98 protein-coding genes and 5 tRNA genes (2 of these 103 running past the window's edge) are annotated in these 115,343 nt (G+C 54.8%); 34 read left to right on the forward strand and 69 right to left on the reverse strand.

The window, feature by feature from the left end; genetic code table 11:
* The 17 genes in view from SANT_RS12930 to SANT_RS13010 are tightly spaced (at most 49 nt apart) and all read right to left on the reverse strand, a layout consistent with a single transcriptional unit that may run on beyond the window.
* A protein-coding gene (locus tag SANT_RS12930) for a baseplate J/gp47 family protein (RefSeq protein WP_025422719.1) crosses the window boundary here: on the reverse strand, window positions 1-970 show its 5' portion. Its footprint begins 215 nt before the window's first position; the window shows 970 of its 1,185 coding nt (coding positions 1-970); the start codon lies at window positions 968-970; its stop codon lies off the left edge, out of view.
* A complete protein-coding gene (locus SANT_RS12935; RefSeq protein WP_025422720.1) occupies window positions 967-1,296 on the reverse strand; it encodes a DUF2590 family protein in 330 nt (109 codons plus the stop codon). Before SANT_RS12935 ends, SANT_RS12930 begins: the two co-directional genes overlap by 4 nt.
* The gene (locus SANT_RS12940) at window positions 1,293-3,260 is read right to left on the reverse strand and encodes a phage tail tape measure protein (protein WP_025422721.1); all 1,968 of its coding nucleotides are present in this window, start codon (window positions 3,258-3,260) and stop codon (window positions 1,293-1,295) included. The genes SANT_RS12935 and SANT_RS12940 overlap by 4 nt, the downstream gene beginning before the upstream one ends.
* Window positions 3,257-3,445 (reverse strand): DUF6890 family protein, encoded by a 189-nt coding sequence (locus SANT_RS12945; protein WP_038668558.1) that lies wholly within the window; start codon window positions 3,443-3,445, stop codon window positions 3,257-3,259. Before SANT_RS12945 ends, SANT_RS12940 begins: the two co-directional genes overlap by 4 nt.
* A 2-nt stretch (window positions 3,446-3,447) precedes the next feature.
* Window positions 3,448-3,705 (reverse strand): putative phage tail assembly chaperone, encoded by a 258-nt coding sequence (locus SANT_RS12950; RefSeq protein WP_025422722.1) that lies wholly within the window; start codon window positions 3,703-3,705, stop codon window positions 3,448-3,450.
* Window positions 3,692-3,880 (reverse strand): hypothetical protein, encoded by a 189-nt coding sequence (locus tag SANT_RS24710; protein WP_025422723.1) that lies wholly within the window; start codon window positions 3,878-3,880, stop codon window positions 3,692-3,694. The genes SANT_RS12950 and SANT_RS24710 overlap by 14 nt, the downstream gene beginning before the upstream one ends.
* Window positions 3,852-4,184, reverse strand: coding sequence for a hypothetical protein (locus tag SANT_RS12960; RefSeq protein WP_025422724.1), 333 nt, complete (start codon window positions 4,182-4,184; stop codon window positions 3,852-3,854). The genes SANT_RS24710 and SANT_RS12960 overlap by 29 nt, the downstream gene beginning before the upstream one ends.
* Window positions 4,184-4,525, reverse strand: coding sequence for a M15 family metallopeptidase (locus SANT_RS12965; RefSeq protein WP_025422725.1), 342 nt, complete (start codon window positions 4,523-4,525; stop codon window positions 4,184-4,186). Before SANT_RS12965 ends, SANT_RS12960 begins: the two co-directional genes overlap by 1 nt.
* Window positions 4,522-4,818, reverse strand: a complete 297-nt coding sequence (locus SANT_RS12970; protein WP_025422726.1) for a phage holin family protein — start codon at window positions 4,816-4,818, stop codon at window positions 4,522-4,524. The genes SANT_RS12965 and SANT_RS12970 overlap by 4 nt, the downstream gene beginning before the upstream one ends.
* A gap of 9 nt (window positions 4,819-4,827) precedes the next feature.
* Window positions 4,828-5,283 (reverse strand): phage protein, encoded by a 456-nt coding sequence (locus SANT_RS12975; RefSeq protein ID WP_025422727.1) that lies wholly within the window; start codon window positions 5,281-5,283, stop codon window positions 4,828-4,830.
* A complete protein-coding gene (locus SANT_RS12980) occupies window positions 5,280-6,407 on the reverse strand; it encodes a DUF2586 domain-containing protein (protein WP_025422728.1) in 1,128 nt (375 codons plus the stop codon). The genes SANT_RS12975 and SANT_RS12980 overlap by 4 nt, the downstream gene beginning before the upstream one ends.
* Window positions 6,404-7,108, reverse strand: a complete 705-nt coding sequence (locus tag SANT_RS12985) for a phage virion morphogenesis protein (RefSeq protein ID WP_025422729.1) — start codon at window positions 7,106-7,108, stop codon at window positions 6,404-6,406. Before SANT_RS12985 ends, SANT_RS12980 begins: the two co-directional genes overlap by 4 nt.
* The gene (locus tag SANT_RS12990) at window positions 7,105-7,587 is read right to left on the reverse strand and encodes a phage tail protein (protein WP_025422730.1); all 483 of its coding nucleotides are present in this window, start codon (window positions 7,585-7,587) and stop codon (window positions 7,105-7,107) included. Before SANT_RS12990 ends, SANT_RS12985 begins: the two co-directional genes overlap by 4 nt.
* Window positions 7,584-8,036 (reverse strand): head completion/stabilization protein, encoded by a 453-nt coding sequence (locus SANT_RS12995; RefSeq protein ID WP_025422731.1) that lies wholly within the window; start codon window positions 8,034-8,036, stop codon window positions 7,584-7,586. Before SANT_RS12995 ends, SANT_RS12990 begins: the two co-directional genes overlap by 4 nt.
* 49 nt (window positions 8,037-8,085) lie before the next feature.
* Window positions 8,086-8,823 (reverse strand): phage terminase small subunit, encoded by a 738-nt coding sequence (gene gpM / locus SANT_RS13000; protein ID WP_025422732.1) that lies wholly within the window; start codon window positions 8,821-8,823, stop codon window positions 8,086-8,088.
* A 13-nt stretch (window positions 8,824-8,836) separates the two neighbouring features.
* The gene (locus SANT_RS13005) at window positions 8,837-9,865 is read right to left on the reverse strand and encodes a phage major capsid protein, P2 family (RefSeq protein WP_025422733.1); all 1,029 of its coding nucleotides are present in this window, start codon (window positions 9,863-9,865) and stop codon (window positions 8,837-8,839) included.
* Window positions 9,866-9,899: 34 nt separating this feature from the next.
* Complete coding sequence (locus tag SANT_RS13010) at window positions 9,900-10,736, reverse strand: GPO family capsid scaffolding protein (RefSeq protein WP_025422734.1); 837 nt, start codon at window positions 10,734-10,736, stop codon at window positions 9,900-9,902.
* Between the two features lie 142 nt (window positions 10,737-10,878).
* Between SANT_RS13010 and SANT_RS13015 the strand changes: the two genes are divergently transcribed.
* Genes SANT_RS13015 through SANT_RS23390 form a run of 3 tightly spaced genes read left to right on the forward strand, consistent with a single transcriptional unit; the run spans window position 10,879 to window position 14,005 of the window.
* Window positions 10,879-12,660 carry a terminase large subunit domain-containing protein gene (locus tag SANT_RS13015; RefSeq protein WP_025422735.1) on the forward strand — a complete coding sequence of 594 codons (1,782 nt, stop codon included), beginning with the start codon at window positions 10,879-10,881 and terminating at the stop codon, window positions 12,658-12,660.
* A complete protein-coding gene (locus tag SANT_RS13020) occupies window positions 12,657-13,676 on the forward strand; it encodes a phage portal protein (protein ID WP_038668562.1) in 1,020 nt (339 codons plus the stop codon). The genes SANT_RS13015 and SANT_RS13020 overlap by 4 nt, the downstream gene beginning before the upstream one ends.
* Window positions 13,676-14,005, forward strand: a complete 330-nt coding sequence (locus SANT_RS23390; protein ID WP_071882023.1) for an ogr/Delta-like zinc finger family protein — start codon at window positions 13,676-13,678, stop codon at window positions 14,003-14,005. Before SANT_RS13020 ends, SANT_RS23390 begins: the two co-directional genes overlap by 1 nt.
* 34 nt (window positions 14,006-14,039) lie before the next feature.
* Here the strand turns inward: SANT_RS23390 and SANT_RS13025 are convergent, their stop codons facing one another.
* Both SANT_RS13025 and SANT_RS24715 read right to left on the reverse strand, forming a co-directional pair.
* Window positions 14,040-16,697, reverse strand: a complete 2,658-nt coding sequence (locus tag SANT_RS13025; protein WP_025422737.1) for a toprim domain-containing protein — start codon at window positions 16,695-16,697, stop codon at window positions 14,040-14,042.
* 161 nt (window positions 16,698-16,858) lie between these two features.
* Entirely contained in the window at window positions 16,859-17,062 is a 204-nt protein-coding gene (locus SANT_RS24715; RefSeq protein WP_071882072.1) for a DNA-binding protein, read from the reverse strand.
* Window positions 17,063-17,343: 281 nt separating this feature from the next.
* On the opposite strand from SANT_RS24715, the gene SANT_RS13030 reads away from it, so the two are divergent.
* Both SANT_RS13030 and SANT_RS13035 read left to right on the forward strand, forming a co-directional pair.
* Complete coding sequence (locus SANT_RS13030; RefSeq protein WP_025422738.1) at window positions 17,344-17,706, forward strand: helix-turn-helix domain-containing protein; 363 nt, start codon at window positions 17,344-17,346, stop codon at window positions 17,704-17,706.
* An 8-nt stretch (window positions 17,707-17,714) separates the two neighbouring features.
* Window positions 17,715-18,716: a tyrosine-type recombinase/integrase gene (locus SANT_RS13035; protein WP_025422739.1), complete on the forward strand. Its 1,002-nt coding sequence runs from the start codon at window positions 17,715-17,717 to the stop codon at window positions 18,714-18,716.
* A gap of 142 nt (window positions 18,717-18,858) precedes the next feature.
* Here the strand turns inward: SANT_RS13035 and SANT_RS13040 are convergent.
* The 6 genes from SANT_RS13040 to uvrY all read right to left on the reverse strand — a co-directional run bounded on the left by SANT_RS13040 (window position 18,859) and on the right by uvrY (window position 23,394).
* Window positions 18,859-18,944 (reverse strand) — tRNA-Leu (locus tag SANT_RS13040).
* 16 nt (window positions 18,945-18,960) lie between these two features.
* Window positions 18,961-19,034 (reverse strand) — tRNA-Cys (locus SANT_RS13045).
* A gap of 1,053 nt (window positions 19,035-20,087) precedes the next feature.
* Window positions 20,088-20,162, reverse strand: a tRNA-Gly gene (locus SANT_RS13050).
* A gap of 143 nt (window positions 20,163-20,305) precedes the next feature.
* Window positions 20,306-20,854, reverse strand: a complete 549-nt coding sequence (pgsA, locus tag SANT_RS13055) for a CDP-diacylglycerol--glycerol-3-phosphate 3-phosphatidyltransferase (RefSeq protein WP_025422740.1) — start codon at window positions 20,852-20,854, stop codon at window positions 20,306-20,308.
* Between the two features lie 58 nt (window positions 20,855-20,912).
* Window positions 20,913-22,745, reverse strand: coding sequence for an excinuclease ABC subunit UvrC (uvrC, locus tag SANT_RS13060; RefSeq protein WP_025422741.1), 1,833 nt, complete (start codon window positions 22,743-22,745; stop codon window positions 20,913-20,915).
* Entirely contained in the window at window positions 22,738-23,394 is a 657-nt protein-coding gene (uvrY, locus tag SANT_RS13065) for a UvrY/SirA/GacA family response regulator transcription factor (protein WP_011411001.1), read from the reverse strand. The genes uvrC and uvrY overlap by 8 nt, the downstream gene beginning before the upstream one ends.
* A 658-nt stretch (window positions 23,395-24,052) precedes the next feature.
* Here uvrY and SANT_RS13070 point away from each other — a divergent pair.
* Both SANT_RS13070 and SANT_RS13075 read left to right on the forward strand, forming a co-directional pair.
* Window positions 24,053-24,277: a DUF2594 family protein gene (locus tag SANT_RS13070; RefSeq protein ID WP_025245199.1), complete on the forward strand. Its 225-nt coding sequence runs from the start codon at window positions 24,053-24,055 to the stop codon at window positions 24,275-24,277.
* Between the two features lie 122 nt (window positions 24,278-24,399).
* On the forward strand, window positions 24,400-24,744 hold the full coding sequence (locus tag SANT_RS13075) for a GlpM family protein (RefSeq protein WP_025422742.1): 345 nt from the start codon (window positions 24,400-24,402) through the stop codon (window positions 24,742-24,744).
* A gap of 303 nt (window positions 24,745-25,047) precedes the next feature.
* Here the strand turns inward: SANT_RS13075 and SANT_RS13080 are convergent, their stop codons facing one another.
* The gene (locus tag SANT_RS13080) at window positions 25,048-26,079 is read right to left on the reverse strand and encodes a helix-turn-helix domain-containing protein (RefSeq protein WP_025422743.1); all 1,032 of its coding nucleotides are present in this window, start codon (window positions 26,077-26,079) and stop codon (window positions 25,048-25,050) included.
* A 985-nt stretch (window positions 26,080-27,064) separates the two neighbouring features.
* Here SANT_RS13080 and SANT_RS13085 point away from each other — a divergent pair.
* Together SANT_RS13085 and SANT_RS13090 are read left to right on the forward strand one after the other, a co-directional pair.
* Window positions 27,065-27,250 carry a GhoT/OrtT family toxin gene (locus tag SANT_RS13085; protein WP_025422744.1) on the forward strand — a complete coding sequence of 62 codons (186 nt, stop codon included), beginning with the start codon at window positions 27,065-27,067 and terminating at the stop codon, window positions 27,248-27,250.
* 1,208 nt (window positions 27,251-28,458) lie between these two features.
* Window positions 28,459-29,172 (forward strand): PAS domain-containing protein, encoded by a 714-nt coding sequence (locus SANT_RS13090; RefSeq protein WP_025422745.1) that lies wholly within the window; start codon window positions 28,459-28,461, stop codon window positions 29,170-29,172.
* 442 nt (window positions 29,173-29,614) lie between these two features.
* Here the strand turns inward: SANT_RS13090 and SANT_RS13095 are convergent, their stop codons facing one another.
* From SANT_RS13095 to SANT_RS13105, 3 genes are all read right to left on the reverse strand, one after another.
* Entirely contained in the window at window positions 29,615-31,552 is a 1,938-nt protein-coding gene (locus SANT_RS13095; RefSeq protein WP_025422746.1) for an acyltransferase family protein, read from the reverse strand.
* A 926-nt stretch (window positions 31,553-32,478) separates the two neighbouring features.
* Window positions 32,479-32,554: transfer RNA gene (locus SANT_RS13100), tRNA-Lys, on the reverse strand.
* Between the two features lie 174 nt (window positions 32,555-32,728).
* On the reverse strand, window positions 32,729-33,439 hold the full coding sequence (locus SANT_RS13105; protein ID WP_025422747.1) for a helix-turn-helix domain-containing protein: 711 nt from the start codon (window positions 33,437-33,439) through the stop codon (window positions 32,729-32,731).
* Between the two features lie 820 nt (window positions 33,440-34,259).
* Between SANT_RS13105 and SANT_RS13110 the strand changes: the two genes are divergently transcribed.
* The gene (locus SANT_RS13110) at window positions 34,260-34,517 is read left to right on the forward strand and encodes a DUF1883 domain-containing protein (RefSeq protein ID WP_025422748.1); all 258 of its coding nucleotides are present in this window, start codon (window positions 34,260-34,262) and stop codon (window positions 34,515-34,517) included.
* A gap of 447 nt (window positions 34,518-34,964) precedes the next feature.
* Here SANT_RS13110 and SANT_RS23410 read toward each other — a convergent pair whose 3' ends face one another.
* Window positions 34,965-35,141 (reverse strand): general stress protein, encoded by a 177-nt coding sequence (locus SANT_RS23410; RefSeq protein WP_071882074.1) that lies wholly within the window; start codon window positions 35,139-35,141, stop codon window positions 34,965-34,967.
* A 478-nt stretch (window positions 35,142-35,619) separates the two neighbouring features.
* Here SANT_RS23410 and wrbA point away from each other — a divergent pair, with 478 nt between their 5' ends.
* The 3 genes from wrbA to SANT_RS13125 all read left to right on the forward strand — a co-directional run bounded on the left by wrbA (window position 35,620) and on the right by SANT_RS13125 (window position 37,504).
* Window positions 35,620-36,219 carry an NAD(P)H:quinone oxidoreductase gene (gene wrbA / locus SANT_RS13115; protein WP_025422749.1) on the forward strand — a complete coding sequence of 200 codons (600 nt, stop codon included), beginning with the start codon at window positions 35,620-35,622 and terminating at the stop codon, window positions 36,217-36,219.
* Between the two features lie 119 nt (window positions 36,220-36,338).
* A complete protein-coding gene (locus SANT_RS13120) occupies window positions 36,339-36,548 on the forward strand; it encodes a YccJ family protein (RefSeq protein WP_025422750.1) in 210 nt (69 codons plus the stop codon).
* A gap of 752 nt (window positions 36,549-37,300) precedes the next feature.
* The gene (locus SANT_RS13125) at window positions 37,301-37,504 is read left to right on the forward strand and encodes an HHA domain-containing protein (protein ID WP_025422751.1); all 204 of its coding nucleotides are present in this window, start codon (window positions 37,301-37,303) and stop codon (window positions 37,502-37,504) included.
* Window positions 37,505-37,628: 124 nt separating this feature from the next.
* On the opposite strand, the gene SANT_RS13130 is transcribed toward SANT_RS13125, so the two are convergent.
* The 3 genes from SANT_RS13130 to nac form a co-directional block, all read right to left on the reverse strand.
* On the reverse strand, window positions 37,629-37,919 hold the full coding sequence (locus SANT_RS13130) for a hypothetical protein (RefSeq protein WP_148296288.1): 291 nt from the start codon (window positions 37,917-37,919) through the stop codon (window positions 37,629-37,631).
* Between the two features lie 446 nt (window positions 37,920-38,365).
* Complete coding sequence (locus tag SANT_RS13135) at window positions 38,366-38,632, reverse strand: anti-adapter protein IraP (protein WP_025422753.1); 267 nt, start codon at window positions 38,630-38,632, stop codon at window positions 38,366-38,368.
* A gap of 231 nt (window positions 38,633-38,863) precedes the next feature.
* Complete coding sequence (gene nac / locus SANT_RS13140) at window positions 38,864-39,781, reverse strand: nitrogen assimilation transcriptional regulator NAC (protein WP_025422754.1); 918 nt, start codon at window positions 39,779-39,781, stop codon at window positions 38,864-38,866.
* A gap of 1,103 nt (window positions 39,782-40,884) precedes the next feature.
* Here nac and SANT_RS13150 point away from each other — a divergent pair.
* Together SANT_RS13150 and SANT_RS13155 are read left to right on the forward strand one after the other, a co-directional pair.
* Window positions 40,885-42,444, forward strand: coding sequence for a M91 family zinc metallopeptidase (locus tag SANT_RS13150; protein WP_025422756.1), 1,560 nt, complete (start codon window positions 40,885-40,887; stop codon window positions 42,442-42,444).
* Between the two features lie 152 nt (window positions 42,445-42,596).
* Entirely contained in the window at window positions 42,597-43,667 is a 1,071-nt protein-coding gene (locus SANT_RS13155; RefSeq protein WP_148296289.1) for a hypothetical protein, read from the forward strand.
* 406 nt (window positions 43,668-44,073) lie between these two features.
* Here the strand turns inward: SANT_RS13155 and SANT_RS13165 are convergent, their stop codons facing one another.
* Window positions 44,074-46,059, reverse strand: a complete 1,986-nt coding sequence (locus SANT_RS13165; protein WP_025422759.1) for a hypothetical protein — start codon at window positions 46,057-46,059, stop codon at window positions 44,074-44,076.
* Between the two features lie 896 nt (window positions 46,060-46,955).
* A tRNA-Ser gene (locus tag SANT_RS13170) sits at window positions 46,956-47,043 on the reverse strand.
* A 216-nt stretch (window positions 47,044-47,259) separates the two neighbouring features.
* Between SANT_RS13170 and yccA the strand changes: the two genes are divergently transcribed.
* Entirely contained in the window at window positions 47,260-47,919 is a 660-nt protein-coding gene (gene yccA, locus SANT_RS13175) for an FtsH protease modulator YccA (RefSeq protein WP_025422760.1), read from the forward strand.
* Window positions 47,920-48,044: 125 nt separating this feature from the next.
* Window positions 48,045-48,371 carry a TusE/DsrC/DsvC family sulfur relay protein gene (locus SANT_RS13180; protein WP_025422761.1) on the forward strand — a complete coding sequence of 109 codons (327 nt, stop codon included), beginning with the start codon at window positions 48,045-48,047 and terminating at the stop codon, window positions 48,369-48,371.
* A gap of 303 nt (window positions 48,372-48,674) precedes the next feature.
* Here SANT_RS13180 and yccX read toward each other — a convergent pair whose 3' ends face one another.
* Entirely contained in the window at window positions 48,675-48,959 is a 285-nt protein-coding gene (gene yccX, locus SANT_RS13185) for an acylphosphatase (protein ID WP_025422762.1), read from the reverse strand.
* Window positions 48,960-49,049: 90 nt separating this feature from the next.
* On the opposite strand from yccX, the gene rlmI reads away from it, so the two are divergent.
* The gene (gene rlmI / locus SANT_RS13190) at window positions 49,050-50,240 is read left to right on the forward strand and encodes a 23S rRNA (cytosine(1962)-C(5))-methyltransferase RlmI (RefSeq protein WP_025422763.1); all 1,191 of its coding nucleotides are present in this window, start codon (window positions 49,050-49,052) and stop codon (window positions 50,238-50,240) included.
* 76 nt (window positions 50,241-50,316) lie between these two features.
* On the forward strand, window positions 50,317-50,634 hold the full coding sequence (hspQ, locus tag SANT_RS13195; protein ID WP_025245018.1) for a heat shock protein HspQ: 318 nt from the start codon (window positions 50,317-50,319) through the stop codon (window positions 50,632-50,634).
* A gap of 132 nt (window positions 50,635-50,766) precedes the next feature.
* On the opposite strand, the gene SANT_RS13200 is transcribed toward hspQ, so the two are convergent.
* Window positions 50,767-51,180 carry a CoA-binding protein gene (locus SANT_RS13200; RefSeq protein ID WP_025422764.1) on the reverse strand — a complete coding sequence of 138 codons (414 nt, stop codon included), beginning with the start codon at window positions 51,178-51,180 and terminating at the stop codon, window positions 50,767-50,769.
* 179 nt (window positions 51,181-51,359) lie between these two features.
* Here SANT_RS13200 and SANT_RS13205 point away from each other — a divergent pair, with 179 nt between their 5' ends.
* Together SANT_RS13205 and SANT_RS13210 are read left to right on the forward strand one after the other, a co-directional pair.
* Complete coding sequence (locus SANT_RS13205) at window positions 51,360-52,004, forward strand: DUF2057 domain-containing protein (protein ID WP_025422765.1); 645 nt, start codon at window positions 51,360-51,362, stop codon at window positions 52,002-52,004.
* Window positions 52,005-52,099: 95 nt separating this feature from the next.
* Window positions 52,100-52,561 (forward strand): methylglyoxal synthase, encoded by a 462-nt coding sequence (locus tag SANT_RS13210; RefSeq protein WP_025422766.1) that lies wholly within the window; start codon window positions 52,100-52,102, stop codon window positions 52,559-52,561.
* 71 nt (window positions 52,562-52,632) lie between these two features.
* Here the strand turns inward: SANT_RS13210 and helD are convergent, their stop codons facing one another.
* Entirely contained in the window at window positions 52,633-54,687 is a 2,055-nt protein-coding gene (gene helD, locus SANT_RS13215; RefSeq protein ID WP_025422767.1) for a DNA helicase IV, read from the reverse strand.
* Window positions 54,688-54,840: 153 nt separating this feature from the next.
* Here helD and SANT_RS13220 point away from each other — a divergent pair, with 153 nt between their 5' ends.
* Together SANT_RS13220 and yccS are read left to right on the forward strand one after the other, a co-directional pair.
* On the forward strand, window positions 54,841-55,287 hold the full coding sequence (locus SANT_RS13220) for a YccF domain-containing protein (protein WP_025422768.1): 447 nt from the start codon (window positions 54,841-54,843) through the stop codon (window positions 55,285-55,287).
* Between the two features lie 18 nt (window positions 55,288-55,305).
* Window positions 55,306-57,435 (forward strand): YccS family putative transporter, encoded by a 2,130-nt coding sequence (gene yccS / locus SANT_RS13225; protein ID WP_025422769.1) that lies wholly within the window; start codon window positions 55,306-55,308, stop codon window positions 57,433-57,435.
* A gap of 18 nt (window positions 57,436-57,453) precedes the next feature.
* On the opposite strand, the gene SANT_RS13230 is transcribed toward yccS, so the two are convergent.
* The gene (locus SANT_RS13230) at window positions 57,454-58,053 is read right to left on the reverse strand and encodes a TfoX/Sxy family DNA transformation protein (RefSeq protein WP_025422770.1); all 600 of its coding nucleotides are present in this window, start codon (window positions 58,051-58,053) and stop codon (window positions 57,454-57,456) included.
* Between the two features lie 195 nt (window positions 58,054-58,248).
* Between SANT_RS13230 and sulA the strand changes: the two genes are divergently transcribed.
* The 3 genes from sulA (at window position 58,249) to SANT_RS13250 (ending at window position 64,538) form a co-directional block, all read left to right on the forward strand.
* Complete coding sequence (sulA, locus tag SANT_RS13235) at window positions 58,249-58,755, forward strand: SOS-induced cell division inhibitor SulA (protein WP_025422771.1); 507 nt, start codon at window positions 58,249-58,251, stop codon at window positions 58,753-58,755.
* Window positions 58,756-59,107: 352 nt separating this feature from the next.
* Window positions 59,108-60,190, forward strand: a complete 1,083-nt coding sequence (ompA, locus tag SANT_RS13240) for a porin OmpA (protein ID WP_025422772.1) — start codon at window positions 59,108-59,110, stop codon at window positions 60,188-60,190.
* 3,070 nt (window positions 60,191-63,260) lie between these two features.
* Window positions 63,261-64,538: a hypothetical protein gene (locus SANT_RS13250; protein WP_025422774.1), complete on the forward strand. Its 1,278-nt coding sequence runs from the start codon at window positions 63,261-63,263 to the stop codon at window positions 64,536-64,538.
* A 312-nt stretch (window positions 64,539-64,850) separates the two neighbouring features.
* Here SANT_RS13250 and matP read toward each other — a convergent pair whose 3' ends face one another.
* On the reverse strand, window positions 64,851-65,309 hold the full coding sequence (gene matP / locus SANT_RS13255; RefSeq protein WP_025422775.1) for a macrodomain Ter protein MatP: 459 nt from the start codon (window positions 65,307-65,309) through the stop codon (window positions 64,851-64,853).
* Window positions 65,310-65,514: 205 nt separating this feature from the next.
* On the opposite strand from matP, the gene SANT_RS13260 reads away from it, so the two are divergent.
* Both SANT_RS13260 and fabA read left to right on the forward strand, forming a co-directional pair.
* On the forward strand, window positions 65,515-67,266 hold the full coding sequence (locus SANT_RS13260; RefSeq protein WP_025422776.1) for a S16 family serine protease: 1,752 nt from the start codon (window positions 65,515-65,517) through the stop codon (window positions 67,264-67,266).
* A 65-nt stretch (window positions 67,267-67,331) separates the two neighbouring features.
* A complete protein-coding gene (fabA, locus tag SANT_RS13265; protein ID WP_025422777.1) occupies window positions 67,332-67,850 on the forward strand; it encodes a bifunctional 3-hydroxydecanoyl-ACP dehydratase/trans-2-decenoyl-ACP isomerase in 519 nt (172 codons plus the stop codon).
* Window positions 67,851-67,949: 99 nt separating this feature from the next.
* Here the strand turns inward: fabA and rmf are convergent, their stop codons facing one another.
* The 6 genes from rmf to rlmKL form a co-directional block, all read right to left on the reverse strand.
* Window positions 67,950-68,114 (reverse strand): ribosome modulation factor, encoded by a 165-nt coding sequence (rmf, locus tag SANT_RS23415; RefSeq protein ID WP_071882025.1) that lies wholly within the window; start codon window positions 68,112-68,114, stop codon window positions 67,950-67,952.
* A gap of 269 nt (window positions 68,115-68,383) precedes the next feature.
* Entirely contained in the window at window positions 68,384-69,046 is a 663-nt protein-coding gene (gene pqiC, locus SANT_RS13270; RefSeq protein ID WP_025422778.1) for a membrane integrity-associated transporter subunit PqiC, read from the reverse strand.
* Window positions 69,046-70,686, reverse strand: coding sequence for an intermembrane transport protein PqiB (pqiB, locus tag SANT_RS13275; RefSeq protein ID WP_025422779.1), 1,641 nt, complete (start codon window positions 70,684-70,686; stop codon window positions 69,046-69,048). Before pqiB ends, pqiC begins: the two co-directional genes overlap by 1 nt.
* The gene (pqiA, locus tag SANT_RS13280; RefSeq protein WP_025422780.1) at window positions 70,673-71,950 is read right to left on the reverse strand and encodes a membrane integrity-associated transporter subunit PqiA; all 1,278 of its coding nucleotides are present in this window, start codon (window positions 71,948-71,950) and stop codon (window positions 70,673-70,675) included. Before pqiA ends, pqiB begins: the two co-directional genes overlap by 14 nt.
* Before the next feature lie 67 nt (window positions 71,951-72,017).
* The gene (locus SANT_RS13285; RefSeq protein WP_025422781.1) at window positions 72,018-73,940 is read right to left on the reverse strand and encodes an ABC transporter ATP-binding protein; all 1,923 of its coding nucleotides are present in this window, start codon (window positions 73,938-73,940) and stop codon (window positions 72,018-72,020) included.
* 3 nt (window positions 73,941-73,943) lie between these two features.
* Complete coding sequence (gene rlmKL, locus SANT_RS13290) at window positions 73,944-76,070, reverse strand: bifunctional 23S rRNA (guanine(2069)-N(7))-methyltransferase RlmK/23S rRNA (guanine(2445)-N(2))-methyltransferase RlmL (protein ID WP_038668570.1); 2,127 nt, start codon at window positions 76,068-76,070, stop codon at window positions 73,944-73,946.
* Window positions 76,071-76,173: 103 nt separating this feature from the next.
* Here rlmKL and SANT_RS13295 point away from each other — a divergent pair, with 103 nt between their 5' ends.
* Complete coding sequence (locus tag SANT_RS13295) at window positions 76,174-77,280, forward strand: YcbX family protein (protein ID WP_025422782.1); 1,107 nt, start codon at window positions 76,174-76,176, stop codon at window positions 77,278-77,280.
* Window positions 77,281-77,333: 53 nt separating this feature from the next.
* Here SANT_RS13295 and SANT_RS13300 read toward each other — a convergent pair whose 3' ends face one another.
* From SANT_RS13300 to pepN, 3 genes are all read right to left on the reverse strand, one after another.
* Window positions 77,334-77,882 carry a cell division protein ZapC gene (locus SANT_RS13300; RefSeq protein ID WP_025422783.1) on the reverse strand — a complete coding sequence of 183 codons (549 nt, stop codon included), beginning with the start codon at window positions 77,880-77,882 and terminating at the stop codon, window positions 77,334-77,336.
* Window positions 77,883-78,050: 168 nt separating this feature from the next.
* On the reverse strand, window positions 78,051-79,061 hold the full coding sequence (gene pyrD / locus SANT_RS13305; RefSeq protein ID WP_025422784.1) for a quinone-dependent dihydroorotate dehydrogenase: 1,011 nt from the start codon (window positions 79,059-79,061) through the stop codon (window positions 78,051-78,053).
* Window positions 79,062-79,340: 279 nt separating this feature from the next.
* Window positions 79,341-81,959 carry an aminopeptidase N gene (gene pepN, locus SANT_RS13310; RefSeq protein WP_025422785.1) on the reverse strand — a complete coding sequence of 873 codons (2,619 nt, stop codon included), beginning with the start codon at window positions 81,957-81,959 and terminating at the stop codon, window positions 79,341-79,343.
* A gap of 289 nt (window positions 81,960-82,248) precedes the next feature.
* On the opposite strand from pepN, the gene pncB reads away from it, so the two are divergent.
* The 4 genes from pncB to SANT_RS13330 all read left to right on the forward strand — a co-directional run bounded on the left by pncB (window position 82,249) and on the right by SANT_RS13330 (window position 87,948).
* Window positions 82,249-83,472: a nicotinate phosphoribosyltransferase gene (gene pncB / locus SANT_RS13315; protein ID WP_148296291.1), complete on the forward strand. Its 1,224-nt coding sequence runs from the start codon at window positions 82,249-82,251 to the stop codon at window positions 83,470-83,472.
* 307 nt (window positions 83,473-83,779) lie between these two features.
* Window positions 83,780-85,180 (forward strand): asparagine--tRNA ligase, encoded by a 1,401-nt coding sequence (gene asnS, locus SANT_RS13320; protein WP_025422787.1) that lies wholly within the window; start codon window positions 83,780-83,782, stop codon window positions 85,178-85,180.
* A gap of 300 nt (window positions 85,181-85,480) precedes the next feature.
* On the forward strand, window positions 85,481-86,587 hold the full coding sequence (ompF, locus tag SANT_RS13325) for a porin OmpF (RefSeq protein ID WP_025422788.1): 1,107 nt from the start codon (window positions 85,481-85,483) through the stop codon (window positions 86,585-86,587).
* 170 nt (window positions 86,588-86,757) lie between these two features.
* Complete coding sequence (locus SANT_RS13330; RefSeq protein ID WP_025422789.1) at window positions 86,758-87,948, forward strand: amino acid aminotransferase; 1,191 nt, start codon at window positions 86,758-86,760, stop codon at window positions 87,946-87,948.
* A 114-nt stretch (window positions 87,949-88,062) separates the two neighbouring features.
* Here SANT_RS13330 and SANT_RS13335 read toward each other — a convergent pair whose 3' ends face one another.
* From SANT_RS13335 to cmoM, 8 genes are all read right to left on the reverse strand, one after another.
* The gene (locus SANT_RS13335; protein ID WP_025422790.1) at window positions 88,063-88,692 is read right to left on the reverse strand and encodes an MBL fold metallo-hydrolase; all 630 of its coding nucleotides are present in this window, start codon (window positions 88,690-88,692) and stop codon (window positions 88,063-88,065) included.
* A 74-nt stretch (window positions 88,693-88,766) separates the two neighbouring features.
* Entirely contained in the window at window positions 88,767-89,315 is a 549-nt protein-coding gene (locus SANT_RS13340; RefSeq protein WP_025422791.1) for a YcbK family protein, read from the reverse strand.
* 179 nt (window positions 89,316-89,494) lie between these two features.
* Window positions 89,495-91,279 (reverse strand): L,D-transpeptidase, encoded by a 1,785-nt coding sequence (gene ldtD, locus SANT_RS13345; protein ID WP_071882026.1) that lies wholly within the window; start codon window positions 91,277-91,279, stop codon window positions 89,495-89,497.
* A 573-nt stretch (window positions 91,280-91,852) separates the two neighbouring features.
* Window positions 91,853-92,224 (reverse strand): hypothetical protein, encoded by a 372-nt coding sequence (locus SANT_RS24175; protein WP_148296292.1) that lies wholly within the window; start codon window positions 92,222-92,224, stop codon window positions 91,853-91,855.
* A 151-nt stretch (window positions 92,225-92,375) separates the two neighbouring features.
* Complete coding sequence (gene mukB / locus SANT_RS13350) at window positions 92,376-96,839, reverse strand: chromosome partition protein MukB (protein ID WP_025422793.1); 4,464 nt, start codon at window positions 96,837-96,839, stop codon at window positions 92,376-92,378.
* Entirely contained in the window at window positions 96,836-97,573 is a 738-nt protein-coding gene (mukE, locus tag SANT_RS13355) for a chromosome partition protein MukE (protein ID WP_025422794.1), read from the reverse strand. Before mukE ends, mukB begins: the two co-directional genes overlap by 4 nt.
* Window positions 97,554-98,876, reverse strand: a complete 1,323-nt coding sequence (gene mukF / locus SANT_RS13360; protein ID WP_025422795.1) for a chromosome partition protein MukF — start codon at window positions 98,874-98,876, stop codon at window positions 97,554-97,556. Before mukF ends, mukE begins: the two co-directional genes overlap by 20 nt.
* Window positions 98,873-99,658, reverse strand: coding sequence for a tRNA uridine 5-oxyacetic acid(34) methyltransferase CmoM (cmoM, locus tag SANT_RS13365; RefSeq protein ID WP_025422796.1), 786 nt, complete (start codon window positions 99,656-99,658; stop codon window positions 98,873-98,875). The genes mukF and cmoM overlap by 4 nt, the downstream gene beginning before the upstream one ends.
* A 153-nt stretch (window positions 99,659-99,811) precedes the next feature.
* On the opposite strand from cmoM, the gene elyC reads away from it, so the two are divergent.
* Window positions 99,812-100,639, forward strand: coding sequence for an envelope biogenesis factor ElyC (elyC, locus tag SANT_RS13370; RefSeq protein WP_025422797.1), 828 nt, complete (start codon window positions 99,812-99,814; stop codon window positions 100,637-100,639).
* A 318-nt stretch (window positions 100,640-100,957) separates the two neighbouring features.
* Here elyC and SANT_RS13375 read toward each other — a convergent pair whose 3' ends face one another.
* The 12 genes from SANT_RS13375 to serC form a co-directional block, all read right to left on the reverse strand.
* Complete coding sequence (locus SANT_RS13375) at window positions 100,958-101,851, reverse strand: YcbJ family phosphotransferase (RefSeq protein WP_025422798.1); 894 nt, start codon at window positions 101,849-101,851, stop codon at window positions 100,958-100,960.
* Between the two features lie 165 nt (window positions 101,852-102,016).
* Window positions 102,017-102,772 carry a 3-deoxy-manno-octulosonate cytidylyltransferase gene (gene kdsB, locus SANT_RS13380; RefSeq protein ID WP_025422799.1) on the reverse strand — a complete coding sequence of 252 codons (756 nt, stop codon included), beginning with the start codon at window positions 102,770-102,772 and terminating at the stop codon, window positions 102,017-102,019.
* Window positions 102,769-102,951, reverse strand: a complete 183-nt coding sequence (gene ycaR, locus SANT_RS13385) for a protein YcaR (RefSeq protein WP_025245854.1) — start codon at window positions 102,949-102,951, stop codon at window positions 102,769-102,771. The genes kdsB and ycaR overlap by 4 nt, the downstream gene beginning before the upstream one ends.
* A 662-nt stretch (window positions 102,952-103,613) precedes the next feature.
* Entirely contained in the window at window positions 103,614-104,627 is a 1,014-nt protein-coding gene (lpxK, locus tag SANT_RS13390; protein WP_025422800.1) for a tetraacyldisaccharide 4'-kinase, read from the reverse strand.
* Window positions 104,624-106,372: a lipid A ABC transporter ATP-binding protein/permease MsbA gene (gene msbA / locus SANT_RS13395; protein ID WP_025422801.1), complete on the reverse strand. Its 1,749-nt coding sequence runs from the start codon at window positions 106,370-106,372 to the stop codon at window positions 104,624-104,626. Before msbA ends, lpxK begins: the two co-directional genes overlap by 4 nt.
* Before the next feature lie 36 nt (window positions 106,373-106,408).
* Window positions 106,409-108,691, reverse strand: a complete 2,283-nt coding sequence (locus tag SANT_RS13400; RefSeq protein WP_237234616.1) for a ComEC family protein — start codon at window positions 108,689-108,691, stop codon at window positions 106,409-106,411.
* A 170-nt stretch (window positions 108,692-108,861) separates the two neighbouring features.
* Entirely contained in the window at window positions 108,862-110,121 is a 1,260-nt protein-coding gene (locus SANT_RS13405) for a hypothetical protein (protein ID WP_025422803.1), read from the reverse strand.
* 302 nt (window positions 110,122-110,423) lie between these two features.
* Window positions 110,424-110,708 carry an integration host factor subunit beta gene (ihfB, locus tag SANT_RS13410; protein WP_025245364.1) on the reverse strand — a complete coding sequence of 95 codons (285 nt, stop codon included), beginning with the start codon at window positions 110,706-110,708 and terminating at the stop codon, window positions 110,424-110,426.
* Window positions 110,709-110,800: 92 nt separating this feature from the next.
* Window positions 110,801-112,477 (reverse strand): 30S ribosomal protein S1, encoded by a 1,677-nt coding sequence (rpsA, locus tag SANT_RS13415; RefSeq protein ID WP_025422804.1) that lies wholly within the window; start codon window positions 112,475-112,477, stop codon window positions 110,801-110,803.
* Window positions 112,478-112,591: 114 nt separating this feature from the next.
* Window positions 112,592-113,275: a (d)CMP kinase gene (cmk, locus tag SANT_RS13420; protein WP_025422805.1), complete on the reverse strand. Its 684-nt coding sequence runs from the start codon at window positions 113,273-113,275 to the stop codon at window positions 112,592-112,594.
* Window positions 113,276-113,382: 107 nt separating this feature from the next.
* A complete protein-coding gene (aroA, locus tag SANT_RS13425; protein WP_025422806.1) occupies window positions 113,383-114,690 on the reverse strand; it encodes a 3-phosphoshikimate 1-carboxyvinyltransferase in 1,308 nt (435 codons plus the stop codon).
* Window positions 114,691-115,248: 558 nt separating this feature from the next.
* A protein-coding gene (gene serC, locus SANT_RS13430; RefSeq protein WP_025422807.1) for a 3-phosphoserine/phosphohydroxythreonine transaminase crosses the window boundary here: on the reverse strand, window positions 115,249-115,343 show its final stretch. It continues 991 nt past the right edge of the window; 95 of the gene's 1,086 nt are visible here — the last part of the coding sequence; its start codon lies off the right edge, out of view; it ends in the stop codon at window positions 115,249-115,251.

Below are 115,343 nucleotides of genomic sequence, written 5' to 3' on the forward strand. Positions count from 1 at the left end.
CGTCTGATTTCATCGCGTCGGTTTCTTCTTCGCTCATATTGGCCAGGTCATTGACCCAAACCGTCACAGACAAGTCATGCCGCGTTTCTGGCATGGCGAAACACTGCATATCATCGCCGTGGCCGTGATGCCCCTGATTGCTGATATAGTCGTTAACGTCGTCGATAAACGGCCCGGACGCCACGCCGCTATCCAGCAGCAGATAAGCGTTTGCCGTACCCGGCCCGCGCGGCGCGTCATGTTCAAAATAGATACGGTCAATACTGACACCCGCCACGCCGGCGATCATGGACCGGTACACCGCATCAGTATGATAGTTGCCCACCAGATTAAACTGATTGCGGCACCGCTCGCGCAGCTCATCATCATTTTCTTCGTCGGCGCCCGGTATCGTCAGCCAGTCCTCTTCGCTGGCGGCATGGCTGATACCGTCAACGGCGGCAGGCAGGATGCGATAATAGCCGGGGGCGAGGTTATAGGCTGCGCCGCTGCCGGTGGCTTCAACGGGTATCAGCGCATTCGCCGTTCCCGCCGGGATCGCCACATCGGCCGTGGTTGCCAGTTCATAAACCGTTCCGTTGATCCGCTCCGTCTGTATCAGGGTAGCCGCTTTAACCGTTACCACGTCGCTGGCATTTTCTTTATAAAAGCGGATAACGCCCTGAGCCGCACTGGCGGGCTTTGGGGTCACGTTTACCGCCCACGCCAGTAGCCGCAGCATCTGTCCGCCCGCCGTCGCGACAAACATGTTCGTCAGCACGGTAGACACCATAGCCTCTTTGAGCCACATCACCGGCGCAATCACTATCGCGGTGACCAGCCGCCAGAAGGGCGACATACGGGAGGTATTTGTAATCAGTCCCTCCTGCGCCACCACCGCGTTAAAACGCGTGCGCACGGCCTCTTCCGTGGTCGGCACGCCGCTGGCTTTCAGGACCTCTTCAAAGTCAACCTGGGGCTTTTGCGTCATACATCCACCCGATACGAGATAGTGCCAAAATCATAAGTATTGGCGGTGACCCAAAGCCGCTTTTGCCCCTCTTCGCTTACTTCAACGGTACCCGGCACAATGCGTTCATCGCTTTCCACCAATAATTCCAGTTGCGTAAAGATATCGGCGCGTAATGTGGGGCTGCGCTCGGCAATGAGCTGCGTCGCTAAGCCGCTTTCTAAAATGGCATGCACGATGTCCTGTCCGATACTTTGACGGTTGTTGCACAATTCGGGTTCATTGCCGGCATTGAGCGCAAAATCGCCGCGGTCAATCAGCAAATCGATATACAGTAAATCGCTCATACGCCCAGCTCCTGCCATTCCATTAATTGCCCCGGCGCTAAGGTTTCTTTCGGGTAGATATTCACCGTGCCGATTTTCCTGCTGTTATCGGTCACTGACTGACGGTGACTGCTCATGCTTTTATTGATACCGCCGCGCTCAGTGCCCTTTAATTTCGCGCCGGTGGAAAGTGTGTTCGTGGTAAGCGCGGGCGTGCTTTCTTTGTCCAGGGCGATATTGACACCGGGAATTTTATTGAGCTTACCGACAATCCAGCGCCATGATGTCAAAAAGCCCCCTTTGATGGTTTGCCAGACATTATCAAACATCGACACAATACCGCCGGCCATGCCGCTTAACGCCTGTGAAGGTGAAAAGCCGGTCAGCAGCGCGATAAAGCGATTCCAGCCCTCAGCGATCCCTTGCCAGGCAGCAGTAAACACCCCGGCAAGCCATTTCACCACGCCGGCAACGGCGGTAAACGCCGCGGTGTTCATCACCGCCGCTTTGACCGTATCCCAATGCTTCACCAGCAGATAACACCCGACTGCCAGTAGCGCGATGGCGCCAACAATCAATAAAATGGGCCAGCTCATAAAATTGATGGCCACGCCAGTTAACATCGCCGCCATCCGCACCGCCAACAGCGTGCCACGGATCATTCGCAAAGACGCATTCCAGGCAAGCAGGGCTTTTTTTCCTAACCACAAGGTGGCGGTATAGAGCTTTGTCACCAACATTAATGATTTCCAGACAGTACGTGCGCCCAAGGCAATAAGTTTGCCGGTACCCAGTACAATATTGGTCGCTGCCCCCGCAGCGGCAAAGCTCAATAATCCCAGCATGGCATAGCCAATCACACGCGCGATATTGGGAAACAGCTGCATCCAGCGGGCAAAAGTCTGCCCCATATCTGCCAGGCGATTTAGCAGCGGATACAGCACCGGGATAAGCGTTAATCCGATGACGGTCTGAATGGCTTTGAGAATTTCAACGAAGCGATCCCAGGGTTTCACCATGCCTGCGGCCATTTCCTGCGTACGCTTCAGGCCATCGGCGCCACCCAGCGCGGTGATATTGCGCTGAAGTAACGCTACATTGCCGTACAGGTGTTTCACCACCGCCGCGCTGTCACCAAAAGCCGCATCCAGCGCCGCCTGGGCCTGTAAATTCCCCTCCAGGCTTTGACCGTACTTATTTTGGAGTTTCGTCAGCATGTCCGGCATGGACAGTATTTTGCCGTTCACATCGGTAAACGTCAGTCCCAGCTTTTTAGCGCCGGCGATGGCGCTGGTCATAAAACCTTCGTAAGCGCTGCTGGCCTCCGTACCCAGCGTGCGGCGCAGCTGGCCCAGCACGGCCAGCTGTTCATCCATCCCAACGCCGTAATTGGTACCCACGCCGCGCGCCCCTTCCATCAAATCTTTAATGGTGGCCATTTCGGTGCCGAACACTTTACGCATCGTGACCATCTTTCCGGCCAGCTGCTCGGCAAACGGCACCTTTCCCAGCCGCTGCGCCTCGGCGGCGAAATTGCCATACATCTGTCCCATAAATTCGGCCGTTTCCGCTGCGGTGGATTTGAGCGCAAACGCCAGCGTATTCGCCACCTGCGTGACTTTGGGCAGTTCGGCGTTGCTCAAACCAGCAATCGCGGTGTTGATGTCTTCTGTTGATTTCACAAACGCCACCGCACTCGCGCCATAGGTCATGCTGAATCGCACCGCGTCACGCTGCACCGTTTTCAGCACGGAATCATCAATGCCTTTAGCGGCCGCATCATTGAGCGCGTCAAACATCTCTATGGCGGGCGATAATGCCCCTTTGATTGCCATGCCGGCGCCCGCCAGCGCCAGCACCCCGCCGCCGATTTGCATTGACGCCGCTTTTGATTTTTCCGCAAAGCCGACAAGGCTGCTTTGCGCCTGTTTTAACGGGCGCGACAGCTTATCAATAAGGCTTAAGGTAAAATCTAACTGTTTCATTCCGAACCTTTAAAAGCGGTGCTAATCCCATTCGCCACCGCAATATGCATGTTTTCCCAATAGCGATTATCCAGCCAAATAGCGGCGGCGATATCGTCTACCGTGTCACGGCCTTGCGGCAAATACAGGCGGCGTAAAATCAAATACTGCTCGAGTCCGTTATGCTCAATGGCACGGACTCGCAAAGTCAGTTTTTTATTTCTATTTCCAGTTCCGGCGCATAGATCTCATTCACCTTGCCGGCTAATTGAATGGCCGCGCCGGGGCGGGTCAGAATATCATTCAACGCCTCTTTACTTTCCACCGCGACAATACGGGTCAGATAGTTGTGCGCCGGCGCGACTTTATTATCCATCGCCATTTCATTAATAAACTTGTTATAGGCTGTCTGGTTCGGTTCAAAAATAATGTTCTGACCGCAAACCACTAATTCAATCTTTTCCATAGGTAATATTTTCCCTTTCGTTAATTTCATCAACAAGCTGGTTATGCCGCGCGGCACATTGGCCGTAACGCTCCAGATACAGCGTTAACACCTCCGCCGCGTCTTTTCCCCGCGCCCCGTGCAGGCGCGGCAGCTGCGTGGCACATTTAGTCTTTAGATTTTCCTGATAATGCACGTTCGGTGCCGGCGGCGGCGTCGTTGTACAGGCTGACAAACTCATCAGACAGGCACACATGCGTAAACACCGGTTTAACCACTTCCGTGCGGATTTCCCGCGGCTGTGCATCCTTGATGGCCTCCAGTTTTGCTTCCAGCTGTCGCCCGGACGCGCCGGCAATCACGGACAATTGTTTCCCCGTTGCCAAGGCCGTTTTGCTGATAGCCAAATCCAGGCTGTCACGATGCCAGCCGGCCAGTGTCCAGCCGCCGGCAAACGCCAGCACGGCAAAGGCTATCCCGCCGAGCGCCGCGCGCCCCATTAGCGCACCCCGTTGTGTTCGAGGCTAAAATGATTGCCGTCCGGTCGTGACGTAAAGCGCCCGCCCCAACTCCCCCCCAGCGTTTCCCAGTATTCCCCCAACGGGAGGTAATCCTCGGTTTTTTCCAGATAGTGACCATTCACGAAGACATTGAAATCCACGGCCAGGCGCAGTGTATGCAGGCTGTGGGTGATGCCGCTGCCCTTTTTCGCATTGAGCGCCGCTTGCTCGGGCGTGCGGTACGCTTCGCCAAAGGTCAGCCGGTAGCCGTGGTCTTGTGCCCAGTCAATCAGATTGGCCACCATCACCGTGAAGAGCTGCTGTTTCTCGCTTAACGTCATTTCCTTACCCCTTTGGTCAGAAAACCGCATAGCCCCTTCTTGCGCAGCCAGGCCTCGACACCATTTAGCCCTAAAATACCCAGCGCCGACCCGATGCCGGCCAGCGCCAGCGGGTGAATATCCGGTACGATGTACAGCGCGACGCCGGCCATCAATGACAGCGCACTGCCGACAATGACACGCCCCGTCACCAGGCGGATCGTGACAGGTTCATTACTGTTGAGCATTTTGCCCAGCGCAATCAGTGCGCCCATCATCGCCAATGTGACAAATCCCTTTTCATATTCCTGCATTTGCATCCCTTACCCGATCAGATTTTCCGTGGCTTCCGCTTCCAGATACGGCACGCCGTTAATGTTGATGAATTTCGGACTGGTGACAAAATATTTGATTTTATGTGTGGAGAGGCTGCCCCCTTTCGGGTCGGTGTCCAGCACGTTATTGAGTTGCAGCTTATTGCCAAAAGTCTCGACTTTAATTTCCTCGCTGCCGGCTTTGGCATAAAACAGAAAATCGACGGGCGCAATCCCCCGCCACGATCCTGCCGCGCGCGCTTTGGCGGTCAACACCTGCAACACTTTTGAACTCACCTCGATTTCACCCTCGGCGGCCACATCACCATCAACGTGGCCATCGGGCACGCCACGGGTTTGCGCGGCGGCGCTGTTGTCGGTGATATCCAGTGAAATTTTCTCGACGTGGATCAGCTCGCCATCCACGTAGGCATCGAATGACATGCCCGATATACGCTTAGTCATGCGCTGGCCTCCAGACTGGCATCCAGTAATAAACTAATGGTGATTTGCAATGGCACTTCATAGGTGCGCACCACCAGATAAATATCCACCGCTTTTTTGCTCTTCCAGACGATGGTCACGTCACCATCCTGCGGCGGTTTCACCTCCCCCGGGAACGACACACCATTGATATTGGCCGCCGTGGACATTTCGCGCAGCGGGCGGGCAAACAGCGTCTGATGCGCGGCAATGCTGCCCGGCGTACTGTTAAGCGACCGGTCGGCAATTTTGCCGATCGCCAGCAGGCGCACGCGGCGGGCGGCTTTATCAACGATACGTAGCGTCTCTATCGACTGAAAATCGCCACCCTCGACATCGAGCGTACGCCCGTCAGACCAGTAAAAGCCGTCATAATCGGGATACCACATCGGCACGCTAAAGCGCTGCGCTTCCAGCGCCTGAAGCGTGGCCAATTCCAGCGGCGCGCCGGCAGCGTCCAGCGGGTGCTCATCGCTGCCTAAATTTAAAAGCGCCCCGGTTTTGACGCGCGCCGGGCTATCGGCAATGGTCACGCCTCGATTGCACAGACGGCCGGCCAGCACCCCCGGTTCATTGCCCCACAGGCGGGGAACCAGTTGCACCCCTTTTTCCGCAATGTCTTGTTGTAACGTGGCCAGGCGTTTCAGATAGTCGGCCTGCGCCTCTTTTTCCTGCATACCCTGCACCGCGAGAATGAACCAGACCCAGCGGCCATATTTCGCTGTCAGTTCCGATCGCAGCGTTGCCGCCTGACTAATGATCGTTTTGGCAGAAATATCATCCGACAGCACCACCCCTTCCACCGAACAGACGCGCTGTGCGGCCTTGACCGCCGTCGCCCACGCGTCCGCTTTACTGTCTGCGGCCAGTACGTGGATAAAGCCCCACCAGTTTTGACCGGCGTTAGCCACGGCCGCTAAAACATCGTTTTTTAACGGGCTGTCAGCGTCGCCAAGCAATGCATCAAAATCACTCTGTGCGTTGACAGCCAATGTTTTCCCTACATTTTTATCACCGGTCCCGATAAACAGCAGCGTGCGCTCCACGTCAGTGGTTTCGCCCAATAGCTGATTTATCTGGTTAACGGTAACAGTGGGCCAGCTCATGATCTTCCCCTGATATCCTGTGCGTTAACATCCCAGCCGAACCCGATAGCCTGAAGCTGCCGCGCCAGCGCCTTGTTAAACTCATCCTGTCCAATGCCCAGAAACGCCCTGGCGGGCAAGTCTATTTGCCAGCTGGTTTTCACCGGCTTATTTTCCAGTTTACGGATCAGCAAGCCGGCCTGGCGGGCGGACATATTTTGTTCTATTTCCTGATAGCCGGGCTTGCGCCAGCGTTTTCCTTTTCGGACCTGATAGCCGGCTTTGCGCAGGCGTTTCGCCTGGCGCCGGGTTGCGGCCCGGTCGTCCTGTTTCGCGCCTGTGACCTGTTCGCGCTTCACGGTGACCTTCATCCCTTGCTGTTGCACATAACCCACCACGCCAGCCGGCAAGGGGCCTTTAGCATTGCGATAATGACCACCGAACAAGTACAGGCGGACAGAGTCAATCGCCGGCATTTCCCGGATGCGAATAAGCTTTGGCATCTGGCGCAACATTTTGCCCTTACGCCGGGTTTTCCTGCCGGGCCACGCCTCACCGTCTGGGGAGCACTGGTTACGCACGTTGCGCTTCGCTGCCGCTTCCACGCCGTATTTGGCTATTCGCCATAGCAGCCGGCGCCGTTTTGGCGCCGGTAGCGCCAGGCGCTTCAATGCCCCTTGCAATTGCTGAAACTGTTCTTTGTTCAGCTCCGCGCGGATCATGCTTGCCCCTCGGTGCGCGGGATCACCGTCACTTCGTCAGCCTGCCAGATGTCCGGGGCAGCCAATCGCCAGCGCTGGCCATCAAACGGGATCGGCCCATCCTTATCCGGTATCAGATCTAATGCATCAGCCAGCGGCAGCGTGACCACCACAATGGCCGTGTCCTGGTCGATAATGTCGATATCGAATTCCGGCAATTCACTTTCAAGGCCGGTTTCCTCAAGCAGCCCGCTGGCGTCCTCACTGAGCCAGGCCATTAATAACGTCATTAAAATTTTGGGATCGTGTTCGCGGTAAGGGTAACGCTCCCAGGTCAACACGGCGTTATAGCGAATGACGGCGATACGATATTGCCCCAGCCCGATATCCCGCTGCGCCGGAATGAAGGTGATTTCGTCCATCTGACTGTCAAACCCCTGCATCGCCCTTTTCGGCATAGAGGCGATGAGAAAATCGGTCAATGAGGTTAACTGACTCATATCATCGCCACCGTAACGCGTTTCAGCCCCTTCAGGCGCCGCACCGCCAGCGTGGATTCAGCAATCAGACTCGTGCGCGTGTCGTCGCTCTCCTGTCCCGGGTGGCTATCACGGCGCCCGACAGAGGCGAATTCCCCTATCAGGTCGGCCTTGGCGCGGGCAAACACCGCTTTGCGATAGCGGGCGCAAAGCAGGTTTTCACCCGCTATTTCCATTCCTGGCACCGCCGCCGCGCTGTCATGGCCGCCGCTGCGAAGTTGGGCAACGACGCTTGCCAAATCATCATTGATTTCGCCGGCGGCGGTCAGCAGCGCCTGGCGAACAGTGGCCGCGTCAATATCGGCCGGTATGGTCCGCTGTGACTGAAAATCGCTGACGTTTAAATCCGGCCAGAAACCGTCATTGGTTAACGTTGCGTCGTCATAATTGATTGCAGTTCCGCTAAACACGACTTCCTCCAAAAAAAAGCGGGCGGACCGGTTTCCACGGGCGAAGCGCTTATGCGTTCCCCTCCACCGCGCCCGCTTTCGGGTCGGTAGCCTTTTCCAGCGCCCGCAGACGGGCAGCAATACGCTGCAACATCGTGCCGACGCCACATTTCGGATCGAATCCCTTCGCCTGTTCCAGCAGGGTCAGAGACTGGCGTAAGACGTCCCTGTCTTCTATTGCCGCCGCGCGTGGCTCTCCGTGCTCATCACGCAGCAGGTGCAGGCCGGCAAACTTCAGGTATTTGGCCTTTATGACCTCATACACATTCCAGTTCTGCAGGACGTTATCGCGCGTGCGGCTAAAATACGGCTCAACGTCATGCCCCTGCGCGGCTTCCGTTTCCGCCCAGGCCAACACCGTATCCGCCACAAATACCGGGAACGAACTGCTAAACGCGACCGGGGTTTCCTGTCCCCTGGCGATCGCCTCGTCCGCCCAGTCCAGCGCCTGGTCATACTGGCCGGTATCGAACAGCCAGATAACACACCAGACAAAAATCCGGTTTTGATGCACGCTTTCACCTTCCAGCCAGGTTTGCGCCGTGGGCAACCAACGCGGCAGCAACACGTCACGTTTGTAATCAATGCGCGCCGCACGGCTCTCCATCGCCGCCGCCGTGGCCAAATCCTTATCCAGCGCAGTGAGCTGGATATGCAGGCTGGTCTCGACACCGAGCGCCTGCTGCGCTTGCAACTGACGTTCAGCTTGTATGCGCGCACTGTGCCGCTGGCATGGTGAAAGGCTCATAGCTCCCCCTGGCTTATTCCCCGGCCGGTGGCGTCACAGGCGCCCCGATGGTGACCGCACTTTCATCAAACGCGGCGTACAGCTCCAGGTACTCAACCGCATAACCTTCGTTACGCAGGTATTTGTTTTCGTACTGTTTACGGTCTTCTACAAACTCCGCATTACGCTGACGCGTGCCGCGCTGGGTGTAGATATGCAGGTTCGGCAGCGTGGTGACGATCATGCGTTTACCCGGCATAAACGGCGGGACGTAGGCCGTGCGGCCGGCGATACTGTCAGACAGCAGCTGCGCGGCGATTTTCTCCGTCGGCTTATCCGCTTTCTGGTAGAGGCGGAAAGACTCGGCAGCCACAAGGTCAGCGCCGGCCAGAACGACAAGACGCGGGTCATTACGGTACTGAGCCGGGATTTTTGTGTTGATAAGATCGGAAGCCATCGCGTCAAGTGACACATAATCACCTTTGCCGTCGCCATCAAGCACAACCGCGTCGTCGATAATCTGCTGCCCATCCTTCCACTCTTTGACGATTTGGTGCCAGCCCTTATTCACATCTTCGCCGTTCGGGTTCTTTTTGGGGTCCGTGGTTTCCGCAATAGACTGACCGTTAAAGCCGATTCGCAGCATATCCAGCGCAAATGACTGGTTGGTAAATTCCTGCACGCGCTGGAAGAACTCATCTTCATCGCCGGCATTCGCCCAGACAGAAAGCTGTTGCCAGGTCAGTGCTGCACAGGAATCGGTTTCAACCAGCTTGTAGTCATTGCCGCTCACGCCCACTTTCTTACGGAAGCGGCCATCCCGCACGCGTCCTGTATACAGATCAGAACTGCCAACCGGCACGACCTGCCCCTGTAACTGGTCAACATCAGCTACGGTTATCAGATTCAGGAAATCAGTCTGTTCCATCAATGCATTGCGCAGCTGGGTTTCTTTCGGGTCGGTCAGCGCAAACCAGCGGTCGCTATCGGTAGCACCATAGGATTCACGCAGCCCGGTGTGGTAATGACGAAGAAATTCACGGGCCTTCGTATTCAATTGCATATTCATTTTCCTCAGAGAAAAACGGCCTCATCCCTTACAGGAAGTTGAAGCCTTTTTTGCCCTTGCTGAATTTCTTCGCCGGCAGCTGCGTGATTTTGGCATTCAGCTTGCTGAAGTTTTTCACCAGCTCCGGCAGGTTCCCGACCAGTCGTGCGAAATCTTCGGTATCGACGATATCTTTCACGGTATCGACATCCTCTTGCACGTCTTCTACAGCCTGTTCTGTCTCTGACTGCGCCCCTTCCAGCTTTGCCACGCGATCTTCCAGCGCGGCCAGCGCATCGGCCAGCGCCTGTAACGCGTCAGCCGGTACCGGCTCAGGTGTCGTAGTTTGTTCCGGCTCGTCTATACTAAAAAAATGACGCCAGCCTTTTTTCGCTTTAGACATTCCCTTTTCCCTTTTAAATTCCCTGATTTCATCAAACGCTAACGGTTTATAGGGTCCGATGCGTTTACCTTTGCTGCGGCTGAAACGTAGCCGTGTCGTACTCACCCCGGCCGGGCTATCCGTCACCGCCAACCCTTCCAGGTAGGTTTTGCCGGTTCCTCTAAAATTGCCGTCCGGGGTAAATTCCGGCGATAAAAATAAAAGCTGGCCGTCTGCATTTGCCTTGAGCAATGAAATGCCCGGACAAAGGCGAGCATATAACCGAAGAATATTCTCGTCATCGCGTTCAGCTTTTAATTCCAGCACCTCCCCCATATTGCCATAATTGCGCGAATGCTCGGGCCATAACAGCGCGGTATATAATAAAGGATCATATAATGCGGCCGCATCGATTAACCATTGTTCTTCAATGCTCCGCTTATCTACCGTTTCCCCTGCCGTAGCAATACAAATCCAATTTGTTGCCAGTTGAGAACCTGACATAAAGCCCCCTCTTTTGCTGCCAAGGTAGTATTCACAATAATCACCGCCCGCGCATGCACTTTAATTCGGATATCTGCTGTTAGCCGAACACATCCGAATTAAAGAGGCATTACATAACGAAACGGCAGGGCATAATGCGCGCATGGCTAAATATTCTGAAGAATTGAAAGGCGTAGCGCGGGCGCTTTATTTAAAACGTTATACCCCGCAGGAAATCGCCAGCGAGCTTAATCTGCCCAATCGACGCATCGTCTATTATTGGGCGGAGAAATACCGTTGGTCTGAACTGCTCTCACATGAATCCACTGAAGAGGCGCTGAACCGTCGCATTCAAACGTTGACCCTGCGTGAGGGCAAAGCAGAAATGGAATTACGCGAGCTGGACAGCCTGGTGGCCCATCTGGTTAAGCTGCGCGCTCAGCACAATAAACATCAGGAAAAGCTGGCAGAAGCGCGCTATACGCATAGCGAGACATCATTAAACGGGACAGGTAAAGACGATAAACCGCGCAAGCGCGGCAAATACAAAAAAAACGATATCAGCGGACTGAAACAGGCGGATTTTGATACCTGGGCGGATGAACATCTTTTTGGCTACCAGAAGCATTTGCGCGTCAATATCAGTCAGCAGGTGCGCAACATCCTCAAAAGCCGGCAAATCGGCGCAACATGGTATTTTGCCTTTGAAGCGTTTGAAAACGCGGTTTTGACCGGCGACCCGCAAATATTTCTTTCGGCGTCACGTCAGCAAGCAGAAGTGTTTCGCTCCTATATCGTCAATATCGCCGAGCAGTATTTTGGCATTACCCTGACCGGCAACCCGATCCGACTCAGCAACGGCGCAGAGCTGCGTTTTCTGTCTACCAACAAAAATACCGCCCAGTCCTATAGCGGTCATCTGTACTGTGATGAATATTTTTGGATCCCCAACTTTACCCGTTTAAATGAAGTCGCCAGCGCGATGGCCACCCATGATAAATGGCGCATTACTTACTTTTCCACGCCAAGCAGCAAGACACACCAGGCTTACCCCTTCTGGACCGGTGAAGAATGGAAGCGCGGCGATAAGAAACGCGCACGGGTAGCGTTCCCCTCAGAGAAAGCATTACGCAACGGCGGCCAACGCTGCCCTGATGGCCAGTGGCGCTACATCATAACGATGGAGGACGCTATTGCCGGCGGCTTTAACCTGGCCAGCATTGAGAAGCTGCGCAACCGCTATAACCGCGACACGTTCGATATGCTGTTTATGTGCGTGTTCGTGGACAGTAAAGACTGTGTCTTTTCCTTCGCACATGTCGAGCGCTGCTGTATCGACCCGGATATCTGGCAAGACCACGATCCCAACCTGCCACGGCCGTTCGGCAACCGTGAGGTGTGGGCGGGCTATGATCCCGCGCGCAGTGGCGATACGTCAACCTTTGTCATCGTCGCGCCACCCTTGCATGCCGGCGAAAAATTTCGCGTGCTGCGTGTGTTTCACTGGCAGGGGATGAACTGGAGCTGGCAGGCGGCACAAATCAAAAAATTGTTTGGTCAATACAACATGACCTATATCGGCGTAGACACCACCGGCCTGGGCAGCGGCGTATTTGAAAGCATTCAACATTTCGCCATCCGGCAAGCCGTGGCGATCCGCTATGGCGTTGAAACAAAAAATCGCCTTGTGATGAAGATGATCGACGTTATCGAAGCGGGCCGGGTGCAGTGGGAGAAAGATAAAACCGAAATCGCCGCCAGCTTTATGACTATTCGCCGAACCTCCACCGCCAGCGGCAATGCGATGACGTTTGTCGCCGACCGCAGCGCCGAAACCGGCCACGCCGATAGCTTCTGGTCTATCGCGCATGCGATTGATAATGAACCACTGGATCACGACAACCAGCGCACCTCACGCTGGGGTAACTTAGGGAAAGCCGCATGAAAAAACAAAAATTCCAGGATCGCCGCAGCGGCCGTAAACCGCGTCAGATGAGCATTATCACCCTGGGAAAACCCGAACCCATTTTAACCACCGGCACGAATTATACTGACGTCTGGTATGACAACGAGGCGGAGCATTGGACCTTACCCATTGACAGGCTGGCGCTGGCGCAACTGGTCAATCTCAATGCACAGCACGGCGGCGTTCTCTATGCCCGCCGCAATATGATCATCGCCAACTATGCCGGCGGCGGGATGACACATGAGCAGCTCGGCGCGGCGGTCTTTGACTACTTGACGTTTGGCGACGTGGCCATTTTAAAGGTCCGCAATGGCTGGGGTGAGGTAGTAGACCTCTACCCGCTGCCGGCGCTGTATACCCGTCAACGCAAAACCGGGGAATTTGTGGTTCTGCAACAAGAACAGCCCATGATTTACCCGCCAGAAGATATTATTTTTCTAAAGCAGTATGACCCGCAACAGGGCATCTATGGTCTGCCGGATTACATCAGCGGTATTCATTCGGCCTTGTTGAATGGCGAGGCAACCATATTCAGGCGCCGCTACTATCACAACGGCGCCCACACCGGCGGTGTGCTTTATTCTAATGACCCAAATATGACTGATGAAGTCGAAGAAGAAATTATACAGAAGCTTGAACAGTCAAAAGGCATTGGCAATTTCAGCACGCTATTTGTCAATATACCGAAAGGCGACCCTGACGGTATCAAATTTATCCCCATAGGGGATATTAGTGCGAAAGACGAGTTTCAGAACGTCAAAAGTATCAGCGCGCAGGATGTTTTGACGGCTCACCGATTTCCGGCGGGGCTTGCGGGGATAATCCCGACCAATGGGGCTGTCATGGGGGATATTGAAAAGGCCGCAAACACTTACCGCCGCGCGGAAATCTTGCCTATACAGCGGATGTTAGCGGCTTCGGTTGCAAATCAGCAGGATATCTCGGCATACCTACAATTAGTTTTCCAGAACACTGATAAGACTAACGGTGATTAATGCCGAACAAAAGAGTAAAATACACAAAAGACCAATCTTCGGGAGCTATCAACATGCGAGTCATGAAAGTCTACTGTCCAGTGTGTGAGGCAAAAGCGGTTATAAAAAAAACCGCTCGCAAGCATAAAGAGCTGTGTGATTTATATTGCTCTTGTACTGACGTTGAATGTGGCCATACATTCGTCATGAATATGACATTTTCGCATACTATCAGCCCGAGCGCGAAGTCTAGCGATGCACTAATTGCCACTATTTGCAGTAGCCTTAATCGCCAGCAAAAACAATTAATGCTTAATTTGTTGAATATAGAAGGTATCACTATATCCTAATGCATAAAGTGCTGTCATAAATGCATTTTTAAGACTATTTATCTCGCCTGAATATCCAGCAACGGAACGTTTCAGGCATTCGCTGCATCTCTCCCCGCCCACGGTTATAGCGTTCACTTACTGCGCTGCGCGTGGTTGATTGCCGGATAAACCGCCTTTCATTGCCATTTTTAAGAAGCTTTTTAATCTCAGTTAATGTGAAGGGTATACGCTGACGGTGGGCAGCTGCCACCTCTTCCATATGATTAAAATTAATGGCTATTTCATTGTCATCTGATGAATGGTTAATTCCACAGGCTGCTAGCTCATCCAGATAATCGAACAGCTCCCAAAATTCCTGTACCGTGGGATGATCCTTTTTAAGCGCTTGACAACGCTCTATGGCCATCGTGGTGATAACATGCCGGGTTTTCTCAAGTCGGTCCTTAGTAATGGGCACAACCTGCGCCAACGCCTTAAGCAACGCAGCAAGCTGCGCATGATTTTTCGCGATACGGATATGACGAATATTTGGGTGAGATTCAAGCTCGTTACGGACGCTTTCGTACTCGTTTGCATAGGTGTTTAGAACTTTTTTTTCTCCCATGATGGCTGTTAGAGTGAATCCCGATACATTACAAACCCCGATTTGCTCAAGGCGTTCCGCCGCATGGCGGGTCTGGACAGATTGTCCGCTTTTATCAGTGTAAAGATGGATGATACGCTCAAGAAATGCCTTGCTGCCGTCGGTATTGGCGTTCTGTGCAATTACAATACTTCCCCGAAAAGGTGGCTCATAAGTTTCATTATTGTTCGATTTGATCCCCACGGCACGGGATGCACGACCATTATATAATGATTTAAGCTCATCCCAGTCAAAAGCGCGTTGTTTTACATTATCTGATGAACGGTCACCCTCTATTAGCACCACGGGCAGATTACCGACCTGTGCGAAATTGCGCCCTCGCGCGGCGGCAGTGGATTTGGACGGGTCGAAGCCTTCATACTCTTCACGTCCTGCCAGCTTCCATAGGAATTCGATCAGCGTCGATTTTCCTGTGCCAGGCTCGCCTACAATTTCCAGAAATGGGAATGATTTATCTCGCTCCCGGATTTGTTCGGCGAACAGCGAGCCTAGCCAAAAAGCCAATGCGATATAACCTTTTTCGCCAAAAGCTATCCAAATATCCTCCATCCATTCGGTTATGAAATCGTTCAAATTAGGATTAATATCCAGTGACGGCGTTAAGCTCAAGCTTTTGACACTACAATTATTTATCTCGAAATAGTCCTCATCATTAAGTTCATAAAGTTTACCATTGCTGACAGCCACACGATTAAATAGCCATGCATTGTATTCCTTGTTGTAACCAATAAAGTTTTGCGTCTTTACCTCCTTAATTTCTGGCAGGCGCATTTGAATAAACTTATCTAGCTGTTTTGTGCTCCCAGTGTAAACAGCTCCTTTAGCAATATGCAAAAGACGCTTTTTGAATTCGGCGGAACTGGTCAACTGGTTGGCAGTAAAAGTATCTTTGACTGCTGGCCTGTTTGGCATATTCACCTTGACATAATACCATGATTCATCTGTGGGTTCTGAACGCTGAAAATAAAGCGGGGTCAGCCAGCAGTTCGCAATTTCGGTGACACACCCTGATTCTTTAACTGCACGTTCTTTAGCTTCCCACTCCTGTATGACCTCAGAACCGGTATTGCTAATGCGCTCCAAGGCGCGGGTATACCGGTCTAGATCCAGCTCAAACCAATACATGCGGGAATCGTGCTCGAAATAAAAAGCATGCCATTCATTATGCTGATGCATAAGCAATGCCTTTTCCGTCGGGCTTTTTGCCAACAAGAGATTACCGTAATAGCGGTACTTTTTAATATCTGATTTACTGAAGCAGTCGCGCAACAACAGGTCATTCCAGTCTAAACATACTGACGATTTGTGAGGCTGCGCCGCGCGTACTTTCCATCCGGTCGCTTCGCTGCGTGCAGCAAATGCCAGCGTGTGCTTAGTGCCTGCTTTATCGCCATCAAACGCCCATATCAATCGCGGGCGCGGTCTTTCGCCCAGCTCTTTAGCAAGCATATCGAGAGCGGCTAAGGGATAATTGTTGCTGCTTAGGGTTGCGACTGCTGGCAAGCCTGCTTGGCACAGACTGAGTGCATTAAATATACCCTCCGTGACCCATATTTCATTTACTTCCAGCAAATTTACAAACGGGGGGACCCACCAGTGACCTACATAGCTCCCTCTGATGTTCGCTTTTTGCTTACCAAAGCGTTGGGGCTGGTCTATGATACGTTCCCAACTAGCTCCGCATGCTAGCTCAAATTTGACCGTTGCCGACCCTTTTCCATTCTTAGAGAAAGCTCCCTGTGTAAAGCATCCCTTAAGCCGGGCGGTATCAAGCCCTCTTGCTTCTCTTAAATAAGCCTCGGCTGCGGCGTGGGGGTTATCTGGGGTTTCTTGATAACGCCTAGACCAATCTTCAAAAATATCTTGATAGATTTCTTTGACAATGACTTGATGCGCGCATTTGTTTTCGCGCCCACACTTTAGAATCCATGGTTTTTCAATACTGGTGAATAACTCGCGTTTATGGCAAGCAGGGCATATACCTTGCTGTAAATATTTCTCCTTTTCTTTGAATTCAAAATCGAGAATTAGCCTGCGGACAACTTCCTGCTGTGTTGTGGCTTTCATTTTTAATCCAAATACTAAAATTTACGTTACACGTTTTTCATTATTAACGGGCGATCAATAACACAATAGCACATTGAAAAATGCGACTCATTAAGTGCTTGTTTATGAATTAGATGTCATAGTTAATTTGACCACCCGAGCCATTATCAAATAGTCAATTATTAACTGTTTTCAATTGCATCTTTTAACATCGCGATCATATTTACTTCGACCTTTCCCCCTGAGCTTATCTTGGGTCGAATAATGATTCTGCCGTCTCGTACCATTCCCCGGCATGTGTCAAATGGAATACCTGTCACTTTTGCGTATGACTTTAACGACAAGTAGGGAGATTCCAGGTAAAAATTGATAGTTATATTTTTCATAAACACCTTCACTTATTTTTGATTAATAATGTCCAGTCCTTTCAAAAAAACTAATCTAGCCATACTCGAAACTGAACGGCACTCCATTAATGCTAAGCGCTCTAATGTTTCACGTTCATCAGTCGTTAAGCGCATCGGGATAGGCTTTAACCCTACCATCCCCTTAGGCAACCTCGATCTTTGTAGCTTTTCGTGATGTTTCATAATGGTATATTGTGGTTTGCTATGAGACTTAGAAACACATTCTGTTATCCATATGAATATCTGTCAAGGTTTTTTGTATGCAAAAAAGTACTGGAATGAGGTTAAAAGAAGAACGTGAGCGCCTAAAATTAAGCCAAGAAGCGTTTGGCAATATTGGAGGTGTCAAAAAATTGGCACAGCACAAGTATGAAAAAGATGAGCGGGCTCCTGATTCTAATTATCTTGCTGCCCTATCTCTAGCCGGGGTTGATATCCTATACGTTTTGACAGGTAGACGAAGTCCTCCTCCTGGCGAAGTTTTTGCCGAATCAGAAGAAGAAAAGAAGCTTTTAGAGAATTACCGCGCCATCGATAGCGCGGCGCGTTTAAATATACAGGCGGTTGGTGATGCGTTCGCGAAATCACAATCCGCATTGAAGGTCTGTAAAAAGATAGGTTGATAGCGATCATGGCAGTACGGAAATTACCTACAGGGAAATGGCTATGCGAAAGCTATCCAAACGGGACACATGGCAAACGCATACGCAAACAATTTATGACAAAAGGCGAGGCGCTATCTTACGAACGTCGTCTGATCAACTATGCCACAGGTAAAGACAATACTGGCAATGCTCCAACGCTTTCATATCTTATTAGCCGTTGGTATGAAATGCATGGGAAAACACTATCTTCGGGTGAAGAGAGAAAAGCAAAGCTGGAAGCAGTATGCATGCGGCTAAATGACCCTTTAGCCTGTTACTTCGATAAAAGCATGTTCGCCTCATATCGTGAGCGCAGGCTAAGCGGAGAGTGGAATCCAAAAGGTAAAAAGCGGCTCAGCGAAGCAACGGTTAACCGTGAACAGTCTTATCTTCATGCGGTCTTTAGTGAACTGAAGCGGCTAGGAGAGTGGCAAGGAGATAACCCCTTGGATGGCATCAGGCAGTTTCGGGAGGGGGAACAAGAGCTATCATTTCTCTATGATGCGGAAATCAGACGTTTATTAGATGCCTGCGATCAATCAAGTAATGAACATCTGGGGATCATCGTACGGGTCTGTCTGGCCACCGGGGCAAGATGGAGCGAAGCCCAAAATTTACGGCAGTCTCAAATCCTCCCGGGTCGCATCACCTTCACACATACCAAAAGCAAAAAAAACCGGACTGTCCCTATTTCTTCTCAACTTCAAAACCTGCTGCCGTCAAACAGGGGTAGCCTGTTTAAACCAGCCTATGAAGCATTCAAGGCATCGCTGAAAAGGGCATCGATTGAATTACCTTGTGGGCAACGCACACATGTGTTGCGTCATACGTTCGCTAGCCATTTTATGATGCGTGGGGGGAACATTTTAGTGCTTCAGCAAATACTTGGACATAGCACAATTTTGATGACTATGCGATATGCCCATTTTGCCCCTGATCACTTGGATGCTGCCATGAAATTGAACCCATTCGATAACCTCACCAAGTAAGCAACATAGACGGTAGCTAAAAAGTGCCGTCGCCACTCCATCGCCATTTCATCGCCACTACAAAAAATATAAACGAAAAAAAACCGCACAAGGCGGCATCAAATTTTTGTACAACTTGTTGTTATTATTAATCTTGTAGAAGTGGTACCCGGGACGAGACTTGAACTCGTACAGCCAAAGGCCGAGGGATTTTAAATCCCTTGTGTCTACCGATTCCACCACCCGGGCGTCGGGAAATCAAAACTGGAGGCGCGTCCCGGAGTCGAACCGAGGTGGACGGATTTGCAATCCGCTGCATGGCCACTCTGCCAACGCGCCTAATCTCATCCCTTGTCTTTGTCCTGCAGCGGGCTTTATCGGCGAATTGCCGAATCACTACCATGCAACTAACTGATCATAAAGACAATTCGTTTATTCCGTGTTTCGGAATGGACGCAATTATGGCTTGCCTGAGCAGCGATGGCAAGCCTTTTTTGGCTGGGGACGTTTAGATGGTTACATCACAGCCAACCGGGCACCGCCATAAGAATTGCCGTCTTTTCCTTACCTCGGACAACCTCAAAGGTGGGCCAGTGCGACCACAAATAATCCGTCCGCTGGCCAAGCGCACGGCCGACTGGCTTTATTCCATCGTAAATAAGGTAAGTAATCGCTGTTGATGAGAGATCGTCCCTTGCCGATACCGCTTATGTTTAACCAGAGTGACCCCCCCCCCGCCGGAGTCGCCCCGCCAGCGGTCTGACGCCTAGCGACCTCACGCCGAAGTCGGCGCGGCCAAACGGCAAGGGCATGGGCGAGATGCCATGGACGCGAAGCTGGATACAAGACGCGAGATACCACATGCTGGATGCTGGATACTGGATACTGGATACCGGTTGCCAGGTGCCAGGTGCCAGATTCCAGATGCTAGATGCTAGATGCTAGATGCTAGATACCAGATGCCAGATGCCAGATGCCAGATGCCAGATGCCAGATGCTTGATGCCAGATATCAGATACCAGGAGCCCGTCATTATCTCCTGAACAGCGAATCTTTGCGCCATGGCAACAATCTGTTTAACCTTAAAATGATAGTCGTTACCACCGGGCATCTCTCTCACCATTGGTATCTCGGGACATAGCTTCTCACCATTAGTATCTCGGGGCATAGCGCTATTCGCTCGGCGTTCGCGGTGCCCTAGAAAAGGATTGGCGTGAGACAACGGGGGGTATTGTGAGACAGAAGCCCTGGGTCTGATGGGCAGTGCGTGAACCGGCAGCCGCAAGCGGCATAATAGCCTCGGGCGAAACTGAGCGAGCGACAACAAAAAAGGACCCCTATGGGTCCTTTCAGCGTCAACCGATGGATGAATGACACCGGCTAACTAAAATTTGGAGCGGGAAACGAGGCTCGAACTCGCGACCCCAACCTTGGCAAGGTTGTGCTCTACCACTGAGCTATTCCCGCATGACTCTCAACAACCTGGTTTGCAACCTATCGGCAAACAACCGCGGTTGCTTTCGATGCGATGCATTCTACTGACCTCGACGTATGAGTCAATACAAAAATAGTCATCGCCGACGCGTTTGCTGTTTTTTACAGCGCTTCTCTCAATGCTCGAACAAATCGTGCCGGGCGGCATACAAATATTGGAACATTGACCAGAAAGTCAGCACCGCCGCAATATACAGCGCGACGATACCTATCCCCGATACGATGTCGTCTGGACGCCACAGCAGCGCCACCAGTGCCAGCATTTGCGCGGTGGTTTTGACTTTACCAATCCACGAAACCGCGACGCTGCTACGTTTGCCTATCTCCGCCATCCACTCCCGCAACGCAGAGATGATAATCTCACGGGCAATCATGGTCGCCGCGGGCAGCGTTATCCACCATGAATGAAAATGTTCCGCCACCAGCACCAGCGCTGTGGCGACCATCACTTTATCCGCGACCGGATCGAGAAACGCGCCAAAGCGGGTGGTTTGTTTCCAACGCCGGGCCAGGAAACCGTCAAACCAATCCGTCACCGCCGCCAGGACAAAAATGAGTGCGCAACTCAGCGGCGCCCATTTGAAAGGCAGATAAAAGGCCAAAACAAAGAACGGTATCATGACGACACGGAACAGGGTAAGCCAAGTCGGTATATTCAGTTGCATAGTGCTTTGTTAACTATCTGGCCGGAGTGGAAATAACAAGTATGTTGCTACATTGCCGCTAGTGTTTCAACGCATTAAATATTTTTTCTGCCAAGGCGCCTGAAATACCCGGCACTTGGGCAATTTCCTCCACGCTGGCATTGCGTAACGGCTGAAGGCCGCCCATGTACTTCAGCAGTGACTGTCGACGCCGTGGCCCTACACCTTCAATCAATTCCAGCGCGCTGGTATTTTTTACCTTAGCACGTTTATTGCGATGGCCGGTAATCGCATGGTTGTGTGAATCATCGCGGATATGCTGAATCACATGCAGGGCAGGCGAATCCGGCGGCAGCGCTATTCCCTCGCCATGGGGTTCTAAAAACAGCGTTTCGAGGCCGGCTTTGCGGTCTACGCCTTTCGCCACGCCGAGCAACACGACGCGCGATTTGTCCCAAGGTACGTCCAACTCCTCGAACACCGCTTTGGCCATACCCAATTGACCTTTACCACCATCGATAATCACCACGTCGGGGATTTTCTTTTCTTCGAGCGCCTTACCATAACGCCGGCGCAGGACCTGATCCATGGCGGCATAATCATCGCCGGGCGTAATACCTTCAATATTATAGCGGCGGTATTCGGCGCGTACCGGCCCGTTGCCGTCAAAGACGACGCAGGAAGCGATGGTCTGCTCCCCCATCGTATGACTGATGTCAAAACATTCCATTCGGTTGACCTGCTCGATACCCAATAGCTCTGCCAGCGCGGCTAAACGCTGATGTACCGTCGACTGTTGCGACAGTTTAGTCACCAGCGCCGTCGCGGCATTGGTACGGGCCAGCTTTAAATAACGGGCGCGGTCGCCGCGCGGCTGCGTCTGGATCTGAATTTTTCTGCCCGCCTGCTCGCTTAGCGACGCCGCCAGCAGCGTTTTTTCAGGCAGCGTGAAATCCAAAAGAATTTCGCCCGGAAGCGAGCGCATCTGGCTGCCCTGCAAATAGAATTGGCCGACAAACGTCTGCACCACTTCCGCCAGTTCCGTGCCGGCAGGCACTTTGGGAAAATAACTGCGGCTACCCAACACTTTCCCCTGGCGGATAAACAGGACATGGACGCAGGCCATACCGGCGTCAAACGACACGCCGATGACGTCCAGGTCTTCCCGGTCGCCGGAAACGAACTGTTTTTCCGTCACGCGGCGCACCGCCTGGATCTGATCGCGCGCGCGCGCCGCATCCTCAAAGTTTAGCGCACGGCTGGCCAGCTCCATCCGCTCCACAAGCTGGTTAAGCACCTGTTGATCTTTGCCTGACAGAAACAAGCGCACATATTCCACCTGCTGCTGATATTCCTCATCGCTGACCAGCCCCTGTACGCAAGGCCCCAGACAGCGACCTATCTGATACTGCAGGCACGGGCGTGAACGGTTGCGATACACGCTGTCCTCGCATTGGCGTATGGGAAACAGCTTCTGCAACAGGGCCAGCGTCTCTTTTACCGCATAACCATTGGGAAACGGCCCGAAGTAATCCCCTTTCGCATGTTTGGCCCCGCGATGGGACGCGATGCGGGAATGCGCGTCGCTGCTGAGGAAAATGAAGGGATAGGATTTGTCGTCGCGCAGCAATACGTTGTAGCGTGGCTGATACAGCTTAATGTAGTTATGCTCAAGCAGCAGCGCTTCGGTTTCCGTATGGGTAATGGTCACATCAATATGGTGAATGCTTTTCACCAGCGCTTCGGTCTTGCGGCTGGCAACCTGGGCACGAAAATAGCTCGCCAGGCGCTTTTTCAGATCTTTAGCCTTGCCGACATAAATCACCGTACCGGATGCATCATACATGCTATAGACGCCAGGCTGGCTGGTCACGGTGCTCAGGAATTGTTTGGCGTTAAAACTGTCAGTCACTACTTAATAAAATCTCCGTATTGAACAACCCGTGGCGAATGGCCAGATGGGTTAATTCTACATCACCGCTGATGTTTAGTTTACTAAATATCCGGTAACGATAGCTATTAACGGTTTTAGGGCTCAAATTGAGCTGCTCCGAAATATCGGTGACCTTTTGCCCGCGGGTAATCATCAGCATAATTTGGAGTTCCCGTTCGGACAAACATTCAAAGGGGGTTTCCGCCTGCGGCTCCAGCTGACTCAGGGCCATCTGCTGGGCGATATCGGACGCGATGTAGCGTTTACCGGCATTCACCGCGCGAATGGCGCAGATGACCTCGCGCGGAGCGGCGGCTTTGCTCAGGTATCCTGCGGCCCCGGCCTGCATTACTTTAGCAGGTAATGGGTTTTCTGTGTAAATGGTCAGCATGATAACTTTGATATCCGGCGAAAAGCGCACGATTTTGCGCGTGGCCTCCAGCCCGCCAATGCCCGGCATATTCATATCCATTAACACGACGTTGACGCAATTGTTGCGGCACCACTTTACCGCATCTTCGCCACAGTGTGCCTCGCCAACGACTTTGAAGCCTTTGATATCTTCAAGAATGCGTCGTATCCCTGCGCGCACCAATTCGTGGTCATCAACAAGAAAAACGCTTATCAAAGAGAAATTCTCCAAAAAGAGGGAGTGATGTAAAGCGAATCAAATATTTAAGACTTAATATTACAGCTTTTAAGTAAATAAAGAAAAATGATTATTCGCTTATACTGGAAAAATTCAGCAGTGTCGCCTGCGCAGGCTCATTTTAGACAGATAGGTTATTGCACCGCAAGGAGATTTCACCAAAATTCGCGTAGCCGTCGGGAATTGCCGATTTCCCCTCTTTTGTCACCCCGTCCGCACGTCCATCGCACGCCCCAAATTGTCTAAAAAACGAACAGAACCATAAGCAATTTACTTAGAAATCAGTTTATTATGATTTTCCTTTCGATGAGGCAATATTATCATCAATCATTTCATATACATATTTTTAAAGAATAATTAATTATGGCTTATTACTTTTAGCGTACATTCAAACTTAAAAGTTAATTATAATATATTGCCGCTCCGTTTAATCCTCCTCGCCCGGCGAGAGCGGGACATCGGGGCATGAGTGGTGTTTTTTTAACCTGCTGCAATTTGCCGGAGATAATTGACCAACGTCAGTTAAATTTATAAAACAAAACCTGTTATAATCGGCGCACATGGCGTTGAACGCCGACGCGTAGCGCTACGCCAAGCGCGGCGCCAGTCTTAATATTCACTGATAACGGGGACAATAATGGGCAACGTTGAATTTACCACCGATAGCGAAACCGCGGTACTGGCACAAGAACTCAACTGCATGAAGGCGATGATGTCGCTGCTGTTAAAAGCCATTGGGCAAGCCGATGCCGGCAAGGTCATCATAAAAATGGAGAAATACATCAGCCAGCTTGATGATCCCGAACAGCAAGCAGTATTTACCAGTACCGTAAAACAGATAACCCACGCTTATCGTCAATAAAGACCCGTCCCGCGCCGCGGGTCAGGCCGGCTCAGCCGGTCGTGGCGATCGTTTACCCGCTTACCTATCCCGGCGGCACCGTGGTAGACTCATGCCACGGTTCCCCGACTTCATTTATTGCCATGACGCTGCTGTTCAAAGCCCTGCTGGGCGCATTAGTGGTGGTGCTAATCGCGCTGCTGTCCAAAACCCGTAACTACTATATTGCCGGTCTGTTGCCGCTATTCCCCACCTTTGCGCTTCTCGCCCATTATATCGTCGGTTCCGAGCGCGGCAGCGAAGCGCTGCGCATGACGATTCTTTTTGGTATTTGGGCCGTCATCCCCTATCTGGTCTACCTGATATCCCTGTATGGCTTTGTCGGCGCCATGCGCTTGCCGCTGGCGCTGTCCAGCGCCGTGGTCTGCTGGGGACTCGCCGCATGGCTATTGATCATCGTCTGGCGCCGCTGGTATGGACTCAATTAACGCGCGGCACGCCGACGCCTGCGGGGGAATTTCGCGAGCTTTTGCGAAAAAGAACTATACTCAGCGTACCCCTCTCTGGAGACAACCATGAAAAACATCGGGATAATTGTTTTTATTGCGCTTGTTGGTCTGTCGTTAACCGGATGCGCCGACTCATCGCCCACGACGACGCGAACCTCAGAACCTGTACCGCACGGCAGCCCGCAAAATGTCGGGAACTGTACCTGCAGCAGTTTAATTTCCTGCAGTTGCGGTTCGCCGTCCGCGCCTTGACGATAATGCGGTAAAGCGCGCCGCGCTAGACTAAAGCGAGCGTAACCACGCGACCTGTGATTCTTCCATCGCATCCAACGCCCAAATATCCTGACGCTGTTTGCGCGCCTGTGAAGGTGTGGTGCCATAGGTCGTAATAAACAGACGATTAAACGTGGCCGGCTCTAAATGCCAATAATAGGCGATCTCGGCAATGCGCCAGCGGCTATAGCGCGGGTGCAAAAGCATACGCGTGGCCGCCGTGAGGCGTTTTTTGCGGATATGCGCGGCCACGCCACCATAGGGCTCAAATAACCGATATAATGACGAACGGGATAAACCATACTGCTGGCCTATGAGATCCGCGGTCAAGCCGGGTAATTGCAGATGCTGATGAATGTATTGGCAGATCCGGCTGATCACCAAAAGCCGGGTATCCGCCATCAGCGGCTGGCCGAAACTGACCGAAGTCTTAATAGCGCTTATCAAAAAATCAATCACCGGACGGGCGATGCGGCTCGCCTCGGTGGCGGTGATGTCAATGCTGTAGGCCATAAGTTGATGAACATGGCTGGCGATAAGTTTATTGAGTAATTCGCCGCGGCGAATGACCTTGCCATGCAACGAAGCGGTATCGTCTATCTCCACCAATAGCTGGCGCGGAATGACGACATACATGGCGTGCGCCAGCGACGTGTCGCGCCCCTCTTTCAACTTCAGGTTAAGCGGCTGCAAAACATCGATCAGCAAAATATCTTCAGGTTCAAGGGATAGAGCAAGTCGTCCCAGGTTACCCTCTATGCCCCCTTCCAGCATAATGACCAACAAAAAATGATCATTCAAATCGCCGCCGTGTGAGGGGAAATTCACAAACGTTTGCCCCGTGGCCCGAATATGCCCGCAGATAAAAATATCAAAATGATGCGCTTCGACACTCCAATTGAGGATGTCCACCTGCGAACGGGTGAAATGCGATTGCAGCAGAGAGGCATTGACGCCTGAGCGCCAGCGTTCAATCTTTGAGGAAGGTATTTCCCCCTCAACTGTATTGTCATGAATAATTCGAGCGTTTTCGTCTTTCATGGTGCTGCCTTAAAGGGGACAGGCGTACCCACGCACGCAATCACTCCCCAAAGAATCAATTGGACAGGTTTCCCTTTTAACGCGTTCAGTGTGCTTTTTATTTATCACCGACCTGCTGGGAGGCACTCTGATTATATCGCTAAATTCAAAAAGGATGGCATAGATTTATTATCTTGAAGTGAATATTTTTACAGCGCGCTGAGATGGCATGTCGCTGCCTGTGGATAAACAGTAAAAACAAGCGGTTGATTTATTTACTACCTCTTGCTGGCTGTCAAGTGAAATTAGCATTTCACCGCCCCGTTCGTAGGTACATTCCGGCCAATTTAGCCTTATGTGCTCTGACACCCTCGCCGATAACCAACGTATGACGTTATGCGGAAAAATAGCGTGCAGACGGGTTTAAAAACCGTCACATTCTCATTTTTGTCACGCGAAATAACATTGACTTATAATGCATAACATATCAGCAATTTTATTACTTATTTCTGCATGAAAAGGACGGGTTAATTCTGAATTTTGATCAATGCCGCAGTTGCCAGGCGTGAAAGAGTTAAACTTGCCATTGTGCGGTCGCCCCCTCTCGTCGGCGAATTGGCCTTTCAGCATGTGGCATCAGCGATATAATTCGTATTGTTGGTGGTAAAGGTGTTTTGTAACGGTCTGCGGCGAAAGCGAAAATGAAGCAATTATTATCAGGGTCTGCCAAGCATAGGCGCCTCAAAGGAATGCGAACGACAAACCGCGCCCGTGATGTTTATTTCGGCGGTGTACAGGCGGGAATGGCTTGACACACCCTGTCTCATGGCGAAGCCGGCCGTCCTTGGCGAACGGCTGATGTCCCGATTCCGTCATTTTCCGCCGTCCGGTGCCCACCCCACACCTAAACGGTGTAGAAACTTATGCCGCCGCCGGGTTCATACTTAGCCCCGGCGGGCCTGGAACGCGATAAGACAAAGGATTCGGTCAGAAAGGAAAGGCGAATATGGACACGCTGACAACATGGCAACTCATTGTAGCAAGCTACCTCGCGGGTATTGCCGTTACCGGGTTTTTAACGTTTTTCTTCAGCCGCGATCCGTCCCTCGGGATACGCCTACTGTGCTCAGCTCTGATAGCTGTAACCTGGCCGCTCAGCTTTCCACTGGTGCTCATTTTTATCCTGCTATAGAACAGCCAAGAAAAAGGTCTGGATGGGAAACAGAAGGAATCTTAACGCGAAGGCGATTCGGGCGGTGTCACTCCACCTATCCCTGAAATGAAAACCGGCCGCACCTGGCCGGCCTCATTAAGTTGTCCCCACCCGGCGCTTATCTCCGGAACTCGCCAGACGGCGGTTTTAGCTCTGCAATGGGGATAACTATTTATACCATTTAAGAGGATTCTGCTTCAATACCAAATGAGAATGAAAATCACATCTATTTGCATATAAGGCCGTTGTCGGCAGAATGTGCCCTATCGTCCCAAGCCACGTGACTGAGAACGAGGTAGAGACACCACACTCGCACCGACGTCGGTTCCTTTGTGGCAAAAATTTGTCTCTTTTTTGGTGCCGATGCCTTCCCTATGTACCCTATGATTGATCTCCCCTGTGTGACTTAGCTATTGCACGTAGCCATGCATAGCTGTGCCGCAAGCGGAATTCACAAAGTAATCACCGCGCAAGCATAAATGCTTTACACTGTCATCGAAGCTGCTGTTAGGGCAAACGCGGGTTGGCCGCTAACGACTTGGCCCAAGGGCCGCTAAGATGAGGGCCTTGCAGGCGAACGCGCCGCCGACCGGGCTAATGAGCGCTGCGCCTGGCAGGCAAGCAGGCGTTTCGATCCAGTAAACGACGCTGCCTTCAGACGGGAATGGACCGGATATATTATGCAAAAATGGGTTTGCCAACATAAATTGGGCGTATTGCTAATTGTGGTGCTGGCGCTTGAGTTATTAATGTATTTATTAACGTCCTCCTGGTTTCCTTGGGCAAGGGGATAACCTGTCTCAATTCCGCTTCAAATGCATGGGATCATTGTGCGCAACGGCTTTACGCCTCGTTAACCCTAAAGGCGATACTGTTGCCAATCGCTTGCATACGTCTTAGCCAATTATGCCTGGTGCACACTATAATTTCACACTGCGAAAAAACGCCCCTCATCTTGCTGTGCTGAGCCTATTGGTTGCACTCGCAATGCTATGAATGCGGCGAAATTATCTCCCTGACTTCGATTTTCCCGCTGGCTTTTATAAGTAAATTATTATGCTTTCCACCACGGTCGGATTTCTTATCGAGGGTAAAATACTCTTTACCCACACCAAAACATGTGTGATTTTCATTCTCGCAAGGTGAAGAGGATACGAAACACATTACTTGTTTCAGGAGGAATAATCATGGATTGCAGCAATCCGTCATCGGACACTATTTTGAATATTGATTCTTTGGGGAAAATTCCCCTCATCGCCATCATGGAACACGCTTCCATTCCTTGGGCGATAAAAGATACGGAATCAAGGATAGTCTATATGAATAACGCGGCCGTTGAATGTCTCAATCTCCCGGTAGGTTTCGATTTTGAAGGCCGCAAAGATGAAGAGTTACCGCATCCTTGCTCTGAATTTGCCGAAGAGATCCAAGCACAGGACAGAAAGGCGGAAGCCAGTAGAGAGGGCACGGAAACTATTATAACCTCCTATTTCGGCCGCGAGGGACATATGGCCCCCTTTTACACGCCAAAATTCCCCCTGTATGATAATGAGGGAAACGTTATAGGGACCATGCTTTATCAGAAAAAATTTGAATTTATTCATCTCTGCGATTTCTTTAACGACCTTTCCCCCTCGGTAATCACGCTTGACACACCCGATAATACTTTTAATGAAAAAGAATTAGATATTATATTTTATGCGCTACAGCGCATGGATGAAAAGGAGATAGCCAATAATCTGCATCTATCCCAAAGGGCCGTCGAAAAAAGATTGAATACCCTTTATAGCAAACTCGGTATCAACACTCTCAGCGCGCTCAGAGATTACTGCCATCATTCCGGACATAATCGCTACATACCCAAAAAACTTCTGCGCTCCGGCGTTAATTTTTTCTGGTGAAACCTCAGCGCCGAGGGGCAAAAGCCATGAATAACGTTTCGTTACCGCGATGCAGGCTGGAGAAAATGCCCATGGGTCCTGGTTATCCTTAGCCATGCTTTAGGGGGGACAAAACTATGCCTATCGACGCTATACGTTGTGCCTATTTACTTGATCTTTTTTAACGATGCGACCTTGCGGCAATGTAGCTACATAATGATGTAGGCAAAGGCGGCCCCCTGCAGTCGAGAGCACTGCTTCGCCCCTTTTCGGTCGAGACCTCACGCCTTGCCGCCCTGATGTCGGGGCTTGGGGTGAACGATTTAAGCCGCGACGAGAAACAACGATGGCGTCGTCAAACGGTTTATGCATTACATCAGAATATTGACATCGCTAGCCTTCACTTTCCACATCTCTCGTTCAAGGACTCCTCCGCCCTGGCAGGCGGAAGGCCCATTTTTTGTCAAAATCTGATATCTGCAAGCACGGTTTGATTTTTTCTTAACCATGAAGGGTTAAAATGCCCGGCGTCAGCATAAACATATTCGCCATCATCTATCAATTTACATTGCCCGGCAGCACAGACGTTATCAAAGATATCGATGATTTTGGCGCCAGAGGCTTTTGCTTTTTCCGCTAGCAATGCCAAGAAATCGGACTGTTCTCGTTCCAGTTTGAAATCTAATTTCTCATGGGAGTTATAAGATACAAATGGCTGTAGCCTTACCCGATGCATTCCCGGGAATACATCCGTTATATATGGCGCGTCTTTGATAAAAAACACATTTTTACCTTTTGCTGTCAGCTCTTTTATCGTCGCCATCATGCTAGTAACGGCAAGATCTCGTCCTTTGGGAACATTAATAGAATATTTCTCTCCTTTATCCTGAAAGAAATAATCGTTCCTGCTATAGAAGTACATGTACCAGGCACCACCCAAAACCACGTTTTTGATATCTTCTTTGCTATTGATTGTCTCGAGCGCCGCGCTTCGCATATTCCAGCAATTAGTTCTTCTTTGGTCATCCGTATAGACGTTAGGAATAGGAATACATCCGCCACCAGCAGCAATGATAATCTCTGGAGGGTTTTCCCTGCCTACGACCCGACCATAAAGCGATTCTGCCAAATTGGCAACATGAGAGTCACCTAAAAAATAATAACTTTCCTTCCCGGCAGGTGTCAGTGTATAAACGCCGGTTGCATTGTCATTAAATTCAGTCAGGCCAAATTTGTTATAATTACTTTTTAGGAAAGTCCACTCATTTTCAGTGGGTAAATTAACCTCATTGATCCTCGAGTTGGAACCAATAAGTAAGAAAGAGAGGAATGGAATAACGATCATTGTTGAGAACAAGTAATAAGAAACCGTCAACTCTTTGCGGGCAATGGGTTTCTCCGCTTTCGAGTAAATGAGGTATGCCAGCATCATGGCAATCATCAGACAAAGCGCGTTAACTTTTACCGAAGCATGACCGGTAATAATGGAAGCGAAGCTCATTAACGGCCAATGCACTAAATACAATGGGTAACTGATCAGACCGATAAAGACTAATGACTTCAGGGAAAGGATCCTGCTGACGATGGTCCCCTCTCCATAGAGAATAACCAGTGCCGACCCGAACACTACGGGGATCGCCGCAAAGCCGGGGAAATATTTTTGTGAGGGGACGAGAAAAATGGAAACGAGTACAAGTCCCAATCCCATCAGCGCTATATTATTTTTGCCTTTAACGCCAGGGGATACTTTCATCCTATTCGTATAGAGAACTGAAAATAGGCTCCCCACCATCAGTTCCCATGAGCGTCCCAAAGGCGAATAATAGGCGGCAGCGGGATGATTATAAATATCATAAATGTTTATAATAAATGAAGCAACAATGAAAAAAACAATCCCTTTCACCTCTATCTTCTTTCTGACCAACATAACAATAATTAGCGGCCAAAATATGTAGAATTGCTCCTCGATAGCAAGACTCCATATGTGAAGCGTTGGTTTGAATATCGAGGCTTTATCAAAATAGCTATCTTCACTCCAGAGAAGAAAGTTTTCCGTGAATAGGCTAGAGAAAATAACATGTTTCAACGCAGTGGCAAATTCTGTCGTTGACAACAGAAACCAGGATAAGAACACCACGCCAAGCAAAGTCAGTATCAGTGCCGGATAAATTCGCCTAACTCTTTTTTTGTAGAAAGATAAGAGGGAGAACTCCCCTTTAAGGATCTCTTTTCGGATAATTGATGTTATCAAAAAACCGGATATAACAAAAAATATATCAACACCGACATAGCCGCTTCTGAATAAAATAGGAAAGGCGTGATACATTAAGACTGACATTACCGCGATAGCTCGCAGGCCGTCAATATCCGGCCTATAATTTATTGCGCTGCCTTTTGCCATAGCAATGTCCCAGAAATCGACCGGTTAAATGATGGTGTTTTTGTAATTTTTCGTAAAAACTATACCATAGTGACTATTTTCCTATCAATACAGTCATACACCTCTACTGAGAATGACAGGCATCACTTTTTTGACGACGCATAAGACATGGGCAATGCCACTTTTAGGTTTCGTAGATGAAAGTTGTTTCTCAATCAACATGATATACTAAGCGGACACCATTTTCTGTCATTGCAATCGGTCTTTGGCACTAGAAATACCCTAACTGCTTTTCAGACTTACCCTATTGCCAAGCCAAGTGCAACGACCTTTAGGCCTGGCCTGACCTGGGTCTCATCCTCTGCCTTGCCGTCGCCCGGCGCGAGTGACTGAATTGCCTCTTGACTTCATTTTTTGCGCACAGCTCAAGCCGCAGCCCAATCCCTAACCCCACGTTAGAAAAGTCATTTTGGACCGCTCTCGTTCCCGGTTTTTTAGGCAATCTTTATCCTCGACAACCCGATTTACTTACTATAGCGTTCGGCTCAAAGCACGTTCACTGCCTAGCCGCTCACCGCAACAGCCATTCATCACCTAAAAGCGTTTAAAGGCCGTCTATAGGCCAGTAAATCGTATAGAAATAGCCAACCGGCGTGGTGACCGTGCTTTAGATATGCGCAGCGAAGCAGAGTTGTGCAGCGGCTGACGTGAGTTTCATTGATACTTGTATATCAGACCAGTTGCGCTCTCGTGTGCCACGCTGGGTTCGCCAGAGAGATGCCGGTGCAGATGCAGATGCAGAGGATGAAATGATAGGCTTAATGACTACCAAACGCATTTCTATGTACAAGCAGAGCATATAGGCCATGAGTTGCATGACACGAGTTCAATTAGATCACACGGGAAGAGAAGTATTACCGATAGAGGGAACATTAGGCTGTTGTTGTTGGTGGGTCGTGTAGGGCTCGAACCTACGACCAATTGATTAAGAGTCAACTGCTCTACCAACTGAGCTAACGACCCAACGCGGCAAATTATTCTCTTAATGAGCGCCGGTGTCAAATACTTCATGTCGGTTGCAGCAAAAAAATAGTCACTAACGCTTCTTTGGTTGAAGCCTGGTTGAATATTAATCACTGGTAACCGACTATTAACATCGCGCCCGGCGCTATTTGGCGCAAATTTCACCAAGAGCAATCAGGAATGTCTGGCTCGCTCGCGAAACGCAGACGGATTGGTTTTGAAATGCCGGCGAAATATTGCACTAAAGTGGGCATGATTACTGAATCCACACCGTCTGGCTATCTCAGCCACCGGCATTGCGGTAGTCAATAACAACTCACATCCTTTTTTGAGACGCTGTTGCGTCAACCATTTTTTTGCCGGCAGGCCATAGCGCTCGCTAAAGAGTGCATTCAATTTATGGCTTGAGAGGCCAAGTTCCCGAGCATAGCGCGATACGGGCCATTTTCGGAGATAATTCTGTTGGAAAAAATCGAACAGCGTGTGGCTGATATTAAGCCCGATAAATCTACAAAGTAACTCGCTAAAATAGGGCTTATCAAGCCCGAGACAATAAAGATAAAGAAACCCGGCCGAGAGGGCACTATCCATGGAAAGTAGGCCCTCTAAGCAGGCAATCATCATTTTATCTAACGGCATTTTTTTATAACTTTCCGTTTGTAAAGTCTCTTGCCGGCACTTGGCCGCCTGAATGATAAGATCTTGTTGCAGAAAAATGAGGTGACCTGGATAACAGGTGAGAATAATACAGTCCTCTTTAGGCCAGTCATCCATTTGCGTGCTGTCCTCTGACACCACAAGATGATTGGGTGGGATACTATATTTTTCGCCATTGATACTTAGCGTTCCGTTTTTTTTAAACACAATAAACTGTAGCGTATTCATTGATAGCCGTGATTCCTCAGCGATGTTTTACGTTAGGTCATTTAGCGTCTAATATTTAACGCAACCTTCTTCAACCGCGGGCTAATCGTTTGAAACAGGATGATGTGAGAATAAACAGGAGCTATGTTCGCCCCACTAAAGTATAAAATTCCATCAGCTAAAGCCTTAGATGAGACTTTAATGAAAGCAAGGCATGGTTCTTAGCATTCGCTATAGCTAATCCCGGCGATCGCTTATTTTAGAGCTGAGACGTTTCAAAGAAAAGGCGTATTTCCCGGTGCCCTTGTTAATTGATTTTCACGCTGTTCCTCCTGGCGCCAGCGGCATAAGCGTAACTGAATTCAGCACCGTGACGTGTAGCGCATTGCGGCGGATAATGTCGCCATAGTTCAGGCGAGGAGAGCAACAACGGTAAACCGCCAGCGGCCGTCATCTAACAGGCGGGTTCAATGGCCCCTGCGGCCAATCTTGATGTTCGTTGGCCTACGGTACTCACTCTGTAGCGCACCGGCTTGGTTTTCACCGATGTATCGCGTTGCACGTCGATGCGCATAAACCTTAGCGCGTCAGGCCGTATCTCTCTTTGGGCGGCAGCCAGCGAGTGGCAAAAGCCGCCAAACCGCCTACGCCAGGCGCACTCTTCCTGCGCAGGCACCGGCCTAATCTAAAAATTTCAGGAAAACTTCAATTAAATTTGATTGAAGTCATAAATTCTAATGCACCACAATGATTTTATAACTCCATCACCCACGACCGGATAGAACTCTCTTTATGAGGGCCGTTATCCATGCGCAAACGATTACCTTGAGGGAGTCAGAAAATGTCCGTGATACGCACGCGGCTAAAACTGTTTGGCGGCGATACGGTGGTTGTTCATTGCTCAGAAAAATGCAACATCCATTTAATGTGTGAAACCCAACCCCATAATGGCCAGATGACGGTGGGTTTTGGCGAAATCCTCGGAGTAAGCGATACAGATACGGCTTATTTGGGTGTGCCTTACAGCGGGTTTTGGAGCGTTATCATTGATGCAAAAAGCGATAGTCCAGAGCATTCCGTCCGATATTTGCCCGCATGATCAATTTGGCCGCCGGAACCGAACAGGTTCCGACGACCGGTGATCACATGATGATGACTTGGGCCTTACCGTCAAGGTAAGCCGGCTTACTGCTTACTGCTTACTGCTTACTGCTTACTGCTTACTGCTTACTGCTTACTGCTTACTGCTTACTGCTTACTGCTTACTGCTTACTGCTTACTGCTTACTGCTTACTGCTTACTGCTTACTGCTTACTGCTTACTGCTTACTGCTTACTGCTTACTGCTTACTGCTTACTGCTTACTGCTTACTGCTTAGTAAAGCGTGAGGCCCTTATGCCTCAGGGCAAGCCTTTTATTACTTACCCAATTAACTTTAAGCCGCCGAAAGACGTCAGACTATGTCTCGCCTATCGGTAAGTCATCATCACGCATCCCCAAGCCACGTTAACCGCTCGTAGACACGGGGCAACCGTCTTAAGGACAATCAGGCGCTATTTCTGCCGCTGTTACTGCGACGCCCGCCCTTTTCACCGGCTGTTGATGCACGTTGCGGATCATTCTTGAAATTCCCCCCGCTGTGCAGACCACCTTTTTTGCCTGCTTCTGATGCTCTTTCACGATCTTCCGCAAAGTTACCTGATCCGCCTCGATGTTGGGCCATGTTAACCTCCAGTAGGTTGTTTAAGAGAATCATTTGCAATGGAAAACGCGATAGTGCAGCGCGTCCTCACTATGACGATTGAAGGCATATTTTCTTCAACGCCATGATTAATAGTATAGCCCGCGCGTTGGCCGGGGGAGCGTTTATTAACACAATGAAACATATGATTGGCAATAATGTTTCATCTTGAATGGCGAGGGTTATAGGCCATTGAAATAAGGTTTATTTATGCTCAATTATTCCTTAAATTAGGTAGGGTTGTTCGTAATATTTATTATTATTTATTATGATTTCGTCCAATCATTCAGGCTAACAACGGCTTCAACTGCCGCCACCGTCACCTCCGTCGCGGCTCAGGTTTCCTCCTAAGCCGCCGGGGTATATTGGCATCTGCGCATTTTTACGGTTATCTTTAAATCATTCTTCTCCGGCTATTGTTGCTCCGACAAGGCCGCTTCTACTTTTTTGAGGAAAACCGATGGCAAAAATACTCGTGCTTTATTATTCCATGTACGGCCATATAGAGACCCTCGCTCAAGCGGTAGCGGAAGGCGCAGGTAACGTCAGCGGTGCTGAGGTGACGCTAAAGCGGGTACCGGAAACCATGTCACCCGAATTGTTTGCCAAAGCCGGCGGTAAAACGGATCAACCGGCACCCGAAGCAAAGCCGCAAGAGCTCTCTGACTATGATGCCATTCTCTTTGGAACGCCTACACGGTTTGGGAATATGTGTGGTCAAATGCGCACCTTCCTTGATCAGACCGGCGCTTTATGGGCCTCCGGCGCCCTATACGGTAAAATAGGCAGCGTTTTTACCTCTACCGGTACCGGCGGAGGGCAAGAGCATACCATCACCTCCACCTGGACAACGTTGGCGCACCATGGCTTCATCCTGGTTCCCATTGGCTATGCGGCCAAAGAGCTTTTTGATATTAGCCACGTGCGCGGCGGGACTCCATATGGCGCATCGACACTGGCCGGGGGCGACGGTTCACGCCAGCCTTCCGATGAGGAATTGGCTATTGCGCGCTATCAGGGACAATATGTCGCGGGTATTGCGCTTAAAATGAAGAGTTGACGGTCACTCAGGCACCCAATCGTGCCTTGGCAAGCGCCAAAGGCACATTTCGTCTACAGTTAGTCAATACACCGGTTGAGTTGCCGCTACACAGACATCATAACCTTGGGAGATTAAAGATGGCTTCAGACGTGAGTGCATGGGCAGACATCCGCCAGACTTCAATAGAAATCGCGGTGGCTATTTTTGAAGTGGCCAATGACGATGAAGCGCTGGCGCAGAAAATTTGGGAAGAAGGCAGCGATGAGGCGCTGCAAATCGCCTTCGCCCGCACCGACAAAAATCAGTTATATTGGGGCGAGGAAACGGTAGAACGCAAAAACGTATGAGACTCACCCCCAGCACGCCGGGCGGTTAATGGCTAACCGCTCACTTTTTATGTGGCGACAAAACAGTGTGAAATAATTCAATAGAGAACTATTTATTCGCCATTACCAAGCATCGTCACACTAGCATCTCGGTCAGCCCTGTATCCGCCACCCCATCTTCAGTAGATAATACTCGGAGCAAAGGACGTTCTTTGACAAATATAACCTTTAAACAGCCACTTAATGAATCACTATCGATGCAGTTATCAGTAAGTAGGGTCCAGCTAACATCGTTTTCCTTTCTTGCCGCTATCGTCACCCCCCCCTCTTTTCTTGTCCTGTCAAAGCCGAACACGCAAAATTTTTATTATTTTTTTAAACTCTTATTATATTTTTCCGCCTAAAATTTTTTTCTTGCGCAAAAGCGAGAAGCATCAATCATTCAAATAACGATAATATTTTCTTTGGGTGATTGTTTTTTGGCTAGGCTAACTGCTATGATGCGCCCCGTTGGAAAGACTGAATGCGGCATATGAACAAATGTGTCCAATGTAAGGTTTATTTACACTACCTGTTTATAATCTATTGCTTGGTTTGTCATTTATTATCTTGTTAGCCGCTGTTATATCCTCCAGTAATTGATAACAGGTTTACTAACAGGCTCCCGCACCTCAGAGTGCAGGGGGATGCAGATCGATAAAGGCCTGTTATTTGGCGGATATTTATTTTAAAAGAGTTCGTTTTGCGATTGGTAGAGGAATAATCACATGTTTATGGGTAAAGTCGATTTTTTGATGCGACTCCGGCGCTGCAGTAACATTGACACGTTAGAAAAGGTGATCGAGCATATGAAAGATCGGTTGACCGCTGGGGAATTGGTTGAATTTTATGGCGCCGCCGATCACCGCTTAGCGGAGTTGACGATGGGTAAACTTTACGACAAGGTCCCGTCAAGCGTGTGGCAATTTGTACGATAATGGGTCAACAGAGCGGCTTTTGCAACGCCTCGGAAAACGTTCCCGTCCGAGAGGAAGAACGCGCGTAAATGATGCCCAGGGAAGACGACCCTGGGATAACGGCGACAAATCTGAGCGCTAACCCTTACCCGACTTTTTGCTGACGGCTGGCAAAGCGCTTTCGTAAAAATTCTTGTCCTTTTTCAGTTACGCCACCGGTAACCATCACCTTGGAGAACGTCAATCGTTCTGAAAAATCCTCAATGCCAAACTGGCACTGTTCCACCAGCTCCTCACTGTCCGCAAAACTTATCGCCTTAGCGATCTGCTGGAATTTTTCCATTGCTTCTTGAGTGCCCGCCTCGGGAGTAAACACCTTTTTCCCCGTGCAGATCTCTTCGAGAATTGTCTCAAGAATTAACCCTAGTGTTTTCATGATTATTAACCTGCTAATGAAAAACCACACGGTCTTGATGACCAAAATATTATGCTCGGAACTAGTATATTCATTGGCGCCAGGATTGCTCGCATAAATGCGCAATTAATTACTTTCAACTACAAAAAGGCACTATTTCAGACAGAAATATGAAGGCGTAGGCAGGCCATGAAGTATTATAGCAGAATGCAGGGCAGCGCGGGCTTCAAACAGTGGAAAAACCGATTAGCATTATAGCGTTGCCGCGTCGCTAACTTTAGCGCTCGGCGAACGACAGAATAATTGACCCAACCCAATTAAATGTCAAGAGTAATTAACCCGCTAGGTATGATCTGTGTAGCATTATCAAATTGACTTAGCACATCTTTGGGTAAAATTTATCGGCCCGGCTGTGTTGCGAATGCCCCTTAGCCGGCGGGAGAATGCCCGGCCGGGGCCTTCATAGACTAGTGCCGGCGAGCTACCGCCGTGATTCGCGTAATATTATTATTGAGTAAATCAATATCCGCGTTGTGGCCCGCTTCAAGATTGCGCGGCAGATTCTTCATAGCCATATCGATCGAGCCGACCAGTTCGTTCAGTTTGTCAGGGGAGAGGGATGAAATTAATGCTGCGACCAGGATTTCAAGGGATTGCACCAGCGCGAGCAGTTCCTTCTCCGCAGCCTCTTTTTGAGCCAAACGGATCAGTAATTGTGAAAGTAAGCTGTTCATTGTGGCTCCTGGAAAGGTAAAGTAACGGATTTTCCCTGACGGGCGAAAGCTCAGCCATACAGCCCTTTTGCAGAGTGCATAATAATTGATATCCTTATTTAATATCAAGAGAATATTAAGTATTGAATACAAGTCTGTTCTATCTAACTCAATGAAAGTGGGTCAATAAAAAAAAAGCTTCCGCCTGGAAGCCTTCTTTTTTTCTACACGTTACTCGTGTCAGGATAATGTTCAACTGGCCAGCAGTAGCGCCTGTTTCTCCAACGCCGGCTGCGCAGCCATGGTCGTCATGAGGGTTTTCACCGCCGAGGCGGCGGGAGAAAGCGGCAAACGGGACGACGTGGTGAGCGTCAGCGGCAACGGCATGCCGGGGCTGATGATACGCGCCATCCAGGCATTCGTCGTGCTGACCACCGTCGCGGCGGTCGATTCCGGCAATACCGCGTTGCCCATACCGCTTGCAACCGCCGCCGTCAGTGTCGCAATGGAGTCTATTTCCCCAATGATCTTGGCGCTTAATCGGCGCAGGGAAAAGGCTTCATCCACCCTTTTGCGGATGGCGGAAAAATCTCGCGGCAGGAAAAGCTCGCGTATCGCCACATCGCTCAGCTCTATACTTCCGCCTGGATTGTCATGGGTTCCCACCAGAAAGAGATCTTCTTTCAGCAAAGGTACACTGCTGACGCCGCTAAATACCGCCGGATCGTAATGTACGGCCATGTCCAACTGACCGCGGCTGACTTTCTCATTTAATGCGGCAGAACTGTTTTCATGCAGGTAGACGGTCATCTGTGGATATTGATCGCGCACTGCCTGTAATAATGGCCGGATAAGAGGGCTGGAGGAGGTGCCCGGCGCCAAACCGATGGATACCTGACCGCTCACGATCTGCCCGACATTGCCGACCGCCCTTTGCGCCAGTTCACATTGCTGCAGGATGGCACGGGCATGCGAATAAAGGACTTTCCCCGCTTCGGTGGGCGTCACACCGCGTTTGGTGCGCACCAGCAGTTTCTGATCAAGCTCGCTCTCCAGAGTGGCAACCTGCTGACTTAATGCCGGTTGCGCTATATGCAGAACTTCCGCCGCCTGTGTCAGGCTACCGATATCGACGATTTTTACAAAGTACTTGAGTCGTCTTAAATTCATTTCTGCCTCCGTCGCAGCTGTGCCAGAATCAATGGGTTGACTAATGCAAATAGCAGACCAATTCGCGCATCGGCTATGAAAATCACCTCGGAATGCAGAGTAAATAGTTAAATAAGAATAATTTATGGCTGATTAGGACTTTTTACCTGGTCGCGGAAGTGGTGCTGCCAATCCCAGTTGCGACAAGGGGGTGCACCATAACAAGGCATAAGTTGACCCTATGGGGAAGATTGAAAATGGCTAAACCGTCGTCTTCACCTTGCAAGGACATAAGGCTAGGCCCCGCAAGCTAAACCGCCGGGGTTAGGAGAAGTGGCTGATGCCGCCGGCATCAGGTCATCAACACCTGTAATATTTTGGCGATGAAAACAACTTTAAAAATTATCTTATGAAAAACATTCCTTACCAGATGACTACGGAATATATCGAATAGGTAGACAATGACTCTGCTGATAAGATAAAAAAACCGGGAAAGGTTTTACAACCATGGAAGTCAGCATTATAAGGGATGCTTAACTTATTAAATCCTCCAAATAACCTTGATTTTCACTATCAATCACGGAGCATCAATGAACAAGGTAATGATTACTGCTGTTCGCGCCTATTCACCCCCCTGACTTACGCCATTTTTTGTCTAATCAGTTTGTTAAAATCTCACGCTTTGACTTTATTCACCCAGTACGTAACAGGACCAAGATGTCTCATTGGCTAATAGGCGTAAATAATGGCTATGAGAAAGCATTATTTTCCCAGCATGGAGAACAACGCTTATGCCTGTTTCACCCTACCTTGATGCTAAACGGCAGGCATTTTCTGCGCTTAACAAGCGGCTGGCGTTTCACCAAGGACTGGCTGACGCCGCCGACGCTTGCCAAGCGCAGGCGGTGTACGCCGTTATCTCTTTCCTGCACGGCAGGCACACTTACCCCGGCTTATCTCCCCGCTGTTGCAGCGAAGCGCAACCCGCACTGATTAAACAGGTCACCCGTGTCGGCTCCCCTCGGCTGGCATTAGAAAACGTATTGAAAAAGATAATCCCTTCTTGGGGGAGGATTTTTAGCAGATAGCAGGCTCTACATGCTCCCAAGCCTTGTTCAAAGGCAATGGATCGCGGCGTAGAGTTTATCTACCGGCTTGGCAAAATCAATTTGCATGTAATCACAAAAACCATGAATAAATTGAGAAAGTATCATCTGGACCTCTCACCGACGTTGCACCAGCACACCATGGACAACCGGCCTTCAGAGGTTAAATCTTTGCTTGATGTCGATAACATTATCACGGTCGCTCAGGGTGATACATTGCCGACATCCATGAATCTGGAAACCCAGCGCAGCCAGAGTACAGCGCTTTATGTCCAATTTTCCCCTCGAGGCGCCCCACTCACCGGCGGGAAATACCGCTTAATCGTGGATCCCTGCCCCATTCAGCGACCGTTAAGCGATACGGCCAAAAAAGAGGGGTCGCTGCAAAAAAACGGTCTGAGAGGGGCTTTCATCAGATATTTTAGGCCTCTTAGCATTAAGGACAAGCTGGCCAATGCGGGTACTGCCTTGCAATCATGCCGCCCGATTATGGCGATACCCGATTTATTGATAAGTTATCAATTGAGCATGAAAAACTCGCCAGCCTACCTCATGCCTATCGAACGCGCGCTGGAAGTGTACCTTACTAAGGTTTTTGAGGTGCCTGCTCTGCGCCTGCTTGAAAGCTGGGCTCTCGAAAGTATGCAGTGCGGTTGGGTGAGGTTTTACCTGAATAACGCTGATATTTCGGCGTTAAACCAGCTAAAAATGGATAATTTAGTGCTGCTGAGAAACATGGTAAATGGCGCGTCAAACGAACGGTCTAAATCGCTATATCAACAACTCAGCCTGGCCCATAACAGTCTGGCTACGACTATTATTCATCGCTACGCAAATGCCTTACAGGAAGGCAGTTGTTTTTTCGACGGCATGTCGTTTAAAAAATGTGGCGATCGGCAACGTTGTGCCGCGGGTTCAGGGCCAGATGCACGCGGCATCGAAATTATAGGGAATGAGTGTTACACGGCGCAGGTCAAGGACGCCCTTGAAGATATTACGTTCACCCCATCAGGTCGCCGATTATTGCAGCTTCTGTTGCAAAAGAAGGTGGTCATACAACCGCCTTCGATGGCGGATATTGTACGCATTGAGCAGGGCAAATTTTTGGCAAGCAATAAAGTGGGCGGCAATGTGATTACGTTCGATCCCGAAAATCATTTGCTCGGGGCCGATGAAACGCTGATAAGCGCTTGCCCCTGGCTCAGACGCGAAGCAACCATCGGGTTGTACCACGAGTTACTGCATTGCTACTTTCATTTTTTTCCACAGATGCTCTGTGACCAAAAACGCAGGGTAAAACTGTCGATAACCGGCGCTAACACCCTTGAGGACGAAACACGTATCACAGGCACCCGACTGCTAAAAGACGGTGTATTGTTTGATTTTAATGATCCTTGCTATTTGGCTCGTGTCTATAAAGGCAGTGAGTTGTTTACCGAAAATCATTTCAGGGCCGAATTTGCCGATCTACGCGGTCAGCGTGATTATTATCTTCGTCCTCATTACGGAGACGGTAGAAATCAGCTTACCCTTAAGAAATACCATATTGATTTGGCAAGTTTCAGAGTAACAGAATAATATCCTTTTACCGGATAGACATTGCAATCCCGCTTGCCCACTTCTCATAGGCGGGATATTATCTTAAGGTGAAAAATTGCCATTTCCATTAGGCAGTAGGTAATAAAAGACGAATTGTGTCATTTAAATTATTTTGAAGCTAAGATTTATTCGTGAGGTTTTCATCGCGCGCCTTGCCACGACACGTGCCTGATTCGACCAAGGGTATTTTTAAAACAAATGGAATTCAAATCATTATGTACAGAATAACGACCACCTGCTGTTGCCCGCGCACTGAGAGTGAAATCATCGCGCCGCCATTATCCCTTTCGCATATCAGTCAACAATTACAGCTATGGGTTAACGCTCGTCAGGCCGATGAAGATGAAATGCGTAGCGAGGCGCTTAAGCGCATCGCAGAATGTCTCCATCAAGATTGTCGTGAGCTAAACCTCTCTGGTTGCAAACTGCGCGACTGGCCACCTTATATCCCCACCTGCGTACGCCACATCAATGCCAGCCATAATCATCTGAGCACATTGCCGCCGGTTTCCCTCGTCCAGCTTGAAAGTTTGGATTTGCAGGATAACTGGCTTGTAGAACTGCCCGAAGATTACCTTAGCCCATTGGCCTGGCTTAATGTGAGCAATAATTTCCTCCAGGATTTGCCGAATCCTTTGTATAGCACATTAAAGCGGCTTATGGTCAACCATAATCCGTTGGGTCGTCTGCCCGCCACGCTCCCCGCACCGCTGGAGTGGCTGGAAGCCCGTCAATGCAAATTACGGGAAATCCCCCAATTGGCGCCGGCGCTTTTATATTTAGATGTGAGTGATAATGCGATCACCAGCCCCCCGTTCCATTGGCCACGATCGTTAATTGCACTATTGGCCAGCAATAATCTATTAGATGATCTTGGCGAGTTGCCCGATAGCCTCACTCAGTTGGTGGTCGACAATAATCGCCTTACCCATTTTCTGGAGCCCCTTGCCGAAAGTCTGGAAATGGTCGACATCAGCAACAATCTTATAGTGAATATCTCCTCACAGATTTTACCTTCGTTGCGAAAACTACGTGCCGATCATAATCTGATTCAAGACCTCCCCGAATATTTGTGCGACCCGAGATGTAAAATTCAGCTTTGGCTACGAAATAATCCGCTGTCTGCGGAGACGCAATCCGCCATCGCCAGCGCTAACCGCATTAGCGTCAAATTCATCGGTAACCTCAGAATTATCCACTAGCCGACAAATCGCGCGCTCCACAGCCGCATGTCCTCAACGCGCCGTCAACCCGGTAGGATCTGCATAGCGGTAACAGCGATGATAAGGATATCGCCGCACCTCCGGGCGTGGGCATAAATCATTATTAAGTCTACCTGCCGTTTGCCGCTTAATGCCCTGAGTCGGCACAGCGTGATGCGTCGCCCGCCGTCCAGCCCGAAGATAGGCTGAATTAGCAAATAAGACCTTCCCCAAGTAAAATTTGCGCCCGAGGAATGTTTGCCATCCATCCTGATTAAACGTTTTTCATTACGTTCACGCCGCAAAATAACGCGGCGCCGGCGGCGGTGAGCCCGCCGCCAAGGCGTAGTATACCCCCCTCTTTTCGCGCCGGCCCCTCGTCTTTCCTAAAATTGCGGCCGCGACGTCACTGTTCACCGCTTTGTATAGCGATATCGAGTATTTCATCTCTCACCACCGCTGCCGCTTCTTTGGTGCCTGTTAGCGCCTTCTGATTCAATTGCTCCACGATTTCCCTTAATTCAACTTCGGCGGCCTCTGCTTCATCAACGCTGCCAAGGGCGCGTCTAAGCGCCGTCAATTTGCGCATCGCCTGGTTATGCAACGACTTTGTCTGCGCCAATCGTTCCGCCGTCTCTTCGTTTGCCCTGGCCTCGCCGACATACTCTTTTAATACACGCTTGGCATTAGCGGCCTGTATGGCAATATCCGTCGCCGCAAATCTCGCCTCGCGCGATCTAAGCATGGCGGTTTCTAAATTCGCTTTTGCCTTACTAACATGGCTTCTGGCCACCTTCGCGACATGCTGGGCTTGCGCGGCATCGCCCGTAGTTTTACCGCGCATGGCGATATCTTTCGCATTTTTGCCCAGTGCCGCATTCCCGCCCGTTTCGGCATTAATATCCGCTGCCGCCTCGTTGATACCCATACCCGCAACGTGCCGTAACTCGGCCGCCGAGATTTCCTCTACCACACCGCCATCGCCATACCGGCTCATGCGCAAAGCACCCTCAATGGCCGCTCCCCCCTCAAGGCCGCTTAAAGCTTCCATCTCGCCCAACGACTCACCTATTGCCGCGGTTGCCTCGATGGCAGCATGGACAGCGCCCTCGCTAGCCGTTACCGCGGTTTCTCCCGCCGCCTCAGCGGCACCCTCTCCAAACGCTGCGAAAGCGCCGGCGAGGCCGATGGCGCCTTCGGCGGCGATTGTCATGCCCACCGTTATTGCATCTTTCCACCCCATACCGTCTTGAGAAAGCACCACCTCCGTTTTGGTCAGTTCGCCTGTTTTGGTTAGCTTCGCCTCGCGTTGGGATGGATTAACCGTTTCTATACGCTCCCCCTCGCTCAGGATCGGGTCGTCAGTTTGGATAAGTTCTCCCTCGTTTTGGGTCGGATTGCCCGTTTGGCTACGCTCTCCCTCGCTCTGGGCTGGGTTGCCGGTTTGAATAAGCCGCGTCTCGCTTTGCGTCGGGTTTTCCAATGCTGTGTTTTGCGTCTGTTCCAAGGCCAGCTTTGCCGTTTCCGCCAGCGCGTCTATCTCAACCACTTCTTCAGGCGTAGGGTGATAATTTGCATATTCCACCATCATGAAATGAATTTGCCGCGCGATAAAGTCGGCTAAAGCGTCTCCGGGGTCCTTCCCCGCTGCCGCGGCGTCTTTCACGGCCTGCACCGCTTGGTTCGCTCTACCCGCCAGGTAGTTAGCAATGGCGGATTTCACTAAAGTTTGGTGAAAGGCTTTTCTGAGACGCTTTTGATAATGGTTTTTTTGCGCCGCGTCTGCTGTTTGTTCCAACGACACATAAGCTTGTTCCGCCGCCCGTTTAGCCGACACTGAAGCTGCCGCCGCCGCTTGCACCACGGCAACAATGCCATCGCCGCCGGCGGCACGCTTTGAGGATTCATCAACATAATTTATGGCTAATTCGGCGCTGGCCGCCGTATCCGCTGCCACCTGTAACAACTCTTCGAGACGTCTTGTTGCGACGTTTTCACATTTCGGCTCACAGGAGGCTTCTCTTTGCACCCTTTTCCCTGAACCGCGCTGCTGTCGCGGCGGATGGGGCGTCGGCGTCGCACTGTGCTCCCTATTTTCTGGCAATTGATACCGCCGCAGCGTTCCGAAAGTGGCTATTACTGCCGGCAGACGGCGTCTATTGCCGTTCCCCACCTGATATTGCCCGTCGGAAAAAATGCTGTCATCCAGGGTATCAGGCCCGCGCTTTAAACAACATGCGCGAGCAAAAGTGTATTTCCCTTTACCTTTTATGCCGCTTGGCATGGCCTTATCAAATAGCGGCAACCCACCCGTAGGTAATTTACCCTCCCGTTTGCGGTCGCGAACACTTCCTGCTTTGCGGGCTTTTAGTAACCACGTTGGAAACGGCATAGTAACTCCTTATAACAATGGCTTAATTCGCAGAGAATTTGCGAAAGATAATTGATTCATTTGTCTTAAACCTATTACTTCATTTCTTATAGGTGGGTGGAAATGACAGGTTCTGCCGACATTCTGCCATAGGGATAGAAACGAAAGGTCAAGCTCGATGGAGAATGCTTCACCCATCGGTTAAATGACGTAATAACGAAATGCAGTTATTGTTCGCGGCGGCGATAGCCACCTCTAGGTGCGAAACAGCCACAGCCTGCATGTCAGGTTCACACGACGCTCGCGCATTATGCTTATGAGGACGGGTTCGATGCGATCCTCCCCAGAGCACACCGTCCTAGTCATAACGGGCCTGAGGGGCGCAGCATCTGCAAGACATCTTCGACCACACGTATGGCGCGAGATAGACTAAGGTGAAGCCGACAGCGGTATTCCAACGGCCACGCAAGCCTGACGCATCAATGGGGGGCGATAGTGATCCTGCACCCCGCTCAAGCGGTAAGTCTGACGGTCGCCGGCGGAACAAACGTGCTTGTCGGCACTAACGGCGCGACTCAAGCGCGCAGACTTAGTCACTGTTGGCGCCGTGTGCTCACGCCATGGCCATAATTGTTAAGCTAAAGAAATTCAGGTGTAGCGGCACTGAGGCGTAAACGGAACCATTGGCCACAGAAGAAACAGAAGAAACAGAAGAAACAAGGAAACAGTCGAAACAGTCGAAACAGTCGAAACAGTCGAAACAGGGGATAATAAGAAACCATTGAAACAGAGTAAGCGAGGAAGCGAGGAAGCGAGGGAACAAGGGAACAAGGGAACAAGGGAACAAGGGAACAAGAGAACAAGAGAACAAGAGAACAAGAGAACAAGAGAACAAGGGAACCTTGCGGGCGCGGAGATGGCGGAGGAGTAGAGATTCGAACTCTAGAACGCTTGCGCGTCGCCGGTTTTCAAGACCGGTGCCTTCAACCACTCGGCCACTCCTCCGCAACGAGGCGAACTATAAACAGTGTCATTCCGGTTGTAAAGAGCGTTTTGCGCTAATCGACTGAAAAATCGCCATTAGTCTGCTGTCCGCCTGCGCTTTGTCCGCCGCCGGGGGCTTTGGTGCGTAAAGATGGGTAAAAGCCATAGGCGCAACGGTGGCAAGCTATTAATCTACATCAAATATTCTTGGCTCACCTTTATGATGAGAGGCAAATTATGGATCGTTTGATTGCGACGTCCTCGCGCAGGCATTCGCTATTAAGCACCCACAAGGTGCTGCGCAATACCTATTTCTTGTTGTCGCTGACGCTGGCATTTTCGGCGCTTACCGCCACTGCAAGTACGTTGCTACGTTTGCCGGCACCCGGTTTGATTCTGATGCTGGTCGGTTTCTACGGACTCCTGTTCCTGACGTACCGGCTGGCCAACAGTCCGGCGGGTATCCTCGCCACTTTCGCCCTGACCGGTTTCATGGGCTATACCCTGGGACCGCTACTGAGTATGTTGCTGGCGTCCGGTGCAGGGGATGTCATTATGCTGGCGCTGGGCGGCACCGCGCTGGTGTTCTTCTGCTGCTCGGCGTACGTGCTCACCACCCGCAAGGATATGTCTTTCCTCTCGGGAATGATGATGGCCGGCTTCGTGGTGCTGCTGGTCGCGGTTATCGCTAATCTTTTCCTGCACATTCCCGCCCTGTCGCTGGCGATAAGCGTCATGTTTATTCTGTTTTCCTCCGGCGCGATCTTGTGGGAAACCAGCAATATCATCCACGGCGGAGAGACAAACTATATCCGCGCCACCGTCAGCCTCTATGTATCGCTGTACAATATCTTTGTCAGCCTGCTGAGTATCTTCGGCGGCATGCGCAGCAACTGATATCGCGTCTTATCCTCCCCCCGCCCGTGGCCGCGCCGATGCGCCCAAGGGCGGGGCGGGGTGTCTTCTGGCCGGCGGATTTGCTATCCTTTCTGAATCAGATCATTTGAGCCGGACAGGAAGCGATGGAGTTTAACGGCGCAGAAATCAAAACCGATGCGCAGGGGTATTTAACCCACCCGCAGGACTGGAGCGAGTCATTAGCGGTAGAAATTGCCCGCCTTGAAGGGCTTACCCTTAGCGAAGCCCACTGGCAGGTCATCCATTTCGTACGCGCGTTCTATTTACAATATAATACGTCGCCGGCCGTCCGCATGCTGGTAAAAGCCATGGCTCAGGCTTACGGCGAGGAGAAAGGGAACAGCCGTTACCTTTTCCGTTTGTTTCCACAGGGCCCTGCCAAGCAGGCAACGAAAATCGCCGGCTTGCCCAAACCGGTGAAATGCCTTTAACGTCCCTGCGGTGCTGCTGGCTATAAACGATTACGCTCAGTGATCCGCGGCATCATCGCTCATGCAGTCAGCAAGCGGCAAAATATGACGTTCGCCAGGCCCGTCCTTGAGCTCGACTTTTCCAACGGACTAACCTCACCCAGCAGATTACGTCTAGCCTAACTATGCCCCCTAGCCTGTTTATGAAGCCGACCCTGGCTTCCTGCATGGCTAGCCTACAGCCTATGCAGCCTAGCCTGCATGTTGAGCCTAGCGAGCATGAGACGCTTAGCTGGCGGGTAAAATGCTGATGCCCGCTGGCGGTCAGTAGTGGATGTCAAAGCCGTGAAAATCACCAAGGCTACCGTTGCGCGGTTCGGTAAGCACTTTATCCACCCGGGCGTGTGCCGGTCCCCCCTGCCGTAGCCAGGCCAGCAGATGTTCAACCCGCTCGCTTTCGCCGCAGGCCACGACTTCCACGCTGCCGTCATCCTGGTTACGGACATAACCGCTCAGCCCCAATTGCTTTGCCTGATGTAAAGTGGCGTACCGAAAGCCGACCCCCTGCACTTGCCCATGGATCCAGGCCGCCGTACATATCTTTGTCATCGTCTCCTCCTGCCGAACGGCGTAGGTTGCATTTAGCCGCGCTTATTCGCAAAATGGCGCTCTTTAGCTAGGGTTTAGCATACTTTTATGATGACAAAACGTCTATTTTTGGCGCGCGGCCGTGAAAAATCGCTTATGCGGCGCCATCCCTGGATCTTTTCCGGCGCGGTAGGTCGGCTGGAAGGGAAAGCCCAGCCGGGCGAAACCATCGATATTTTTGACGACAAAGGCCGTTGGCTGGCGCGTGGCGCGTGGTCGCCGCAATCGCAAATTCGCGCCAGGGTGTGGACCTTCACTCCCGACGAGCAAATTGATGTCGACTTCTTCGTCCGCCGGTTGCAGGTCGCTCAGCGTCTGCGCACCTTTTTGGCGGCGCGGGACGGTCTGGATGGCTATCGCCTGATCGCGGGTGAGTCTGATGGTTTGCCCGGTATCACTATCGATCGTTATGGTGATTTTCTGGTTCTGCAACTGCTGTCCGCCGGCGCCGAATATCAACGCGCCACCCTGTTAGCGGCGCTGAAACACTGCTATCCCGACTGCGCCCTTTACGATCGTTCCGATGTCGCGGTGCGGAAAAAAGAGGGGCTTAAAGAAACTCGCGGCGTCATCAGCGGGGCCACCCCACCAGACCTGCTTCCTATCCGTGAACACGATATGGCGTTATTGGTGGATATTGCCCAAGGCCATAAAACCGGTTTCTATCTTGATCAGCGTGATAGCCGCCTGTCCGCCCGTAAATACGCCGCCGGGTGCCGGGTTCTTAACTGTTTTAGCTATACCGGCGCGTTTTCCGTTTCGGTAATGAAAGGGGGGTGCCGAGAAGTAATAAGCGTCGACACGTCTCAGCAGGCGTTGGACGTGGCGCAGCAAAACCTGGCGCTTAATCAGCTGGATTTAGCGCGTGCGCGTTTCGTCCGGGACGATGTTTTTCAATTGCTGCGGCGTTATCGCGAGGAGGGTGAACAGTTTGATATGATTATCCTGGACCCGCCCAAGTTTGTTGAAAATAAAAATCAGTTGGCCAGCGCCTGTCGCGGTTATAAAGATATTAACCTGTTGGCGCTGCAACTGCTGGCGCCGGAAGGGGTCCTGCTGAGCTTCTCCTGCTCCGGTCTGATGACCACCGATCTGTTCCAGAAAATTCTGGCGGATGCGGCGCTGGATGCCGGCCGCGAGATACAGTTTATTGAGCAGTTTCGCCAGGCGGCCGATCACCCGGTTGCCGGCGCTTATCCCGAAGGGCTGTATCTGAAGGGGTTTGCCTGCCGAGTCGGCTAAATTATGTTCTGACACCTTGAATTCCCCGACGCCTCCCCCATATTAAGTGTAAGGCATACTTTTCACTGGAGGTCTCATGATTGCCAGCAAATTTGGCATAGGGCAGCAGGTCCGGCATAAGCTGCTGGGGTATCTGGGGGTCATTATCGATGTGGATCCGGAATACTCCCTGGAGAAGCCTTCGCTGGATGACATTGCGGCCGACGATAGCCTGCGGACGGCCCCTTGGTATCATGTGGTGATGGAAGATGAAGAGGGAAAACCGGTGCATACCTATCTGGCGGAAGCGCAGCTGGGATATGAATCGTTTCCAGTCCATCCCGAACAGCCGACGCTGGATGAGTTGGCGGAATCCATCCGCCAACAACTTCAGGCACCCCGCCTGAGAAATTAATCCCATGGCTGCGCGAGCGCGCGCAGCCTGATTTCTGCCGTCCCGAGGGCCGGTAACCAAGCCCCTACCTTACTCGAGCCAGCAAAGGGCCCTCGGCGCGATTACGGTTTTTCGCCGCGCCATCGGCAACGCTCAGTGGTCCAGCCCCAGTCGCGGGATTTCAATTTTGGGGCAGCGATCCATGACCACTTTCATTCCGACGTTCTTCGCCAGCACCGCCGCTTGCTCATTTATGATGCCTAGCTGCAGCCACAGCACGTCGGCATCAATGGCAATCGCTTCCTGCGTCAGGTCGTAAACCGTATCAGCGCGGCGAAAGACATCCACCATGTCGATTTTGGCCGGGATCGCCGCCAAATTGGCGTAAACGGTTTGTCCCAAGAGGGTTTTCCCTGCCAGGGCTGGGTTCACGGGGTAGACCTGATAGCCATGGGCCAATAAATAAGCCATGACGCCGTGGCTGGGTCGGGCCGGATTATCGCTGGCGCCCACCAGGGCGATGGTCTTCACGGTCTGCAGAATGTCGCTAATTTCAGCGTCTGTCATGGCGGTTCTCCGCGAAAAAAAGGTGTGTTAAGTGTACACCACCCGGTAAAAAACACCTTTCGTCAGAGGAAATCAATAATATCAAAATAAAAATAAGTGTGACTAAATGCTACAAAATTATTATCATTAGCATAGAGACATAGTGAATTATTCTGAGTGCGTTCTGATAAGGTGAGAGAATGAATTTCCTGCGCGTCCTGGTTATGGGGCTATGCATCTTAACCGGGTTTCCCGTGATGGCGACTACGCTGCAACTCCCTGAAGAACTTGAACTATTGATTGTCGATGGTAAAGCGCTGGGGAGCTCCCTGCTGCGCGGCGCCAGCAGCCTGGAGCTGGAACAAGGCCACCATCAGCTTGTTTTTACCCTGCTACAACCCTTGACCGAGGGTAAAACCGTGATGCCGCCGGCCTGCAGCTCCCCCTACATTATCATCGGCTTTGACACGGGCGAGGCGCGACGGCTGAAATTTGTGCTGCCGAGACTCGCAAGCCGCGCCGAAGGCGAACGTTTTTGCCATCAGCCGCTGGTCGGCCTTCAGGATCAGGACCAGAAACCGCTGCCGGTCAGCGTCAGCCGGCTCGATGCGGACAAGAAGAGTTTACTGCCCGCGTTGGAGCAATATAACCGCCGGCACGGGCAGGCGGCGCCGGCACCTCGCCCGGCGCAGTCCGTTGACGGTTTGTCCCGCCAAGGTTCTGCGAGCGCAGAGGCGGAGCAAATGCTGCGGTTCTGGTTTTTGCAGGCCGACCTGGCCAGCCGGGAGCGTTTTCTTGCCTGGGTACGCCAACGCCAGTCAGTCTCCGGCGAGGAGACAAAATAAACGGTGCTTTTTTACCGATTTGCCGGTTTGTCTCTTTGCAGTGAAACAGAGTTTCAGTAGTCTATAGGTAGACCGTCTGACTTAAGGAACTGGACATGGAATCTACCACTCGCACCATTGCCGCGCGCAAACATATCGCGCTGGTGGCGCATGATCATTGTAAACAGTCTCTGCTCAATTGGGTGGAGACCAACAAAGCGCAACTTTCGGAACACGTGCTGTACGCCACCGGCACTACCGGCAACCTGGTGCAGCTTAAAACCGGTTTACCGGTCAACAGCATGCTCAGCGGCCCGATGGGGGGGGATCAACAGGTGGGCGCCCTGATTTCCGAAGGCAAAATCGATATGATGATTTTCTTTTGGGATCCACTCAATGCCGTTCCGCACGACCCGGATGTCAAAGCGCTGCTGCGACTGGCGACGGTGTGGAATATCCCCGTGGCCACCAACCGCTCTACCGCCGATTTTCTCATTAGCTCCGCTCTTTTCCATCAGGACGTGGCGATCGCCATCCCTGATTATCAACGTTATCTGGCGGAGCGCCTGCCGTCCTAACGGAGCTCACTCCACATCAGGCGCGCCCGCGCGTGCCTGGCGATGCCGCGCCGTAGAGCGAAATGCGCGGTTTAAGGTTTTCTTGCCTGCGGCACCCCCTGACTCAGCAGTTCCTCTATGAATACCGACGGATTCGCCTTGTCCGTCAGCAGCCAAACCTGCTCTTTGGCGCGGGTAAGCGCCACGTACAGCAGGCGACGCTCTTCCGCGTCCGGGTAGTCCTCCGGTGGGGGAAGGAGAACCTGTTCGATAATCGATTCTCGCGCCGCAGCAGGAAATCCGTCGCGGCCGTCATTGACGCCGACAATGATCACATACTCCGCCTGCTGCCCTTTGCTGGCATGAATAGTCATAAAATCCATCGTCAGGTTGGGCCAGCGCGTCGCCGCTTTTGCCAGCAGCGCCGGGCGCAGATGGTGATAACGTGCCAGCACCAGAATACGTTGCGTCGGCGTGACAAAACCGCTGAGTTTGTTTAAAAGCGCGTCAAGTTGATCTTCAGGCAGGATCAACACCGCTTTTTTGCCGCCGCGCGTCAGGCTGTTAAGCGGCTTTGCCAGTTGAAACGGATTTTGCTGCACAAACCGGTTTGCCACTTCGCCAATACGTTGATTAAAGCGGTAGGTGGTATCCAGAGCCAGCGGTTCGCCACCGCCAAAACTCGCGCTGAAGGCGGTGGTCAACGCCAGCTCCGCGCCGCTGAAGCGGTAAATCGCCTGCCAATCATCCCCAACGGCGAACAATGCGCTGGCGCTGTTTTGTTGGCGCAGCGCGGTGATAAGTCTGGCGCGCTGGGGTGAGATATCCTGAAACTCATCCACCAGGATATGTTTCCACGGGCTCACGAAGCGGCCTTTTTGCAAAATATCCACCGCCTGGTGGATAAGACCGTCAAAGTCTACCGCGCCCTCTTCTTTCAATGCCTGTTTCCAGGCTTTCAGCAGCGGCGTCAGCAGCCGGATGCGTTTTTGAAACTGCTCGCGCAGCGCATCGGGCGCCGCGTCTATCATCCCGGCCTGGCTGCCGCCGTGCGAACGCATCAGCCCGACCCAGCGCTCCAGCCGTCCCGCCAGGCGGTTAGCCAGTTTATCGTTCTGCCAAAAATCGCCGTCCGGCACTTCCCAGCCTAGTTCCTCGCCAATCCACTGCCGCCACCCTTTGGCCTGCGCCTTTTTTTCGCGGCATTGCTGTCGCCAATGGTCAATCAGCAGCTTACGCCGCGCGGCGCCATCGCTTTCAAGCTGGCTCACGGCCGGCGCCTTTTTGTTGCCTTGACGTATAATCATCAGCGCCAAGGCATGAAAGGTACTTGCCTGAATCGTATCCACGTCCAGCCGCTGCCGCAGGCGTTCGTCCATTTCCCGTGCCGCCTGGCGGCCGAACGCCAGCAGCAAAATCTGATCCGGCGTCGCCAGATTACGCCGCAGCAACCAGCCGGCGCGCGCCACCAGCAGCGAGGTTTTACCGCTACCGGCGCCGGCCAGCACCAGCAGCGATCGCTCGCCGTTGACCACCGCCCGGCTTTGGGCAAGATTAAGCGGCGAACTTTCCACCGAGCGAAAGAAGTCCTCATGCTCTTGCAGCATACGCGTCGTCCATTGCTGATTACGCATCGCCACCCGTTGCGCGCCCTCCTCCAGCCACTCCCGGCATTGACGCCAAGGTTCACGGCAATCGTCAAATGCCTCCAGCCGGGCGACGGGCAGCGGCAGCGCGTCAACAGCCTGCTGGATCCCCGCCTGCAGCCGGGCCAGATCCTGCTGTAGCAGCCAGCTATCCTTATCGATGATCTGTTGGATTTTCGCCACTTGCTCGTTCAGCACCCCGGCGGCAATGGCGCTCATTTCCTCGCTCCAGGTCTGCCACGACTGCTGTAGGTAGCGGTAGAACCGCTGGGTTTCCTGCCATTCGGTGCCGTGCAGGCGCACGACTTTATCTTCCGGCAGCTCAAATTCCAGCTCGCCCCACACGATGCCGCGGCGACATTGAATCGCGAGAATTTGATTGAACGGGATCAGATAGTGGTGTTTATCGCCGCTGACCTCGACGCCGGCATGCAATAGCCGTACGCGGTTATAAGGATGCTGCGCCAGACGTTTGCCGATTGAGGTGGATTTGAGTTCCATAAGCTTGCAAGGATTCCGGATGGCGATGATGTCTGTCTTTAGTGTACCCGCTTTGAGTTGTCCTGCTCCAGCCAGAAAAACAGAGTAGAATTCGCAATGGGGATCAGAGACAATCGACGCTAACGATTATCAGCCTTCACTGCCCAGAGCGCTATGCGAACGCTACTCAATATTATCAATTTTATTTTTGGCGGTTTCTTGACCACCCTCGCCTGGCTACTGGCGACGCTCCTTAGTGTCGTGCTTATTATCAGTTGGCCTTTTACCCGCGCCTGCTGGGAGATAACCAAGTTGTCGCTGGTACCGTTCGGCAATACCGCGCTGCATGTGGACGAGCTTTATCCCGAACGGCGCAGCGGTTTGCTTAATACCGGCGGCACGCTGCTTAATGTCTTCTGGTTCGTGGTGTTCGGCTGGTGGCTGTGTCTGTCGCACATTCTGACGGGGATTGCCCAATGCTGCACGCTGATTGGCATCCCCCTTGGTATCGCCAATTTCAAGCTGGCGCTCATCGCGGTTTGGCCGGTGGGCCGCCGGGTGGTGTCGGTCGAAGAGGCCGACAGGCTACGGGCGGGTTTTCGCGGCCCGCATCATGGTTAAGCGGCGCGAGGACAGGACGTGCTAACATCCGCCCCGGGCTTGCGTCAGTGGGTGTTCAACAGTCGCTGGCGCGATACCCTGAAAATTATCTTCGCCCTTAGCGGGGCGGCGGCCGTGCCCTGGTGGCTGGGTTCGCCCACGTTGACGATTCCGCTGACCTTAGGCGTCGTTGCCGCCGCGCTGGCGAGTCTGGATGACCGGCTCACCGGGCGATTACGTAATTTAGTGATAACGCTGGTAAGTTTTTTCATCGCCGCCGTTTCCATTGAGCTCCTCTTTCCCTATCCGTGGCTGTTCGCCCTCGGCCTTGCCTGTTCAACCTGCGGTTTTATCTTGCTCGGCGCCCTTGGCCAGCGCTATGCCACCATCGCTTTTGGCGCTCTGTTAATTGCGGTATACACCATGCTGGGCACCGCGATGTATCAAAGCTGGTATTTGCAGCCGCTGCTGCTGCTGGCAGGCGCTATTTGGTACAATGCGCTCACCCTGCTTGGCCACCTGATGTTTCCCATAAGCCCTTTGCAGGATGACCTGGCGCGCTGCTATCGGTCTCTGGCCCACTATCTTTCCGCCAAGGCCGGCTGTTTTGATCCCGACAGCGAGGAAAGCGACGACAGCATCCTGATAACGGTGGCGATGGCCAACGGCCAACTGGTGGAGGCGCTAAACCAAGTAAAGGCCACCTTACTTACGCGCCTGCGCGGGGATCGCGGCCAGCGCAGCACCCGACGCAGCCTGCATTACTATTTCGTCGCCCAGGATATCCATGAACGGGCCAGCTCAGCGCACGCGCGTTATCAGCAGCTCCGCGAAGAGCTGCGTTTCAGCGATGTGCTGTTCCGTTTCCAACGCCTGCTGGAAATGCAGGCCCGCGCCTGCGAAAAACTCTCGCAATCTATTCTGCTGCGCCGTCGTTATCAGCACGATCCACGTTTCGAGCGCCTTTTTAGCCATCTTGACGCTGCCATCGCCCGCGCCGGTGCGGGGGCCCCCCTCGGCGCGCTGCACCCTTTGCTGAGCAACCTGCGCTCGATAGATGCCCAGTTGGCTACCATCGAATCCGAGCAGGCCATCGCCCGCATGCCCACCGAGGATAATAGCCTGTCCGACGATAAGCTTACCGGCTGGCTGGATATCCGCAGCCGTTTGCGGCTGAATCTGACGCCGGAATCCGCCCTGTTCCGCCATGCGGTGCGCATGTCGCTGGTATTGTGCGCCGGCTACGCGTTTATCCGTTTAAGCGGCATGCATTATGGCTATTGGATAATGCTGACCAGCCTGTTCGTCTGCCAGCCAAACTATCAGGCAACGCGGCGGCGGCTGGCGCTGCGTATTATCGGCACCGTCGCCGGGGTAGTGATTGGCCTGCCGGTGTTGTATTTTGTACCGTCCACCGAAGGTCAGCTGGTGCTTATCGTGTTGAGCGGCACGCTGTTTTTTGCCTTTCGTAATAGCCAATATGCCCAGGCCACCCTGTTTATCACCCTGCTGGTGATGCTCTGCTTCAACCTGGTCGGCCAGGGCTTTGAGGTCGCGCTGCCGCGCCTGTTCGATACCCTGGTGGGCTGCGCCATCGCCTGGGCGGCGGTCAGTTTTATCTGGCCCGACTGGCGCTTTCGGCGCCTGCCCGCCGTGGTGGAAAAAAGCCTGACCGCCAACTGCCGCTACCTTGATGCCATTTTGGTGCAATACCATCAAGGCAAAGATAACCGCCTCGAGTACCGCGTGGCGCGCAGAGATGCCCACAACCGCGATGCGGAACTGGCGTCGGTGGTGTCGAATATGTCCGCCGAACGGCGCGCGGGCGGGGAGCTCATGGATCACGCCTTCCGCCTGCTGTGTTTGAGCCATACCTTTCTCAGTTATGTTTCCACCCTGGGCGCCCACCGGGGGCTTATCGACAACCCGGCGGTGCTGAATATTCTTAATGACGCCACCTGTTATGTCGATGATGCCCTGCATCATCAGAACGTCGATGCTTTTCAGGCGCGTCTTAGCCAGGAGCGCGAAGACCTGCTGGCGCGTATCGCACAGCTGGAGCCGGAGCCGGGTGCCAGGGAACAGCTGGTGATGCAGCAGGTCGGCCTGTTGCTGGCGCTGCTCCCTGAATTGACCGGCCGCAGCCGGCTGATAGCGCAGCAGAGTTAGCTTGCGCCCGAAGTAACATCAGGCATGGCGGCGATGCCACTCCATCAGTTCGTTTCGCAAACACGGGGGCAGCGCCGCCAAATGCCGCCCCGCCAATGCCCCTTCCAGGGCCAACAGAACTTTGACGCTCAAATCCCGTTTAATGTTACGCAATTTCAGATAACTTGCTTTGGCGCCATGATTGCGCAGCGCATCCACATTTTGGATACCGGCTTTCCATAAAAGCCGCTCAATGCCCTGGCCGATGTTGGGCAGGTCTTTCAGGCGCGGGTGATCCGCCCGCACCTGCCGTTCGCGGCGCGCCTCCTCCAGCGTTTGTCTCCCGAGTACTATCAGCGTCGCCGGCGCATCCCACAGGGCCTCCGGCAGATGATAATAGTTCAGCGTGACAGGGATGCCGCGCTTGGTGTAGATCAGTTTGCGCATCCCCAGCTCGCTATAGCGGTCCTCGTTGCCGCGAATACCGCGCAGCCAGCACTCGCCTTCAAGGATTAGCGCGAACATGACCCCTTCTGCCGCCACGCTATAGCCCCCGAATTGAGAACGGGTCGTTATCTCCCCTAATGGAGAAAACAGCGTCTTTGCCTGTTGAATACGTAACTTATAGTTAGCGTCCATGTGTTTTCCTCTCATCCCTTTCATTGCGTGGCGGGATCCCGCCACTGCTGCATCACGTCCCGCAGGCTATCAACTTAATTCGCGCTATTTAAATACCTATTCACGGATCTGCGAGGCCGATTGAATTTTTTGGTTGATTTTAACGCGCATCCCGGATACTGTGTTTTTATACAGTAACACAGGGGCAGACATCCAATGCAAACTCATCCTTATGCCACACCCGTAACCGGCGCACGCCGCCGCCGCGCCGCCCAGCCCGAGGGCGTGAACGCGCCTTTGGCGCAGGGAGGGATCAGCGAAGTGGTTTATATCGAAGATCAGCCGGTGGTCGGACATATTCTGCTGCCGCTGCTGCGCCAGCTGGGTTTGCAATCCCGGTGGCTGCTGTGGCTGACATCGTCACGGCGGCTGAGCCGTCCCTGGCTGGCCCAGTCGGGCCTGCCGCTGCAAAAGGTGGTGCAGCTGCGTCAGCCGTCAGCGTTCGATACCGTCGCGGCAATGGAAAAAGCCTTGCTCACCGGCAATTTCAGCGTCATTCTGGGGTGGTTTCCCGCTGAGCTGTCGGAAACGGACAAGCGTCGTTTGCAGAATGCCGCGCAGCAAGGCGGAACTTTCGGTTTCATCATGTATCCGCAAAACGGCTCGAATCGTCATTCTGGACAGTTTTCAGGGTTAAAAATTCACTCAACTTTGTATCATTAAGTAAAATTAGGATTATTCTCAGGTCGACGGCCCGTCGACCCGAATGATCGCCTCCCAAACAGGGGAAATCCAGTGGATATGCGGCTTCGCGACCGTTTTCTTTCCTCGCCGCAGCGTTTTTTTTGGCCCTTTTTTCCCTCTGTCGTTGCCCTGAAACGCTGTTTTTTATTAGCGGCTTACTACATCTTACTTGTAAGTTTCCTACTTCGTTGTAGACTTTAATTCGCCGGGGTTGCTCTATAACGCTATTTTAATGGCGATGCACAGAGTCTGAGCACGAACGCCGGCAATGGATTTCTAAAATTAGCTTTAAAAGCTCATTGCCTATTTGGATGATAACGAGGCGCAAACAATGAAAAAGACAGCTATCGCACTTGCAGTGGCACTGGCAGGTTTCGCAACCGTAGCGCAAGCCGCTCCGAAAGACGACACCTGGTACACTGGCGGCAAACTGGGCTGGTCCCAGTACCACGACACCGGTTTCTACGGTAACGGTTTCGACAACCGCATCGGCAACGGTCCTACCCGTGATGACCAGTTAGGCGCGGGTGCTTTCGTCGGCTACCAGGCGAACCAGTACCTTGGTTTCGAGCTGGGCTACGACTGGCTGGGCCGTATGGCGTACAAAGGCAGCGTGAACAACGGCTCGTTTAAAGCGCAGGGTATTTCCCTGGCCGCCAAGCTGAGCTACCCGCTGACCGACGACCTGGACATCTACACCCGTCTGGGCGGCATGGTATGGCGTGCTGATTCCAAAGGTGCTTACGACAACGGCAATGCAGGCCGCGTAAGCGACCACGACACCGGCGTTTCCCCGCTGGCCGCGGTGGGTCTGGAATATGCCTGGACCAAAAACTGGGCTACCCGTCTGGACTACCAGTGGGTTAACAACATCGGTGATGCCGGTACCGTCGGTACCCGTCCTGATAACTCCATGCTGAGCGTTGGCGTGTCCTACCGCTTTGGCCAGGATGAAGTGGCTGCCCCGGCTCCGGCTCCGACCCCGGCTCCGGCTCCGGTTGTTCAGACCAAGCGCTTCACCCTGAAGTCTGACGTGCTGTTCAACTTCGACAAAGCCACGCTGAAGCCGGAAGGTCAGCAAGCGCTGGATCAGCTGTACTCCCAGCTGAGCTCGATGGATCCGAAAGACGGCTCCGTTATCGTTCTGGGCTACACCGACCGTATCGGTTCCGACGCCTACAACCAGAAACTGTCTCAGGCGCGCGCACAGAGCGTCGTAAGCTACCTGGTTTCCAAGGGTATTCCTTCCGACAAGATTTCCGCACGCGGTATGGGTAAATCCAACCCGGTTACTGGCAACACCTGTAACAGCGTGAAAGGCCGCGCCGCAGTCATCAGCTGCCTGGCCCCGGATCGTCGCGTAGAGATCGAAGTGAAAGGCATCAAAGACGTGGTAACTCAGCCGCAGGCTTAAGTTATCATATCGTGATAAACCCCGCCCCGGCGGGGTTTTTTATTTTGCAAACATTAGTAATCAACCAGGCTAATGCATGGCTTAACCCTTGAGGGTAGGTCGTCTCCCCCAGATAATCCCCATGTAAACCTAGAATGTGGATGGTCCCCCCGCAGCGGGTTTTGCGCTATAGCATCCAGTAAATAGCCTGATGCAAAACGGACAAAGGTCATGGTTTGGTGAATATTGATATGACCCATACTCTTTTAAAGCGTCAGCTTATCTTCTCCGTCAATCATAGTATGCGCAGCTAAGGTATGACGCAGTACGTGATATGCGTGGCTCTTGAGTAAGTTAGATTTAGCCTCTCGTTGTTCTGTCATTCACTGTACGACCGAAAGCAACGATCGCTCGGCGCTGGAAGGCAGTCAATGGCCACGAAAACAAAGGCAGCTGAACGGTTCAGGGGGTATCAGGCATGCTTTCTCTCTGAGGTCTGCGCCGGCTTATGGCCGGTAGAGAGAGGAACCCGAGTGGGCAGCATGACTACAGCAGGCCCGCGGGCACCTGTTTGCGGGTAAAATATTACGCTCATGTCCGCTAAGGCGCCGCCAGGATTAAGCACGCCCGAGAAAGAGTGTCGACTTCTGACATAGCGGATTATCAGCGTCACCGTGGCTAATGCGCCCTCCAAGAGAATAGACGTTGATGTGAATTCAGATACTCAGGTCTGGTCAAGTCGACATAACCTATCATGTCCTGGGTTTGGTAACGCCCCGCTTTTAAAAATAAACGCTGGCCAAAAGTGAGTTATTTATGACGCTAAAATGAATTATTCACACCAAGTACAACTCATTGCTTGAGTTTTAGCTACCTCATCAATACGAATGCACACACAGAAACATAAACATTATGAAAATTATAGTTTAGCGTTTTAGTTCACATTTTGATTAAAACAGAATCGTTTCTCGATTTAAACTCTCTCTTTCCTGAGCATAATCTACTTACAGGCAATGGAAAAAATCACGACTCAGCAAAGAAGAGGAATTAATGTTATGCCGAACGACTTTGCGCAGCATAGGCTAAATCAATATGGTCAGAAGGTGTGCCATACGAATGAGTTCTTAACTTTTTGTCGAAAGAACAAGTTGGGGGGGTCATTAAAATATGTCGATAATGCTTTATGCCGATGTCCATCAAGTAAAAATAGATGCTTATTTGAGCCTATCACAAATGAGTGTCGTTCCCAATATGCCTCTGGAAAATATCAGTCTTCAGGTGAGGAATTTACCACAATACATATCAAGTATAAATATCCCGATCGCCATGTATCCTATTACTGCCCTTGCCCTCTTAATCCTTGTGCATCAAAAGATTTTTATCATCAATGTCGAAATTACGAATCAAAGAATATGCATCCTATGGATGTTGTAAGCGCTAATATTGGCTTAAACCCTAATCACTATCCAATGAAATACCCAGAAACAGCAAAGCTCATTGGATTACCTAGTCTTAGCTGTCATTGTCCACCTCCTCTAGCAAACTACTCGGTGGCTGCAAATCCATCGTAAGGTTAGCAAAATTCATACAAACTAAACGGCACGCCATTGGCACATGGCGTGCTAGCGCAAATATTCTCTTTCACGGTTTGATAGAATTCTCATTAGGGCGAATTTTTTTATTAAGATAACTAACGTTAGACCAAAGCATCTTTGATGTTGTATATGCAAGCCTATATTTTTGCGCACATGAACATCATGAGGGTGAATTTATTTTTCGTGTTAGTTTACATTTCAATGAAAATCGAATCTTTTCTAGGTGGTTCTCTTTTTTTGAGTGCGCATAATATTTACAAGAGCCGTTAACGAGTCCCCCAAGCCAATGATAGACATTTGAGGTTAGGCCGATGCGCGATGCGCAGCACAGAATGAATCAATATGGTCAAGATAGAGGTTAGACCAAGACATCGGCATTTGATTGCCGTTAAAATGAGTAGTGATAACGTCATGTCGGTAAACAATGCTTCATGCAAGTTTCCGTCTACGGTAAATTTTTGTCTAGTGCTTAATGACGAAAGAGATTGCCGAAAATATTCCGCATTTTCACATCGAAGTTTCTTAGGGAGGGAAATGCCTTTTACCCCTTTCGCCACGCCTAAACGGCTTGGTTTTAATCAGTATAACGAACCTGGTACGCCCGATCCCTGTGCTGTGGAAGCATTTTATAATCAATGTCAAGATCATGAATCCAATACGCAGAGTATAGATCTCCCCCAAGCTGAATACATGCTTTATCTAAAAGATGATCCAATGCATTATCCACCAATAGCGAGGATAATTGGCCTGACCGATAATAGCTGTTTTTGTCCCTCTAATGTGGTCTTGATATGGGTTGCCGCACATTCCTCTTCTGAATTATAGAAGTCCGACTTTACCATGAAAAACTCGCCATCGCAGATTGCCGGGCCGCCGCTGCCTGTTCCGAAGGTATTAGCACGCCGGCGCATGTCTGCGCCACCCCAACGCAAACAAGGGGAAGTCATCCGCAACGAAACCGTTTCGCCGCGGAATCGCCGCTAGGCCGTTCACGTTAAGACGGCAACGAAGCGTATCGGGCGGTTGTCGCCGAGCCGCACAGGCGCCGCGCAGTATAGAGGATACGGTGCGAACCGTCATGAAGCAGAACTTGAAAAATGAGGATAGTTTCTTGCCAGTAGGGTAAACCTCACGCATTTTTTTGTTCCCTCTTCCTCCGCCAGAATTATTCTTCCCCACCTCGGTAGTCTCTTCTTAGCGCGTTTGCATGTTGAGCAATGGTGCATTTTCTTTCGCTATGTCGGCAGCTATGCTCACTCTGGCTCGCGCAACGGCTAGCGACAAAGCCGGAGAAAGACCAAGGAGGGCCGTTGAAGGACGACGCTCTCATGCTGCATTATGACGATACCGCCCCACTCTTGTTTGAAGGTCTTTTTTCCCCTTAAGACTGCCCGCAATAGCGAGGGAATGATGGGGGGGGTATTTGTAAATATCGCCCGCCGGGATCGCTGAAAATCAAATATGACTCGGACGCAATCACAACATGGAAGGTCAATATGGCTAGAATTACCGAGAAAGAAAATAAAGAATCGATCAATGATGATACAGGGCCTTTATCCGAGCGTGAGGAACATGATGACCCGTTAAGGGCATGCTCACCCCCGGTTAACCCAACGGTATCTTTATCGGGCAGAAGGAAAAGAAGCATACCGCCCCTTTTTTCTGTTTTTGAAAAAGCGTTTTCGATTTTCGCTCACTCTGGGGATAATACCGCGCCGGCACCCTTATCAGACCCAAAGCTCGATAATGCCGAGCCAATTACGCCTAATCCCTCTTCCGCTGCCGCAGCGGCATCCCCCCTCTCCGTTGCAACGCCCGTTGATGCGCAAGACGATAGCTTGAGAACCACCCTACCTCGCACGCAACGCACGGCGCGCGCCCCCCAGTCAGAGGACTCTACGCCGCCAGCATCAGGGCTCTCCTCTGAAGAGGCCGTTAGCAATGCCCCCTTGCATACCGTGTCGCCCACCTTGTTCAAAAGAGACGAAATATCCCCGGAATTATCTACAGACCCGAAAGAGACGATCAAGATAAAAATCCTGCTCACGCCATTTAGCGAGGAAAAGATGGGGTTGCACACCATATTAAGATCCGTGTCGGATACCCCTGAAGATCTGGCATTACAAACGGGGAAAGTTGTCCACAGCAGGGTCCCGCGCGGAGAGGATTCCATATTAAAATTTCTAAAACAATCGAAAGCGCTGAGCGACACTTTCACCATTAACCTTGAATCTCCCCCAACGCCAACAAAAGAGGATCCAGAAGATATTCCCATGATGATAATAAAGACAATTTCTGATGAAGATATTCAAACCATGCGTCAGGAGCAAGTGAAGATAGCGTCATTTATTACTCAAGCCATTGCGGCTGCCGAGCCGGTACTAGCACACGTAAGCACGATTGCCGTCCTCGTCTACACTTCAAAAGCAAAATTAGCGCAGTTTTACGCAAAATTTGGCCAAGCCGCGGGGTCTGCACTCCCCGACGCTTCGCTTACCGCCGTCCCCAGCGCCCGTGACATCACGCCACCTCGCGATGCCCCCGCAGCCCCGGGCGTTGTGAATTCGCCCTCGCAAGATTCAGAATTCACCCTTGGCAGCGACAGTGACGATGGGCTGGGGTTTGTCGTCGCGGCGGGGATTGGCGCCAGCGCCGCGTCGGTGGCAGCTGCGCGCGCGGTAGCGCGGGGAGAAGAAGGATTTGCGGCGGCCATGGAAGCAGGGTTTGAAGCGCTGATTGATGACGTGGTGGTACTGGCGGCGGCGGCGGCGTGAAGGGCATATGAGCGGGGGTTGTCTGTCATCCCATTCTTTCGCCGTCATCGCTTCCGCCTTATTGCGGCCAAGCGAGAGCCATTGCGCATTCCAATTAATGATGCCGGACGAGGTTGCCCGTCCCTGGCGCTATCTCACCGGGATAGTCGCCTCTTCCATGACTAGGGCCGCACGGTGCCAATGTGGCCACAAAGTGCCGATGGTGGCGCGGCAGTGAATTACCCTCGCCCTTTTCTCGCAGGGGCAGGGCCGGCAAACAGGGGGTGTCCTTTGCGGCTGGTGACAGGCGGAGGGCATCGCCCTTTGCGGCCATCAGTTGGTTTTTTCGCCGAGGATAGCCTTCAGGTCGCTGCGCAACGACGACAGGGTTTTGTCGACTTTTTCCTTTCGTTCCGCATCTTCTAGCAGGTTGATAATGGTCTCTGACAGGGTGTTCCCGCGTCGCTGGGCCAGCGCGGCCAAGCGTTGCCAAACCAGGTATTCCAAATCAATGGATTTCTTGCGCGTATGTTGATGTTCAGCGTTAAAGTGCCGCTTACGCCGCGCCCGAATGGTTTGCTTCATGCGGTTTTCCAGCACGGGATGCATTGACTCGCGAATCCATTTCAGGATTTTTTCCGGCTGGTGCTGATAACTGATAAGCTCCTGAACAGATTCCGCCGCCGCGCTGTTCTCTTCGTGACGGGAAATGCGCTCCCCTTCACGGTGTTTTTTAATCAGGTATTTCCACTTCCAACCGGTTTCCAGATTTTCAAGCTGCTGGTATTTCATAGGAGCGCACCTGTGACCGTGTAACCTGTGCCTGATGATAGCATTGTTGGTTGTTAATTCACTAATATTTGTCCGTACCGATCATTTGACGCCCGCATCCGGGCATTCAGGCAATGATGCGTCAGAGAGCAAAACAGGCCGAGACGAAGCAATGTCTCTTCTTGTATAATCAGCGTTTCCCTGAACAGCGACGTTATTTATCATTTTGACCAATAAAAAATTAGAATGGAAATATTTACTGCCCGATCTGGCCGGTTTCGCGGCGGTATTTGACCAACCCTGCCCGCCTCTGTCCGCCCCTTTGGCAACGCTTCAGGCCCGTCTCACGGACGGGTTGACGCAATTTTGCCATTCACGCTCGCCCAGCCGTTTTATGCTGTTGACGGCGCAGGAGGAGGAGGAATATTTTCAGCTAATTGCCGAGACGGTGAAACAGATCCTGCCGGCGGCGGGTCATCCCGTCGGCAGCCGCTATGTCGTGACCGGTATGGGCGTAAGCGAACAGCCGGCGACCAAAGCGGATGATAACTTCGCCGCGCGCGACGCCTGCGTCTGGCAGTCCTGGGTGGAGTATGAGCCGCTGTTTGGCGCGCTGCGCTGCTATCGGGATGTCATCGATCTACAGCCGGGCCTGGTGCACCACGCCAACGGCGGTGTCCTTATCGTCGGCGTACGCGCGCTGGTGAGCCAGCCTTTGCTCTGGCTGCGGCTCAAGCAGATGATTTTACAGCAGCGCTTTGATTGGCTGCCGGTGGACGACCGCCGGCCATTGCCGGTGTCCGTACCGTCGATGCCGCTGAATTTGCGGCTTATTGTAGTCGGCGACCGCGAAGGATTGGCCGACCTTAACGATTTGGAGCCCGAGCTTACCCGTTTGGCGCTGTATGGCGAATTTGAGTCCGAATTGCGCATTGCCGGCGCGGAGGAGATGAGCCAGTGGTGCGCCTGGGTAAACACGCTCGCGCAGCGCCAGGGATTACCGCTGCTGAGCGCCGATGCCTGGCCGGCGCTGGTGCGGCAGTCGGTCCGCTACAGCGGCGATCAGTGCCAACTGCCTTTATGTCCGCAATGGCTTATCCGCCGGTTAAAAGAGGCAGCGCTGTACGGCTCGCAGCAGGCGCTGACCGCCGCGGCGTTTATCGACAGTGAGCGCACCCGTGTCTGGCGCGAAAGTTATCTCAGCGAGCGTATGCAAGACGAGATCGCCGAAGGCCAGATTATGGTGGACACCGAGGGACAGGTGGTCGGCCAGGTCAATGCCCTTTCGGTGCTGGATTTTCCGGGCCACCCGCTGCCGTTCGGCGAGCCGTCGCGCATTAGCTGCGTGGTTCATTTGGGCGATGGCGAAATCAACGACGTGGAGCGCAAGGCGGAACTGGGCGGCAATCTTCACGCTAAGGGCATGATGATTATGCAGGCGTTTTTGATGTCGGCGCTGGAACTCGACCAACAGCTGCCCTTCTCCGCCTCGCTGGTCTTCGAGCAGTCCTATGGCGAAGTCGACGGGGATAGCGCCTCGCTGGCGGAAGGGGTGGCGCTCATTAGCGCCCTGGCGGAGAGACCCATTAATCAGCAAATCGCCGTTACCGGCTCGGTGGATCAATTCGGCCGCGTACAGCCCATCGGCGGCGTTAATGAGAAAATAGAAGGCTTCTTTGCCCTGTGCCGGTCGCGCGAGCTGACCGGCGCGCAAGGGGTGATTCTTCCTACCGCCAATGTGCGCCACCTTTGCCTCAATGACGATGTCATCGAGGCGGTGCGCGAGGGGCAGTTTTCCCTTTGGGCGGTGGATACCATCGATGAAGCGTTGGAAATCCTGACCGCGATGCCGTTTGACCACGACAAGGGTCCAAGTCTTCTTGCGTCGATACGCGAGCGTATCGCCAATGTTAATCTGCACGAACGGCAACGTTTGCCCTGGGGTTTCCGCTGGCTAAACTGGTTTAACCAGAGCTAAGGGAATTGTCAGCGGCCTGCATGTCGGGTAATGTGCGGGACTCAATAATTAAGGTTTAGAGAAATATGGTAGATAAACGCGAATCCTATACCAAAGAAGATCTGCTGGCGTCCAGCCGCGGCGAACTGTTCGGCAAAGAGGGCCCGCAGTTGCCGGCACCGAATATGCTGATGATGGACCGGGTGGTCAAAATGACCGAAGACGGCGGTAATTACAATAAAGGTTTCGTGGAAGCGGAACTGGATATTCACCCGGATATGTGGTTCTTCGGCTGCCATTTTATCGGCGATCCGGTGATGCCCGGCTGTTTGGGTCTGGACGCCATGTGGCAATTGGTGGGTTTCTATCTGGGCTGGCTAGGCGGCGAAGGCAAAGGCCGCGCGCTTGGCGTCGGCGAAGTGAAATTCACCGGGCAAATCTTACCGAGCGCGAAAAAAGTGACTTATCGCATTCATTTCCGCCGCGTGATTAACCGCAAGCTGGTAATGGGCATGGCTGATGGCGAAGTACTGTGCGACGGTACCGTGATTTATACCGCCAGCGATTTAAAAGTCGGCCTGTTCAAAGATACCGCGGCTTTCTGATGCTTATGGCCGGCATGACGACGCTTTCTGCCGGCGCGCGCCGACGACGAACGTAAAAAAAACCTCCGCGCCAGGCGGAGGTCGTTCTTGGGCGACAAATCAGATTACCGACCTGTCTTCCATGGCTTTGCGCCAGCCTCCCAACCAGTGAGAGCGTGCGTCAAGTGATTGATATGGACAAAGTTCACGGGTACGCCCTGACAGACCCGCTTGATAGCCGCGTGAATGAGCACGTTCAAGGCGATCTCGTTTTTGTCTTTTCATAGGTTTATCCCTCATCATCTTGGCTGGTTGAAAGAAAACGGTAACCTCTAGCGGCGAGGTTACACCTAATCTTTAACGAGAAAAGCGGCGAAGATCAAACCACCACGTCATCGATTTGTCATCTCGACAGGGCAAAATTGACAAATCTCTCGGCCCTAAAAATGACGCGGGTCGGGATAAACCGCTGAATTGCCTCTTGTGTCGGCAACCTTCGCGAACGCCGGCCGCGACAGCCGGCGCCTAATGTAAATGCTTATAACAAATAATTATTAGTTTATAGCTATAAATTCTTTCGCTACCTGCTGGCCGACCGTTTCCCAACCCTGCGCCAGGGTACGCACCAGCGCATCGTAGCCATCCTTTTTCTGGGGCAGCGTCAAATTAAACGGCTGGCGGATGACGCGTCCGTCGTGGGTCAAAAGCCACACCCCCTGTACGACTGCGCGCCCATCGTAACGGCCGTGGAAGCCGGTAATGGTGACCGCCAACTGGTCGCTATCACCGCTGCTACCGATGGGTTGCGTGGACACCAGCGTCCCCGGTAGCGCGGCGCTCAAATTCGCCACCAGCGCTTGCTGTAACTGCTGTTCCAGCGGACTGGCCCAGAGATTGCTGCGGGCCGTGCTGTACTGCACGTCGCTGGTTTGATAGACCAGTCCGTTGCCGGCCAGAAAATCCGCCACCGATACCTGCGCGACCCAAAGCTGCCGACGCCCAGCGCGGCTGTCGGCGTGAAACGGCGTGGCGGCCGCACCCTGCGCGTCGGCGGCGCTGCCCGCCCCGGACGCGGTCGCGTTTGCCCCGACGGTGGCAAGCGTCGTCGCGTTGCTCGCCGGCTCGAACGGTAGCTGATAGTAAGTGTTGCCGTCACCGGTGGCGCAGCCGCTGAGCAGAAGCACCGTCGCCAGCGCTAAAAGTCTCCCTTTTTGCATTATTTCGCCCTCTTCGGCTGTGGATCTTTACCTTTATCGGCTTCAAAAACCAGCGCGTTGCTCTTGCTGTTCAGCGTCCGCAACACCGGTTGCAGCTCGCGCAGCACCTGATCGAGACGCTGCATGTCCGCCACCATTTTATTGTAGGCGGGGGCGCCGGGTTGGAACCCTTTCATACTGCGGTTCAGCTCTTTCAGCGTCTGCTGCATATCTTGGGGCAATTGCTGCATCGACGCGCTTTCGGTGATCTTATTCACGGCCTTCAGCGTGCGCTGTAGCTCTTGTAGCGTGCTCCGACTTTGCGCCAGCGTACTGGTGGCTTGATTGAGCATCGGATCGAGCGGTAGCGCATTGATTTTATCCAGCGTAGCGGTCAGTTTTTGCTGTATCTGCGCCAGACCGGCGCTGGTGGTCGGCAGCACCGGGTAACCCTTAACGGTCGAGGGCCCCGGCCAGGCTTTGGCCTGCGGATAGAAATCCAAATCGACATACAGCGCGCCGGTCAGCAAGTTGGCGCTCTTCAGCGCCGCGCGGAAGCCCTGCCCTTCGGCCTCGGTCAGGCGCTTATTGATATCAAAGTTTTTACCCACCTTGCTGATAAAGCGATCCGGCTCAATGCGAATGAGCACCGGCACGCGATAGTCGCCGTTCATTTCCTGATCGGCGCTGACGGTGGCGAACGGCACCTCCGCCACGGTCCCCAGGCGGATGCCGCGGAATTCTACCGGCGCCCCCGGTTGCAGGCCGCGAATCGAATCGTCAAAGAACAGGACGTAGTCCTGATGTTGGGTGTAAAGGGAATCGGCGATGTCGTTCTTATTATCGAACAGCTGATAACGCTGCTGCTCTTTGGCCGACTGTCCCAGTTCCCAGCCGGTTGGCACATCAAAACTGACCCCGCCGGCAAACAGCGTGGTCAGCGAGCCCATTTCCACGCGCATGCCGGAGGCCGACAAATTGAGCGCCACGCCGCTGTCCTTCCAGAACCGGACATTGGTGGTCACCAGGCTATCATAAGGCGCGTTAATAAAGAGCTGATAATTCATCATGCGCTTAAGCGGATCAAAGTGGCTGGTTTCCACCGTACCGACGCGGAAGCCGCGAAACAGCACCGGATCGCCGGCGCTCAACTGGCCCGAACGATCGCTGTCCAGCTGGATTCGAATTCCGCGCGCATCGGGAGAAGCCAGCGGTGGCGCGTCCAACAATTTGAATTCCCGCGAGGTCTCTTCGCTGGATCCGGGTTGCAATTGAATATAGGCGCCGGATAACAGGGTCCCTAATCCAGATACCCCTTCCTTGCCGATCTGCGGCTTCACCACCCAAAACGCCGAGTCTTTATTCAGCATTTTTTCCATGCCGTTATAGATGCGCGCTTTGATTTCCACCTGGCGTAAATCGTCACTCAGCATCACGCTCTCGACGGTACCGACATCCACGCTGCGGCTTTTGATGGCGGTTTTTCCGGCTTCAATACCCTCAGCGCTGCTGGTGGTCAGGGTGATCACTTTGCCCTGATGGCTGAAATGGTAAAACAGGATCCAGGCGCCAATGAGGACGGTGACAATGGGAACGATCCACACCGGCGACCAGCGTTTGATCTTCTCCACCCGGGCTTCCTGATAATTATTTTCCGTCAACGGTCGACTCCTTTAGCGTGGTATGCGAAGCCCTGTCCCACAAAAGACGGGGGTCAAAAGTTTTGGCGGCGATCATGGTCAAGATGACGACCGCGGCAAACAGCAGCACGCCGATGCCGGGGCTAATGCTCATCAGCCTACCCATGCGCACCAGGCCAGACAGCACGGCAATAACAAAAACATCGATCATCGACCAGCGGCCGACGAATTCCACCACCTCGTAGAGCAGGTGCATCCGTTCGCTGTCGGCCGCGTTTCGCTCGCCGCGGCCGGCGGCGTCCCAGCACAGCCAGCCCAGCGCAATCATCTTCAGGCTGGGGACCATAATACTGGCGATAAAAATCACCAGCGCCACCGGTATTGAGCCGTCCTCCCACAGCAGGATAACGCCAGCCATGATGGTGGAATTGAGTCGATTACCCAGCCCGTCGGTAATCATAATCGGCAGCAGATTGGCCGGCACATACAGCATCAATGAGGTGAGTAACAGCGCCAGCGTCCATTGCAGGCTATGGACACGTCGCGCGTGCTCGCGGGTACGGCAGCGCGGACAAACGACGGCGTCCGCGGGCAGGATCAGCGTACAACAGCTGCAAGCGCGTATGCCCTGCGCCAGGCCGCCCTCACCGGGCCGCAATCGCGTTACCGGCGACGTGAACGGCATGATGACGTCCCATAACCAGCGGGGGTCAACGCATTGTAATGCCCTCAGTTGCAGCAAGCAGAAGAAACAGAATGGAATAAAACTGTTGCCGATGCCTATCTGGCCATAAGCCATCAATTTGACAAAACTGACCAGCACCCCAACCAAGAAAATCTCCGCCATGCCCCAGCTGCGCAGGGCGAATAATAACTTGGCCAGAAACGCCTTCAGGCGAAACGGCAGCGGTACATCTAGACACAATAAGATGATCAAAATCATGCAAAGCGCGGGGATAGCCTGCACGCACAGCAAAAACACGCTCGCCAGGCTGGAAAAATGATCGCTAACCATCACCAGCGGAATTTGCGGCAGCGTTATTTGCCGCTTTATGCCGGAGACTTCCATATTGACAAAGGGGAAGAGATTGGCCAGCCCCTGCATCACCAGCGCGCTGATGGCGAACCCCACCGGCTGGCGTTTGGGATCGTGCCAATAGCTCTGCAAGGTGTTACGGCACCGCGGGCAGATCCCCTTCTGGCCGGGCGTCAGCGGCGGCAACGCCACCAATAAATCACAGTGCGGGCAAAGCACGTGATGCTGATGTCGGGGATAATCGCACACGCCTACCTCCTATGGTGCTTTCCGTTTGCGCGGGTAATCGGGGGCGGCATAGACCGCCCGCCAGGGCCTATTCCGCCGCGCCGTTCTTTTGCGCTTCCAGCGTTTCCCAGCGGCTGAACGCCTGCTCAAGCGCGTCCTCCGCCTGCGCAATCGCCGTCAGCACCGGCTGCGTTGTCTCGTGGGGTTGACTGAAAAAGTCCGGCGCCGCCACTTGCGCCTGCAATCGGCCTATTTCCTGCTCCAAGCGCTCGATCTGCCCCGGGAGAGTTTCCAGCTCCCGTTGCAGGTTATAACTGAGTTTCCCCCCGCCGCGTTTGGCAGAAGATGGGGTAGCCCCAGGCGCGGGCGCCGGGGTCTTCTGCGCCGGCGCCGGCTGCGCCCTTAGCGCGCGCCGATTGCTGCGCTGGCGCTGCGCGTCAAAATAACCGCCCACGTAACACTCGATGCGCCCTTCCCCTTCAAAAATCCAGCATTCGGTCACCGAGTTATCCACAAACTGGCGATCGTGGCTGACCAGCAGTACGGTACCCTGATAGCTGTCGAGGAGCTCTTCCAGCAATTCCAGGGTTTCGACATCGAGATCGTTGGTGGGTTCGTCAAGAATCAGCAGGTTGCTGGGATTGAGAAACAGCCGCGCCAATAACAACCGATTACGCTCGCCGCCTGAAAGCGCTTTTACCGGCGTCATTGCCCGTTTCGGATGAAACAAAAAGTCCTGTAGGTAGCCCAACACGTGACGCGAGCGACCGTTGACCATCACCTCCTGCTTACCCTCGGCCAGGTTGTCCATCACGGTACGCTCCGGATCGAGCACCGCGCGATACTGGTCGAAATAGGCGACTTCCAGCTTGGTGCCGCAGTGTATGCGGCCGCTGTCGGCGCCAAGTTGACCCAGCATCAGCTTCAGCAACGTGGTTTTACCACAGCCGTTGGGGCCGATAAGAGCAATTTTATCCCCGCGCTGCACCTGCGCGCTGAAGTGGCTAATCAGCGGTTTCCCTTCTATACCATAGCTGACGTCTTCCAGTTCAAAGACGATTTTGCCCGACCGCGCCGCCTCTTCCACCTGGATTTTCGCGCTGCCCATCACTTCACGACGCTCGGAACGCTCTTGACGCAGCGCCTTCAACGCGCGCACCCGCCCTTCATTGCGCGTGCGCCGGGCTTTAATCCCCTGGCGGATCCACACCTCTTCCTGAGCCAGTTTGCGATCAAACTCGGCGTTCTGCAGCTCCTGCACCCGCAGCTCTTCCTCTTTTCCTTCCAGATATTTGTCATAATTACCCGGCCAGGAGACCAGCTTGCCGCGGTCCAAATCGACGATGCGGGTCGCCATCGCGCGGATAAACGAGCGGTCATGGGAGATGAAAATAATGCTGCCGGGAAAGGTCTTCAAGAAAGCTTCCAGCCAGTCAATGGTTTCAATATCCAGATGGTTGGTCGGTTCATCCAGCAGCAGCACCTGTGGTTCGCACACCAGCGCGCGGCCCAGCGCCGCCTTGCGCAGCCAGCCGCCGGACAGCGATGACAGTTGGCTGTCGGCGTCCAGGCCTATCTGCGCAATGACCTCATGGATGCGCTTTTCCAAATGCCACAAATTTTGATGGTCGAGAATTTCCATCAGCCGGCCCATTTCCGCCAGATTTTTTTCGCTCGGGTCCTGTTCTACCCGCTGAGAAATCCCGTGATAGGCTTTCAGTATCTGCGCCTGCGCCTCGACCCCTTCGGCAACGAAATCGAAAACGCTGCCGGTAACGTCCCGTGGCGGATCTTGCTGCAGCCGGGCGACGATGACATCCTGCTCGAAAATCAGTTGACCATCGTCGAGGGGCACCTCGCGGCTCAAGATTTTCATCAAGGTGGATTTGCCGGCGCCGTTGCGCCCCACCAGGCAAACGCGCTCGTTGCGCTCAATATGCAGCTCGGTGTTATCCAGCAGCGGCGCATCGCTGAACGACAACCAGGCGCCGGAAAGACTGATTAATGACATGACTTAGAGATCCTTGTCCGCATGGCTTATCAGCCAGCAGTGATGAATTTGGCGGTTGCGGGCGAAGTCCGGCGAGCGGGTACGATCGGTTATCGACTGCGCCCTCAGGCCCAGCGCGGTCAGCCCCGCATCATCCAGTTGGAAACCGCGTCTGTTGTTGGAGAACATGATGGTGCCGCCGGGGCGCAGAAGCCGTTTGAGCTCGGCCATCAGCGCCACATGGTCGCGCTGGACGTCAAAGGTATCGGCCATCCGCTTGGAATTGGAGAAGGTGGGCGGGTCGATGAATATCACATCGAACGTTTCCTGCGTCATCGATAGCCACGCCAGGCAATCCGCCTGTATCAGCCGGTGCTGACGGCCTACCAGGTCGTTGCTGCGCAGATTTTTTTCCGCCCACGCCAAATAGGTGCGCGACATATCCACCGAGGTGGTGCTGCCCGCGCCGCCAATACCGGCATGGACGCTGGCGCTGCCGGTGTAGGCAAACAAATTGAGGAAGTCTTTGCCACGGCTCATTTCCCCCAGCATTCTGCGCGCGATGCGGTGATCGAGGAATAGCCCGGTATCCAGGTAGTCGGTCAAGTTGACCCACAATTTGGCGCCGTACTCCTCCACCAGCAAGAATTCGCCCTTCTGCGCCAGTTTTTCATATTGATTCTTGCCTTTCTGCCGCTCGCGCGCTTTGACCACCAAACGGCTGGCCGGTATCGCCAGCACAGCCAGGGTGGCGGTTATTACATCATACAGCCGCTGCCGCGCACGCTCGGGTTCCACGCTTTTCGGCGCCACATACTCTTGAATCACCACCCAGCTGCTGTAGCGATCGATAGCGACATTGTAGTCCGGCAGATCGGCGTCATACAGCCGGTAGCAATCCAGCTTTTCCCGCTCGGCCCATTTTTGTAGCGAGCGCACATTTTTGCGCAGGCGGTTGGCGAAATCGGCGGCAATTTGCCCTTCCCCCTGGCCGGGCGCAGCGGCGGTTTCCGCCAGCCTATAGTTCTTCTGCTCGCAGTCCAGCGGACCGTTTTTGGCTTTAAAGCTGCGTTCTGCACGCAGCATCAATGCGCCCAGCAGCGCCGGCGAGGCGCTGAACAACGACAGCCGCCAGCCGCCGAACCGGCTTTTCATGACCCGCCCGAGCTGGTTGTGCAGGGCGATAAGCGCCGGTTCACTCTCCAGGCGCTCACCGTAAGGGGGATTGCTCACAACCGTCCCGCGTGGCCCCTCCGGCAGCGGATTGACGAACTGCGCCACCTCGCCGGCCTGGAAGGTTATCAGCGCAGACACGCCGGCGCGGCGCGCGTTTTGGCGCGCCTTCTCCAGCACCCGGCTGTCGACGTCGGAGCCGTAAAAGCGCGACGGCGTTTGCGCCAGCCCCGCTCGGGCACGCTCGCGCGCGTCGCGCACCGTCTCTTGCCAGAGCGCCTCATCATGCCCGGACCAGGCGGAAAATCCCCAAAACGGACGCGTAAGCCCGGGGGCGCAATCGGCCGCGATCAGCGCCGCTTCAATCAGCAGCGTACCGGAGCCGCACATCGGATCCAGCAGCGGCGTACCGGGTTGCCAGCCGGAGCGCAGCACGATGGCGGCGGCGAGATTCTCCTTTAACGGCGCCTGACCCTGCGCATCGCGATAGCCACGCTGGTGCAGGCTGCTGCCGCTCAGATCAAGCGACAGCATCACCCGGTCACGGTGCAGATAGGCCTGAATGCGGATATCGGGCTGCTGGCGGTCGACATCGGGTCGACGCGCGCCGTGGCGGGTAAAACTGTCGACGATGGCGTCCTTAACCTTCAGCGCGCCATACTGGCTGTTGCGGATTGCCGCGTTGGTGCCGCTGAAATGTACGGCGAAACGTTTATCCACCGTGAACAGCGACGGCCAGTCCACCGCCTGCACACCGCGATACAGGTCGCCATCGCTGCCGACGCTGAAATCGTTCAGCGGCAGGACGATGCGCGACGCCAGACGACTCCACAACAGCGCGCGGTAAAGCAGCCGGCTATCGGCCTGGAAGTGCACGCCGCCCAGCGCAATTTTACACGAGGCGGCCCCCAGGGTTTCCAGCTCGCTTTTCAACAGTTCTTCCAAACCTTGTGCCGTGGTGGCAAACAGAGAATTCATCTGGTCTCTTATTATTAATTAAAAAGAAAATCGTTGCGCATTATAGCCAATCCTGCCCCATTGTCATAAAGTTGACCGTCATCACAAACGGCACGGAGGCAGAATGAGTATTTTATCGCGTTTATATGTGCATCCGGTGAAATCAATGCGCGGGTTGCAGCTGTCGCACGCCCTGGCCGGCGCCGAAGGGTTGGCGTTTGATCGCGTTTTTATGCTCACCGACGCCGACGGCGCCTTTATCACCGCCCGGCAGTATCCGCAGATGTTATTATTCACCCCGGTAATGCTGCCTGGCGGGCTGCACCTTACCGCCCCCGACGGGCAAAGCCGCCACGTGCGTTTTACCGATTTTTCCGCGCCGGCGCAGCCGGTTGAGGTCTGGGGGAATCATTTTACCGCTTATCCGGCGCCGGAGACCATCAATACCTGGTTTTCCGGCTATCTTGAACAGCCGGTTACCCTCTGCTGGACGGGCGAGCATAGCCACAGGCGGGTGAAACGCTTCCCGGCCGTCCCGCTGTCGTTCGCCGACGGCTATCCCTATCTTCTGATAAGCGAAGCGTCCTTTTTGGATTTACAGCGCCGCTGCCCGGCGGGCGTCACCCTGAGCCAGTTTCGGCCGAATCTGGTGGTGACCGGCACCGAAGCGTATGCGGAAGATAGCTGGCATCGTCTGCGTATTGGCGAGGTCGAGTTTGAAGTGGTAAAGCCGTGCAGCCGCTGCGTTCTGACCACGGTCAACGTGGAACAGGGCCATAAACATCCTGGGGGTGAGCCGCTGCGCACCTTACAAGGCTATCGCAGTGCCGACGACGGTACAGTCGATTTCGGCCAGAATGTGATCGCCCGCACCACCGGTATCGTGCGGGTCGGCGACAACGTCGAGGTCCTTAGCACCCGTAAGCCGCGTCGCTATCGCGCCGCCAGCCCCGCAAGCGTAGCCACGCCGCCGCCCCAGGCCGCCGACGCGCCGGTGACCATTGTGTATCAGGGCCGGCAATTTATCGGCAACCAACGGGATATCTTATTGGAGCAGTTGGAGCTGCAGGGCATACGCATCCCCTACTCCTGTCGGGCCGGCATTTGCGGCACCTGCAAGGTGAAATTATTGTCGGGTGACGTTGCGCCGCTGACCGGCAGCGCGACGGCATCGGCGCCGTGGATCCTCTCTTGCAGTTGCCTACCGCGCGGCGATGTCCATCTGGAATAGCCATCGCGCCAGCGGCCTGGGACCGCTGACGCTTTCGTCAGCCTGACCGGGTCTTATACCGCCGTCGCGAACTGCAAATCGTCCTGGCGCGGCGCCGGTTGAAGCCGGTCATGCATAATTTTTATCGCGTCGCCTAGAGCCATGCGGCGGCCGGCCAGCGTCAGACAGGGTTGCGCCAGCACGCACAGGCTGGCGTTGTCGCCGGCCTCGGCGATAAGCAATCGCGCCCGTTCGCCGCCGTCGCTCACGCAAACCAACACGCTGTCCCCCTCTTGGGGTTGCCAGGCGTCCGTCGTATGCTGCGTTTGAAAATGCCAGCTCTTGGGCATTTGCGGCTTTAAAAAGCGCAACGCCACCAGCGCATTGAGCACCAGTTCAGCGCGCAGGGCATCGTTGAGCGGCAACGCCCGGCTTTTATCCTCAAATTGATAATAAAGCGCGGCGTCGTCAACGCAAAATCGCGTGCGCTCGAACGCATCAGGGGTCAGCATTTTCGCGCAAAAGCGCGAACGGAATACCAAGCCTTCCGACAGATCAAGCATCATACGGTCGTGTTCAGCATCGAAAAACCAATGCCAGTTATCGCCAGGGGTGATCTTCATCCATTTACCTTTTATCACGTCGCCAATTCAGGGCCTGGTCGCTATCCGGCAAGCGTCACCTGCAGAGCCGGAAATTTAATTGATCTTAAATTAGCAGTAAACGAATAAAAGATAAACGAGGCTGGATAAGAAATATGCCTCCAGCCCCCATTATTTTGTCAAGATTGGCTAAATATCGCTGACAATATCCTTTATCAAGCGCGGACCATGGAAAATAAAGCCCGAATAGATCTGAATAAGCGAAGCGCCGGCCGCCATTTTTTCCCTGGCCGCGATAAGCGAATCGATACCACCGACCCCGATAATCGGTAATTTACCTTGTAACTCAGCGGACAATTGTCGGATAACTTCCGTACTGCGCAATTGCAGCGGCCGGCCGCTCAGACCACCGGTTTGGGCACTATGGTCCAGGCCCTGCACCAGCTCCCGGCCCGTAGTGGTATTGGTCGCGATAACGCCGTCGATATTATGGCGCACCAAACTATCGGCAACCTGGATCAATTCTGCCTCGCTCATGTCGGGGGCTATTTTTACCGCCACCGGCACATATTTGTGATGGTAGGCTTGCAGCACCGCCTGCTTATTTTTTATCGCCGACAACAGATCATCCAGCGCCGCGCCAAATTGCAGGGTGCGCAGCCCGGGCGTATTGGGGGATGAAATATTCACCGCGATATAACCGGCGTAAGGATAGACCTTCTCCATGCAGATCAGATAATCATCCTTGCCCTGCTCCACCGGCGTATCTTTATTTTTCCCGATATTGATGCCCAGCACGCCGCCGAAATGGGATTTTTTGACGTTCTCCACCAGGTTGTCGACCCCGTGGTTATTAAAGCCCATACGGTTTATCAAGCCGCCAGCCTTCACCAGACGGAACAAACGCGGCTTTTCATTGCCGGGCTGCGCGCGAGGCGTGACCGTGCCCACTTCAATAAAACCGAAGCCCATGGCGCCAAGCGCGTCGATGCAATCACCGTCTTTATCCAATCCTGCGGCCAGCCCAAGGGGGTTTTTGAAAGCGATACCCATACAGTTGACGGTTTTGGTTGGTACCGATTGGCGCACCAGCCATTCCAGCGGAGTGCCGGTAATGCGCTTAAGCTGCCGAAAAGTCAATTCATGGGCCCGTTCCGGGTCGAGCTGGAACAATGCCTGCTTGATAAGCGGATATAACATGAGGTCTCCTGATTCCCGGTTGCAACCGGGGCGGTATTATCAATCATCGGCGCGGGAAAGGGAATCAATGATGGCCGCAAAAAAAGGGCACCCCTGCGGATGCCCTGCGAACGACGGCGCGTTGGCGCGCGACGATAGCCCGTTTTCGCCAGTCCTCCCCGCCGACCGCGCTGCGCCGAGGCGGGCTGCCATACTGCGCCCCCGCCGGCCAACCGTGACTATCTATCGCCGGCAAAAACCGTGCGGCGCCGGCCGTGGAGCGCCAATGACCTCCGCGGCTTAAGCGTCGGCCAGCGCCTTGGTTATTTTCTCAAACAGATCCCCGGAGAGATTCTCCAGCGCCTTGAGTTGCTCCAGCGCCGCGCGCATGAGGCGCTGACGCGGCGCATCATAGCGCTTGAGCCGAATCAAGGGCTCAACCATCCGCGAAGCAACCTGGGGATTGCGGGTATTCAACTCGGTCAGGATCTCGACCAAAAAGGCGTAACCGCTACCGTCCGCCGCATGGAACGCCGCCGGATTATTGGCGGCGAACGCGCCGATAAGCGCCCGAACGCGATTGGGATTATTCAGGCTAAAGGCGCGATGGGTAAGCAGCGATTTGACATGATCCAGCGCGTCCTCCGCCGGACTGGTCGCTTGCAGGCTGAACCATTTGTCCATGACCAAACCGTCGTGGTGCCAGCGCTGGTCGAACTCCGCCAGCAGCGTGGCCTGGCAGGGTAACTGTGCCGCCACCGCCGCCGCCATTGCCGCCAGCGTGTCGGTCATGTTGTCGGCCTGATAGTATTGCTCGGTGGTAAGACGAACCGCACGATCGCGATCGCCAAACGCCAGATAGTGCAGGCAGCAGTTGCGCAGCGCGCGCAGGCCGATATCACGGTGCTCCACCCGATACTCACCAGAGGGGCTGGCGCGGTAGACCGCTAACAGTTCATCGCCAAGCTCGTTCGCCAGACAGCTGGTCAACGCGTCATGCACGCTGTGAATCGCTACCGGATCCACGCTATCAAACAAACCGGCCATTTCATTCTCGCTCGGCAGCGTCAGTATTTGCGCCGCCAGCGCCGGATCCAGCGCGGGATCAAGTAGAATACCGCGGAACGCGTCAGCCACATGCAGCGGCAGCGTCAGCGGCTGCCCCTCCTGATAGCGGGCCACGTTCAAGCGGATGTAGATAGACAGCAGGCTTTGCGCCGCGTCCCAGCGGGAGAAATCGCTGGTGGCGAAACGCATCAGGGTAATCAATTGCTGATCGCTATAGGGATAATCCAGCTTCACCGGCGCGGAGAATTCACGCAGCAGCGAGGGGATGGGCAGCGACGGGACATGATCGAAAATAAACGTCTGGACGCTTTCGGTCACGTTCAACACCGAATTGACCGGCGCGCCGGCGTGCTGTAGCGGGATGACCTGTCCGTGGTTATCGTACAGTTCGATATCCAACGGAATATGCAGCGCCTGTTTTTCCTGCTGGTCCGGCGTCGGCGGCGTCATCTGCGTCACGTGCAGAGTGTATTGCTCCAGCTCAGCATTATAATCGTCGCGCACCGTCACCAGCGGCGTTCCCGACTGGCTGTACCAGCGGCGGAACAGCGTCAAATCGATATCGCCGGCCTCCTCCATCGCGACGACGAAATCTTCGCAGGTGGCGGCGCTGCCGTCGTGGCGGGAAACGTAGCGGCGCATCCCGGCCTGGAATTTTTCCTCCCCCAGCAGGGTATGCAGCATACGGATCACTTCGGCGCCCTTCTCATACACCGTCAGGGTGTAAAAGTTATTCATTTCAATCACTTTATCGGGACGAATGGGGTGCGCCATCGGGCTGGCGTCTTCGGCGAACTGCGCGCTGCGCATCACGCGTACATTGTTAATGCGATTGACGGCGCGCGAGCCGATATCCGAACTGAACTCCTGATCGCGGAATACGGTCAGGCCCTCTTTCAGACTCAGTTGGAACCAGTCGCGGCAGGTAATGCGATTGCCGGTCCAGTTATGGAAATATTCATGGCCGATGACCCGTTCGATATTGAGATAATCCACATCGGTGGCGGTTTGCGCCCGGGCCAGCACATATTTGGCGTTAAAGACGTTGAGCCCTTTATTCTCCATGGCGCCCATATTGAAGAAATCGACCGCCACCACCATATAGATATCCAGGTCATACTCAAGACCGAAGCGGGTTTCGTCCCAGCGCATGGCGCGCTTGAGTGACGCCATCGCCCAGTCGGCGCGATCCAGGTTGCCGCGATCGACAAACAGCTCCAGCGCGACCTCCCTGCCGGAGCGGGTGGTAAAGCTGTCGCGCAACACATCAAAATCCCCCGCCACCAGCGCAAAGAGGTAACACGGTTTTGGAAAAGGATCTTCCCAGATGACCCAATGCCGGCCATCGCCGTTATCCCCGTAATCAATACGGTTGCCGTTGGAGAGCAGGAACGGATAGCGTTGCTTATCCGCCAAAATGCGCGTGGTGAACCGGGCCAGAACATCCGGACGGTCCAGATAAAAGGTAATATGGCGGAAACCTTCCGCCTCGCATTGGGTACAGAGCGCGTCGCCGGAAAGGTAAAGCCCTTCCAGGGCGGTATTATTGGCGGGATGGATCAGCGTTTTGATAGTCAAGGTAAAGGTGGCGGGCAACTGCTCAATGACCAATCCCGGGGCGTCCAGACGATAATGCGTCCATTCCTGGTCGTCCACCCGCAAACTCAGTAGGCGTAAATCTTCGCCGTTGAGCAGCAAGGGCGCGCCGGCCTGGCCCTGACGCACGACGGTGCTGGTTGCCGTAACGGTGGTATTTTCGGCCTCCAGATCAAAATCCAGGTGGATATCGGTAATCGTATAATCCGGCGCACGATAATCATGGCGGTACTTGGCTTGCGGCTGTTGCGTCATAGTTAACCTTTAGGCATCAGTGTCGATTTCTGCCGTTAAGTCTATTCCTGTTAGCGGCAGGTTGCCATTGTAAAGCCCGGCAAGCGCGCTAAAATGCAGCGTTCGCGCAAAAAACAGCGCGGGCGGGCGGTAAAACCCGCCTAATGACCGGGCGACTAACCCGCGGGACGGCACGTTTGGTCCCGACGTTATCACGCCAACTGTGCTCTGATGTGACTACACTTATAGGATAACGCGGCTTTTCATGGCCGTTACCCCTTATCCGACTGAGATGAGATGTCGTAAAAGGATGCTTGAACGCACCATGAATGTTGCTACCGATCCGATTTTAACGTCGATACTCGACACTGATGCCTATAAATTCCATATGCAGCAGGCCGTTTTTCATCGCTATTTCGATGTGACGGTGAGCGCGGAGTTCCGCTGCCGCGGGGACGATCTGCTGGGGGAATACGCCGCCGACATTAGTGCCCAGATTGAGATGATGCGTAGTCTGAAATTGGACCAGGAGGAGTTTGCCTACCTGCGCGAACTGCCGTTTTTTCAAAGCGACTATCTTAACTGGCTGCGCCAGTTCCGCTTTGACCCGAGCCAGGTGCGCGTACGCAATCATCACGGCAAACTCGATATTCGCATTACCGGCCCCTGGCGCGACGTCATTTTATGGGAAGTGCCGCTGCTGGCGGTAATAAGCGAAGTGGTGCACCGCCGCCGCTCGCCGCACATCGCCCCCGCCGCCGCGGTGGCGCAGTTGCAGCAGAAGCTGCGCTATTTTCGCCAGATTAGCGCGGATGTCGACCTGTCCCGCTTCAAGCTAATGGATTTCGGCACCCGCCGCCGCTTCTCGCGCCAGGTTCAGTTTGAGGTGGTTGCTGAACTACAGCGGACGTTTCCCTACCTTATCGGCACCAGCAATTACCAACTGGCGCGGGAATGCGGCCTGCCGCCGGTCGGCACCCAGGCGCATGAATGGTTTCAGGCGCATCAGCAGATAAGCCCCGATCTGGCCAACAGCCAGCGCGCCGCCCTGCAGGCCTGGCTGGACGAATACCCCGACCAGTTGGGGATCGCGCTCACCGACTGTATCACCATGGATGCCTTTTTACGCGATTTCGGGCCGGCGTTTGCCCATGCCTATCAGGGTCTGCGGCACGACTCCGGCGACCCGGTAGAATGGGGCGAGAAGGCCATTGCGCATTATGAACGGCTGGGTATCGATCCGCTCGGCAAAACGCTGGTGTTTTCCGACAGTCTCGATTTTGACAAGGCGCTGATGCTGTACCGCCATTTCTGGCAGCGCGTCAATCTCGTTTTTGGCATCGGCACCCGGCTGAGCTGCGATATCCCCGCCGTGAAGCCGCTGAATATTGTCATCAAACTGGTAGAGTGCAACGGTAAACCGGTGGCGAAGCTCTCGGACAGCCCCGGGAAAACGATCTGTCACGATAAAGCCTTTGTTCGCGCCCTGCGTAAAGCGTTCGACGTGCCGCTGGTGGTTAAAAAGGCCAGTTGAACCGCCGGTCAAGCCGCGGCGGGTATGGGGTTGTTCCCCGTTTTGCACCGGGCAAAAGGTGGGTTGAGTCTTTCGCCAAGCCGCGGCAGGCATTTTCCGTTCACCCGTGATTGATGCGAAAGCGTCGGCGGAGACGGCGCGATGGCGCGTTTTAACACCCGTTTCCACCCTCATTTCCCGCCTAGACACCATCGCCGCCAGAAATATGCGATTTCCCCTTGTGGTCTTGCCGCCGCCAAGTAACATATTATGGTCCGTTAGCGGACTCACGGCCTTTTCCTATTTTAACTGAGTAAGAGAGTATTTTATGAGCGTAGTGCCTGTAGTCGATGTACTGCAAGGGCGCATGCCGGCTGACAGTGAAGTCACTGTACAGGGTTGGGTGCGTACCCGCCGAGATTCCAAAGCCGGAATCTCCTTTCTTGCCGTCTATGACGGTTCCTGCTTCGATCCTTTACAGGCCGTCATTAATAATACTCTGCCCAATTATCAGAACGACATTCTACGCCTGACCACCGGCTGCTCGGTATCGGTTACCGGCCGGGTAGTGGAATCCTTAGGGGGCGGTCAGCGTTACGAAATACAGGCTCAGGCCGTTGAGGTGCTCGGCTGGGTCGACGATCCGGATACTTATCCCATGGCCGCCAAGCGCCATAGCGTGGAGTATCTGCGCGAAGTGGCCCATCTTCGCCCGCGTACCAACCTGATTGGCGCGGTGGCGCGAGTCCGCCACACCCTGGCGCAGGCCATTCATCGTTTTATGGACGAGAAGGGTTTTTTCTGGGTGTCGACACCTTTGATTACCGCCTCCGATACCGAAGGCGCCGGCGAAATGTTCCGCGTTTCCACTCTCGATCTGGAAAATATACCGCGCACGGCCGATGGCAAAGTCAATTACGATGAAGATTTCTTTGGCAAAGAGGCCTTTTTAACCGTTTCCGGCCAGTTGAACGGTGAAAGTTACGCCTGCGCCCTGTCAAAAATCTACACATTCGGTCCAACGTTCCGGGCGGAAAATTCCAATACCAGCCGCCATCTCGCCGAATTCTGGATGGTTGAACCGGAAGTGGCCTTCGCCACCCTGGAGGATGCCGCCGGTCTTGCGGAAGCGATGCTCAAATATGTCTTTCAGGCGGTATTGACCGAGCGCGCCGATGATATGCAATTCTTCGCCGAGCGGGTCGACAAGGAAGCGATAAACCGTCTGAAACACTTTATTAGTGCAGATTTCGCGCAAGTGGACTACACCGAGGCGGTGACTATCTTGCAAAACTGTGGCCAGACATTTGAAAATCCGGTTTCCTGGGGCATTGACTTATCTTCGGAACATGAACGCTATTTGGCGGAAAAACATTTTAAAGCGCCGGTAGTAGTGAAAAATTATCCCAAGGATATCAAAGCGTTTTACATGCGCATGAATGACGATGGCAAAACCGTTGCCGCTATGGATGTGCTGGCCCCGGGCATCGGCGAAATCATTGGCGGATCCCAGCGCGAAGAGCGTTTAGACAGGCTGGATGCGCGTTTGGACGAAATGGGCCTCAACAAAGAAGATTACTGGTGGTATCGTGACTTGCGCCGCTATGGAACCGTTCCGCATGCAGGTTTTGGATTAGGTTTCGAGAGATTAATAGTTTATGTCACAGGAATGCAAAATATTCGTGATGTAATACCCTTCCCGCGAAGTCCACGCAATGCCAATTTCTAAATTTCGGCATTTAATATAAGAAAAACATATATATACGTCACCAAGGCCAGCTCTGCTGGCCTTTCTCTTTTTAAAGTTAGAGATATCTCACAAAGTTCCCTAAAAATTACATTTAGACATACATTTTTTCCTCATGAAACATTATTACGACATTTGTATCATTTTCGGGGTAGATTAACGACTCTGTGAATGGAACACTGCGTGCAGACACAGGAAGACACCAAACTCTCAATAATGTTTCGTAAGAAATTATTAGCGGCAGTGGCAGGTGTCCGAATAACACCAATGAGGGTAGTAATAATGATGAAGCGCAATCTTCTTGCAGTGGTAATTCCGGCCTTATTGGCTGCCGGTGCCGCTAACGCGGCCGAAGTGTATAACAAAGATGGCAATAAATTAGACATCTACGGTAAGGCTGTCGGCCTGCACTACTTCTCCCACAGCGACAACAGCTACGGCGGCGACGGCGACCAGACTTATGCCCGTCTCGGCTTCAAAGGTGAAACTCAGATTACCGACCAGCTGACCGGTTTCGGCCAGTGGGAATACAACTTCCAGGGCAACAACTCCGAAAGCAGCGTCGACGCTCAGGACGGCAACAAAACCCGTCTGGCGTTCGCCGGTCTGAAATTTGGCGATGCCGGTTCATTCGACTACGGCCGTAACTACGGCGTTGTATATGACGCTATCGGCTGGACCGACATGCTGCCGGAATTCGGCGGTGACTCCGGCTACAGCGACAACTTCATGGTGGGTCGTACCACCGGCGTCGCAACCTACCGCAACACCAACTTCTTCGGGTTGGTTGACGGCTGGGATTTCGCCGTACAGTACCAAGGCAAGAACGATCGTGACGAAATCCGTCGCGCCAACGGCGATGGCTGGGGCGCATCTACCAGCTACACCTCCCCCATCGGTGTTGCTATCGTCGGTGCTTATGCATCTTCCGACCGTACCGATGCTCAGCAAAGCGCTTACTATGCTAACGGCAGCGAAAAAGCTCAGCAGTGGGCAGCCGGTCTGAAATATGACGCCAACAACGTTTACCTGGCCGCTATGTACGGTGAAACCCGTAACGCGACCTACATCTCCAACGCCAATCTGCAAATTGATGGCGCTGACGCGACCGGTTTTGCTAACAAAACCCAGCTGATTGAATTGGTTGCTCAGTATCAGTTCGACTTCGGTCTGCGTCCGTCCGTCGCTTACGTGCAGTCGAAAGGTAAAGACATCGAAGGCATTGGCGATGTTGACCTGATCAAATACTTTGAAGTGGGCGCTACTTACTACTTCAACAAAAACATGTCCACCTATGTTGACTATATCATCAACCAGATTGATGACGACAACCAGCTGGGCATCGGCAGCGGCGATACCGTTGCTCTGGGTCTGGTCTACCAGTTCTAATCCCCTTTCGGCCCTCTACGGCTGAAACCAGGATAGCGAAGGCAGGGTTTATACCCTGCCTTCTTTTTTTTGTGCCGTTGAAAAATGTGCGGTAAACGGTTGGCAAAGGGCTCTCGTAACGGTAACCTGATAGCACTTTTCGCACACTGTGACGTTTGGACACCTCTCCCATGTTTGAATCAATCCCGGTCGCACCGGCGGACCCGATTCTCGGCCTGCTGGATGTCTTTCGCGCCGATGATCGCCCGAATAAAATCAATCTTGGTATCGGCGTTTACAAAGATGAAACCGGTAATACGCCGGTGCTGACCAGCGTAAAAAAAGCGGAGTCGCTGCTGCTGGAAAATGAGACCAGCAAAAACTATCTGAGTATTGACGGCATCGCCGCCTTCGCCGCGGGCACGCAACGCCTTTTGTTCGGCGCCAACAGCGATATTATCGCCAGCGCGCGGGCACGCAGCGCGCAAACCCCCGGCGGCACCGGCGCCCTGCGCGTGGCCGCGGATTTCCTGGCGCACAATACCGCCGTGCGCCGCGTTTGGGTAAGCAACCCTAGCTGGCCGAACCATAAAAACGTGTTTAGCGCGGCGGGATTGACGGTGTGCGATTACGCCTACTATGACGCCGTCACCCATACGCTCGATTTTACGGCAATGTTGGCGTCCCTAAGCCAGGCGCAGGCCGGCGACGTCGTCTTGTTCCACGGTTGCTGCCATAATCCGACCGGCATCGACCCCACCGAACAGCAATGGCGCGAACTGGCGGCGCTGTCGGCCCGACAGGGCTGGCTGCCGCTGTTCGATTTCGCCTATCAGGGTTTCGCCCACGGCCTGGAGGAAGATGCGGCGGGTTTGCGGATTTTTTGCGAAGCGCATCAGGAGCTTATCGTGTGCAGCTCCTTTTCAAAAAATTTCGGCCTGTATAATGAACGCGTCGGCGCCTGCACTCTCATTGCGCCAGACAGCGCGATTGCCGATCGCGCCTTCAGCCAGTTGAAAGCCATCATTCGCGCCAATTACTCCAACCCGCCGGCGCACGGCGCCGCCGTTGTCACCACCATTTTGGCCGACGACGTGCTGCGTGCCATGTGGGAGCAGGAGTTGAGCGGTATGCGCGAGCGCATTCAGCGTATGCGCCAACTGTTCGTCAACACCCTTCTGGACAAAGGTGCGCGGCAGGACTTTAGCTTTATCAACCGGCAAAACGGCATGTTCTCCTTTAGCGGCCTGACCCAGGAGCAGGTGCTAAAGCTGCGGGACCAATCGGGCATTTATGTGGTGAATTCGGGCCGCATCAACGTGGCCGGAATGACGCCGGATAACATGGCGCCGCTGTGCGAAGCGATCGTGGCGGTGCTATAACCGCCGGTTGAGCTGTCTGAAGCGGCCGCCGGCGGCGCGTCGGTGGGTGAAACGATGACGCTGTCATGGCGGTTGGCGCAACGGCAGCAACCGCCATGAAGCGCTAACCGACGGCTACTGCAGGAAAGGGTTTGTGCGGCGCTCGTGGCCCAGCGTCGACATGGGGCCATGGCCGGGCAGAAAGGCAATGTCATCCGCCAACGGCATGAGCTGATGATGGATCGAACGCATCAGCGTCGCGCTATCGCCGCCCGGCAGGTCGGTACGACCGATGCCGCCATTGAACAGCACGTCCCCCATCAACATGAACTTCGCCGCTTTGTTCCAAAATACCACATGCCCCGGTGAATGACCGGGGCAATGCAGTACGCTAAACGACAATGTCCCGACGCTCACCGTATCGCCGTCCGCAAGCCAGCGATCGGGCACCAAGGGCGGAATGCTTTCCACGCCAAACATTTGGCACTGCCCCGGCAAATTCGCCAGCAGCGGTTCATCGTCGCGATGGGGACCGACCAGGGGCACGCGATAGAACGCCGCGAGCTCGCTGGCGGCACCGACATGATCCAAATGACCGTGCGTCAGCCATATTTCTTTTACCGTTACGCCCAGCGCCGCGACTTCCTGACGCAACCGCTGCGCTTCACCGCCGGGATCCACCAGCGCCGCTTCACCGGTCTGCTCGCACCAAACCAAAGAACAATTCTGGCTGAATGCCGTTACCGGCATGATGTGATATTTCATACTGCATCCTGTCTGACCTTTTGCACCCGATTATACGGCGAAACGGCGCCGGTGTTGACAGGAATTGCGGCGCGTTACCAGGTGCGCGCCGGCCCGGTATCGATATGGACGAAATTACTGCGCGGATAGTATCCCACGCCGCCCATGCGCAGCTTGAGCGCCGCTTTACGGATCATGCTAAGCGGCGTGCCCTCAATATGGAAATCCATGGCTTTGCCCAGCGTATGATAACTGTGCTTCGCCACGCCCTCGCTTTTTGCCCGCAGTGAATTATTGGTCTGTACCGTTCGATAACCGGAAATAAGCTGCACCGGCTTGCTGGTTTGCAGCACCGTTTGCAGACGATAAAGATGATCAAAAAGCTGCGGATCGATTTCGGTGATCTTATTGGCGCGAAAATCGCGGAAAAAATGATTTAATCGGCTAAGCTCGCTTTGATCATAGCTTTTACCATTGAAAAATTCCGTTTTTAGCGTTTCACCCGTATGCAAATTATTCAGGGTAAGCATGCGCGGGCGGGGCGTGGAGAGCGTGGCGAAAGCGGTGCCGGGAAGCAGCGCCAGCCCGGCGGCAGCCGTTCCGAACACCAGCAGTTGACGGCGTAGATGATTAATATGATCCATGGGCAAAGTAACCAGTCGGCAGAGTTGATGAACAAATGCACAATAGCGCACCGCCCGAACCATAACCGTCTGGGTGGGCCACGTCAATCACTCAAGCGTCAGGATTTGCAAAAGCTCACAAAGTAGTCTACGCGGGCGCCCGATCGGTCCCGCGCATAAATTCACCGGCGTTCAGCGGCTTATTGCAACAGCCGTTGCGCTTGCGGCAGGCTTCTGGCGCCCTTCTGGGTGGGCGTATCATAATTGTAAATATCTGTACGGAACTGCGGTTTACCGTCGTCCGCGACCCAGGCGGTAAGATAAAACAGATTGACCGGAATCTGATGGCGAATCGGCACATAGGTCGTATTGCCCTGCTTTAGGGTCGCACTGACGCGAGCGTCGCCCCAGCCGGCATCTTGCAGCAGCATGTTCGCCAGCACCGCCGCCTTGTTCACCCGAACACAACCTGAGCTCAGCGCGCGCTGATCTTGGCCGAACAAATTATGGTTGGGCGTATCGTGCAAATAGATGGCATCCGAGCTGGGCATATTGAATTTATACCGTCCCAAGGCGTTCTTCGGCCCCGGCGCCTGCTGCAAACGATACGGAAAATGGTTGGGCGTGACCATATTCCAATCTATATTGGCCGGGTCGATCACGGCGGCATCGCTACTCCAGCCCGATAATATGGTGAAGTCGTTGCGCGGCAAATACCCCGGATCGCGCAGCGCTTTCGGCAGAATATCCTGACGCACCAGCGAACTGGGCACATTCCACGGCGGATTAAGCACCACGCTGCTCAATGCACTGCGCATCAGCGGCGTTTTGCGGCTGGGGCGGCCGACGATCACCCGCGAGGACAGCACCTCTGCCCCCTGCTGATAGTAAACAAGGGAGTAATTGGGAATATTGACCAGGATGCCGGTATTAACGCGATTATTCAGCAGACGCAAACGCTGAATATTCAACGCCAGCAGCGTGACCCGGGTCTGCGGGGAAACGTTAAGCCAGTTGCGCGTCTGGCGGCCGATCACACCGTCGGCGCCCAACCCCTGCCAGCTTTGGAAACGTTTCACCGCCGCCACCAGATCGGGCGAATACATCTTGTCCTGCACATCTACCGTGGCGACCACCGTGGGATTATCGCTGGAGGGCGTGGGCGTGAGCTCCGCGGCGGCGGGGCTCACCACCGCCGACGGCGGCTCCTGGCTAATAGGCTGCGAGGCGGTAGGCGTGGTGGCCGGGGCGTTATCTACCGTCGGTTGCGGCGCGGCGTCGCCGCGCTGGAGCATACCGGTACGCCGCAAAATCTCGCGCAGCGCGGGAATATCATCGCTCAATTGGCCGGGACGCAGGCTGGCGTTGCCGGTCAGCTGCGGCCAGGGGTGGTTATCGGCGAGAATGGTTTTCAACGCTTGATGCATTTTGGCGTATTGTGGATGTTGCGGCACCAGGCCGCTGATAAAGGCATCCAGCCTGCCGTCGTTCAAAGCATTCTGCCAGCGGTCAATCAACGCGCGCGGCGGCAGCGCCAGCGTATAGGGTGCATTGCCGTAAAGCCATCTTTCGCCGTTGGCGCCGACGCCGTTGGTGAATTGCAGGTAGCCCAGCAGAGCGTCGGACAAGATTTTATCCCGCGCCAGACCGGTAATACGCGGATCCGTGAGCCACTGCGCCCAGGTGGTGAATTGCGGCTGGACGCCCGACAGCGCCAGTTCCGCCAATTGCTGCTGAAAATGCCGCACCGCGGCCCGGTCCTGCCACATCGGCGCATCCTGGCGCGCGGCGTAAAGGGCCGCTATTTCGCGGGCAAAGTAAGGTTGTACATGAGCAGGGGAAATTTCTCCCGGCAAAGGGGCGCCAACACCCTGGCTTTGCGCGGCCGGCGCGCTAAAGGCGGGGCCGGAGAGCGACGCGATACCGGTCAGCAGCAGGCAACGCATCATCGCACGGCGCAACCACGCAGATTTCGTGACTAACATCCTGTGTCCCCTGTAGTGAAGCAGTTAATTTATCATGTTTTTTTTGACCTTGTTCACCGTAGTATATAAGCAGAAAAGGAAATCTGCGCACTAAACCAAAGCGAAACCCTGCGAAGCGGTTACCCTTTGACCATTTTCCCTGTGCTATGCCTTCGGCGGTATCCTCACCCGGCCCGCGTCGCGACGCCCAGTGAGCCCCTCTCTGCGTGGGCGCTATGCGCCGACAGCGGTTGATTGCCGCCTAAAATGGAGAAGTTCTCCGGCACGGCGCGAAGCGTTGCCGACAGCGTTCAAGCGCGCCAACGCACGCCATACACCACGGCGAACCTGCGGTAATCGAGGGGGTTATCTTGAAGAGTCATCAGCTCGGGATCGTTTTCATTGCATCGCACTATCAACGCCGTCTAAGGCGGGAGTCACGCTATTGCCGCAGACGGCTGCATAACCGGCGGTCATGAAACGGGCGGGACGAAAAAGCGCGGCACTGCCAGCGCAAGACGGGCCGGCGCACTCCCCGCAGTCTGATGCAGCAATAAGCGGGACGCGCGCGGGACATTACCGACCGTCGCGCGGCTATACAGGGCGCCATCGCGACGGCGAACGGCAAGGGTTAGAGCAGGTTTGCGCGCGCACCGGGATGGCGAGCCTGTCGGTACACGCAATGACCGCGTTCAACTCGCCTGGACAACCGCTGCCCCTGTTCAAACGGCGTCGACAACCGCAGCCATAGTCAATCGGCGTCGGCAAACGCAGCCCATAGTCAATCGGCGTCGGTAACCGCAGCCCACAGTCCATCGGCGTCGACAACCGCAGCCCACAGTCAATCGGCGTCGGCAAACGCAGCCCATAGTCAAACGGCGTCGACAACCGCAGCCCACAGTCAATCGGCGTCGGCAAACGCAGCCCACAGTCAATCGGCGTCGACAACCGCAGCCCACAGTCCATCGGCGTCGGCCACTGCTGCCCATGGACGGCCGATTTCGGCTAAACACCGCCATCAGCCGAGATGCGGCCGGGGGCTGAGATCTCGACCTGCCGGCGGTCAACCGGGCTCAAGCAACGCAATCAACCGCTGGCCTACCCGCGGTCAAAAAGCTCAGCCGGCCTGACTGTCGGTCTCGGTCAAGGCAGTCGACGGCGGCGCGGCCTGCTCGGCGCCAAAGCCGCGCAATCCCACCACGTGTACATGCTCTTGATTGTTGAATACCTTACGCACCAGTTTATAGGTAGTCCCTTTCTCCGGACTGATATTTTCCGGCGCGGCGATAATAAGCTGCATCTGCAAACGATCGCACAGCTCGAACAGCGTGGCGATGGATTTGGCATCCAGCCGCGCGGCTTCATCCAGGAACAACAGTCGGCACGGGGAGATATCTTTGCCGCGCAGCCGGCTGGACTCCTCTTCCCAGCTCTGCACCACCATCACCAGAATCGACATACCGGTACCGATGGCTTCGCCGGTGGACAACGCCCCACTCTCCGCGCGCAGCCAGCCGTCGGCGCCGCGGTTGACCTCCACTTCCATTTCCAGATAGTTGCGGTAATCCAGCAGTTCCTCACCGACGGTTTGCGGCGTGCGCTGCCCCATATCGATCTGCGGGTTCAGCCGCTGATACAGCTTGGCCAACGCTTCGGAAAACGTCAGGCGTTGACTGCTGAACAGGTCCTGATGCTGCTCTTGCTGCTCGCTTAACACATCTAGCAGCGTTGCATGGGCCTCGCGCACGCTGACGTTCAGGCGCACGCTCTTCACCTGACCGAAACTGACCGCCTGCAACCCCTGGTTGAGCAGGCGAATACGATTCTGCTCGCGCTGGATAGTTTTACGGATAATGTTGGCCACGCTTTTGGCGCTGATGGCCAGTTTCTGCTCGCGGGCGGTCAACTCTTCCGTTAGGCGATTGAGCTCGATTTCCATCTGCTCAATGGCTTCCACCGGGTCGTCGGTGCGGATAATATCTTGACGAATACGCTCGCGCAGATGCTGGTAAACCGCAATAAAGAACTGGATCTTGCGCTCCGGCCGCTTGGGGTCTTCCGACAGCCGCAGCACATCACGCAGATGTTCGTTATCCGCCACCGCGAGGCGCAGCGCGCCCAGCGCTTTATCCGACATGGAGCGCAGATCCTCGGCTTCCATATAGGCCAGCTCGCGACGGTGCAGGCGGCGCTCCACGCCGTTTTCCTTCACCAGGCGCAGCACCGCGCACCAGCCGGCCTTGGCGCTGACCACCTGTTCGCGGGTTTGATAATAATCCCGTTCCAGCTTGCGCAATTTTTTTTGTAAAGCGTCCATTTCCGCTTCGCAGAACGTCAGCTGTTTTTCCAGCTGGTTGCGGCGACCGCGGTTCTGACTCAGGGCCATATGCAGCTGATCCCGGCGTTCGCGGGCGCGCGCTTCCGCATTGGCGTCGGCCTGCACCCCGATGTCGTGGAGCTCCTGCATCAGTTCCTTGAGCATATCCTGCTTGGCTTCGTAAGAGCTTTTTAGCGACGCTTGTACCTGGCTGAACTGCGTAAGCTGAGCCTGGTGGGCGCGCAGCGCGTCACGCGCCTGGCTGCGCTCGGCCTCCGCGCGCTCCAGACGCTGGCGCAGCTTATCGTTCAGATCGCTATTCTCGCTCAGCATGCCGGCGGAATCGGAATAGCTAAAGTGGGCGCGGCGCTGGACGACTTCTGTTAGGGCAAACGCCTGCTGCCGCGCCTGGCGCTGGGTCTGCTGCGCCTGTTCATAGTCGGCACGTAATTGTTCGTGCTGCTCGGGGTCGCTTTGCAGCACCGCCGCCAGCGGCTCAAGTTGATCCAGCGCTTTTTGGTGCTGACTCAAGTAACGCGCCGCCTCCTGCGCGTCCTGCCAGTCGGCCTGTACCGTCTCCAGCCGGTCCTGCAACCGATCGTCCAGCAGGACACCGAGCCGGGGGATAAGCCGGTTGAGCAGTTGCAGCCCCTCACGCGCCTGATCGTATTGCTGCCGGCTTTGCTGATTCGACCCGTGGTGGTCGCTAAGCTCACGCTCCAACTCGCCGCGCCGGGCGTTGAGCGCGCGCATGTCCGCTTCAGGATCCGCCTCGAACGCCACCGCCAGGTGAGCGCCGATAAAGCGGCTGAACGCCTGATGCTGACGCTGAATTTTTTGCACGTCGAACGAGAGCGTGGCGTAACGTTCCGCCAGTACATCGCGCTCGGCGGTGAGATTTTCCAACCGGCTTTCGCGCGCGGCGCGGCCGAAGAGCGGCACCGCGGGAAAGCGCGAGTAGCGCCACTGACGGTCCGCCACTTTGACCAGTACCGCCCCCTGGAGCTCTTCCACGCCGAACACATTATCATCGAACGACTGCGGATCCCCTTCAATTAAATAGAGGTCGTCCGGGCAATCCTCCAGACCGTCCAGCTGTTCGCGCACCCGCGACAGATCCGGTACCACAATCGCGTGGCGGGAGGGGCCATAGAGCGCCGAAAAATACGGCGCGTCGTCAAGCGTCACGTCATCATAAATCTCCGAGAGCAGCACGCCGCCGAAACGTTCGGCCAGCGCGGTCAGGCGGCTATCCTCGGTGCCGCCCGGCTGGCTGAGACGTTCGATCTGCGCCTCGATACGCCGCTTGCGTCCCGCGACCTCGTCGCGTTCCACGGTGGTTTCCCGCTCGCGTTCCAGCAGGAGCTGCATGGTATCCGTCACCTGGCGGCTGCTGGTCAGCGCTTCGCCACTTTGCTCACTGAGCGCCGTCAGGGCATCCTGCGCCGCCAGCCAGGCCGGCGCGCGCGCGGTAAGTTCTTCGATGCGGGCGGTGGTCTGCTCCAGCGTCTGGCGCAGCGTCAGGCGGCGCTCGCCGGCCTCGGACACCGTCCTCGACAGCGTTTCGACCCGTGCCTCCAGTTCCTGCTGCACCGCGTCGAGGGCCTCGGCGGGATAATCCTGGCCCATACGCTGGCAAAATTCCTGCAGCAACCGTTCAGCGTCCTGCTGTTCGCGCAGCCGCTGCTCCAGCTCGTTAAGCTGACTGCGCAGCGCGTGCAGCCGCTCCGCCTGGTGGCTTTGCGCGGCGGCGTCACGGAGGAGCTCCCGGGCCGTCTGCCAGGCGTCGCTGCGGCTAACCTGCCCGGCGATTTTCACCACCAAGCCATAGGCCTGTTCAAAACGGCTGCTGGCCGCCTCGGCCATGTTCATTTTTTGCTCAAGACTCAGCAGGTGCTCGGTCGCTTCCTGTTCGCGCTCCTTGAACATGTCCAGCGCCGGCGCGGCGTCTTCCCAGGCCAACGCCGGAAGCTGGCACAGCTCTCGGGCGCGGTCCAGCGCCTGTAGCGCCTGCTGATACTGGATGGCGCGCGTTTGCTGCACGTCCAGCGCCTGCTGATAATCCGCCAGCTGGCTTTTCAGTTCATCCACCTCAAGCTCGGCCGCCTCCAGCCGCGCTTCGTTCTCCTGCTGCTGCTCGGCGGATTCGGCCACCACTTCATTCTGTTCTTCCAGGCGGAAGGTCAGCTCCTCCAAATCCTCCTGGTAACGGCCGATTTTTTCCTGCTGGCGCATCGCGGTCTGCACCAAATTCAGGTGATCGCTGGCGGCCTGGTAATCGGTTTCCAAATCTGATTCGCCGCCGCTGATTTCCGACAGCTCCCGGGCCATATCGACGTGGCGATACTGCTCGGAGCCCAGCTGCTTACGGCTGGCGTACAGGTCGCGGCGCAGCGTCAGGGCATCGTCCAGATGCAGGCGCCGTTCGTTGGCGTGGCGCATATAATCCGCCGCCACGTACGCGGTGGCTTCGGATATCAGATGTTTGAACAAGTCTCTATCCGATTGCGTGACGCGAATGGCCTCAAGCGTCAGGCGGTTTTCGCGCAGCGCCGCCTCCATGTCCTGAAACGCCTTACGCACGCCGCTGTTTTCCGGCAGCAAATAATCGCGCAGCGACCGGGTGATCGCGCTGGAAATACCGCCGTACAGCGACGCCTCGATCAAGCGGTAGTATTTGCTGCGATCGGCGCTGGAGCGCAGCCGGCGCGGGACTACGCCAAGATCGAACATCAGCGAGTGATAGTCGGTAATGGAGTTGAACTGCTTGAACAGCACGCCTTCAATAGCTTCAACCCGCTCTTTAAGCTCTTGCAGCGGCAGCACGCGCGCCTGGCGATCGCCCACCGTCATCGTCAGGATCTCGGTGGGGGTTATTTTCACCGGCAGCCCCTGGATCATGAACGGCTTGATGTCCACTTTGCGATCGCGGCCGGCTATCTGCTGCAGGCGTACGCCGACCAGCACGCGCTGGTGGCGGGAGTTGACGACCTCTAGCGCCGAGTAGCACACCCCGGCGCGCAGCTTGCCGTGCAGCCCCTTATCGCGCGAGCCGCTGGTAGCGCCGGCTTCGGTGGTATTACGAAAATGCAGCAAGGTTAAATCCGGGATCAAGGCGGTAATAAACGCCGCCATGGTGGTAGATTTACCCGCGCCGTTACCGCCGGACAGGGTGGTGACCAATGCATCTAGATCAAAAGTCCGGGCGAAAAAGCCGTTCCAGTTGACCAGCGTCAGTGAGCGGAATTTGCCGCGTTCAATCATGCCTGTTCATCCTCGGGGCCATCCGCGCTTTCGTCGGCAAGCGCCTCATTTTCATCGTTTTCATCTTGGTCATCGCCGAGCGACAGAGCGTTCTCCAGCGGCATCGCCTCACCGTCGCGAATCATCCGCAGTTGCGCTTCGCGCGGATCATCGCCGGCGCGCACATCGGCGCCGAAGCGGAAAACCGATTCCGTAATACGGAATTTGCTGGCGTCATTGCCCATAAACCAGACCATACCCAACCGGCGCAGGCGGTGAAGGGAGGCGCGCACTTTCTCCTGCAACTTTTGCCTGTCCAGATCCGAACCGGTGGAACGCTGGTTCACCAGCTTCAGCAGTTTGTTCTCATCGGCCAGGCTCAGCAGTTCATCGTACAGTTCCTGCTGGCTGAAGATGCCTTCATGGGCCAGTCTTTCAGGGCTCAGATACAAATAGCAGAGGATTTTGCCGACCATCATATCCAGCGCCGATAACACCGAGCGCGGTATCAAAGTGGTAGAACGCGGGCGCAGATAAAAGAACCCTTCCGGCGCGCGCAGCAGCTCCACATTGTAGCGGCGGTAGAAGCCCTCCAGTTCCTCCTGGAAATCCATCAGAAAGGCATGATTATCCAACTCTTCAATGCCGATATGGCGGCCGGAGCGCAGCTGGCTGTCCAGGGCCGGAAATAACGGGTTGGACAGCGCTTTCGCCAGTTTTACCGGCAGACTTTCTTCAATACTCATCGATGACATGGGCCTGTACCTTAGCGCCAAAATCGTTGATTACCTGCCAGTGGGCGGGTAACCCTGTAAAATCTGACCTGGCCACGCCCAGGCGCACCGCCTGGTCGACCACGATGCGCGCCACGTCGAAATGGCGTGAGCGCGGATAACGCGCCAGGTAATCGCGCATGACGGCGCCAAGGTCGAGCGGCAGCAGCTGCTGCTTGTACACCCCTAGCGCTTCGTCCACCATCGCCGCAATCTGCTCGCGGATCTCGTTGAACTCTTCGTACTCCATATCCGGCGGCAACTCACCGGTCACCTCGTCATTGCGCAGCGCCAGCTCTTCATCGCGCATGTCCATCAGCCGATCGGCATCGGCGTAGGTCAGCGCCCAGGGGGCGTCAAAATAGTTCTGCACCGACTGGCGCAGGCGCTGGGCGAAGACGCGGTTCTTATCCATGTCGATGGCGGTGCGGATAAAGCGGTGTACGTGCCGGTCATAGCCAATCCACAGATCGATCGCCTGTTGGCCCCAACTAATAATCCGATCCAGCTTATTTTGCAGATCCAGCACCAGTTTATCGACGAATTGCAGTTCGTCATGGTTCAGGGTCGCATCCTGGATGCGCAGCAGGTTGGCCTGAAGCTTGTCCCCCGCCGCTTCCAGCGTGTCTTGCAGCTCGCGCAGCGTGCCGGAGGTTTCCGATAACAATAATTCGCAGTTGGAGATGGCGGCGCGCCAGTCTTGATTAAGCAGCGCGGCAATATCCTGTTTCACCCCCTGCTGCTGTTCATCCATGATGCGCTGAGTCATATCGATACTGTCGAAAATTTCCGCCACCGAATATTTCAGCGGCGCAAACACATGCCGGTGCCAGTGAAATTCGTCGCCGTCTTCTTCCGCCGCGTCCGCCGCCCGTTTTAATTCTTGCGCAACAATGGACAGTTGGACCGACAGCCTAAGTGTGGAGAATTCGCGCTGGCGAATGTAATAATCGCTAATGCCGATACCGAGCGGCGTCAGGCGGTAAATGGCGTTCCCTTCCGCCAGCTCGCTGGTAAAACGGTTTAGCAGACGCTGACGCACCAGATCATTGATGGCGTTGTTGGCGCGTACGGTTACGGTTTCCTGAGTCTGTTCAAACCCTTCGCTGACGTAACGGAACGCATCCACCAATTCCCCTTCGCTCATTTCACCATCCATGCGCTCGCTATTGAGCGTGGCGATGGCCAGCACAAAGGCCAGCCGGTCAATAGGCAGCGATAGTGAGAAATCATTCTTCCGGGCCCAGGCGACCAGTTCCGGTACAGTCTGGGAAAATTCACTCATAGTGCGTCCTTCAGGGTGGGTTTACGCGCCATCACGTGGATATAACGCCCCATACTTATAAATGGCTCCTGCCGACAATAGCGTTGTTCCATCGCCAGCAGTGCGGTAAATTCATCCTGTTGTTGCTGTTTGTTCTGCAGATAATCATGAAACACCCGCACGCCGCTTTTGCCTATTGGCTGCAGTCCCATTTTTCCCAACCAGCGATACACGTCGTCGGGATCGCAAGGATGGTCGGGCATCAACGACCGTTTTTTCCTTTTCGGCATACCGGCCGCGACAAATGCCATATTGCCCAACAGCATGTTGCGCATCACCAGGCCGTGTTTATTGTAAAACATTAATGACAACGCGCCATCCCCGGCCAGGCACTGATTAAGTATTTGCAACAACGCTTCGGGCTGCGCGACCCATTCCAGTACCGCATGACACAATATCAGATCGGCCGGCCTTTCCAAATGCGTTGCGATATCCTGTATCGCGCCGTGTACGCAGCGAAAGCGCCGCTCCACCCCCAGCGCTATCGCCTGCTGTTGCGCGCGGTCTATCATTTGCGCCGACAGATCGCACAGCACCACCTCGTGTCCCAGCGCCGCCAGTTGGGCGGCCATGCGTCCTTCGCCGCCGCCGGCGTCCAAAATGGACAGCGGCCGCTGGGGCAGTTGCGCCAGCAGGCCCTGAAGATCTTGCCATAAGACCGCCTGGCGGATCTTTCCTTTCGTGGTGCCGTAGATGTTGCGCGCGAATTTTTCGGCGATATCGTCGAAATTGCGATCCTGTATCATTAAAGACTCCGGTCGGCCACGGCGGGACAAGATGTTTTGTCGCCGGTGGACGCGAGGGGCCTATTTTGTCACAGGCTGACGTAGAATGAATCATTCCAGCGCCGGATTGCGGCTGGTTGATTACATTTCACTCAATCGGAGCGATACGCCATGCTGTTTACCCTGAAAAAATTCATCGGCGGTCTGTTGTTACCGTTACCGCTGCTGCTGTTGGTGATGGGCGCCGGGCTGGTGTTGCTGTGGCTAAACCGCGGGCCGAAAATCGCCAGGCTGCTGCTGTCCGTAGGCTGGCTGTTGTTGCTGGCGCTGAGCCTGCAGCCGGTTGCCGACCGCCTGCTGGCCCCGCTGGAGGCCCATTATCCCACGTGGCAGCCCCGCGGCGAAACCGTGAAGTGGATTGTGGTCCTGGGCGGGGGGTATACCTGGAATCCCCATTGGCCGCCCAGCGCCAATTTGATTAACAATAGCTTGCCGCGCGTGACGGAAGGGATCCGTCAATGGCGCGCCCACCCTGGCGCGACGATGGTGTTTACCGGCGCCGCCGCGCCCGGCAATCCCGTCAGCAGCGCCGAGGCCGCCTCGCGCGTGGCGCAGAGTTTGGGAGTGCCGGCATCGGCCATTGTGGTGCTCGATAGCCCGCGGGACACCCGTCAGGAAGCGGCAAGCGTCGCCATGCTGGTGGGGCAAGCGCCGCTGATGCTGGTCACCTCAGCCAATCATCTGCCGCGGGCGATGGGCTTTTTTACCGCCGCAGGGCTTAAGCCGCTGCCGGTGCCGGCAAATCAGCTCGCGATCGAGAGCCCACTGCAGCCGCAGGAAAAGATATTGCCCTCGCCGCTGTGGCTGGGCCACAGCGAGCGCGTCTGGTATGAAACCCTCGGCCAAGCCTGGCAATGGCTGTTGGGCATAGCGGATCGCGCCGCGCCGTCCGGGAACCGCGGCCCGACGCCGGTCAAGGATGCCGACGTAAGAGGTTAAGCGGATCGGCGCGGCCATGTTGCCTTACTGGCGAAGCGGCAACGGCCTAGCGCCTGACGGCATCCCCTCATCCGCGCGGCAGCAGCAGAGCGCCCGGAAATAGTCGCCTATCCCCGCGGCAGCCACGACAGAGCGGCCGGCAATATTCCCTCCTCCGCGCGGCAGTAGCAAAGCGCCCGGCAGCATCCTCCTCTCGGCCCAGCCACGCCGCTTCACCGGCACGGCGGCAGGCTTGCTGGCCGGGCACGGATCGCCTTGGGCGCCCATCGATGCTAAGCCCTTGGTGTTGCCAGCCTGGTGACGCCGCTGCCTGCCGCCTTAGTCCAGCCACGGGATCAGTTCGCGTCCCGCGCGCACGAACAGGTCGTGGTCCAACTGGCCGGTGTGAATATAGCGCGCCGCCGCCTCCCAGATGGCGTATAGCCAGCGTCGGCAAAGAAACGCCTCCGCCACCGGCGCGCGGCTGAGATAATGAAACAGCAGCGCTTCGCTCATTCCTTCGTCGCTCAGCCGCGAAAGGTCGTATTCCCGCGGTGCCCACAGCACCGTCCCCGGATTCAACATCGCCAATAGCTGGTCGCTGCGGGGATCCTTAAGCATACTGCGCAGCGACAGGTTGCCGTGTACCAGCACACACCCCTCGTTGAAGTCGTCAAAGAGCCGCGGCAAACACTGCCGGGTACGGAACAGCAATACTCGATCGTCATGGGAAAGCAACGGCGCCGAGACTTTACTCAGGGTCGACCAGATGACCTCGATCCGCTGTGAATACCATGCAGGCCAGCGATTCTCCTGGGTACTGTCGACGGTCCCTACCAGGCCGTGGCTATCGATGCGGTGCCAGGCGAGGATGCCATCGACGATCTGCTCCTGAAGCCGCTGCCAGCGTTCCGGCGTGCGGGTTGGCGCCTCGACCGGCACGCCCCGCAGCCGTTCCATTAAGAGCAGCTCTTTGTAGGGGGGATGTTGGGATAAAATCAGGCCATATACCGTCGGCAACCGTATCTCGCCCTCCCGGGCCAGCATCGACAGCTTGTAGGCTTCCTGCTGGGCGATGCCCGGACACAAGTAACTTTTCGCCACCAGGGACAGCGCATGGCCCTCTCTGTCGTACATAGCATACAAGTGGGCATAAGGTTGCTCGCTGATGCGTTCAAGCCGACTCAACGGCTCCCCTAAAACGGCGCTTAACTCAACGCGTAATTGTTCCATGACATCGCTAACCTTATGTTCGGCACAGGATTACACCAGCGCACCGCGCGGCACAGCCAACATCATGGGGAGGAATGGCCTAAAAAACGTCGCGTTAGATCAAACAAAGGCGGGAAATCGGCGCGGAGATCTCGATTGGCCCCCGCGCCGTACAGCACGGGGCGGTTACTCCAATTGCTGCTGCAACAAACGAACCTGCGCCAATTCTTCCGGCGTGTCTACGCCCATGCCGGGCGCCACGCTTGCTACCGCGACATGTATTTTCTCTCCATACCACAAGACGCGCAGCTGTTCGAGGATCTCAATTTTTTCCAGCGGGCTGGCCGACCAGCTGACATAGCGGCGGATAAAGTCGGCGCGGTAAGCATAAATACCAATATGACGCAGCAGACCGTGGGAGAGGTGCTCGCGGCTGCGGGCAAACCCTTCGCGATCCCAGGGGATCGTAGCGCGTGAGAAATAGAGCGCGTAACCGCGCGCATCCACCACCACTTTGACCGCGTTGGGGTTGAACGCCTCTTCCGCCGTGGTGATAGGGACCGCCAGCGTGGCCATACCGGCATCGGCGCCCGCCAGATTATCCGCCACCTGGCGAATGATTTGCGGCGGAATGAGCGGCTCGTCCCCCTGCACGTTGACGATTATCCGATCGTCGGCGAAGTCATATCTGTCGATGACCTCTTGGAGTCGCTCGGTGCCGGACTGATGATCGGGGCGGGTCAGGCACACTTCGCCGCCGGCCCGCTCTACCGCCTCGACCACGCCGGCATGATCGGTGGCGACAATGACCCGATCGGCGCCGGAGGCTTGTGCCCGTTCCATGACGCGCACCACCATGGGTTTGCCGTTGATATCGGCCAGCGGCTTACCGGGCAGGCGACTGGAGGCGAAACGGGCGGGAATAATGGCGATGAAACTCATGAATTTGTCTCGTCCAATGTGATGGCGCGCGCTTCGCTCTCCAGCAGCACAGGGATACCGTCGCGCAAGGGGTAAGCCAGCGCATCGGACTTACAAATCAGTTCTTGTCGTTCTTTGTTGTAATAAAGTTTGCCGTTACAGACCGGGCAAGCGACGATTTCCAATAGGCGATGATCCATGATTCCTCCAAGGGGGCATGCCTGCGCAAAGGATGATGGTGCAGAGAATAGCATAAGCGGCACGGGGCCGGGAATCACCGCCGGCAATCGTTGTCGCCTATCGCAGCATTTGCTGATAATCGTCATTTATTTATGCAGATGTTATTGATATGTAGCCGATGGAGGAGTAGTATTTTTGTGAACTGAATCACACTTTAAAACATTTATAAGACAGGCCTGCCATGAAAACGTTAAACAAAATCATTGCTCTGTTCGCTAATTTTAGCCGCTAAGCAATAGACCATCGCTCGGACGGCCCGGTTAACCCACGTTAGCCGGGCCGTTTGTTTCTCTGCTCTCAAGCACCGCGCCGCCGCGCGTTAACTCCCCCTGATGTGCCTTCTTACCGCCGCGTGTAGTATGTCTGCGCCGTGCGCCAGGGCATCGCGCGCTAACCGCCCCCGGCCGCACCCTGCCGCCGAACGTCGTATCTCCGCGCCTTGCGCCGCGCGTTCACTATCCTCGGCCGCACCCTGTCATCGGGCGTCGTATCTCCGCGCCTTGCGCCGCACGTTCACTATCCTCGGCCGCACCCTGCCGCCAAACGTCGTATCTCCGCGCCTTGCGCCGCACGTTCACTATCCTCGGCCGCACCCTGTCATCGGGCGTCGTATCTCCGCGCGTTACGTTTTTGCGCCGCCGTCCGCAACTTCGCGATAGCGCTGGATGGCCTGCTCAACCGGCGTCAGCAAACGTTGCTGCGCCCCCTTGGGCAGTTGCGCGTCGACCGGCAGATACCACCAATTCGCACGGGCGAAGGAGCGGCATTTGACCGCGTCCTTCTCGGTCATCAGCAACTGCTCATCCGGCGCGGCCAGCGCGTCGAGCATTTGCTGTCGGTAGGCTTGATGATCGCCAAACGCCACCTCACGCACCGGCGTTACGCCGCCTGCGCGTACCGTGGCGAAAAAGCGCGGCGGATGTCCAATGCCGGCCATCGCCACCACCGGCGTCAAACCGGAAAGCGCGCGACGTTCACCCGTCAGCAAATTGACGGCCGCGCCGGCGACAAGCCGCATCGGCACCTCGCTAGGACGAGCGTCGCCGCCGTTGACGATGACCGCCTGCACCTGCTGTAGACGGTCGGCCCGTTCGCGCATAGGGCCGGCGGGCAGCCACCAGCCATTGCCGAACCGACGCTCGCCGTCGATAACCACCCACTCGATATCCCGCCCCAGCGCATAATGCTGCAAACCGTCGTCGGTCACCACCACGTCCAAGGGCTGCGCGCGCAGCAGTGCCGCCACCGCTTCGGCGCGCCGGGGCGCCACCGCAACCGGCGCCCCGGTTCGCTGCCAGATTAACAACGGCTCGTCACCGCACTGCTCGCTGGTGGTGGTGGCGTCCAGCAGCAGCGGATACTGCGCCGCGCGTCCGCCGTAGCCGCGGGATACCACCCCGACCCGCCAGCCGCGCGCTTGCAGTTGCGTCACCAGCCATAGCACCGCCGGCGTTTTGCCGTTGCCGCCGGCGGTCAGGTTGCCCACCACCACGATCGGCAGCGAAAAACGATGTACTTTCCGCCAGCCGCGGCGATAGCTGTAACGGATTAGCGCCGTTACCAGTCCATACAGCCAGGAAAATGGCAGCAGCAGCAGATACAGCGGCGAGGCGCCGGACCAGATGCGGGCAATCATTGGCCGAACTGTAACCGGTGAAGCTGGGCGTAAACCCCCTGGCGCGATATCAGCTCCTCATGATTGCCGCGTTCGACGATCCGTCCCTCCTCCACCACCAGAATTTCATCGGCTTTTTCGATGGTGGACAGGCGATGGGCGATGACCAGGGAGGTCCGATTCTTTTGCAGCGCATCCAGCGCTTTTTGAATTGCCCGCTCGGATTCGGTATCCAGCGCCGAGGTGGCCTCGTCGAGAATAAGTATCGGGCAATCGCGCAGCAGCGCGCGGGCGATGGCGATACGCTGACGCTGGCCGCCGGAGAGCAAGACGCCGTTTTCGCCGATAACCGTATCCAGGCCCATGTCCATTTTTTCGATGAAATCCATGGCGTAAGCCATGCGGGCAGCGTTCTCTACCTGCTCGCGGGAGTAGGTTGCCTTGCGGGCATAAGCGATATTGTTGGCGATAGTATCGTTAAACAAATGCACGTTTTGGGAAACCAGCGCCACCTGATTACGCAGCGAGGCGAGCTTATAGGCGCGCAAATCGGTACCGTCGAGCAGGATCTGGCCCTGCTGGATATCGTAGAACCGCGTCAACAAATTGGCGATGGTCGATTTACCGGAGCCGGATCGCCCCACTAACGCCACCGTATGCCCCGCCGGAATGCTCAGACTGATGTCGTGCAGCGAAGGCGTCTCTTTACCGGGATAGGAAAAGGTGACGTGTTCGAAGGCGATATCCCCTTTAACGCGTTCGACCTCCACCGTCCCCTCATCCTTTTCGGTTTCCATATCAAGAATGGAAAACAGCGTCTGGCAAGCGGCCATACCGCGCTGGAACTGGGCGTTGACGTTGGTCAGGGATTTCAGCGGGCGCATCAGGGCAATCATTGACGAAAACACGACGGTGATAGTCCCGGCGGTCAAGGTTTCCATCACCGACGGAAAGCTGGCGGCATACAGAACAAAGGCCAGCGCCAGGGAGGCGATAAACTGGATCAGCGGATCGGAGACCGAAGAGGCGGCCACCATTTTCATCCCCTGCTGGCGCATGCGGTTACTGACGCTGTTGAAACGCTCGTTTTCCACCTTCTGGCCGCCAAAAATCAGCACTTCCTTATGCCCTTTGAGCATCTGCTCGGCGCTGGTGGTCACCTGCCCCATGGTGTTTTGCATTCTTTTGCTGATCTGGCGGAACCGTTTTGACACTTGCCGGATGGCAAACGATACCACGGGCGCAATCACCACCAGGATCAGCGACAATTGCCAACTGTAATAGAACATCATCGCAAACAGGCCGATGATCGATGCCCCTTCACGAATCACGGTAATCAGCGCGCCGGAGGAGGATGACGCTACCTGTTCGGAATCATAGGTAATGCGCGAAAGCAGGGTACCGGTGGATTGCTGGTCGAAAAAAGACACTGGCATGTCCATCATGTGGTTGAACAGCCGGCGGCGCATGTTCATCACCACTTTGCCGGAAACCCAGGATACGCAATAGCTGGAGACAAAGCCGCTGACGCCGCGCAGCACCATTAGGCCAATCACCACCAGCGGCATCCAGACCAGAATATTGCTGTTGGCTTTGCCAAATCCGTCATCCAGCAGGGGTTTAAGCAGCGATAGCATAAAGGTATCGCTGGCGGCATTGAGTATCAGGGCAATCGCCGCGACGATCAGACCTGTCTTGAAAGGTGAGATCATCGGCCAAAGGCGACGGAAGGTCTGCCAGGTGGAGAGATCTTTATCGTTTAGCATTCATTTACCAGTGCCGGGACTAAATAGCCGCCTATTCTACCTATTTAGCGCGGCGACGCCAAACCACTGATGATACCAACGGCGGGAAATTTGACCGCGATAGGCCAGCACCTCAAACGACCGCGCATAAAAACGCACGCTCAGTTGGCCACTTACCGCTGTATCGCGCCAGCGAATGCCCAGACGCCGGTAGCGCTGCACCACCGCCTCAGCCGGCAGACGCCAGGGACTGTAGCGCCCCGCCGAGGCTAGCGCCACCTGCGGCCGCACCGCCCGTAAAAAGGGGGCGGTGGAAGACGTTTTACTGCCGTGATGGGGTACCTGAAGGACCTCGGCGCGCAACGCGGGCCGATCCAGACGCAGCAACGCCCGTTCCGCCGGCGCTTCAATGTCGCCGGTGAGGAGCACCCGAAAGCGGCCATCGTCTATCCGCAGCACGCAGGAATCATTATTGCCGGCGCTGGCGACCGACGCCGGCGGCCAGAGCACCTCAAAATGTAACCCCCGCCAGCGCCAGCGCTGCCCGCGCAGACATAAGCCGTGGCCGGGCGCGCGGAACGAACTGCTGACCGGTACCGCTTGCCAAACGCGCCGCACGCTGGCTAAACCGCCGATATGATCTTCATGGCTGTGGCTCAGGTAGATATGCTCCGGCGCCAGGCCCCGCCAGGCCAAGTAAGGAAGGATTGCCGCCTTGCCCATATCGCCCTCGCGCCAGCCGGCGCCGGTGTCATACAGCAGCGTCTTGCCGTCGCGCTCAATACTTACCGCCAGGCCGTGGCCCACATCCAGCATATCCAGCCGCCAGCGCGATTCGTCCGTTGCCGGCGGCCTGAGACTTTGCAGCATCAGCACGGCCAACACCGCCATCGTCAGAGGATAAGCGCGCCACCAGCCGAATCGCCAGATGATAATGCCCAGCCAACCGGCGGCGCTGATGACCAGCCCTTGGCCCGACAGCGTTAACCACCCTTGCGCCAGCGGCGCAAGCGGCGCCATCACGCCATCAAGCGACAGATCCGCCCAACGCCAGAGCTGAGCGCTCACCCCCTTAAGACCGCCGGTGACGATAGCCGCCAAAATGAGCGGCGTGCTGATAAACGACACCAGCGGCACCGCCCACATATTGGCCACCAGCGCCAGCGGATTACCGCCGTGAAACAGTAAACACTGCATCGGCAACAACAGCAGGGTCATGCCTCCCTGCAAATGCAGCCAGCGAATGCCGCACCAGCGCCAACCGCGCCGGCAGCGGGCCGGCAGCGGCGCCCACTGAAAGAAGAAAATCAGTGCCGCCACCGCGGTACAAGAAAGCCACAGGCTATTGGAGAGCACCGCCAGCGGATCGGTGATGAGGATAAGCGATACGCACCACAGTAAAATTTGCCACGGACTTAGCGTGACGCCCCGCAGGCGAACGATAGTCCAAAGCGTCAGCGCCAGCAAACCGCGCTGGGCGGGGAAATTCGCCCCGGATAGCGCCACATAGCCCGCGGCGCATACCCAGCAGAACAGCAGCGGCGCTCCCACGCCAATGGCGCGGGCCGGCCAGAAGAATTGCGCTCCCCGCGCCACCAGCCAGCCGAACAGCGCCGCCAGGCCGATATGCAGCCCTGAAATCGCCATGAGATGGGCGATGCCGGTGCGCGATAGCAACTGCCATTCACCGTCGCTGATTTCCTGGGTCGTGCCGAAGCCCAGTGCCAGCATCAGCGCCCGCCAGCGCGGCTGCTGCATACTTTTGATGGCGCGATCAACCCACCGCTGGCGCAGGCCGCACCCGTCGCTCAGCAGCCGCGCCCGCAGCACCCTGCCCTGCAACGGCTGGTGATTGGCCATGGCCCAACGCTGGCTATCGAATCCCCCTTGATTCATGCGCCCATGCACTGGCTGTAACGCCACCCGCAGCCGCCATTGCTGCCCGGCACACCACCGCACCGGCGGCGCGCGCCAGCGCAGCGCCACCGCTACCGGAGGAAATACCCGCTGGCCGTTGATGTGGCTGACGCGTACGACAAGGCGGGCGGGAGCATTTTCGGCCGAGAGATTGAGGGTGGCCACGCGGGCAATCAAGGTCTGATTACCCTGGCTCCAGGCCGTGGTTTGCACCAGCAATAGCCGAGCGTGATGGCCGCTCCAGGCCAGCATCAGCACCCCCACCGCCAAATACTGCGCCGTGCGGCGGCCGGTCAAAAGCAACAGCCAGCCGGCAGCCAGAAGGCAGCACAGCGCGCCCGCCGTCGGAAGTTGCGGCAAAAACAACAGCGGCACATTCCCCGCGATAACGGCCAGCGCCAGCGCGGTCATTGACAATGGCATCGACGGACCTGCCTCTTAACGGACGCGGTAAAGAAGACAGGCAGTATCAGGCATCAAATGCGGCGAAGTCTCGCCGCAGGGGCAGAACGGGAAGCCGCGCCGCAGTTAAGTTACCGCTTTTGCAGCCGGCCGGGGCAAATGGCGACGGCGCTCCCGTCGGATAGCTCGCCTCATGCGTCATCCCGCGACGCAATGGCCGAGAGCGGCGAAAGCGGCGGCGATGTAAGCGGTAACGACGAAGCAAGCGGCGTTAATGACGGCATTGGCGGCATTGCCGCAAGCAGACTTTCCACCGACTCGCTCCCCCCATCGCTATCGCTGAACAAGCCGCTATCGTCAAGCCATAACAGGCTGTCGACGTCATCTTCGCGCAGATCGTCATCACCGCACTGCAAATTGAGCAAGTGGTCACCGACGCCGCAGCTTAACCTATCATCCTCATAACCGCCTACTTCGTTCGCCAGGTCCCAGAGATCAAAAAGATCGGTATCGGCGATAGCGATTTCCCGTAACGCGTTATGGAAATCACACAGGCCCGGTGCCGTCAGCACTTCGGCGTGATGTATCACGTCGCAGTAGTCTCGCTTGAGGGGCGCCGTTAGCGCTCTGAGCACCCTATCGTCTTTGCTCCGGTATCCCTCCCCCAGCAGGGCATCCCAATCCGCATACCGTTTACTTGCCAATTTCTCGCGCAATGTCTCGTCGCCCGCCCGCCATGCGGCGGCGTTTGCGTCGGAAATAGAGATGCGGTTGCCGTTTTTGAATACCGCGTCGAAAGAAATTCCGTATTTATAATTGTCAATTGTTTCCAGATTTTCCAGACGGTATTCGCGCGTCTGGAGTTTATCCATCAAGCGGTCTAAATCCGTGTGTTTGACGTCAAACAGGTGGGAAAGCATCGCTTTTTTATAAAGGGGCAAATAGTGCAGTGCGCCATCGGCCTGAAGGCGCAACGTTTGATAAACCGCATCCTCCATTTTCATGCGAAGGTTTGCCGCATGAAAGAAAGGCAGTGGATCCGCGTCACCGTTTTTGCTTTTTGCAATGACATTGTCGCACTGGAATAAGGTTTGGCCATTAACCTTTAGCGCGTAGCCCCAGTCATACCGTGCGGTTGGGGCGAGGATTTGCAGCTGGAACTGACTTTGGTATTCCGGTAACGCCAGTCGCCTTAGCTGGATGAATTTCTCCAGACGGCGGTATTCTGGCATCGCCGTTGCGCCATATTGGCTTTCCTGAAGGCTGTGAAATAGCGCTATAATCTCTTTTTTCTGCGTTCCCCCCCTGAACCAATCAATAATGCCACTGACAAATTCAGCAATGTTATTGATTCGCGTTGCCTCCTGGACGGTATTGGCATTCAATACTTGCGCCACTTTCTGGTCGCTGAGCAGGATATGTCGATTAGGCATTGAAAAAACGATGGGCATCTTCACCTCATATAACGGTTAATCATGAGCGTCGTCCGGTATGCTTCAGCCGATAATCTTTTGGGTCACCGTTAACAGGCCGCAGCGGGGCGATGTCCGGTATCCGTGGCGCCATGCGTTGGCTCTTAAATAGTCGACATCGGCTTAATCCTTACCGGCTCTAACCACCCCTACAGCATATCGGTACCGCTCGCTGTTTTCCCATCGGCCGTTGACCCGATCTCCGGCAGCCTGGAGGCAAAAAAAAAGCCCCATAAGGGGCTTTTCAGGTTTGCAATAACATTGGCGCCGGGCCACGGCTGTTAGCCGTAGATGTTGGCGCGATCGCGCAACTCTTTACCGGGTTTAAAATGCGGAACATATTTGCCTTCCAGCTCCACTTTATCACCGGTTTTCGGATTGCGGCCGACGCGCGGGGCACGGTAGTGGAGAGAAAAACTGCCGAAACCGCGGATTTCGATGCGCTCGCCGCTGGCGAGCGTCGTCGCCATATGCTCAAGCATCTCTTTCACTGCATCCTCAACCACTTTTGCCTGGATATGAGCGTGCTGGCCAGCTAGTCTTTCGATAAGCTCGGACTTGGTCATAATTCCTCCAAGTTTACGCGGCTCTCTTCAAGAGCAGCATAACAACTTAACTACCGTCCAGGAGCAGAGTCGCCTCCGCTCCCCCGTTATTATTACTCGCCTTTGGTCGCCGCTTTAAAGGCTTCAGCCATTGCGTTGGAGAAGTTGCCTTCTTCCTGCTTGTTGTTCACGGTGCTGATAGCTTCTTTCTCGTCCGCCTCGTCCTTGGCACGAACGGACAGGCTGACAACGCGGTTTTTACGATCGACGCCGGTGAATTTAGCTTCCACATCGTCGCCGACGTTGAGGACCAGCGTAGCGTCTTCCACGCGGTCGCGCGAAGCTTCAGAGGCGCGCAGATAACCTTCCACGCCACCCGCTAATTCAACTGTAGCACCTTTTGCGTCAACTGCTGTGACTTTACCGGTAACAATAGCTCCTTTCTTGTTCAAAGACAGGTAGTTATTGAACGGATCTTCAGCCAACTGCTTCACGCCCAGGGAGATACGCTCGCGCTCTGCATCAACCTGCAGAACCACGGCCGCGATTTCGTCACCCTTCTTGTATTCGCGCACGGCTTCTTCGCCGGCCACGTTCCAAGAGATGTCGGACAGATGAACCAGGCCGTCGATGCCGCCGTCCAGGCCGATGAAGATACCGAAGTCAGTGATCGACTTGATTTTGCCTTCAACGCGGTCGCCCTTGTTATGGGTTTCAGCAAACTGCTGCCACGGATTGGCTTTGCACTGCTTCAGGCCCAGGGAGATACGACGACGCTCTTCGTCGATGTCCAGCACCATGACTTCCACCACGTCGCCCACGTTAACCACTTTGGACGGATGAATGTTCTTATTGGTCCAGTCCATTTCGGAAACGTGCACCAGGCCTTCAACGCCTTCTTCGATTTCAACGAAGCAGCCGTAGTCGGTCAGGTTGGTCACGCGGCCGGTCAGGCGGGTGCCTTCCGGGTAGCGTTTCGCGATAGCGACCCACGGATCTTCGCCCAGCTGTTTCAGGCCCAGGGAGACACGGGTACGCTCACGATCGAATTTCAGTACTTTAACGGTGATTTCGTCGCCAACATTCACGATTTCGCTCGGATGCTTCACGCGCTTCCAGGCCATATCGGTAATGTGCAGCAGGCCGTCAACGCCGCCCAGATCAACGAAGGCGCCGTAGTCGGTCAGGTTCTTGACGATACCCTTGACTTCCATGCCTTCCTGCAGGTTTTCCAGCAGCTGATCGCGCTCGGCGCTGTTTTCGGATTCGATAACGGCACGACGGGAAACCACCACGTTGTTGCGTTTCTGATCCAGCTTGATCACTTTAAACTCAAGCTCTTTGCCTTCCAGATGCAGAGTGTCGCGAACCGGGCGCACGTCGACCAGAGAACCCGGCAGGAACGCACGGATACCGTTCAGTTCTACGGTGAAACCGCCTTTGACTTTCCCGTTGATAACGCCGATCACGGTGGCCGCTTCTTCGTAGGCTTTTTCCAGCATCAGCCAGGCTTCGTGGCGCTTGGCTTTTTCACGGGACAGCAGCGTTTCGCCGAAACCGTCTTCGACTGCATCCAGAGCGACGTCAACCTGATCGCCCACTTCGATTTCCAGCTCGCCCTGGGCGTTGCGGAACTGCTCGACGGGAATGGCGGATTCGGATTTCAGGCCGGCGTCAACCAGAACCACGTCTTTCGCGATGGACACAACGGTACCGCGAACGATGGAACCCGGGCGGGTTTCGATTTCTTTCAGGGATTCTTCAAAGAGTTGAGCAAAAGATTCTGTCATATTTGATAATCTTCAGATTTTTTGATTAACGTCCATCCGGCATCCTGCTTGATGGGGTTGTTATACACGCCCCGCTGCCTTTCCTCGCTGCGGGGTAATTTAATGACGATATCGTTACGATAGCGCCAGAATCTGCCTGGCGCGCGCCAGCGCTTTGGCTATCACTTCATCGATAGTCAGGCGGGTGGAGTCAAGCACCAGCGCGTCAGCCGCCGGCACCAATGGCGCCACCGTGCGATTGCGATCGCGATCGTCACGTTCTTTTATCTCGGATAAAAGGCGTTCAAAGTTAACACTAAAGCCCTTTTCCTGCAACTGCCGCATGCGGCGGTGCGCCCTTTCTTCCGACGACGCGTCCAGAAAGATTTTTACCGGCGCATCGGGAAAGACCACGGTTCCCATGTCGCGGCCATCGGCGATGAGGCCCGGCGCGGCGCGAAATGCGCGCTGACGCCGCAGCAGCGCTTCACGCACGCGCGGAAACGCGGCGATTTGCGACGCGGTATTGCCGACGGTTTCGTTGCGAATGGCCTGGCTGACGTCTTCCCCCTCCAGCACCACCGTCAACTGCCCCTGTTCAACCTCGAAGCGGACATCGAGATGAGCGGCGAGCGGCACCAGCGCCTCCTCGCTGTCGATGGCCACCTGGTGATGCAGGGCCGCCAGCGCCAACACCCGGTAGATCGCGCCGGAGTCCAGTAAATGCCATTGTAACGCTTCCGCCAACGCTTTGCAGAGCGTTCCCTTCCCTGCACCGCTCGGTCCATCGATGGTGATTACCGGAGCTATAACCGTCATTGTCTTCTCCTTTAAGCGCAACGGGTAAGCAAGCCTAAGGGATCCCTTAGGCTTCATTGGGCGTCATTATACCCTTCATTACGCGTAAACGTTACTCTTACCCGTTATCATAGCGCCGAATGCGATGAGGCCGGCGTGCTTAACGCCGCCAGTCGGGCAAAAAAGTCCGGGAAGGTTTTGTGGGTACATTGCGGATCGAGAATCGTCACCGGCGTATCGGACAGCGCCACCAGCGCGAAACACATCGCCATACGGTGGTCGTTATAGGTACCGATGCGGGCGGCGGTCAGTTTGGCGGGCGGCGTGACGGACAGATAATCCTCCCCCTCGATGACGGTGGCGCCCACTTTGCGCAGCTCGGTGGCCATCGCCGTCAGCCGGTCGGTCTCTTTGACGCGCCAATTGGCGATATTGCGTAACGTGGTAGTGCCGCCGCTGGCGAACAGCGCGGTGGTGGCGATGGTCATCGCCGCATCGGGGATGTGATTCATGTCCATATCAATAGCGTGCAGCGTAGCGCGGCTGCATTCGATGTAGTCGTCGCCCCAGCGAAGGGTGGCGCCCATGCTCTCCAGCACATCGGCGAAGCGGATATCGCCCTGCACGCTGTGGCGGCCGATGCCGGTGACCCGCACGGTGCCGCCGCGGATCGCCGCCGCCGCCAGAAAATAGGACGCGCTGGAGGCATCCCCTTCCACCAGATAATCCCCCGGCGAACGGTAGACGCCGTTGCCGGTGAGGTAAAACACCTGGTAATTATCGTGGCGCACCGTAATTCCGAAGCTTTTCATTAACGCCAGGGTAATATCGATATAGGGTCGGGACACCAGTTCACCCTTAATGCGAATGCGGCTGTCCTGCGGCGCCAGCGGCGCCATCATCAATAGCGCGGTGAGAAATTGGCTGGAGACGCTGCCGTCGACGGTGATATCGCCGCCTTGATAGCCGCCGCGCAAACGCAGCGGCGGATAATGCTCTTGTTCGAGATAATCAATTTGCGCCCCGCCCTGGCGCAGCGCGTCCACGAGATGGCCTATCGGCCGCTCTTTCATGCGCGGCTCGCCGGTCAGCGTCACATCCTGCGCCTGTAGGCACAGCGCGGCGGTCAGCGGGCGCATGGCGGTGCCGGCGTTGCCGAGAAACAGCGTCAGCGCGTCATCCGCGCGCAGCGGGCCGCCGAGGCCGTCAATTTCACAGTTGCGGCGGTCCGCCGACAGGCGGTAATTGACGCCGAGCTGACCCAGGGCCGTCAGCATATGGCGGACATCGTCACTGTCGAGCAGGTTGGTCAGGCGCGTGGTGCCGATGGCCTGTGCCGCCAGCAACAGGGCGCGATTGGAAACGCTTTTGGAACCCGGCAAATTGAGGGTGCCATCGACGCGCGCGATGGGATTTAAGGTCAGGGAATCCTGCATGTGTAACACGTTCTCCAGCTAACAATAACGCCTGGCGCCGGCAGCCTCGGCGCCAGGATGATTCGGCAGCGGCCGACCCGAGGCCGGCTTCGCCCTTATAAAGGAAAATACTTCGCGGCAACGCCGCAACGATGGCGGTAACGCCGTCTACGCCGGCGGCAAACCAGGACTACGCGGGTTACGCGCACCCCGCCCGGCGACACATCGAGGCCCCAGGCAACGCAAGCGGAACACAACCCACCGGCAACAGCCCTCGCCGTTCGGCTGACAGCCCCACACACCCCGCAACGGCGCGGTCTGCGGTTAACGGCCAATGGTCAACGTTCAGTGGTCTACGGTCTACGGTCCACGGTTCACGGTTCACGGTTCACGGTTCACGGTTCACGGTTCACGGTCCACGGCCAATGGTCAACGATTAACGGGCATCAGCTAATGGTCAACGGCCAATGGCCAAGGGTTGACGGTCAATGGGCATCGCACTACAGCGTGGGCAACGGGCAACCCGGCTCGGCAAAGCGGCCACGCCGCAGCGTGCGGCCCGCGGCGCAGCGGCGAACGCTACCCGTGGCGGCGGGCAAACCCCAGCATAAAGTCCACCAGCGCCTGCACGCCTGCCAGCGGCATGGCATTGTACAGCGATGCGCGCATGCCGC

It is taken from the genome of Sodalis praecaptivus (genome assembly GCF_000517425.1).
GTDB lineage: Bacteria > Pseudomonadota > Gammaproteobacteria > Enterobacterales > Enterobacteriaceae > Sodalis_A > Sodalis_A praecaptivus.

Coding starts and splice junctions, on each gene's coding strand:
- SANT_RS12935 (WP_025422720.1), bottom strand. CDS start 1,296: ATGAGCGATTTACTGTATATCGATTTGCTGATTGACCGCGGCGATTTT.
- SANT_RS12940 (WP_025422721.1), bottom strand. CDS start 3,260: ATGAAACAGTTAGATTTTACCTTAAGCCTTATTGATAAGCTGTCGCGC.
- SANT_RS12950 (WP_025422722.1), bottom strand. CDS start 3,705: ATGGAAAAGATTGAATTAGTGGTTTGCGGTCAGAACATTATTTTTGAA.
- SANT_RS12960 (WP_025422724.1), bottom strand. CDS start 4,184: ATGGGGCGCGCGGCGCTCGGCGGGATAGCCTTTGCCGTGCTGGCGTTT.
- SANT_RS12965 (WP_025422725.1), bottom strand. CDS start 4,525: ATGACGTTAAGCGAGAAACAGCAGCTCTTCACGGTGATGGTGGCCAAT.
- SANT_RS12970 (WP_025422726.1), bottom strand. CDS start 4,818: ATGCAGGAATATGAAAAGGGATTTGTCACATTGGCGATGATGGGCGCA.
- SANT_RS12975 (WP_025422727.1), bottom strand. CDS start 5,283: ATGACTAAGCGTATATCGGGCATGTCATTCGATGCCTACGTGGATGGC.
- SANT_RS12980 (WP_025422728.1), bottom strand. CDS start 6,407: ATGAGCTGGCCCACTGTTACCGTTAACCAGATAAATCAGCTATTGGGC.
- SANT_RS12985 (WP_025422729.1), bottom strand. CDS start 7,108: ATGATCCGCGCGGAGCTGAACAAAGAACAGTTTCAGCAATTGCAAGGG.
- SANT_RS12990 (WP_025422730.1), bottom strand. CDS start 7,587: ATGAGTCAGTTAACCTCATTGACCGATTTTCTCATCGCCTCTATGCCG.
- gpM (WP_025422732.1), bottom strand. CDS start 8,823: ATGAGCCTTTCACCATGCCAGCGGCACAGTGCGCGCATACAAGCTGAA.
- SANT_RS13005 (WP_025422733.1), bottom strand. CDS start 9,865: ATGCAATTGAATACGAAGGCCCGTGAATTTCTTCGTCATTACCACACC.
- SANT_RS13010 (WP_025422734.1), bottom strand. CDS start 10,736: ATGTCAGGTTCTCAACTGGCAACAAATTGGATTTGTATTGCTACGGCA.
- SANT_RS13015 (WP_025422735.1), top strand. CDS start 10,879: ATGGCTAAATATTCTGAAGAATTGAAAGGCGTAGCGCGGGCGCTTTAT.
- SANT_RS13020 (WP_038668562.1), top strand. CDS start 12,657: ATGAAAAAACAAAAATTCCAGGATCGCCGCAGCGGCCGTAAACCGCGT.
- SANT_RS23390 (WP_071882023.1), top strand. CDS start 13,676: ATGCCGAACAAAAGAGTAAAATACACAAAAGACCAATCTTCGGGAGCT.
- SANT_RS13025 (WP_025422737.1), bottom strand. CDS start 16,697: ATGAAAGCCACAACACAGCAGGAAGTTGTCCGCAGGCTAATTCTCGAT.
- SANT_RS24715 (WP_071882072.1), bottom strand. CDS start 17,062: ATGAAAAATATAACTATCAATTTTTACCTGGAATCTCCCTACTTGTCG.
- SANT_RS13030 (WP_025422738.1), top strand. CDS start 17,344: ATGCAAAAAAGTACTGGAATGAGGTTAAAAGAAGAACGTGAGCGCCTA.
- SANT_RS13035 (WP_025422739.1), top strand. CDS start 17,715: ATGGCAGTACGGAAATTACCTACAGGGAAATGGCTATGCGAAAGCTAT.
- pgsA (WP_025422740.1), bottom strand. CDS start 20,854: ATGCAACTGAATATACCGACTTGGCTTACCCTGTTCCGTGTCGTCATG.
- SANT_RS13070 (WP_025245199.1), top strand. CDS start 24,053: ATGGGCAACGTTGAATTTACCACCGATAGCGAAACCGCGGTACTGGCA.
- SANT_RS13075 (WP_025422742.1), top strand. CDS start 24,400: ATGACGCTGCTGTTCAAAGCCCTGCTGGGCGCATTAGTGGTGGTGCTA.
- SANT_RS13080 (WP_025422743.1), bottom strand. CDS start 26,079: ATGAAAGACGAAAACGCTCGAATTATTCATGACAATACAGTTGAGGGG.
- SANT_RS13085 (WP_025422744.1), top strand. CDS start 27,065: ATGGACACGCTGACAACATGGCAACTCATTGTAGCAAGCTACCTCGCG.
- SANT_RS13090 (WP_025422745.1), top strand. CDS start 28,459: ATGGATTGCAGCAATCCGTCATCGGACACTATTTTGAATATTGATTCT.
- SANT_RS13095 (WP_025422746.1), bottom strand. CDS start 31,552: ATGGCAAAAGGCAGCGCAATAAATTATAGGCCGGATATTGACGGCCTG.
- SANT_RS13105 (WP_025422747.1), bottom strand. CDS start 33,439: ATGAATACGCTACAGTTTATTGTGTTTAAAAAAAACGGAACGCTAAGT.
- SANT_RS13110 (WP_025422748.1), top strand. CDS start 34,260: ATGTCCGTGATACGCACGCGGCTAAAACTGTTTGGCGGCGATACGGTG.
- SANT_RS23410 (WP_071882074.1), bottom strand. CDS start 35,141: ATGGCCCAACATCGAGGCGGATCAGGTAACTTTGCGGAAGATCGTGAA.
- wrbA (WP_025422749.1), top strand. CDS start 35,620: ATGGCAAAAATACTCGTGCTTTATTATTCCATGTACGGCCATATAGAG.
- SANT_RS13120 (WP_025422750.1), top strand. CDS start 36,339: ATGGCTTCAGACGTGAGTGCATGGGCAGACATCCGCCAGACTTCAATA.
- SANT_RS13125 (WP_025422751.1), top strand. CDS start 37,301: ATGGGTAAAGTCGATTTTTTGATGCGACTCCGGCGCTGCAGTAACATT.
- SANT_RS13130 (WP_148296288.1), bottom strand. CDS start 37,919: ATGAAAACACTAGGGTTAATTCTTGAGACAATTCTCGAAGAGATCTGC.
- SANT_RS13135 (WP_025422753.1), bottom strand. CDS start 38,632: ATGAACAGCTTACTTTCACAATTACTGATCCGTTTGGCTCAAAAAGAG.
- nac (WP_025422754.1), bottom strand. CDS start 39,781: ATGAATTTAAGACGACTCAAGTACTTTGTAAAAATCGTCGATATCGGT.
- SANT_RS13150 (WP_025422756.1), top strand. CDS start 40,885: ATGGATCGCGGCGTAGAGTTTATCTACCGGCTTGGCAAAATCAATTTG.
- SANT_RS13165 (WP_025422759.1), bottom strand. CDS start 46,059: ATGCCGTTTCCAACGTGGTTACTAAAAGCCCGCAAAGCAGGAAGTGTT.
- yccA (WP_025422760.1), top strand. CDS start 47,260: ATGGATCGTTTGATTGCGACGTCCTCGCGCAGGCATTCGCTATTAAGC.
- SANT_RS13180 (WP_025422761.1), top strand. CDS start 48,045: ATGGAGTTTAACGGCGCAGAAATCAAAACCGATGCGCAGGGGTATTTA.
- yccX (WP_025422762.1), bottom strand. CDS start 48,959: ATGACAAAGATATGTACGGCGGCCTGGATCCATGGGCAAGTGCAGGGG.
- rlmI (WP_025422763.1), top strand. CDS start 49,050: ATGACAAAACGTCTATTTTTGGCGCGCGGCCGTGAAAAATCGCTTATG.
- hspQ (WP_025245018.1), top strand. CDS start 50,317: ATGATTGCCAGCAAATTTGGCATAGGGCAGCAGGTCCGGCATAAGCTG.
- SANT_RS13200 (WP_025422764.1), bottom strand. CDS start 51,180: ATGACAGACGCTGAAATTAGCGACATTCTGCAGACCGTGAAGACCATC.
- SANT_RS13205 (WP_025422765.1), top strand. CDS start 51,360: ATGAATTTCCTGCGCGTCCTGGTTATGGGGCTATGCATCTTAACCGGG.
- SANT_RS13210 (WP_025422766.1), top strand. CDS start 52,100: ATGGAATCTACCACTCGCACCATTGCCGCGCGCAAACATATCGCGCTG.
- helD (WP_025422767.1), bottom strand. CDS start 54,687: ATGGAACTCAAATCCACCTCAATCGGCAAACGTCTGGCGCAGCATCCT.
- SANT_RS13220 (WP_025422768.1), top strand. CDS start 54,841: ATGCGAACGCTACTCAATATTATCAATTTTATTTTTGGCGGTTTCTTG.
- SANT_RS13230 (WP_025422770.1), bottom strand. CDS start 58,053: ATGGACGCTAACTATAAGTTACGTATTCAACAGGCAAAGACGCTGTTT.
- sulA (WP_025422771.1), top strand. CDS start 58,249: ATGCAAACTCATCCTTATGCCACACCCGTAACCGGCGCACGCCGCCGC.
- ompA (WP_025422772.1), top strand. CDS start 59,108: ATGAAAAAGACAGCTATCGCACTTGCAGTGGCACTGGCAGGTTTCGCA.
- SANT_RS13250 (WP_025422774.1), top strand. CDS start 63,261: ATGGCTAGAATTACCGAGAAAGAAAATAAAGAATCGATCAATGATGAT.
- matP (WP_025422775.1), bottom strand. CDS start 65,309: ATGAAATACCAGCAGCTTGAAAATCTGGAAACCGGTTGGAAGTGGAAA.
- fabA (WP_025422777.1), top strand. CDS start 67,332: ATGGTAGATAAACGCGAATCCTATACCAAAGAAGATCTGCTGGCGTCC.
- rmf (WP_071882025.1), bottom strand. CDS start 68,114: ATGAAAAGACAAAAACGAGATCGCCTTGAACGTGCTCATTCACGCGGC.
- pqiC (WP_025422778.1), bottom strand. CDS start 69,046: ATGCAAAAAGGGAGACTTTTAGCGCTGGCGACGGTGCTTCTGCTCAGC.
- SANT_RS13285 (WP_025422781.1), bottom strand. CDS start 73,940: ATGTCATTAATCAGTCTTTCCGGCGCCTGGTTGTCGTTCAGCGATGCG.
- rlmKL (WP_038668570.1), bottom strand. CDS start 76,070: ATGAATTCTCTGTTTGCCACCACGGCACAAGGTTTGGAAGAACTGTTG.
- SANT_RS13295 (WP_025422782.1), top strand. CDS start 76,174: ATGAGTATTTTATCGCGTTTATATGTGCATCCGGTGAAATCAATGCGC.
- SANT_RS13300 (WP_025422783.1), bottom strand. CDS start 77,882: ATGAAGATCACCCCTGGCGATAACTGGCATTGGTTTTTCGATGCTGAA.
- pyrD (WP_025422784.1), bottom strand. CDS start 79,061: ATGTTATATCCGCTTATCAAGCAGGCATTGTTCCAGCTCGACCCGGAA.
- pepN (WP_025422785.1), bottom strand. CDS start 81,959: ATGACGCAACAGCCGCAAGCCAAGTACCGCCATGATTATCGTGCGCCG.
- pncB (WP_148296291.1), top strand. CDS start 82,249: ATGCTTGAACGCACCATGAATGTTGCTACCGATCCGATTTTAACGTCG.
- asnS (WP_025422787.1), top strand. CDS start 83,780: ATGAGCGTAGTGCCTGTAGTCGATGTACTGCAAGGGCGCATGCCGGCT.
- ompF (WP_025422788.1), top strand. CDS start 85,481: ATGATGAAGCGCAATCTTCTTGCAGTGGTAATTCCGGCCTTATTGGCT.
- SANT_RS13330 (WP_025422789.1), top strand. CDS start 86,758: ATGTTTGAATCAATCCCGGTCGCACCGGCGGACCCGATTCTCGGCCTG.
- SANT_RS13335 (WP_025422790.1), bottom strand. CDS start 88,692: ATGAAATATCACATCATGCCGGTAACGGCATTCAGCCAGAATTGTTCT.
- SANT_RS13340 (WP_025422791.1), bottom strand. CDS start 89,315: ATGGATCATATTAATCATCTACGCCGTCAACTGCTGGTGTTCGGAACG.
- ldtD (WP_071882026.1), bottom strand. CDS start 91,279: ATGTTAGTCACGAAATCTGCGTGGTTGCGCCGTGCGATGATGCGTTGC.
- SANT_RS24175 (WP_148296292.1), bottom strand. CDS start 92,224: ATGGACTGTGGGCTGCGGTTGTCGACGCCGATTGACTGTGGGCTGCGT.
- mukB (WP_025422793.1), bottom strand. CDS start 96,839: ATGATTGAACGCGGCAAATTCCGCTCACTGACGCTGGTCAACTGGAAC.
- mukE (WP_025422794.1), bottom strand. CDS start 97,573: ATGTCATCGATGAGTATTGAAGAAAGTCTGCCGGTAAAACTGGCGAAA.
- mukF (WP_025422795.1), bottom strand. CDS start 98,876: ATGAGTGAATTTTCCCAGACTGTACCGGAACTGGTCGCCTGGGCCCGG.
- elyC (WP_025422797.1), top strand. CDS start 99,812: ATGCTGTTTACCCTGAAAAAATTCATCGGCGGTCTGTTGTTACCGTTA.
- SANT_RS13375 (WP_025422798.1), bottom strand. CDS start 101,851: ATGGAACAATTACGCGTTGAGTTAAGCGCCGTTTTAGGGGAGCCGTTG.
- kdsB (WP_025422799.1), bottom strand. CDS start 102,772: ATGAGTTTCATCGCCATTATTCCCGCCCGTTTCGCCTCCAGTCGCCTG.
- ycaR (WP_025245854.1), bottom strand. CDS start 102,951: ATGGATCATCGCCTATTGGAAATCGTCGCTTGCCCGGTCTGTAACGGC.
- lpxK (WP_025422800.1), bottom strand. CDS start 104,627: ATGATTGCCCGCATCTGGTCCGGCGCCTCGCCGCTGTATCTGCTGCTG.
- msbA (WP_025422801.1), bottom strand. CDS start 106,372: ATGCTAAACGATAAAGATCTCTCCACCTGGCAGACCTTCCGTCGCCTT.
- SANT_RS13400 (WP_237234616.1), bottom strand. CDS start 108,691: ATGCCATTGTCAATGACCGCGCTGGCGCTGGCCGTTATCGCGGGGAAT.
- SANT_RS13405 (WP_025422803.1), bottom strand. CDS start 110,121: ATGCCCATCGTTTTTTCAATGCCTAATCGACATATCCTGCTCAGCGAC.
- ihfB (WP_025245364.1), bottom strand. CDS start 110,708: ATGACCAAGTCCGAGCTTATCGAAAGACTAGCTGGCCAGCACGCTCAT.
- rpsA (WP_025422804.1), bottom strand. CDS start 112,477: ATGACAGAATCTTTTGCTCAACTCTTTGAAGAATCCCTGAAAGAAATC.
- cmk (WP_025422805.1), bottom strand. CDS start 113,275: ATGACGGTTATAGCTCCGGTAATCACCATCGATGGACCGAGCGGTGCA.
- aroA (WP_025422806.1), bottom strand. CDS start 114,690: ATGCAGGATTCCCTGACCTTAAATCCCATCGCGCGCGTCGATGGCACC.